The 115,343-nt window shown below is 43.0% G+C and carries 96 protein-coding genes, 1 other RNA gene and 1 riboswitch (2 of these 98 running past the window's edge); of the genes, 47 read left to right on the plus strand and 50 right to left on the minus strand.

Annotated elements, in window-relative coordinates:
- The 3 genes in view from BDE36_RS13840 to BDE36_RS13850 are tightly spaced (at most 10 nt apart) and all read left to right on the plus strand, a layout consistent with a single transcriptional unit that may run on beyond the window.
- Window positions 1-593 carry the 3' end of an Ig-like domain-containing protein gene (locus tag BDE36_RS13840; protein ID WP_141815343.1) on the plus strand. Its footprint begins 2,737 nt before the window's first position, so 593 of the gene's 3,330 nt are visible here — the last part of the coding sequence; its start codon lies beyond the left edge, outside the window; the stop codon is at window positions 591-593.
- A gap of 1 nt (window position 594) precedes the next feature.
- A complete protein-coding gene (locus BDE36_RS13845; RefSeq protein ID WP_141815344.1) occupies window positions 595-1,530 on the plus strand; it encodes a PorP/SprF family type IX secretion system membrane protein in 936 nt (311 codons plus the stop codon).
- A 10-nt stretch (window positions 1,531-1,540) separates the two neighbouring features.
- A complete protein-coding gene (locus BDE36_RS13850) occupies window positions 1,541-3,664 on the plus strand; it encodes an OmpA family protein (protein WP_141815345.1) in 2,124 nt (707 codons plus the stop codon).
- Here BDE36_RS13850 and BDE36_RS13855 read toward each other — a convergent pair.
- The 3 genes from BDE36_RS13855 to BDE36_RS13865 form a co-directional block, all read right to left on the minus strand.
- The gene (locus BDE36_RS13855) at window positions 3,661-4,332 is read right to left on the minus strand and encodes a Crp/Fnr family transcriptional regulator (RefSeq protein ID WP_141815346.1); all 672 of its coding nucleotides are present in this window, start codon (window positions 4,330-4,332) and stop codon (window positions 3,661-3,663) included. The two genes, BDE36_RS13850 and BDE36_RS13855, sit on opposite strands and share 4 nt — an antisense overlap.
- Window positions 4,333-4,451: 119 nt before the next feature.
- Window positions 4,452-5,837, minus strand: a complete 1,386-nt coding sequence (locus BDE36_RS13860; RefSeq protein WP_141815347.1) for an MBL fold metallo-hydrolase — start codon at window positions 5,835-5,837, stop codon at window positions 4,452-4,454.
- A 114-nt stretch (window positions 5,838-5,951) separates the two neighbouring features.
- Complete coding sequence (locus tag BDE36_RS13865) at window positions 5,952-7,775, minus strand: ABC transporter ATP-binding protein (protein ID WP_128767415.1); 1,824 nt, start codon at window positions 7,773-7,775, stop codon at window positions 5,952-5,954.
- Window positions 7,776-8,023: 248 nt separating this feature from the next.
- Here BDE36_RS13865 and BDE36_RS13870 point away from each other — a divergent pair, with 248 nt between their 5' ends.
- The 3 genes from BDE36_RS13870 (at window position 8,024) to ltrA (ending at window position 12,647) form a co-directional block, all read left to right on the plus strand.
- Window positions 8,024-8,707, plus strand: a complete 684-nt coding sequence (locus tag BDE36_RS13870; RefSeq protein WP_235904332.1) for a 3'-5' exonuclease — start codon at window positions 8,024-8,026, stop codon at window positions 8,705-8,707.
- On the plus strand, window positions 8,704-10,611 hold the full coding sequence (locus tag BDE36_RS13875) for a DUF294 nucleotidyltransferase-like domain-containing protein (protein WP_141815349.1): 1,908 nt from the start codon (window positions 8,704-8,706) through the stop codon (window positions 10,609-10,611). Before BDE36_RS13870 ends, BDE36_RS13875 begins: the two co-directional genes overlap by 4 nt.
- A 728-nt stretch (window positions 10,612-11,339) precedes the next feature.
- Window positions 11,340-12,647 (plus strand): group II intron reverse transcriptase/maturase, encoded by a 1,308-nt coding sequence (gene ltrA / locus BDE36_RS13880; RefSeq protein ID WP_202618236.1) that lies wholly within the window; start codon window positions 11,340-11,342, stop codon window positions 12,645-12,647.
- 97 nt (window positions 12,648-12,744) lie between these two features.
- Here ltrA and BDE36_RS13885 read toward each other — a convergent pair whose 3' ends face one another.
- Window positions 12,745-14,796 carry a dipeptidyl-peptidase 3 family protein gene (locus BDE36_RS13885; protein ID WP_141815350.1) on the minus strand — a complete coding sequence of 684 codons (2,052 nt, stop codon included), beginning with the start codon at window positions 14,794-14,796 and terminating at the stop codon, window positions 12,745-12,747.
- A 126-nt stretch (window positions 14,797-14,922) separates the two neighbouring features.
- Here BDE36_RS13885 and BDE36_RS13890 point away from each other — a divergent pair, with 126 nt between their 5' ends.
- From BDE36_RS13890 to BDE36_RS13910, 5 genes are all read left to right on the plus strand, one after another.
- Window positions 14,923-15,396 carry a hypothetical protein gene (locus BDE36_RS13890; protein ID WP_141815351.1) on the plus strand — a complete coding sequence of 158 codons (474 nt, stop codon included), beginning with the start codon at window positions 14,923-14,925 and terminating at the stop codon, window positions 15,394-15,396.
- A 10-nt stretch (window positions 15,397-15,406) separates the two neighbouring features.
- A complete protein-coding gene (locus BDE36_RS13895; protein ID WP_141815352.1) occupies window positions 15,407-15,868 on the plus strand; it encodes a DUF421 domain-containing protein in 462 nt (153 codons plus the stop codon).
- A gap of 10 nt (window positions 15,869-15,878) precedes the next feature.
- On the plus strand, window positions 15,879-16,070 hold the full coding sequence (locus BDE36_RS13900) for a hypothetical protein (RefSeq protein ID WP_141815353.1): 192 nt from the start codon (window positions 15,879-15,881) through the stop codon (window positions 16,068-16,070).
- Between the two features lie 98 nt (window positions 16,071-16,168).
- Window positions 16,169-17,257, plus strand: a complete 1,089-nt coding sequence (proB, locus tag BDE36_RS13905; RefSeq protein ID WP_141815354.1) for a glutamate 5-kinase — start codon at window positions 16,169-16,171, stop codon at window positions 17,255-17,257.
- 1 nt (window position 17,258) lies between these two features.
- Window positions 17,259-18,509 carry a glutamate-5-semialdehyde dehydrogenase gene (locus tag BDE36_RS13910; protein ID WP_141815355.1) on the plus strand — a complete coding sequence of 417 codons (1,251 nt, stop codon included), beginning with the start codon at window positions 17,259-17,261 and terminating at the stop codon, window positions 18,507-18,509.
- Window positions 18,510-18,610: 101 nt separating this feature from the next.
- On the opposite strand, the gene BDE36_RS13915 is transcribed toward BDE36_RS13910, so the two are convergent.
- The 5 genes from BDE36_RS13915 to BDE36_RS13935 all read right to left on the minus strand — a co-directional run bounded on the left by BDE36_RS13915 (window position 18,611) and on the right by BDE36_RS13935 (window position 22,449).
- Window positions 18,611-19,159, minus strand: a complete 549-nt coding sequence (locus BDE36_RS13915) for a DUF6580 family putative transport protein (RefSeq protein WP_128767424.1) — start codon at window positions 19,157-19,159, stop codon at window positions 18,611-18,613.
- 71 nt (window positions 19,160-19,230) lie between these two features.
- Window positions 19,231-20,616 (minus strand): sigma-54-dependent transcriptional regulator, encoded by a 1,386-nt coding sequence (locus BDE36_RS13920; RefSeq protein ID WP_141815356.1) that lies wholly within the window; start codon window positions 20,614-20,616, stop codon window positions 19,231-19,233.
- A gap of 361 nt (window positions 20,617-20,977) precedes the next feature.
- An RNA gene (gene rnpB / locus BDE36_RS13925) (RNase P RNA component class A) lies at window positions 20,978-21,373 on the minus strand.
- A 58-nt stretch (window positions 21,374-21,431) separates the two neighbouring features.
- The gene (locus BDE36_RS13930; protein WP_141815357.1) at window positions 21,432-21,866 is read right to left on the minus strand and encodes a c-type cytochrome; all 435 of its coding nucleotides are present in this window, start codon (window positions 21,864-21,866) and stop codon (window positions 21,432-21,434) included.
- Window positions 21,853-22,449 (minus strand): SCO family protein, encoded by a 597-nt coding sequence (locus BDE36_RS13935; RefSeq protein ID WP_235904456.1) that lies wholly within the window; start codon window positions 22,447-22,449, stop codon window positions 21,853-21,855. The genes BDE36_RS13930 and BDE36_RS13935 overlap by 14 nt, the downstream gene beginning before the upstream one ends.
- Window positions 22,450-22,630: 181 nt before the next feature.
- Between BDE36_RS13935 and folB the strand changes: the two genes are divergently transcribed.
- The gene (gene folB / locus BDE36_RS13940) at window positions 22,631-22,993 is read left to right on the plus strand and encodes a dihydroneopterin aldolase (RefSeq protein ID WP_141815359.1); all 363 of its coding nucleotides are present in this window, start codon (window positions 22,631-22,633) and stop codon (window positions 22,991-22,993) included.
- 14 nt (window positions 22,994-23,007) lie between these two features.
- On the opposite strand, the gene BDE36_RS13945 is transcribed toward folB, so the two are convergent.
- Complete coding sequence (locus BDE36_RS13945) at window positions 23,008-23,433, minus strand: acyl-CoA thioesterase (RefSeq protein WP_141815360.1); 426 nt, start codon at window positions 23,431-23,433, stop codon at window positions 23,008-23,010.
- Between the two features lie 138 nt (window positions 23,434-23,571).
- Between BDE36_RS13945 and BDE36_RS13950 the strand changes: the two genes are divergently transcribed.
- Both BDE36_RS13950 and BDE36_RS13955 read left to right on the plus strand, forming a co-directional pair.
- Window positions 23,572-24,012: an Hsp20/alpha crystallin family protein gene (locus tag BDE36_RS13950; protein ID WP_141815361.1), complete on the plus strand. Its 441-nt coding sequence runs from the start codon at window positions 23,572-23,574 to the stop codon at window positions 24,010-24,012.
- A gap of 134 nt (window positions 24,013-24,146) precedes the next feature.
- Window positions 24,147-25,457, plus strand: coding sequence for a nicotinamide mononucleotide adenylyltransferase (locus tag BDE36_RS13955; protein ID WP_128767431.1), 1,311 nt, complete (start codon window positions 24,147-24,149; stop codon window positions 25,455-25,457).
- 13 nt (window positions 25,458-25,470) lie between these two features.
- Here BDE36_RS13955 and BDE36_RS13960 read toward each other — a convergent pair whose 3' ends face one another.
- Genes BDE36_RS13960 through BDE36_RS13970 form a run of 3 tightly spaced genes read right to left on the minus strand, consistent with a single transcriptional unit; the run spans window position 25,471 to window position 29,233 of the window.
- The gene (locus tag BDE36_RS13960; protein WP_128767432.1) at window positions 25,471-26,469 is read right to left on the minus strand and encodes a glycosyltransferase family 9 protein; all 999 of its coding nucleotides are present in this window, start codon (window positions 26,467-26,469) and stop codon (window positions 25,471-25,473) included.
- Window positions 26,470-26,480: 11 nt separating this feature from the next.
- Window positions 26,481-27,479: a glycosyltransferase family 2 protein gene (locus BDE36_RS13965; protein ID WP_235904454.1), complete on the minus strand. Its 999-nt coding sequence runs from the start codon at window positions 27,477-27,479 to the stop codon at window positions 26,481-26,483.
- Window positions 27,476-29,233 (minus strand): carbamoyltransferase family protein, encoded by a 1,758-nt coding sequence (locus tag BDE36_RS13970; RefSeq protein WP_244939618.1) that lies wholly within the window; start codon window positions 29,231-29,233, stop codon window positions 27,476-27,478. The genes BDE36_RS13965 and BDE36_RS13970 overlap by 4 nt, the downstream gene beginning before the upstream one ends.
- An 83-nt stretch (window positions 29,234-29,316) precedes the next feature.
- Between BDE36_RS13970 and BDE36_RS13975 the strand changes: the two genes are divergently transcribed.
- Window positions 29,317-29,556, plus strand: coding sequence for a hypothetical protein (locus tag BDE36_RS13975; RefSeq protein ID WP_141815363.1), 240 nt, complete (start codon window positions 29,317-29,319; stop codon window positions 29,554-29,556).
- A gap of 49 nt (window positions 29,557-29,605) precedes the next feature.
- On the opposite strand, the gene BDE36_RS13980 is transcribed toward BDE36_RS13975, so the two are convergent.
- Both BDE36_RS13980 and BDE36_RS13985 read right to left on the minus strand, forming a co-directional pair.
- On the minus strand, window positions 29,606-30,247 hold the full coding sequence (locus BDE36_RS13980; protein WP_141815364.1) for an RNA-binding domain-containing protein: 642 nt from the start codon (window positions 30,245-30,247) through the stop codon (window positions 29,606-29,608).
- A gap of 20 nt (window positions 30,248-30,267) precedes the next feature.
- Window positions 30,268-30,747 (minus strand): DUF4442 domain-containing protein, encoded by a 480-nt coding sequence (locus tag BDE36_RS13985; RefSeq protein WP_141815365.1) that lies wholly within the window; start codon window positions 30,745-30,747, stop codon window positions 30,268-30,270.
- A gap of 210 nt (window positions 30,748-30,957) precedes the next feature.
- On the opposite strand from BDE36_RS13985, the gene BDE36_RS13990 reads away from it, so the two are divergent.
- From BDE36_RS13990 to BDE36_RS14025, 8 genes are all read left to right on the plus strand, one after another.
- Window positions 30,958-31,218 carry a hypothetical protein gene (locus BDE36_RS13990; RefSeq protein ID WP_141815366.1) on the plus strand — a complete coding sequence of 87 codons (261 nt, stop codon included), beginning with the start codon at window positions 30,958-30,960 and terminating at the stop codon, window positions 31,216-31,218.
- A gap of 338 nt (window positions 31,219-31,556) precedes the next feature.
- Window positions 31,557-32,087 carry a DUF2911 domain-containing protein gene (locus BDE36_RS13995; RefSeq protein WP_141815367.1) on the plus strand — a complete coding sequence of 177 codons (531 nt, stop codon included), beginning with the start codon at window positions 31,557-31,559 and terminating at the stop codon, window positions 32,085-32,087.
- A 98-nt stretch (window positions 32,088-32,185) separates the two neighbouring features.
- Entirely contained in the window at window positions 32,186-34,651 is a 2,466-nt protein-coding gene (locus BDE36_RS14000) for a PIG-L family deacetylase (RefSeq protein ID WP_141815368.1), read from the plus strand.
- A gap of 100 nt (window positions 34,652-34,751) precedes the next feature.
- Complete coding sequence (locus tag BDE36_RS14005; protein WP_141815369.1) at window positions 34,752-36,449, plus strand: sodium:solute symporter family protein; 1,698 nt, start codon at window positions 34,752-34,754, stop codon at window positions 36,447-36,449.
- Window positions 36,439-37,335: an oxygen-dependent coproporphyrinogen oxidase gene (hemF, locus tag BDE36_RS14010; protein ID WP_141815370.1), complete on the plus strand. Its 897-nt coding sequence runs from the start codon at window positions 36,439-36,441 to the stop codon at window positions 37,333-37,335. The genes BDE36_RS14005 and hemF overlap by 11 nt, the downstream gene beginning before the upstream one ends.
- A 270-nt stretch (window positions 37,336-37,605) precedes the next feature.
- On the plus strand, window positions 37,606-40,218 hold the full coding sequence (gene gyrA / locus BDE36_RS14015; protein WP_141815371.1) for a DNA gyrase subunit A: 2,613 nt from the start codon (window positions 37,606-37,608) through the stop codon (window positions 40,216-40,218).
- Between the two features lie 87 nt (window positions 40,219-40,305).
- A complete protein-coding gene (locus BDE36_RS14020) occupies window positions 40,306-41,334 on the plus strand; it encodes a tetratricopeptide repeat protein (RefSeq protein ID WP_161973332.1) in 1,029 nt (342 codons plus the stop codon).
- Window positions 41,335-41,338: 4 nt separating this feature from the next.
- Window positions 41,339-42,508: a tetratricopeptide repeat protein gene (locus BDE36_RS14025; RefSeq protein ID WP_128767445.1), complete on the plus strand. Its 1,170-nt coding sequence runs from the start codon at window positions 41,339-41,341 to the stop codon at window positions 42,506-42,508.
- A gap of 47 nt (window positions 42,509-42,555) precedes the next feature.
- Here BDE36_RS14025 and ligD read toward each other — a convergent pair whose 3' ends face one another.
- The 6 genes from ligD to mqnE all read right to left on the minus strand — a co-directional run bounded on the left by ligD (window position 42,556) and on the right by mqnE (window position 49,009).
- Entirely contained in the window at window positions 42,556-45,057 is a 2,502-nt protein-coding gene (gene ligD, locus BDE36_RS14030) for a DNA ligase D (RefSeq protein ID WP_141815373.1), read from the minus strand.
- Window positions 45,058-45,828: a non-homologous end joining protein Ku gene (gene ku / locus BDE36_RS14035; protein WP_141815374.1), complete on the minus strand. Its 771-nt coding sequence runs from the start codon at window positions 45,826-45,828 to the stop codon at window positions 45,058-45,060.
- 10 nt (window positions 45,829-45,838) lie between these two features.
- Window positions 45,839-46,312, minus strand: a complete 474-nt coding sequence (locus BDE36_RS14040; RefSeq protein WP_141815375.1) for a ferritin-like domain-containing protein — start codon at window positions 46,310-46,312, stop codon at window positions 45,839-45,841.
- Between the two features lie 138 nt (window positions 46,313-46,450).
- Window positions 46,451-47,173, minus strand: a complete 723-nt coding sequence (locus tag BDE36_RS14045; RefSeq protein WP_141815376.1) for a menaquinone biosynthetic enzyme MqnA/MqnD family protein — start codon at window positions 47,171-47,173, stop codon at window positions 46,451-46,453.
- Complete coding sequence (locus BDE36_RS14050; RefSeq protein ID WP_141815377.1) at window positions 47,160-47,789, minus strand: histidine phosphatase family protein; 630 nt, start codon at window positions 47,787-47,789, stop codon at window positions 47,160-47,162. Before BDE36_RS14050 ends, BDE36_RS14045 begins: the two co-directional genes overlap by 14 nt.
- A 26-nt stretch (window positions 47,790-47,815) precedes the next feature.
- Entirely contained in the window at window positions 47,816-49,009 is a 1,194-nt protein-coding gene (gene mqnE, locus BDE36_RS14055) for an aminofutalosine synthase MqnE (protein WP_128767451.1), read from the minus strand.
- Window positions 49,010-49,122: 113 nt separating this feature from the next.
- Between mqnE and BDE36_RS14060 the strand changes: the two genes are divergently transcribed.
- The 4 genes from BDE36_RS14060 to BDE36_RS14075 all read left to right on the plus strand — a co-directional run bounded on the left by BDE36_RS14060 (window position 49,123) and on the right by BDE36_RS14075 (window position 54,430).
- Window positions 49,123-50,244 carry a trans-sulfuration enzyme family protein gene (locus BDE36_RS14060; RefSeq protein ID WP_128767452.1) on the plus strand — a complete coding sequence of 374 codons (1,122 nt, stop codon included), beginning with the start codon at window positions 49,123-49,125 and terminating at the stop codon, window positions 50,242-50,244.
- Between the two features lie 218 nt (window positions 50,245-50,462).
- Window positions 50,463-50,579, plus strand: a riboswitch (SAM riboswitch).
- Window positions 50,580-50,824: 245 nt separating this feature from the next.
- Entirely contained in the window at window positions 50,825-52,129 is a 1,305-nt protein-coding gene (locus tag BDE36_RS14065; RefSeq protein WP_141815378.1) for an O-acetylhomoserine aminocarboxypropyltransferase/cysteine synthase family protein, read from the plus strand.
- A 55-nt stretch (window positions 52,130-52,184) separates the two neighbouring features.
- Complete coding sequence (locus BDE36_RS14070; RefSeq protein WP_141815379.1) at window positions 52,185-53,243, plus strand: homoserine O-acetyltransferase family protein; 1,059 nt, start codon at window positions 52,185-52,187, stop codon at window positions 53,241-53,243.
- Between the two features lie 5 nt (window positions 53,244-53,248).
- Entirely contained in the window at window positions 53,249-54,430 is a 1,182-nt protein-coding gene (locus BDE36_RS14075; RefSeq protein ID WP_141815380.1) for a homoserine dehydrogenase, read from the plus strand.
- 98 nt (window positions 54,431-54,528) lie between these two features.
- Here BDE36_RS14075 and BDE36_RS14080 read toward each other — a convergent pair whose 3' ends face one another.
- Window positions 54,529-55,155 (minus strand): DNA-3-methyladenine glycosylase, encoded by a 627-nt coding sequence (locus tag BDE36_RS14080; protein WP_141815381.1) that lies wholly within the window; start codon window positions 55,153-55,155, stop codon window positions 54,529-54,531.
- A 56-nt stretch (window positions 55,156-55,211) separates the two neighbouring features.
- Window positions 55,212-55,682, minus strand: a complete 471-nt coding sequence (locus BDE36_RS14085) for a GAF domain-containing protein (protein ID WP_141815382.1) — start codon at window positions 55,680-55,682, stop codon at window positions 55,212-55,214.
- 269 nt (window positions 55,683-55,951) lie between these two features.
- Here BDE36_RS14085 and BDE36_RS14090 point away from each other — a divergent pair, with 269 nt between their 5' ends.
- Complete coding sequence (locus BDE36_RS14090) at window positions 55,952-58,126, plus strand: S46 family peptidase (protein ID WP_141815383.1); 2,175 nt, start codon at window positions 55,952-55,954, stop codon at window positions 58,124-58,126.
- Here BDE36_RS14090 and BDE36_RS24270 read toward each other — a convergent pair whose 3' ends face one another.
- Genes BDE36_RS24270 through BDE36_RS14105 form a run of 3 tightly spaced genes read right to left on the minus strand, consistent with a single transcriptional unit; the run spans window position 58,127 to window position 63,100 of the window.
- On the minus strand, window positions 58,127-61,684 hold the full coding sequence (locus BDE36_RS24270) for a PKD domain-containing protein (protein WP_141815384.1): 3,558 nt from the start codon (window positions 61,682-61,684) through the stop codon (window positions 58,127-58,129).
- Between the two features lie 53 nt (window positions 61,685-61,737).
- Window positions 61,738-62,415, minus strand: coding sequence for a hypothetical protein (locus tag BDE36_RS14100; protein ID WP_141815385.1), 678 nt, complete (start codon window positions 62,413-62,415; stop codon window positions 61,738-61,740).
- A 4-nt stretch (window positions 62,416-62,419) separates the two neighbouring features.
- Window positions 62,420-63,100 carry a hypothetical protein gene (locus BDE36_RS14105; RefSeq protein WP_141815386.1) on the minus strand — a complete coding sequence of 227 codons (681 nt, stop codon included), beginning with the start codon at window positions 63,098-63,100 and terminating at the stop codon, window positions 62,420-62,422.
- 338 nt (window positions 63,101-63,438) lie between these two features.
- Between BDE36_RS14105 and BDE36_RS14110 the strand changes: the two genes are divergently transcribed.
- Together BDE36_RS14110 and BDE36_RS14115 are read left to right on the plus strand one after the other, a co-directional pair.
- On the plus strand, window positions 63,439-64,044 hold the full coding sequence (locus BDE36_RS14110; RefSeq protein WP_141815387.1) for a peroxiredoxin family protein: 606 nt from the start codon (window positions 63,439-63,441) through the stop codon (window positions 64,042-64,044).
- A gap of 128 nt (window positions 64,045-64,172) precedes the next feature.
- Window positions 64,173-64,940 (plus strand): alpha/beta fold hydrolase, encoded by a 768-nt coding sequence (locus BDE36_RS14115; protein WP_141815388.1) that lies wholly within the window; start codon window positions 64,173-64,175, stop codon window positions 64,938-64,940.
- Between the two features lie 139 nt (window positions 64,941-65,079).
- Here the strand turns inward: BDE36_RS14115 and BDE36_RS14120 are convergent, their stop codons facing one another.
- The gene (locus tag BDE36_RS14120) at window positions 65,080-66,657 is read right to left on the minus strand and encodes a Na+/H+ antiporter (protein ID WP_141815389.1); all 1,578 of its coding nucleotides are present in this window, start codon (window positions 66,655-66,657) and stop codon (window positions 65,080-65,082) included.
- Window positions 66,658-66,939: 282 nt separating this feature from the next.
- Between BDE36_RS14120 and BDE36_RS14125 the strand changes: the two genes are divergently transcribed.
- Window positions 66,940-69,027, plus strand: a complete 2,088-nt coding sequence (locus tag BDE36_RS14125) for a CehA/McbA family metallohydrolase domain-containing protein (RefSeq protein ID WP_235904451.1) — start codon at window positions 66,940-66,942, stop codon at window positions 69,025-69,027.
- A gap of 36 nt (window positions 69,028-69,063) precedes the next feature.
- On the opposite strand, the gene BDE36_RS14130 is transcribed toward BDE36_RS14125, so the two are convergent.
- Window positions 69,064-69,648 carry a YdeI/OmpD-associated family protein gene (locus tag BDE36_RS14130; protein ID WP_128767469.1) on the minus strand — a complete coding sequence of 195 codons (585 nt, stop codon included), beginning with the start codon at window positions 69,646-69,648 and terminating at the stop codon, window positions 69,064-69,066.
- Between the two features lie 1,134 nt (window positions 69,649-70,782).
- Here BDE36_RS14130 and BDE36_RS14135 point away from each other — a divergent pair.
- Together BDE36_RS14135 and BDE36_RS14140 are read left to right on the plus strand one after the other, a co-directional pair.
- A complete protein-coding gene (locus tag BDE36_RS14135; RefSeq protein WP_141815390.1) occupies window positions 70,783-71,634 on the plus strand; it encodes a hypothetical protein in 852 nt (283 codons plus the stop codon).
- 187 nt (window positions 71,635-71,821) lie between these two features.
- A complete protein-coding gene (locus BDE36_RS14140) occupies window positions 71,822-72,733 on the plus strand; it encodes an EamA family transporter (protein WP_141815391.1) in 912 nt (303 codons plus the stop codon).
- 199 nt (window positions 72,734-72,932) lie between these two features.
- Here BDE36_RS14140 and BDE36_RS14145 read toward each other — a convergent pair whose 3' ends face one another.
- Window positions 72,933-73,781: a DUF2911 domain-containing protein gene (locus BDE36_RS14145; protein ID WP_141815392.1), complete on the minus strand. Its 849-nt coding sequence runs from the start codon at window positions 73,779-73,781 to the stop codon at window positions 72,933-72,935.
- 210 nt (window positions 73,782-73,991) lie between these two features.
- On the opposite strand from BDE36_RS14145, the gene BDE36_RS14150 reads away from it, so the two are divergent.
- Window positions 73,992-74,354 (plus strand): DUF2200 domain-containing protein, encoded by a 363-nt coding sequence (locus BDE36_RS14150; RefSeq protein WP_141815393.1) that lies wholly within the window; start codon window positions 73,992-73,994, stop codon window positions 74,352-74,354.
- Between the two features lie 30 nt (window positions 74,355-74,384).
- Window positions 74,385-74,861 carry a DUF4920 domain-containing protein gene (locus tag BDE36_RS14155; RefSeq protein ID WP_141815394.1) on the plus strand — a complete coding sequence of 159 codons (477 nt, stop codon included), beginning with the start codon at window positions 74,385-74,387 and terminating at the stop codon, window positions 74,859-74,861.
- A 65-nt stretch (window positions 74,862-74,926) separates the two neighbouring features.
- Here BDE36_RS14155 and BDE36_RS14160 read toward each other — a convergent pair whose 3' ends face one another.
- From BDE36_RS14160 to BDE36_RS14185, 6 genes are all read right to left on the minus strand, one after another.
- A complete protein-coding gene (locus BDE36_RS14160; protein ID WP_141815395.1) occupies window positions 74,927-76,504 on the minus strand; it encodes a RagB/SusD family nutrient uptake outer membrane protein in 1,578 nt (525 codons plus the stop codon).
- A gap of 17 nt (window positions 76,505-76,521) precedes the next feature.
- Window positions 76,522-79,644 carry a SusC/RagA family TonB-linked outer membrane protein gene (locus BDE36_RS14165; protein WP_141815396.1) on the minus strand — a complete coding sequence of 1,041 codons (3,123 nt, stop codon included), beginning with the start codon at window positions 79,642-79,644 and terminating at the stop codon, window positions 76,522-76,524.
- 118 nt (window positions 79,645-79,762) lie between these two features.
- Window positions 79,763-80,479 carry an IS21-like element helper ATPase IstB gene (gene istB / locus BDE36_RS14170; RefSeq protein ID WP_141815397.1) on the minus strand — a complete coding sequence of 239 codons (717 nt, stop codon included), beginning with the start codon at window positions 80,477-80,479 and terminating at the stop codon, window positions 79,763-79,765.
- A gap of 1 nt (window position 80,480) precedes the next feature.
- Window positions 80,481-82,037, minus strand: a complete 1,557-nt coding sequence (istA, locus tag BDE36_RS14175; protein ID WP_141815398.1) for an IS21 family transposase — start codon at window positions 82,035-82,037, stop codon at window positions 80,481-80,483.
- A gap of 752 nt (window positions 82,038-82,789) precedes the next feature.
- Entirely contained in the window at window positions 82,790-83,983 is a 1,194-nt protein-coding gene (locus BDE36_RS14180) for a FecR family protein (protein WP_128767487.1), read from the minus strand.
- Window positions 83,984-84,074: 91 nt separating this feature from the next.
- Window positions 84,075-84,683, minus strand: a complete 609-nt coding sequence (locus BDE36_RS14185; RefSeq protein ID WP_141815399.1) for an RNA polymerase sigma factor — start codon at window positions 84,681-84,683, stop codon at window positions 84,075-84,077.
- A gap of 328 nt (window positions 84,684-85,011) precedes the next feature.
- Between BDE36_RS14185 and BDE36_RS14190 the strand changes: the two genes are divergently transcribed.
- Together BDE36_RS14190 and BDE36_RS14195 are read left to right on the plus strand one after the other, a co-directional pair.
- Entirely contained in the window at window positions 85,012-86,010 is a 999-nt protein-coding gene (locus tag BDE36_RS14190; RefSeq protein WP_141815400.1) for a hypothetical protein, read from the plus strand.
- Between the two features lie 79 nt (window positions 86,011-86,089).
- Window positions 86,090-86,962 carry an alpha/beta fold hydrolase gene (locus BDE36_RS14195; protein WP_235904492.1) on the plus strand — a complete coding sequence of 291 codons (873 nt, stop codon included), beginning with the start codon at window positions 86,090-86,092 and terminating at the stop codon, window positions 86,960-86,962.
- Between the two features lie 248 nt (window positions 86,963-87,210).
- On the opposite strand, the gene BDE36_RS14200 is transcribed toward BDE36_RS14195, so the two are convergent.
- Complete coding sequence (locus BDE36_RS14200) at window positions 87,211-87,966, minus strand: RagB/SusD family nutrient uptake outer membrane protein (protein ID WP_141815401.1); 756 nt, start codon at window positions 87,964-87,966, stop codon at window positions 87,211-87,213.
- Between the two features lie 56 nt (window positions 87,967-88,022).
- Here BDE36_RS14200 and BDE36_RS14205 point away from each other — a divergent pair, with 56 nt between their 5' ends.
- Both BDE36_RS14205 and BDE36_RS14210 read left to right on the plus strand, forming a co-directional pair.
- Window positions 88,023-88,676: an ABC transporter ATP-binding protein gene (locus tag BDE36_RS14205; protein ID WP_141815402.1), complete on the plus strand. Its 654-nt coding sequence runs from the start codon at window positions 88,023-88,025 to the stop codon at window positions 88,674-88,676.
- Window positions 88,654-89,796 carry a hypothetical protein gene (locus tag BDE36_RS14210; RefSeq protein ID WP_141815403.1) on the plus strand — a complete coding sequence of 381 codons (1,143 nt, stop codon included), beginning with the start codon at window positions 88,654-88,656 and terminating at the stop codon, window positions 89,794-89,796. The genes BDE36_RS14205 and BDE36_RS14210 overlap by 23 nt, the downstream gene beginning before the upstream one ends.
- Window positions 89,797-89,836: 40 nt before the next feature.
- On the opposite strand, the gene BDE36_RS14215 is transcribed toward BDE36_RS14210, so the two are convergent.
- The 6 genes from BDE36_RS14215 to dinB form a co-directional block, all read right to left on the minus strand.
- Complete coding sequence (locus tag BDE36_RS14215) at window positions 89,837-92,110, minus strand: S41 family peptidase (RefSeq protein ID WP_141815404.1); 2,274 nt, start codon at window positions 92,108-92,110, stop codon at window positions 89,837-89,839.
- A gap of 157 nt (window positions 92,111-92,267) precedes the next feature.
- Window positions 92,268-92,846: a YdeI/OmpD-associated family protein gene (locus tag BDE36_RS14220; protein ID WP_141815405.1), complete on the minus strand. Its 579-nt coding sequence runs from the start codon at window positions 92,844-92,846 to the stop codon at window positions 92,268-92,270.
- Complete coding sequence (locus BDE36_RS14225; protein WP_141815406.1) at window positions 92,836-93,237, minus strand: DoxX family protein; 402 nt, start codon at window positions 93,235-93,237, stop codon at window positions 92,836-92,838. Before BDE36_RS14225 ends, BDE36_RS14220 begins: the two co-directional genes overlap by 11 nt.
- A gap of 6 nt (window positions 93,238-93,243) precedes the next feature.
- Window positions 93,244-93,708, minus strand: coding sequence for an SRPBCC family protein (locus BDE36_RS14230; RefSeq protein ID WP_141815407.1), 465 nt, complete (start codon window positions 93,706-93,708; stop codon window positions 93,244-93,246).
- Window positions 93,709-94,029, minus strand: coding sequence for an ArsR/SmtB family transcription factor (locus tag BDE36_RS14235; protein WP_141816593.1), 321 nt, complete (start codon window positions 94,027-94,029; stop codon window positions 93,709-93,711). It lies immediately after the preceding gene.
- A 265-nt stretch (window positions 94,030-94,294) separates the two neighbouring features.
- Window positions 94,295-95,416, minus strand: a complete 1,122-nt coding sequence (dinB, locus tag BDE36_RS14240; RefSeq protein ID WP_141816594.1) for a DNA polymerase IV — start codon at window positions 95,414-95,416, stop codon at window positions 94,295-94,297.
- 106 nt (window positions 95,417-95,522) lie between these two features.
- On the opposite strand from dinB, the gene BDE36_RS14245 reads away from it, so the two are divergent.
- A complete protein-coding gene (locus BDE36_RS14245) occupies window positions 95,523-95,786 on the plus strand; it encodes a hypothetical protein (RefSeq protein ID WP_141815408.1) in 264 nt (87 codons plus the stop codon).
- 6 nt (window positions 95,787-95,792) lie between these two features.
- On the opposite strand, the gene BDE36_RS14250 is transcribed toward BDE36_RS14245, so the two are convergent.
- The 4 genes from BDE36_RS14250 to BDE36_RS14260 form a co-directional block, all read right to left on the minus strand.
- On the minus strand, window positions 95,793-97,244 hold the full coding sequence (locus tag BDE36_RS14250; protein ID WP_141815409.1) for an SDR family oxidoreductase: 1,452 nt from the start codon (window positions 97,242-97,244) through the stop codon (window positions 95,793-95,795).
- Window positions 97,245-97,511: 267 nt separating this feature from the next.
- The gene (locus BDE36_RS24275) at window positions 97,512-97,643 is read right to left on the minus strand and encodes a hypothetical protein (RefSeq protein WP_262708537.1); all 132 of its coding nucleotides are present in this window, start codon (window positions 97,641-97,643) and stop codon (window positions 97,512-97,514) included.
- Window positions 97,644-97,740: 97 nt separating this feature from the next.
- Window positions 97,741-98,793, minus strand: a complete 1,053-nt coding sequence (locus BDE36_RS14255; protein ID WP_141815410.1) for an agmatine deiminase family protein — start codon at window positions 98,791-98,793, stop codon at window positions 97,741-97,743.
- A 7-nt stretch (window positions 98,794-98,800) separates the two neighbouring features.
- Entirely contained in the window at window positions 98,801-99,673 is an 873-nt protein-coding gene (locus tag BDE36_RS14260; protein WP_141815411.1) for a carbon-nitrogen hydrolase, read from the minus strand.
- Window positions 99,674-99,931: 258 nt separating this feature from the next.
- On the opposite strand from BDE36_RS14260, the gene cmoA reads away from it, so the two are divergent.
- From cmoA to BDE36_RS14285, 5 genes are all read left to right on the plus strand, one after another.
- Window positions 99,932-100,699 carry a carboxy-S-adenosyl-L-methionine synthase CmoA gene (gene cmoA / locus BDE36_RS14265; protein WP_141815412.1) on the plus strand — a complete coding sequence of 256 codons (768 nt, stop codon included), beginning with the start codon at window positions 99,932-99,934 and terminating at the stop codon, window positions 100,697-100,699.
- A 1-nt stretch (window position 100,700) separates the two neighbouring features.
- Window positions 100,701-101,423 carry a methyltransferase family protein gene (locus BDE36_RS14270; RefSeq protein WP_141815413.1) on the plus strand — a complete coding sequence of 241 codons (723 nt, stop codon included), beginning with the start codon at window positions 100,701-100,703 and terminating at the stop codon, window positions 101,421-101,423.
- A gap of 153 nt (window positions 101,424-101,576) precedes the next feature.
- Window positions 101,577-103,820 (plus strand): sodium-translocating pyrophosphatase, encoded by a 2,244-nt coding sequence (locus tag BDE36_RS14275; RefSeq protein ID WP_128767498.1) that lies wholly within the window; start codon window positions 101,577-101,579, stop codon window positions 103,818-103,820.
- Between the two features lie 219 nt (window positions 103,821-104,039).
- Window positions 104,040-105,503 carry an amino acid permease gene (locus BDE36_RS14280; protein ID WP_141815414.1) on the plus strand — a complete coding sequence of 488 codons (1,464 nt, stop codon included), beginning with the start codon at window positions 104,040-104,042 and terminating at the stop codon, window positions 105,501-105,503.
- Between the two features lie 40 nt (window positions 105,504-105,543).
- Complete coding sequence (locus BDE36_RS14285) at window positions 105,544-106,122, plus strand: MarC family protein (protein WP_128767500.1); 579 nt, start codon at window positions 105,544-105,546, stop codon at window positions 106,120-106,122.
- Window positions 106,123-106,267: 145 nt separating this feature from the next.
- On the opposite strand, the gene BDE36_RS14290 is transcribed toward BDE36_RS14285, so the two are convergent.
- The 4 genes from BDE36_RS14290 to BDE36_RS14305 all read right to left on the minus strand — a co-directional run bounded on the left by BDE36_RS14290 (window position 106,268) and on the right by BDE36_RS14305 (window position 111,624).
- On the minus strand, window positions 106,268-107,455 hold the full coding sequence (locus BDE36_RS14290) for an RsmB/NOP family class I SAM-dependent RNA methyltransferase (RefSeq protein ID WP_141815415.1): 1,188 nt from the start codon (window positions 107,453-107,455) through the stop codon (window positions 106,268-106,270).
- A gap of 110 nt (window positions 107,456-107,565) precedes the next feature.
- On the minus strand, window positions 107,566-109,095 hold the full coding sequence (guaA, locus tag BDE36_RS14295; protein ID WP_141815416.1) for a glutamine-hydrolyzing GMP synthase: 1,530 nt from the start codon (window positions 109,093-109,095) through the stop codon (window positions 107,566-107,568).
- Between the two features lie 19 nt (window positions 109,096-109,114).
- Complete coding sequence (locus tag BDE36_RS14300; RefSeq protein ID WP_141815417.1) at window positions 109,115-110,389, minus strand: M16 family metallopeptidase; 1,275 nt, start codon at window positions 110,387-110,389, stop codon at window positions 109,115-109,117.
- A complete protein-coding gene (locus BDE36_RS14305) occupies window positions 110,386-111,624 on the minus strand; it encodes a M16 family metallopeptidase (protein ID WP_141815418.1) in 1,239 nt (412 codons plus the stop codon). Before BDE36_RS14305 ends, BDE36_RS14300 begins: the two co-directional genes overlap by 4 nt.
- Window positions 111,625-112,090: 466 nt before the next feature.
- Between BDE36_RS14305 and BDE36_RS14310 the strand changes: the two genes are divergently transcribed.
- Window positions 112,091-113,701, plus strand: a complete 1,611-nt coding sequence (locus BDE36_RS14310; protein ID WP_141815419.1) for a CTP synthase — start codon at window positions 112,091-112,093, stop codon at window positions 113,699-113,701.
- Window positions 113,702-113,728: 27 nt separating this feature from the next.
- A protein-coding gene (gene yidC, locus BDE36_RS14315) for a membrane protein insertase YidC (protein WP_128767506.1) crosses the window boundary here: on the plus strand, window positions 113,729-115,343 show its 5' portion. The gene runs 230 nt beyond the window's last position; the window shows 1,615 of its 1,845 coding nt (coding positions 1-1,615); it begins with the start codon at window positions 113,729-113,731; its stop codon lies beyond the right edge, outside the window.

Here is a 115,343-nt window from a genome sequence, read left to right on the forward strand (position 1 = left end):
CGGCAACTATTACAGTCAACAGCATCAGATCTGATGGTACTCTTGTTGTGAATGACGCTTACAACGGTTCTACCAACAAAGAATTGTTACTTCCATCAAGTTATATTGCCGCAAGATGGAAAGAAGTGATTGAACTGGAAGTTACGGTTGTTTTGAGTAACGAGGGCGGATCTTACTACAACTTCGCTTATATTGAAGGGGTAGCGGAAAACACAGGAAACAAAACAGAGGATCAGTCAACGAATGGACTGTCGCCCGACCCGGTCAATTCCGGCGATCCGGCTCCTTCTGAGTTAACGCCAGTAAAGCTTGTTAAGCAGCCTTTATTTGTACCGGGAGGCTTTTCCCCTAATGGCGACGGTATTAACGATTACTTTGTTGTGGAAAATGCCATGGGTAAACAGGTTTCTCTGGAGGTATTTAACCGTTGGGGCAACCGCGTATACCGGTCACAGAACTATCAGAACGACTGGAATGGCAGATGTACAGAGGGCATCCACATTGGTGAGGACCTCCCTGTAGGTACGTACTATTTTATTTTAGTGATTGATAACAAGGACAAGCAGGTCGGTTACATAACCATCAACAGATAAGATGAAAACATTGAAGGAATTTTTACTGCTTATTTGCCTGCTGGTTGTTTCGGCTTCAGTAAGCGCTCAGCAAAATGCCATGTATTCGCAGTACATGTTCAATACTCTCGCTATAAATCCTGCCTACGCCGGAAGCCGGAACGTGGTATCTGCAACAGGACTGTACAGAAGCCAGTGGAACGGAATTGATGGTGCACCTGAAACGACTACGTTTACGGTAGATGGAGCCCTAAACAGTAAACGCATAGGTCTGGGTTTTCAGATCTACAACGACAAACTCGGAATTACGAAAACAACAGGAGCCGCAGTCAGCTATGCTTACAGGATCCGGATGAACGAGGCCTCTTTGTCATTTGGCCTGCAGGGAAGTGTTTCACAATATGTTGCCGATTTCACCAGTGTATCCCTGGGCAGTCAGAGTTCCTATGATCCTGCATTTGCCAACAACGTTAACAAGGTTCTTTTCAATTTCGGAACTGGCGTTTACTATAATTCAGACAGGTTTTACCTCGGCTTATCAGCGCAGGACCTTTTAAATAACAAGCTGGCTGAAAACAATGCAACTACAGACAGTACTATGGGCAACCGCAAGTCGCTACATCTGTTTCTCGCTTCAGGGTATGTGTTCACACTAACGGACGATTTTAAACTGAAACCTTCATTTCTGGTGAAGGGAGTAAAAGGCGCACCTTTGGAAGCTGATTTTAATGCAACGTTATGGATAAAGGATGTGTTCGCAATAGGCGCCCAGTACAGGAGCAGCGCCGACCTGGCGGGTATACTTGAGGTACAGGCAACTCCGCAGATTCGTATTGGATACAGCTACGACCACAGCATTACCCGTTTGAGGAACTTTAATACAGGAAGCCACGAAATTATGCTCAGGTATGAATTCGGTTCGCGCAGGGGCAAGATTTTATCACCGAGATATTTCTGAAACACAGTTTATGAAGCTTAAAATATTTTTAACGGTCCTTTTTATTACTTCGCTGATTTGCCGGCTGGCTGCTCAATCTTCAGACAAGGAAACGCCAGCGATGAAGAAGGCTATTTCAGAATATAACTCTCTCCGGTACTTATCAGCAATTCACCATTTGAATGCAGTCCTTGAAAAAGACACTTCCAATGTGAAAGCCATGGAAATGATCGCTTTCAGTTACAGACAGGTTAAAAACTATGACGAAGCGCTCTTCTGGTATGAGAAGCTAAGCCATCAAAAATCTTTAAAAGCAGACTGGGTGCTTTACTTCGCAGAGGCGCTTGCGAGCAAGCAGCAATACGAGAAATCAGAACAATGGTATCGTAAATATCTCAGTATGATGCCGGCGGACAAACGTGCATCAGAATTTTCCCGCGCTGATTTAAATAGCTTCACGCAGAATAATGGATTTTGGAAGGTTGCCTACACCAACCTGAATACTGCTGCTTCGGAATATTCTCCTTTATATTACAAGGATGGACTTCTATTCAGCAGCAACCGCCTGCGAAAGAGTGCCTCCGGACGGGTTTTTCCCTGGGATAACACACCTTATAGCAATTTATATCAGGTCGCCAAACTCAAAGATGTTAAAGATGTAGATACTGATAGTATGATGAGGGTAGCCTTCAAGGGTAGTGGAAAGGCATATAGGTTTAATAACGACGACACCGAACCCACCAGCAACGACAGCAAAACACTGGGGCAATACAATCCTGCTCTTTTTATGGACACGCTTGGTCTGGCATTGAATTCTTCAGGTCTCGCTAAACCCCTGATGGGGAGGGTGAACACAAAATATCACGAAGGTCCGGCTTCGGCATTTCCCGATGGCTCTCTGATATTTACGCGGAATAACTTTTACAAAGGACGACAAGGCAAAAGCAAAACAGGGATCAACAAGCTGAAACTCTATATTGCCAGCGGCAGCGGCTTAACAACGATAACAGAATTTCCTTATAATAGCGACGAGTATTCTGTCGGACACCCTGCTCTTAGTACAGACGGAAACATCCTCGTTTTCGCTTCCGATATGCCGCAGGGTTATGGTGGAACTGACCTGTATTACTGCGTTCGCTCGGGAGCAGGGCAATGGACACGACCAGTAAATCTCGGGAAGCAGATCAATACGGAAGGGAACGAACAGTTTCCATATCTTGCAAAAGACGGAACCCTTTTCTTTGCCTCGACCGGGCACGCCGGTCTGGGCGGACTTGACGTATTCGAGGTCGCTTTGAAAGATATGAAGCCTGTTCACCAGCCTCGTAATATGGGTGTTCCTGTGAACTCCTCTGCTGACGACTTCGGACTGGTAAGAAGTGAAGACGGAAAGAGTGGTTATTTCAGTTCTAACAGGAGGGGTGGAGACGATATATACCATTTCAGCCAGGCAAGTTCAAGGGTCAGAATTGAAGGCACTATAAAAGACGCAAGAACCAAGCTTCCTTTAGGAGGAAGCCGGCTGCTGATGCGCCATCTGGACGGTACTGATACCGTAAGAACAGACACCAAAGGACAGTTCAGCAAGGATCTGGCGAAAGAAAGAGACTATGAAATTACAGGTCAGAAGTTAGGATACGTAAGCCAGATGGGCTTTACTACAACAGTGGGCATCACGAAAGACTCAGTTATCAGGATGGATATTTTGCTGAATAAAACGGAGAGTCCTCAGCAGTATGTGATTAGTAACTGTGATTCTCTGAAACGCGTTTTCTCTGTTCAGAATATTTATTACGACCTGGACCGGTCTGAAATACGTTACGATGCCCGACCTGCGCTGGATGAGCTCGTAGCACTAATGAAAAAATATCCTGAAATTACTGTCATCACATCCAGCCATTGCGACAGCAGGGCCTCAGAGGAATATAACAGAAATCTATCATTACGCAGGGGAGAGGCAGCCAGGAGCTATCTTATTAGCAGGGGAATAAGTGCATTCCGTGTAAAAGTAGAATATTACGGAAAGACACGACTTGTGAACCGTTGCTACCCAGGAGTGGTCTGCTCCGAGCAGGATCAGCAACTAAACCGGCGCACTGAATTTGATGTAATTTTGAATGGCGTAAATCTGACGCAGCTAAACTGCGAAGATTAGGGTTTTTCATGCAGTTGAGCCTCGTCAGAAGATGATGATTGTCGCTCAGCAATTTCCAGCTTCAGTAATTCTCTTAGCTTACGGCTGAATGTTTCTTCTTTCATACCGAGGAACGAAGCTAGTATATACTGTGGAACTGAATTCAATATTCCGTGATATACTTCCAGAAGCCATTCCACCTTCTTTTGTGCATTTGCATCTTTCAGGAATATTAAAGACGAATACATATCTTCTAAAATCTCTACACGCTTTTTATGAATAAGTGTTTCAAGATACCTTTGCTCCGCTATCAGCCGATGGTAATTTTCGATACTGAGCTCTTGTAAAACAGCACCCTGAGCAGCTACCAAATTTTCATGAGATACGCTTATCGCATCGCTGGTTGAGTTATAAAAACTCCTTTTATCTGTAATCCAATGTCCCCGGCCTACGAGGAATGGAACAAAAAGCTTTTTGTCGTGATAGTGATATAAATAGGCGTAGCCTGATTCAATGTAATAGATCGCACGGTTTGGTGAACCTTCTCTCAATAAGATGGTTTGACTTTCAAAGGTCCTTGAGATGCAATATTTTAAGATAGTCTGATGAATCTCGCTGGATGAAAGTACTATATTATTAGCATCCAAAGCGGGAAAAGGATAAGAACAGCAATCGTTCGAACTACTCATAAGGTCATCTGTTTAGGTATTCATCTTCGCCACAGTGAGATAAGATGAGCTATTGTTTTGTTAAAGTTTAAGTAAACAAAAAAAAACAAAAAAGATTATGAAACCTAACACAAACTCCTTTAAATTTCAAAAACCTGACCTTTTTCGGGTATTATAACATGATATCCTACTCCTTCAAGCTCTGTCTTCATGGCCTCCATGCTAGCAGGTTCGCCGTGCACAAGGAAAAGCTTTTTCAGTAGCTCTTTATCCTGCTTCTGAACGAGGTTTACTAAATCATTGTGATCCGCGTGCCCGCTGAATAAGTCGGTTTGCCTAATAGTGGCATATACAGACAACTCCCGGTCACGAAGATGTATTACCGGATCTCCTCTTAACAAGCGATGCCCTAATGTTCCTTTCGCACTATAGCCGATAAATAAAATAGTACAATAGTAGTTCTGAATATTATAAAAAAGATGATCCTGAATACGTCCTCCTTCAAGCATTCCCGCCGAAGAGACAATGATGCACGGCTCCAGGTAATTCGAAATATGGCGGCTTTCCTTCATGTCCTGTACATAGAACAGGTTCTCAAACTCAAACTCGTCGCCACGACGCTGATAGAACTCGTGTGCTTCGTTGTTCAGCATAGGGTGATACTTACGGAAAATCTCCGTTGCATAATTTGCAAGAGGACTGTCGACAAATATTTTAACTCGCGGAAGCAGACCTTCAGAAAAAATCTTGTTCAGGGAGTAAACTAAAGCTTGGGTGCGTCCGATGCTAAAAGCGGGTATAATCAACCGGCCTGGGTTTTTAATACAGGTTTCATCTATATTCCGAATCAATACCTGTTCTACAGTTTCGGCTTTACTATGGTACCTGCCTCCATATGTAGATTCGCACACCATATAATCTACAGGAGGAAGGTCGGCGGGATCAACCATTACAGGATAATTCTTACGTCCCACATCGCCGGTAAACGCTATCTTTTTTTCAAAACCATGCTCGCGTACCGTAAGTATCACCGAAGCTGCACCAAGCAGGTGTCCGGATGGTATCAGTTCGACGGTAATATCCCCGTTCAGCCTGAAAGGCTTGTTAAAGTCTATTGTGACGAAGCGATCCGAGGTATCCATAACATGCTTTTGAAGATACAAGGGCGCGAAGCCGCCATTCCTGTGCTTCCTTTTTGATCGACGACGTTGCTTGTTCATGTGAATATTCACAGAATCGAGCAGAAGCAACTCGGTAAGATCAGCTGTAGGGGAGGTGCAAAGTATCTGCCCCTCAAAGCCAAGGCGAAGTAAGGTCGGAAGATTGCCGGAATGATCTATATGAGCATGGGTGAGAATTACAACATCAATATCTTCGGGGTCAAAAGGAAAGAACGCGTTTTCCTCAAGCCTTGTTTCCCTCTCATAATCAAGTCCGCAGTCAATGAGTATTCTGTAATTATTTACTTCAACAAGATGCATGCTGCCGGTTACCTGGCGTGCAGCGCCCCAAATGGTTAACTTCATGAGATGAATAAATCAAACGATCCGCAGAATCAGAGATAAGCTACCGGATGTCGTAAAGATACAAAACAAGTAAAGATCTAAGCCTGATGATTTACTGTAAAATTGTCGATAGGATCAAACTTCGAACTGCAGCTGACTTAAGTAGCGGTAAAGACCTTCTTCGTTTTTCATCAGCTCATCGTGGGTACCCGACTCTATTATATTACCTTTCTCCAATACAATAATCCGATCAGCTTCCCGTATGGTAGACAGACGGTGAGCAATAATGATAGAGGTGCGGTTTTTCATCAAAACCTCGAGCGCTTCCTGAACAAGCCTTTCTGACTCAGAATCCAGTGAAGATGTTGCTTCATCCAAAATAAGTATCGCGGGATCTTTAAGCAGAGCTCTTGCTATAGCAATACGCTGACGTTGCCCTCCGGAAAGTTTTACGCCTCTTTCGCCTACCATTGTATTGTAGCCTTCAGGAAGCGCCTTTATGAAGCGGTCGGCATTGGCTTTTTCAGCCGCAGCTTTAATTTCGTCATCGGTAGCATCCAGCTTTCCGTAGGCAATATTTTCCCTGATCGACCCTCCGAAGAGCAATACATCCTGAGGAACAATGGCCACCTGATTACGGATATCAGTAAGGGCATAATGATCGGCAGGCTCGCCATCGAAAAGCACCTGGCCACCTTGCGGGTCATAAAAACGCAGTATCAGCGATGCAATGGTAGATTTGCCGGCCCCACTGGTGCCTACTATCGCCACCTTTTCGCCTGCTGTTGCTTTAAAGGATAAACCCTGCAATACGGTTATTTCTTTACGGGAGGGGTATGCAAATTCAACCTTGTTAAACTCGAGGTCACCCTTAATGAAACGCCGTGTGGCATTTTCTGAAGCGATTATATTAACAGGCTCATTCTGTTCGTTAAGTATCTCAATCACCCTTTCGCTTGACCCCAGGGCCTTTTGAACGTTAGCGTAAAGTTCGGGAAAAGTACCCATCGCTGCTCCCACAAACATCGAATAAAGGATGTACATCGTTAAATCACCGATGGTTAAATCACCCCTTAGCACTAATATGGACCCATACCAAATAACGCCAACAATAGCACCAAACAAACAAAATATAATGAATGACGCAAAACCTCCTCTTAGGGTAGCTCCCTTTAAGGCTATTTTGACAACTTCGCGAAGCGTTTTATCATAGCGGCCTGCTTCATACGCCTCATTAGTAAAAGCTTTCACATTGCTAATGCCCTGAAGTGTTTCTTCTACTACTGTATTTGATTCAGCCAGCTTATCCTGGGCCTGTTTTGAGATTTTCCTGATCTTACGACCAAGGAATACAGCAGCAATGATCAGGATTGGCAATATGGAAATATTGAATAGAGTAAGCTTCGGAGATACGAACACCAGCAGACCAATTCCACCGGTTAGTAATATCACCTGTCTGATCATTTCAGCCAGGGTGGTAGTGAGAGTATCCTGAATTTGTGAAAGATCGGAAGAAAGCCGGCTATTTAACTCACCAACCCTCCGGTTGGCAAAGAAGTTCATCGGTAACGTAATTAGCCTGAAGTAGGTATCCCGCCTGATGTCTGCTATTGACTTTTCTGCTACTTCAACAAACAACCGGATCCTGAAGAAGGAAACAAACGACTGAAAAAAGAGGATCACAAAAGCCATGATCCCTATAGCATTGATAGTGGAAGGTATCATCCAGTTTTTGGGTTCACCTTTTGCAGCGTCAATCATAGCGCCGAGAAGTGCAGGTAAAACCAATCCGGTTAAACTCGACAGAAAAAGAAAGATCAAACCCAGGATAAACTTCCAACGGTAGGGTTTAAGATAAGAAAGGAGCCCGGAAGCGGTCCGAAGCGACTGTTTGTTGATTTTAACTTTGTTAAGTTCTTGTTCAGGTGCAGTGCCGCTATTGAATCTGTTTCTCGCCATTTAATCCTTTTATATTGCCCGAAAAAAGCCAACAAAAATACCGTTTTTATTCGCCCCGAGAGTGGGCAATACATCAACTGCACGTCATTTTTTCCTGCTCCCGCTTAGCCATTTTTTATTGTTCGTTTATTCAATAATGACATTCGTCACAACAAAACCAATCATAACAGGTTATATTTGCAGCACGATGACAGCCGGAGGCTTTTATCAACACGACTAATCATTAAACGAAGGTGAGACCATATTTGATGTTTATAGATACTGAGGCCTCAGGACTACCAAAAAAATGGAACGTTCCCTACTCTCAGGATGATAACTGGCCCCATATTGTTCAACTGTCATGGCTGGTTTGCACCAGGGATGGAAAAGAAGTGAAACGGCAGGATTATTATATCAATAATAACGATTTTAAGTCCGCAGCTTCAGCTATACAGATTCATGGAATTACAGAGGAATTCAGACAACGGAGAGGTAAAGACCGCTCTGAAGTAATGTCGCTGCTTGCCGCCGATCTGCTTGAATACTCACCCCTTATTGTTGGCCATTTTACTGAACTTGATCTCCATATGATAGGTGCCGACTTTTACAGATCGGGAATGGGAAACCCGGCGCTTACACTACCGTCGTTTTGCACGATGATGGCCACCTCTCATTTTGTACGCAATCCTCAGATGAAATACGTCCGCCTTGGAGAGTTATACTCAACGCTATTCCATAGAAAGCTCGAGAATCAGCATAACGCCCTCGCAGATGCAAAAGCTACGGCCGACTGCTTTTTTGAGCTCTTAAAAAACGGCGACATTAACGATGCAAAAATCGAGAATCAACAGGCCGAGATGGATAAAGTAAAAGCAGAAATAAAATCTACCGGATACGGAATACCCGTTTTGATCGTATTTTTGCTCACTGTTTTAATTGCATTTCTTCTATGAGCCGCACTGAGTTTCTCAAGACTGTCGTTCCTTTTAACCTGCTTCCCAATGACGTAATCGAAAGCGTCGCTAATTTGCTGCATGAAGTAAATTATTCAAAAGACACTTTGATCTATCAGCAGGAAATAACCAAAATGAAAGGGGTAGATATCATTGTAAGCGGAGAGTATGAGTCGTTTTTTTATGATAGTGCTCAAAATAAACGCTTATTAGAGAAACATCATTCCGGTTTCTGTTATGGAGGTGTCTCCGTTCTTTTGAATAGAAAGAGATCGTTGCGAACGGTTATTGCTAAGAAAGGGACCACGGTCTATTTCCTGCACCGGCGGGATTTCAGAGGCTTATGCCACGCCTATGATGATTTTTTTCATCATTTTACAAGTGACTTCGGCCGCCGGATGCTCAATGAGGAGTTTGCTCATTTCGCAAAGAAGCCAACATCTTTCGAAGAAAGTTTTATTGCTTCGGAACAGCTGTATTCGCGCAAGATAGAAAGCATTGAATCAAGAGAAATCATCTATTGTAAAACGTATACACCGATTTACGAAGCAGCGCAGATAATGAGCGCGGGTAAAATAAGCTGTCTCATAGTAAAGAATGAACAGGATAAGGTAGTCGGATTTGTTACCGATATAACACTAAGAGATAAGGTGCTTGCCACCCGTGGCGATTCTTCAGATCCCGTGGAACGGATAATGGACAATCCCGTGGTCACAATAAATGTTCATTCGTATGTTTATGAAGCGCTCCTTATGATGTTCAGCTCTAAAACGCGATATATACTCACCGAAGACCATGGAGTATTAAAGGGCATCATCAGCCGCAACAAACTTTTAAGTGAGCAGGCACAATCCCCGCTGGTATATATACAGTCGGTTAAGCTATCCTTGTCTGTTGACGAACTGAAAAGTAAGTGGGAGCAGGTACCTCAAATGATCACCCAGCTGATCGGCCGCGGGGTAAATGCTGAAATAGTGAATCAGATCATTACCACTGTGGCTGATACGATAGCACAGAAGGTGATTGAGGGAGTCATTGCCGACATGGGAACACCGCCTGCAAAGTTTGTTTTCATGGTGTTAGGAAGTGAAGGCCGCAAAGAACAAACCTTAAAGACTGATCAGGATAACGCTATTATCTACGAGGATAAGGCAAACGAGCATAGGGAGGAAGTGCGGGAGTACTTTCTGAAATTTGCCGATACAGTTTCCGAAAAGCTAAATTACATCGGTTTTAGTTTCTGCACCGGGGGCTTTATGGCCAAGAATCCAAACTGGACTCATTCTCTTTCTCATTGGAAACGCAACTATGAAAGCTGGATGCTTGAATCTCTGCCCGAAACAGTTATCAAGTTCTCAACCTTTTTCGATTGCCGGTATATCTATGGTGAAATGCAGATCATGGAAGAACTATGGGCTTTCCTTGACGAAAAGCTGCAGCAGCCTATGGAAAAGCTCTTTTTTCATATGGCGAACAATGCCCTGCAATACCAGCCGCCCCTCACTTCTTTCTTCAAAAATATCCGGACGATTACGGTAGGCAGTCAGGAAGTTTTCGATATAAAGAAAGCGATGACGCCCATTGTTGATCTGGTTCGCGTATACGCCCTGAAGAACAGGATTTTTAAGGCGAATACAGGAGAACGACTGAAGGCACTGAAGGAAAAGGGAGTTTTTTCGGAAACAGCATATCATGAACTTAATCAGTCGTATTACTATCTTATGGCTATGCGCCTGCGGAAACAGGCTAGTCAGATTATTCATGATAAAGTAGAACCTGATAATTATATTGATCCTACCAGCCTCACAAAAATTGAACAGGTTACATTAAAGGAGATTTTCAAAACAATAGAGGACTTCCAGTCGCGAATTAAAATGGAGTATACTAACAGTCTTTTCGGATGATTACCGGACGACAATAGGGTTTATGATTAACATCATTTTCGCTACTGATAATAGTCATACAAAGATGCAAATAAGTACCATACCTTTATTTCATTAAACGCCTTTGAGCTTAAAAAAGGAGGTTATTAATGAGGATGAACAAATAGAAGAATCTTACCTAAATTAATGATTAAGGAAAAGAATCCCGGTCGCTCAACGATCGGGATTCTTGTTGTGCGCCCGGCATGGGCGATAACTCTAGGGTGCAAGTCCCGAACACGCCATTACAGTTGGAAGTGTTAGCCGAAGGCAAGGGTGTCCACCGTGAGGTGGAATCTGAAGGAAGCCTCAGGCAAATTCTCGGTCTGACGGACAGAAACTACATATAAGGCCTACGATGCTGGATGAGGTTGCAACACAAACTAAAGTCCTATACTGTACAGAAGCATCAAGGTAAATGTAGCAGACACATGAGAGGAAAGTTATCGTTCTTACCCGGGGAGATCTCACAGACTTGTGGAAGTTTTTTTTTCAGAAGCAAGGAGTAAAGCTAGCTGTGAGAAGTCAGCCGATTTCGTAGTACTTGCTTACGGCAAAGCAAGGAAGGAATGAACCTTAAGTTAGTGATCAATAAATGAGAATTACCTAATGAAGGATAGAATGCAGAAAATTGATAACGTTTATCAACCTGATCACAAAAGAATAGGGCGGAACCCGAATGCTATGTGGGAGGGCAGACTTTTATTAGGATGATTGAAAAGAACCTCACAGACACAAACACACGAGTAGATGAACTGTTAGAACAACTTCTTGACCGTCAGAACCTAAATGCTGCCTATGTACAAGTGGTCGGTAATCGTGGTGCTGGAGGTATCGATAAGATGGGCGTCGAATCCCTTGGGGATTATCTTAGAGAGCATAAGGAGAAACTTTTAACATCCATCAAGCAAGGGAGTTACTATCCTTCTGCAGTAAGACGTGTTGAAATTCCTAAAGACAATGGGTCAAAGCGAATGCTGGGCATCCCAACAGTAGTTGATCGGCTCATCCAGCAGGGCATTAGTCAAATCCTGACACCAATCTACGAACCTGAATTCAGTGACCACAGCTATGGTTTTCGTCCGGGTCGCAACGCGCATCAAGCGCTTATCAAATGCAAGGAATACATTCAACAGGGGTATAATTATTCCGTAGACATGGACTTAGAGAAGTTCTTCGATACGGTGAATCACAGTAAACTGATTGAATTATTATCACGCACGATCAAAGACGGAAGACTGATCTCACTTATCCATCGATACTTGAGAGCAGGTGTAGAAATAAACGGAAGGACTATAGTAACTACAGAAGGTGTACCTCAAGGAGGCCCACTAAGCCCACTTTTGAGCAATATTATGCTTGATGAACTGGACAAAGAACTGGAATCTCGAGGACACAAATTTGTACGTTACGCTGATGACCTTATGATACTTTGTCGTAGTAAACGGAGTGCCTCACGGGTTATGGAATCGATCACAAAATTTGTTGAAGGTAAGCTGATGCTTAAAGTCAATAAAGAGAAAAGCGTCGTTCGTCATGTATCCACGATTAAATTTCTAGGCTATAGTTTCTACAATTACAGAGGGGAGTCGCGCTTACGTATTCACCCTAAAAGTCTAGGGAAGATGAAAGCTAGGATTAAAGGACTAACGGGCCGCAGTCGAGGTTGGAGCGATGAACAGCGAATTCTCTACTTGAGGGAATACCTCACAGGCTGGATGCACTACTTTAAACTAGCGGACATGGGGACGAAACTGGGGCAACTGGATATGTGGTACCGTCGTAGGCTACGTATGGTCAAATGGAAACAATGGAAACATAGCAAGTCTAAAATTAGGAACTTAGTACAACTAGGCGTAAGTAAGTACAAGGCGTACGAATGGGCACATACAAGGAAAAGTTACTGGCACACAGCAAAAAGCTGGATACTGACAACAACCCTTTCCAACTACTATCTTAAACAACTGGGATACCCATCTTTACTGGCAGAATACAAGCGAGTTTGTGTTACAACTTAGGGAAGCGCCGTATACCGAACGGTACGTGCGGTGCTGTGGAAGGTCGGAACGGGAATTAATCCCGTTCCTCCTATCCGATTTATCACTATGTGTTCGATCAATTCATTACTGGAAGGAAAGCATATTTCTTACCGTACTCCATCATCTGATCATAAAAAGAAACAGGATAAGTTACTTTTACATCAGTAATTTCTGAGCCCTTCATCACAGGCACAAGTTTAGGTTGTATAAATCCTTTATAGGCTTTAACATCAAGCCTGGCATAACGCTCAGATACCTCTTTAAGCAATTGCTGATCAACCTTTACGCCGTAGGTTTCTATCAGGTTTTTTCCGCCCTCATAATCGCCTTCCGACTTTACGCGCTGAATTTCTCTTAATAGCTGTCCAAATAATTCGCGGAGTTTATTATAGTCATTAATCCTGGTATACGTTTTTCCGTTAACCTTGATCATCTCTACCACATTATCCTTTTTCCCCTTTTCGTATACCCACATGGCATTTAGCTGCCGGTTACGCATATGGGCCTCCTCAAGATTGCTGCCCGGTTTAATACGTGTAAGCTGAGTGATCAAACCATTCATCATGTAACTATCGTATTCAGCTTTCCCAACTTCCAGGTTCGGCATTACACCTATTTCGATGAGCTTAGGATCAAGTATGAAGTAAAGCGCCACAAGGTCTGCCCGTGCTTCTTCTAACGCCGAGGCATAGTTTTTCAGGGTTTTGTCGGTAGTTTCCACACCAGGATTTATCTGGCCTGAAGCATGACCTATGCATTCATGCATATCGGTATGAAGGTCAGAGGAGAGTGAACCATAAGTACGGATACGGGCTTTTACATCGTCTCCGTACGCAAATTCGTCTAAAACACCGCCTTTGCTGCTTACTATATTATATGAATGAACAATATTACTTAATGAAACCGACTTTGACCCGTGCTCCTTCCTGATCCAGTCGGCATTTGGAAGATTGATACCAATAGGAGTAGAGGGGGCGGCATCGCCAGCTTCGGAAATAACAGTGATCGCTTTTGCAGTGATTCCCTTTACTTGCTTCTTTTTGTGCTCGGGAAGCAAGGGTGAGTTGTCTTCAAACCATTGTGCACGGCTTGCAATAGCTTGTATCCTTTTGGTGGACTCGAGGTCTTTCAACGATACAACGCTTTCAAAACTTCCTCTTTTTCCGATAGCATCATTATAAACTTCGATAAAACCATTGGTTGCATCAATGCGGGAAGCCGTGTCGGCTACCCAGGCAACGCTGTAATCATCAAAATCTTTCAGATCGCCCGAGCGATAGTATTTGATAAGCTTTTGCAGCGCTTCTTTTTGCTGAGCGTTCTCTGAAACCGTTACAGCCTTTTCAAGCCAGTATACTATCTTTTCAAGGGCAGCTCCATACATGCCGCCAACCTTCCAGGTCTTTTCAACAATCTTCCCGTTTTCCTTTACCAACTTAGAATTAAGTCCCCACGAAGGTGCGTTTCCGTCAGTATTGAACTTTGCGTAAAAATCTTCAACTTCTTTCTGGGTAACACCCTCGTAAAAGTTATTAGAGGAAGCTACTATATTATCTGTATCAGGAGAAAGATCCACCATTTTTGGCTGGAAGGAAGGGTCGAAGATTACAGGTTTGATCCTAGCGAGAAATGAATCCGCCGACTCACCTTTATTAACCGGGAAGCCTTTTAAATCCGAGTTTTTTACCAGCTTAGTAAAATAAGTAAAAGAATGCTCGGGAATTAACTTTTCGTTGCCATAGTGGTGATGATTGCCATTGCTGAACCAGAAGCGGCCGCAATAATCTTTGAACTTAGCCCATTCGGCAGCTTTCCGGTCTCCTTTATAAGTAGCATAAATGTTCTCAATCGTTTTGCGGATCAGCAGATTGTATTTCCCCCTCTGGTCATATATAATATCTCTTCCCGACAGGCCCGCTTCGGAAAGATAGTAGGCCAGTTTCTTTTGCTGAAGACTAAGCTGATCGAAACCAGGAACCTGGTACCGTAATAATTGGATATCAGCAAAGGATTCAGCGGTTACATCAAAACCTTTCGCAGGTTTCTGTTGTGCAATAGAATTTTGTCCGGTTATGCTAGCCCCTAAGTATGTTAGGGCTGATACGGCAAGCAAAGAATAATATTTCATATAAACCTATACTATTAAAACAGCTAAGTTACTGAAAAAAATCAACGCTATCAGCCGCTATGCAAAAGCAACGTGTAACAAACAATCAGTCATTCTTTTCAGTTTAATCATTTGTTAATCTTCTATATGGACAAAGATATTTCGAGCCTTGAGAAGGATGTGCCTTTCGAAAAATCAGAATGGCCTGTTTTGAGAATTGGGTGGATCTTAATGGGGGTTTTCTTAGGAGCTGGTGTATTTGGCATTTTTGGCTCCGGCATCTTTTCTGAAAGAGTAGCGGAAGACGGAACTCTTTCGGTCACATATGAACGCTACCTCAGGTATTCAATGCACTCCGAAATTCAAATAAAAACCAGTAAACTAGGTGCAGACTCGTCTATATGGATCAATGCCGATTACCTGAACAAAATAATGATCACCCGGATAAGTCCTGAGCCTGATTCTTTTGATCAGGTAGACGGCAGAATGAGAATACAGTTTTCCTCGCAAAATCCCTCTGATATTACATTACACATAGAGGCTGTGAAAACAGGAGATCAAAATATGACCATAAACGTAAACGGCAAAAAGAAAACAATTCATCAGTATATATATTTTTAAATGCTTCGGTATGGATTCAATCATAATGCGGTCGGCCGTAATTTATATCTTTATATTCATCATCCTGCGGCTCGGAGGGAAACGAACTGTAGGAGAGATGACCACTTTCGATCTGGTGCTGCTCCTGATCATAAGTGAGGCTACGCAACAAGCCCTTTTAGACGACGACCGCTCCATAACAGGAGGGATGCTCGCCATCACAACACTCGTGTTCCTGGATATAGTTGTTTCCCTCCTGACTAATAAAAACAAAGGGCTTGACAACCTGTTGAACGGCGTTCCCTTAATAATAGTCAAAGATGGCAAACCACTAATGGAACGAATTAAAAAATCAAGACTGCAGATAGAAGACATACTGGAGGCCGGCCGTAAATTTCAAGGGATTGAGAGCCTCGCGCAAATACGATACGCTGTACTCGAAAAAGATGGCACTATCAGCATCATACCTGTAAACGAAAAAACTGATACCTAATATTACGACAATGAATTCTGAATTTTTTAGTGTAATGATTGATGATAAACCGGTACGGTTTGAAAAAAAGAGGATTTTGGAAATACAACCCTATACGGGAGGAACGAGGATTATTATGGAAGCATCCCACACTTCAGAAGAACCTCTCATCTATTTTACTCCCGACGAATACGAAGCTGTTATGAGATCCTATCTGGGGTAAGAATTTACCGTTGCAGAAGATATATAAGACTGTCAATACCGGGAAATAATTAAATTCTAACGGACAAAACCGGTATTTTTCTTAGTTTTAAGCCTGTAATGGACTTAAGCTACAAACGTATAGTAATTAAGATTGGCTCTAATGTACTAACCAGGAAAGATGGATTGCCTGATTTAGAGCGCATTGCTCATGTCGTTGAACAGATTTCGCAGATAAAGAAGCAAGGCAAGGAAATTATATTGGTTTCTTCAGGAGCCGTTGCTTCGGGCAAGAGTGTCCTCTCGGTATCTGATAAGTTCGACGCGGTTGCAACCAGACAGCTGTTTGCTTCGATCGGGCAGGTAAAGCTTATCAATAGCTATTCTGAGCTCTTTGAAAAACAGGGACTGATATGTGCACAGGTTCTGGTAACGAAAGAGGACTTCAGGGACCGTCTTCATTATCTAAATATGAAGAACTGCTTTGGCATATTGCTTCAGCACAACGTAATACCGGTGGTGAACGAAAACGACGTTATATCTGTCACCGAACTGATGTTTACGGATAATGATGAGCTTGCCGGACTTATTGCTTCTATGTTGAATGCTGATGCATTAATAATCCTGAGCAATGTTGATGGGATCTACAACGGGAATCCTGCCGATAGTAATTCTGAAGTGATCCGTTATATTGATCCAACTTTCTCTGATTTTTCAGGGTTTATCACTACACAAAAATCACAGTTCGGACGGGGAGGAATGATCACGAAATCGCATATAGCACTCAAAGCCGCCCGGTTGGGCATTGCGGTTCATATTGCGAACGGAAAAACTGAAAATATACTTCTCAGATTATTGAACCAGGATGTGATCAATACCTGTTTTGTACCGGCGAAAAATGCCTCGGGTAAAAAGAGATGGATTGCCAATTCAGAGAACTATGCAAAAGGCGTCGTTCAGATTAATGAAGGCGCAAAGCAGGCTCTTTTGTCGTCTAAAGCAAGTAGCCTTCTCCCGATTGGGGTAACAAGCATAGTAAATGAATTCAGGAAAGGCGATATTATCAGGTTAGTTGACGAAGATAATCACCAGGTAGGCCTTGGTATAGCAGAATACAGTTCAGAAAAGGCAGCGAGCCTGCTTGGACAGAAAAATCAAAAACCGCTGGTACATTACGATTACTTATTTTTAAATCCGGGAGATAACTGATATGGAACTTAAAGAACTTTTTAAGAATGCGGCAAACGCCAGTCGCAGCCTTGGACTTCTTGCTGCAGAGAAGATAAATACCGTTCTGCGTGATCTTGCGGATGAAGCTATCAAACAGACTCCTATTCTTCTCATTGAGAACGAGAAGGATCTGGAGAGAATGAGCAAAGAGGATCCCAGATACGACAGATTAAGGCTGACAGAAAAGCGCATTCAGGATATAGCAAATGATATTCGGAATGTCGCTGGTTTGGAATCGCCTCTTAACGAAACATTGGTTGAAAAAACTCTGGATAATGGATTAGTTCTAAAGAAGATCAGGGTGCCGGTAGGGGTTATCGGAGTTATCTATGAGGCCCGTCCTAATGTTACTTTTGACGTATTTTCGTTATGTATTAAAACAGGTAACGTTGCAGTGCTAAAGGGAGGGAGCGATGCCGCTTTTTCAAATGAAGCGATCATCTCCCTGATTCATAAGGTACTTAAGGCGCATAATATTGATACTTCAGTAGCTTTGCTGTTGCCTTCAGACAGAACTGCAACCGAGTCTCTTTTAAATGCTACGGGTCTGGTAGATGTAATTATCCCCAGAGGCAGTCAGCAGTTAATTGATTTTGTAAGAAAAAATGCAAAAGTCCCCGTAATCGAAACAGGAGCCGGTATTGTTCACACGTATTTTGATGAAAGCGGCGACGTTGAAAAAGGCAGAGCGATAATTAATAATGCTAAAACGCGCCGTGTAAGCGTTTGTAATGCGCTCGACTGTTTAATAATCCATAAAGCTCGACTTGGGGACCTTTCTGCTCTTATAGAACCCCTTACGTCTGCTAATGTTGAAATTTTTGCAGATAAGCCCTCCTACAACGCTATTAAGAATAGTTATCCGTCGTCACTACTGAAGCCAGCTGACGAAGAGCATTTCGGAACCGAGTTTTTGGATTATAAGATGTCTATAAAGACCGTAGAAAACCTTGATGAGGCCCTGGATCATATTTCACGATACAGCTCAAAACACAGCGAGGCTATTATCTCTGAAAGTGAAAACAATATTGAAACTTTCTTAAACACTGTGGATGCGGCAGCGGTCTATGCAAACACCTCCACCGCTTTTACCGATGGCGCACAATTTGGCTTGGGGGCAGAAATAGGCATTAGCACTCAAAAATTACATGCCAGAGGCCCCATGGGCCTTGAAGAGCTTACAAGCTATAAGTGGATTGTAAGAGGAGAGGGGCAGGTTAGGGGGAATTGACAAGGGACAAGGGAGAATTGACAGGAGGAATGAAATACTACTCCAAAAAGAAAGGCAAGCGTTAAGTCGTCTGCCTTTCTTTTTGGAGTAGTATTTGTGTTTTATTTAATCGTTAAATTTCCGTTGTTCATTCTGATAACCACGTATCTTTTTTCCAGCAAGTAGAATCCGCCGAACAGTACAGTGCCATAGATTGCATCGGCAATAAGCATATTTCTAAGAAATGGTAGTCCCATTATATACGACTGAACCACTCCCTGTACATTATGAGGGTACCATGGGTATAAGAAGGCGAAATTCGTAATCAGAAAAAACACGACTGCTCCGGCAACAGAAGCAAGAGCAATACTTCCTGGTGTGATTTTGTTTCTTATCAAGAGGCCACAAGCAACCATTGCAATGAAGCCAATATAAACCACAACACTAAATCCATTACCTATAAATATATCAGAAATAGCCATTGCTGCCAGAGGCAGAATAAAAGCAAGCCTTTTATCCTCTATTAATGAACCGGCAAATATAGCCAACGCCCCAACAGCGGTAAAGTTCCAAGCATGTGGCAACATCAATGGAAGCGCGCGCGTGCATGCAGCTAGGATAATCAATAAACTCAATACCAGAAAGCGGGAAGATTGTATCTGTCTAATCATACTGCCAAAGTTAAACGTAAAATATGAAAGGTAAAAGCGTTATGGATTCAAAAGATGAAATTGTTAAACCCCTATTCCGATCTCTTTAATCCATACTTATCTATTTTACTATAAAGATGGCTTCTTTGGATATCGATATCATCAGCTGTTTTCGAAACATTCCAATTGTTTTTTTCGAGCTTGTATTTAATGTACTCTTTTTCGGCCTGATCTTTATATTCCTGGAAGCTGCTGAACTTATCAAAATCCATACGGGCTCCCGGAAGCGTGGCTTCCTGACTATCAGCAGACTGCGGGCCAGAGGGATTAGCAAAGGTATATACATCACCTTCGGTAATGGTCTTGTCGCTTAAAATAATAAGCCGCTCTATCATGTTTCGTAACTCACGGATGTTACCAGTCCACTGGAGTGCTTTTAACGCTTCCATAGCACCCTCGCTGAATTTCTTCACCGGCATGCCATATTCAGCACATACTTCTTCGCAGAAACTCTGTGCAATAATGGGGATATCATCTTTCCGTTCTGAAAGAGGCGGCACATGGATCAATATCACACTGAGCCTGTGATACAAGTCCATACGGAAATTTCCAAGTTCAATTTCTTTAAGAAGATCTTTGTTTGTGGCAGCTACAACGCGTACATCCACTTCGATTTCCTTTTCGCCCCCAACGCGTGTAATCTTACTTTCCTGCAAGGCGCGTAGTACCTTCGCCTGTGCTGAGTGGCTCATGTCGCCTATCTCATCAAGGAATAGAGTGCCCCCATTAGCTTGCTCAAATTTTCCGATACGTTGTTTTACAGCAGAAGTAAACGATCCTTTTTCATGGCCAAATAATTCACTTTCAATCAATTCTGATGGTATTGCAGCGCAATTCACTTCGATAATCGGGCCGTTAGCACGATGTGATTTTTCGTGGAGCCACCTTGCAACAAGCTCTTTTCCACTTCCGTTCGCTCCTGTTATCAGAACGCGGGCGTCTGTTGGTGCAACCCGGTCTATAGTGTCCTTTATTTTATTTATAGCAGGAGAGTTACCGAGAATTTCGCGAACCTTGCTGACTTTCCGTTTTAATACTTTGGTTTCAGTAACGAGGTTTCCCCGCTCAAGTGCATTTCTTACTGTGATCAGCAGACGGTTCAGATCGGGCGGCTTTGATATAAAATCGTAAGCTCCCTTTTTACTGGCTTCAACGGCTGTTTCAATCGTTCCATGTCCCGATATCATAATGAATGGCAGGTCCGGTTTTATAGCCAGCCCTTCAGAAAGAACCTCCATTCCGTCCATTCGGTTCATCTTGATATCGCAGAGTACCAGATCAAGGTCGTTTCTCCTTATACATTCAAGCCCGTCTATTCCATTATCAACGTCCTCTACCTCATAATCTTCATATTCCAGTATTTCCCTCAATGTGTTGCGTATTGCACGCTCGTCATCAACAATAAGAATTTTTGCCATAATATTCTATAACCCGAACACAAAAGTCTGTATAATGTTTTAATATTGTCTACAAATATATACAGTTTTTTAATTAGCTTCTTTGGCTTGTCGATAAATAAGGTACCTTTTCCTGACCGTGTTCGGACTGGCTGCTTCTCAGGTTCTGGCTGGCTATGACTTGGCTTCGGTCTGGGTATTGGATTTTTTAGAAGAACTGTAGAAGAAATCCCATACCTGCGCCGAAGCCAGGCGGGCGAGGGTGCGACGCAGGTTCCTTTGAATCAATGTAAAAACCTGAAGGAATGTGGCTTGCTTGCTTTTGAGTTTCTTTGCCTTTAAATCAAACAGGCTCCTCCTTAGAGGAAGAGCCTATCTGATTTAAAAATACAGGCCTGTAAGCCGGGTTCTGTTCTCATGAGTTACATGAGCTTCTATCATTTATCTGGCCCTGCCATTGCTGACAGGATCTAACGACCTACCCGCTGATGCATCAACCTTGCGGAAGAACAGGGACGAGCAGCCCCTTGTCACCAGCTTATTTGGTCTTTCAACTCCTGGGGTTTACCGCAATGCATGTCGCCATACAAAGCCGTGAGCTCTTACCTCGCGTTTTCACCTTTTCCCTTGCAATTTTTTATTGTAAAGGTAGTTTGTTTTCTGTGGCACTTTCCGTACACAAACGTTAGTTGGCGCCCTTCCCGTTAGGAAGCAGGATGCTCTGTGTTGCCCGGACTTTCCTCCCTCCGTTACGGATGGCGATAGAACGGCCTGTTCACAAAGATAGGTTTTAATGATGACTAAACCTATATAATGACTAACACCTCAAAAAACGACTAGGGCATCTCGCATTTCTTCAGAGTTTGTGTAGCCGCTGTTTGGTCATATAAACCTTGCTTATTTCCGAAGCTGTTTGTGATATAGGTAATTATTGCAGCAATATCGATATCAGGCAATTGGGGGTTCGGCGGCATCAGCCCATTATACTCTTTCCCATTCACCATAATCTTCTCATCCATGCCATTTTTAATGATACAAGCCAGTCTATCTCTGTTTTTTCGAAGGAACAATGTATCCGAAAGAGGAGGGATCAGCTGCTGAAGACCATTTCCATCAGCGCCATGGCAGTTCTGGCAATAGGTATCATAAAGCTGTTTGCCGTTGGTATAATACCGGGCATAATTGAGATCGGTTTCGCTCTGGCAGGATCCGATAACGGCCCATGAAGAGATTGTAAGGAGCAGAATACAGATGATTCTATTTCTTATCATGCTGATACTCCTTTAGCAGAGTTTCCATATCCGAAATCATCTGTTCCACCTGATCGGGTTGCGTACCGTCATAAGCTCCGCGGAGGCGTTTTTCCTTATCGATCAAAACAAACCACCCCTGATGGATATATCCTCCAGGAGCACTCTTATCTTCATTCACTGCCACCAGATAGTGTTTTTCTGCTAAAGTATACACAGAATCCCTGCCGCCCCGCAGGAATTGCCATTGTTTTCCACTAACACCAAGTTTCGTAGCATACTCTTTTAATACTGCGGGGGTGTCGTGCTTATAATCGATAGTGTGAGAGGCAATCATCACCTGCGGATTGTCCTTGAATTTATCATACACCTTCAGCATGTTGCGATGCATTACAGGACAGATAGAGGGACAGGTAGTAAAGAAAAAGTCAGCAACGTATATCTTACCATCAAAATCTTTGTTAGTTATCGCTGCACTATCCTGGTTGATAAAACTAAAGCTGGGTATAGTCTGGTAAATGGTATCGGTTACTGTTTTACCATCAATTGTTTTTTCAACCGTTTCACGGTTACCAAGAACCGGAAGCTTTTTCTCTTCTTTCAAATTGCAGGCAGTTAATGCGAATAAAAACAAGAACCCCGCAGATAAATAGTAAAATTTCATGAATATCGATTCAATTATAAGGAGATATTCAGCAAAAGTACAGTATCGTAAAGGCTAATGCAAGTTGTATATTTTTGCAAAAGTCACAATACATTAGAGACAATAGCTATTTTTGAACAGAATGAATATCAAGAAAAAGATTGGATTGGAAGGTGTACGTTTTTTTGCCTATCATGGTTTTTATCCTGAAGAACAGATCCTGGGTAACGAATTTATAGTAGACATAATCACCGAGATGGATGTGCTGAGTGACGGAGACGATGAATTGGCAAATACAGTGAACTATGAGCGGCTATTCGAAATAGCCGCATTGCAAATGAAAAAGACACAAAAACTTCTAGAAACCGTGGCGATTGGTATACTGAACACTATAAAAGAAGAGTTTCCATCACTTGATACTATCCGTATAAGTATCCGAAAAACAAGACTTCCTCTGGAGGGTGAGATTAATAATTCTCTGGTAGAATTTACGTACAGGAAATAGAAGTTAAAATATAATTATACCGCAAGGGCTTCAAACGCGATCATCTTGTTTCGTTGTAATTCGGGAAGGAGGGCAGGCTTGCCCTTTTCAAAATCATAAAAAATACAGGTTGTTTTTCCTGTGGTGCAGATTTCTTCATCGGCATTCTTTTTAATTGTTAATATATATTCTACTTCAAAGCTGCAGTTGCCTACCCGGCTGGTACGAACGTAGGCGTATAGTTCATCGTTAAAGGTGACCGGTTTCAGATAGTTTAGCTCAGCCTTTCCAATGATGATCCCTTTTGACTTGCTTTGCCAGCGTGTAATATGTTTCCAGTAACCGGAGTGGGCAATTTCAAAATAGGTAAGAAAAACGTCATTGTTTACCACTCCGAAGGCATTAAGATCGCCAAAGCGCACAGGTATGAAAGTCTTGTAGTTGAAGTCTATTAAGTTCATAAATAAGACAAATTGTCGGTTAGTTTCTAAAATAATAAGTCAAATTGTCTTATTATAAACGATTTTTCCCTTGAAATTGTTTTGGTATGAGCATTGTATTTATCGTTCCAAAACAAAAAAATAAGGAGGATATATAAAATGACACTTGTAAAATTTGCAAATGGAAACAACGGGAGCGCTCTAAAACCTTGGTTTAATGATGTATTCGATTCAGTATTCAATGACTCATATGTAGCGGACCGCCTTACTTCAAGAATTCCGGCGGTAAACATAGCAGAGAGTGAAAGTGATTTTCATATAGAATTGGCGGTGCCCGGGTTGAAGAAAGAAGACTTCAAGATTAATCTCGACAAGAATATATTGAACATTTCTGCTGAAAAGAAGAATGAGACCACCCCTGAGGGTAAAAAGTATAACCGCAGGGAGTATAGCTACTCTTCTTTCGTACGATCGTTTACTTTACCGGAAACAGCCGACTATAGCAAAATTGAAGCTGAATACGTTGACGGTATTTTGAAGGTGAACGTGGCTAAAAGAGAAGAAGCTAAGGTGTTATCAAGAGAAATCTCAGTTAAATAAAGTCTAAGGGAATTTGTAACAGGTAAGTGCTTTTTTACGAAACCATTGTTAAAAAGCATTTGTTAACAGAACAAAGGCGTTGCTTAATCAGGCGGCGCCTTTTTGTTTTACAGCTTAAAATGTATTTTTGAACCATGCATCGAGAAATACCTGAAACAAAAAGAAAAGCTCTTAAAATCAATCTTGACCCCACCATCTATGGTACATTTGCCGAAATTGGTGCAGGTCAGGAGGTAGCGAGAAATTTCTTTACTGCCGGGGCAGCGTCGGGGACAATAGCGAAAACCATGTCGGCCTACGACATGGCATTCAGCAATGAGATTTATGGTTCGGAAAAATCCGGAAGATATGTAAGTAAATCGCGGCTTGAAAAAATGCTCAGACATGAGTTTGATCTGTTGACTGAGCGGCTTTCCGGCGAAAAGTATCAGGATAGACGTTTTTTTGCGTTTGCCAACACGGTTACCACTCTTAATTATAATAAAACGAACGATCCGCACGGTTGGGTAGGTATCATGTTCCAGTCGGAGCCTGGAGGAGAAGCAAATGAGATTATACTGCATATCCGCTTGCTCGATAGCGACAACAGCCTTCAGCAGAATGTGCTGGGTATTGTAGGGGTAAATCTGGTCTTTGCTGCTTTCTTCTTATCTCAGGATGTGCAATCAATGATAGAGTCGCTGGTTGATAACCTGTCGGTTGGTTCTGTTGAGATCGATTTAATCAATCTGCGTGGCCCATGTTTTAAGCATGCGAATGATCGCCTCGTTAATCTCTATCTTATAGCCAAAGGCTTTTCGAGTGCCGCAATCTTCGATAAGAACACCCAGGTATGTCAGTCGAAGGATGTTTTGTATAAAAGGGACATTATGATCCTTCGAACGAAATACCGGCAAAAATCAACGCCAAACTTCGATTTGTTTAACAGGGCTGTCGAACAATTTAAACGATCGCAGAACATTGGCGATGAAAACCTTCTCGTTTTAATAGAGGTGTTAATGTCTAATATGCTCGACGACGACCAGGAAATAAACACCTCAGATCTTGAGGAATTTGCAAACCGTGCTGAAGAGCTGTGCTCTACCGGCAACAATGTTATTGTATCAAACTTCACCCGTAACCACAAACTGGCTCAATATCTCTCGAGGTGCAAACCTCATAGCGTGGGCATTTCTACCAATATAGCTAATCTCAGGCGTATATTCGATTCGACGAAGTATGGTGAAAACTATACTGACGAACTGCTTGCATATGTAAGCGACCTTTTCAGTAGAAACGTTAAATTATACGCTTATCCTTATCTCGACAAAAGAAACAATCAGATCATTACGACTCATAATATGCCAGTGTCGGAAGAAGCAAAGCCTTTGTTCGAGTTCCTCATAAAGAATAACTATATCACCGACATAGAAAGCTATGATAAAAAGGATGTGAAGACGGTATAAGGTTTCAGATAATTTACTTACGGAACAGGCGTTCTACAGCATCGCTCACAAGGTTGAAGTCAGGATTGACCGTCCAGTCTATTACATCGTGAAGACTCCGGTTCTGTGGCGCCCAGCGATCAGATTCACCATCGAGGCTGATTACTACACTTGGAGTTTTCAGCGCTGCTGCAATATGAGAAACGCCGGTACAATTCGAAATCAATGCGAAGGCCCTTTCAATAAGAACAGCTACAGCGCCCATGCTGGTCTTGCCTGCAGCTATAACAGGTGGGTGAAACATGTGCGACACCACGGCATTCACAATATCAAGTTCATCTGAAGTTCCGGTAAGAACGGGGGTGAATCCCTGTCCGGCAACAATATCAGCCAGCTGCGCAAAGTACTCAGGAGGCCATCTCCTCCAGGCGCCCCTCGATCCGGGGTGAATACAAACATATTTCTTCTCCTCGATAGGAAGAGCGGTTTCATTAAAGTCGGCGTAATCCCGGGCGGTTAACGGAAATTCCAGGTCTGTCCCCAAAGGAGGTATACCTAAAAACTCCATCAGTTTTACATGTCTTTCTGCCTCATGTCCGTAGTTGGGATACTCCATAAACAAGCCATTATCCGGAGCGTAAATACCTTCTTTGAAATATCCTGCGGAGTATTCTGCTCCCAAGAGTTCTATCATCGGATTTACAATGGTACCGTTTCCCTGCATCTGGAGTATGAGGTTAAACTCCTCGCCGATCATTTTTTCAAGAAACGTGCAAAACACGGGAGCGCTGAACTCCTGCTCAGGTAATCCCGGGTAGCCCGGAAACCAGATAAAGCGATCGATATAGTCTTTGAACCTTTCTGTAAAACTCTTTGCCCAGGGTAATCCCAGCAACGTAATCTCGGCATCAGGATAGGATGCTCTGAGCGCCCGTATTGCCGGAACTGCACAAAGCATGTCACCTAACTGAAGGGCTCTGAATATCGCAATTTTTTTCACGTATGCGGGTGATAGTTTTAAATGGAAGTCCATATCGTGTTAAATTAATAGTTGAAAGCTACATTTATGAATACCGTTATCTGAAAAAACCATACTCTAAACTTAGCGGAGCCATATAATTGCCAGAAGATGGAGGCGAAAGGGATAACAACGGAGGTGGCAATCATTTCGACAACGTGTTTCCTGCATCGCGACGTATCAGTAAGGCGTTTTTCAATAAATGCTATAAGCAGGGTAAGCCAGCCTAAAAGGGAAATCAACCCCTTAAACGGGTGGCCCGCAGCGAAAAAAACAACCGCTCCAGAAAAGAGCAACAGCATCACATAGTAGTTCCAGGAGGGGTGAGGTTTAATTCGTTGCCTGTAAAGAGCAGGGTATTTTTTATAAAGAAGTGCATTGTAAAGTCCTTTCTTTTGCTCTTTTATACTAACGCCCCAGGGAACCTCGCGTATCGGATGCGTTACAACGGCCTGGATGGGATGGATAGGTATCTCATTGCTTATAAAGTTGAAATGCAGGTCGCTGTCCTCGCGCCATGCCATACCGAATCGTTCGTCGAAACCTCCCACGCATTTTAAAGCCTGCCGGGTGCAGATACAGTTCGCAGTTACAAATTCAGCCGTTTCAAGTTTGGATATGTTTCGTTCGTAATCAGTTGGATTCCTGGAGATTGGAACGATAACCTTTCCTGTAAATACAACCAGTTGTTCTCCTTTGTATGCCTTCCATGCAGCTTGAAGCCAGTTAGGACTCGGAAGGCAGTCATCGTCGGTAAAAGCAATCAAATGTCCCGTTGCATTCATCCAGCCGGCATTCCTTGAAGCGGCTGGCCCTTTCTTTCCAGGAATAGAAATGTAGCGGATCTTTGGAATTACTGTATCTATCCAGAATTTCATGGCCTCGCTTGTTGCCTGGTCCGGACCATCACTCACCACGATCACTTCATACTCGTTCTTGTCGAAATTCTGCCGTATTAATGCTTCCAGACATCGAACCAGAAGCTGCGGTCGCCGATATGTAGGAATCACAACAGATATTTTCATCTGCAATCTTTCTCTATTAAAAACGAACCAATGATCAATGCATCAAACGGAGAAGTCCAGAAACATTCAATCGCATCCCGTGGACTGCAAACGATGGGTTTTCCCAACGTATTGAAAGAGGTATTTACGAGCACCGGTACTCCGGTGATCTTTTTGAATTCCTCGAGTAATTTATAATAAGAAGGATGCTGGTCTCTATTAATGGTCTGTATTCGTGCTGTTCCGTCGACATGTCGAACCGCAGGTATTTTGTCAGCCTTATCTGGCTTAACATTATAAATAAAGAGCATATAGGGTGAATATTCAGCGTTTTCAAACCACTCATGTGCATCTTCCTCAAGTACTACCGGTGCAACAGGCCTGAAGTCCTCACGGTCCTTCACCTCGTTTAATCTGGCCTGCATGGACGGACTGATGGGAGAGGCCAGTATGGAGCGGCTTCCGAGAGCGCGCGGCCCAAACTCCATTCTCCCTTGATACCAGCCAATAATCTTGTCCTGAGCCAGTATTTCGGCCGTCTCCCGGGCAACGTCCTCCAGTTTTCTGTAAGGCACCTTCGCCCATTTCATAAATTTCTCGATCTCCGCGTCCGAATACTCAGGCCCCCAGTAAGCATGTGTCATCTCAAAATCTTTTTGATGGCTTTGCCTTTGCTGTGCATCTATCCATATAGCTGCTCCCAGAGCTGTACCTGAATCACCCGATGCCGGTTGTACCCATACTTTTTTGAACGGCCCTTTGTCGCGAATCCGGGCATTCAACACGCAGTTAAGTGCTACTCCACCGGCCATGCACAAGTTGTCCTGCCGGGTTTCTCTATGGAGCCAGTCGGCAATATCGAGCACTTTTTCCTCAAGCGCCAGTTGAAGAGAGCGTGCAATGTTAAAATGATGTGAGGTAAACTCTTCGTGCCGTAGCCTGGAGGGGCCAAAGCGCTCCTCAAAGTTCTTGTTGGTGATAGTATACTGACCGCCGGAGCTAACTTGTATCATCTCCCTGAAGTCGTTTATAAACTCTGGCTTCCCGTAAGAGGCGAGGGCCATTACCTTATATTCATCTGAGGAATGCAGAAAGCCAAGGTATGATGTGATTTCCTCATAGAGCAAGCCCAGTGAATGCGGCATATTCACTTGTCCAATTCGATCAAGGGAGGTTCCGCTTCCTACATTATAAGTAGTAGTGGCCAGCTCGCCGCGTCCATCAAATGTCATCACCGCGGCTTCTGTAAACGGCGAAGGGTGGAAAGCACTAGCCCCATGGCTTAGATGATGCTCGACATAATGAAACTGAAAACTATCTAAACGCGTGCCTTTAAATCGCTTCTGAAGGTGATGAGGATAGCCGTCCTTAAGCTGGCGCGGCGCGTTAATAATGTAAGAAAGAAAGAGGGAATCCCATGGATTTAGCCATTCCGTATTTGCCGATCCTGGCGACTGGAATAATGGCACTTCAATCACGGGTTTATTCCGATATTTCTCTCCAAGCAAAAGGTAAGGATCGAATGAGTAAGCTACATGGTCAACATCATTCAGATGGATCCCAGCTACCTGTAAACAATAGTCTATTGCGTGAAAAGGGAGCTCCCATGTGCTGAACGGAACAGGGCGTTTGCCATGTTTAATATGAGTAAAACGTTCGTCTTCTGCTGCAGCAATTAATATCCCGTCTTTGAGGATACAGGCTGCGGAATCATGAAAAACAGCATTGATACCTAAGGTGTACATAAAAGTAGATTTGCAGCTAATAAATATCATACAGGCATAAAATGTTTTTAAAGGTTTTACAACACTCAAAACACTTTACAAATCAGGCTGTTCCATATTTAAAACATCTACCGATGACAGCAAGAATAATTTTCGCCATAACCGCGGCCAGCACATATCTCCTGATTTTTCTATTCTTTATATTCATGAATAAACCATCGATTGCATCATGGATGTTTTTATTCTCGCCAATTGTAATTCTTTGGATGGCTTATATGATCATAAAGTTCGGTAAATACAGTGGCGTTGAGCTCAAACCCGGTGAGGAGTGGGGCTATGAAGATAAAAGGAAAGAAGACTTGGGTATGTTCTGATACGCACTACTACGTACGGAGCTGAGATTGCAGCGGGGATGCTGTATGGTCAGGAGGCAGTATAGAACTCTTCCTTTTCGGTGGTGTGTACCCGAATTATACCCGACAGAACTAAATTAACAAGGATACGGCGTGTGCGCCGGCGCGAAAGATTGAGCATCTTACTATATTCACTCGCGGTAATTCTTTCATTGCTTTCGAGATATTCCAGCAGAGCCTTTTCTTTACCCGAGTACTCTATCAATACACCGTCTTCCCGGGAACTGGCCTTGAGAACATCCACCACAATTTTACTAGCTAAGAGACTTTTATCTTTTACCCTGATGTAAACCCACCATTTATTATCCTCGCCAAGCGCATAGTGAGGTTTCGTATCACTTTCCTTTATTTCGGCTACCAGAACTATTTTATCTTCGATGTATACTTCTTCAAAATACGGCTCAAGCGCTGGCCGGCAATAAAAATGAGCAGCTTTTGTAAGCATGTATTTTTCTTCGTCTTCTGACCTCACGCCTTTGATATCGCCGTTATCTGATACACCAACCAGCAGTCTTCCGCCTTTGTTATTGGCGAATGCAACCATTGTCTTGGCTATCTTTGAGCACGACGTAATGGTTTTCTTGAAATCAAGAGATACTTCTTCACCTTCAAAAATCAGTTGCCGTATATGGTAAGGCTTTAATCGATTCATGGACTGAATAATAATAAAATTTAACGGCTTTCTGTTTTGATACTATACAGTTTGCGTATATATACCGTGCTTTCTACTGTCGCGCAGAGTTCCCCGGCCTTATTCTTAATTTCAATCGTATAACTTTTAACAAACTTTCCGTCGCTATCTAAACTACTGCAAGCTTCACTGATCTCTGCATCATCTAATCTGGCACTGAAGTAAAGAGAAGACATTCCAGGTTTTACATAGTCAATTTCCGCGGACTTTTGCCAAACCTGAACCTTGTAACCTCGTTTCTGTAAAATTTGGTGAAACAACACCGCATAAAAAGGATCGGCAGCGGCATAAATCGTGCCTCCGAATATAGAACGGTTGTAATTGAGGTTTAATATACTCCTTGCAATTTTAACGTCGACACCCCTGAAATCTCGCTGAAAACGTTCAACCCAAATGCGCTGGAATAAAAGAGGTGGGTAAAAACGCATGGCCCACTTAAGCGTTCTTTCTGAAACAAGCATATTAACTGCTAAAGTAATTTATCGGTATTCGGGCACTATCCCGAAGTTGCAAAATATTAAACTCTTTACAATCAAAATTGTTAAACCATTTAATTATTAAGTAATTACAAATATTATTAAAGGTGCCTCTGCTACGCAGCGGTACTAACGTAGCTCCAATAATAACGATTTATTAAATAATAACAATTTATCAATTTAAATTAAACTACCATGAAAACAAATGCCCTAAAAATTGCAATCGTTTCAGCTTTTCTCGCGTTTACCGCAGCTTCATGTAATTCAAGCAGCCGGAATGCAGATCAGGAAGGAGACACGATGATGACGGATTCTGCGGATCCGGAGATCGACGGCACCGATACGATGAACACCGATACATCCGTTACTCAAACAACTCCGGGAGGAGGCGTGGGTGAGGACGGTATAGGATCAGGTACTGATACAGCTGGCACTCCAAATACGCCAACTCCTTAAGCGTTATTGTAGAATAATCTAAGAAAGACAGGAGAATTCTTCTGGTTTTGTTTGGGAATGCTTCGGGGTAAGTACACGGTGAGAGCACGGTGCTGTCAATGTGCATTCATCCCGAAGATTACTCCTACCATTTCAGAGCCTGGCTTATACCGTTCTGCATCATTTCTCAATCTTGCTCCCTTGTTACGATAAAACAAGTAATCAGAGAATGCGGCGCAACATTTCATAGTCAGAAAACGCCCCCTGCCAGCTTTGCAAGTATATAAGATTACTCTGAATGTTTTTCTTGCGATTGAAAAAAAACAGTTACTTTGTATTAAGTCTATAAATCAAAGTAAATGAAAAAGCTATTTTTATTAAGAACAGGTGCATTAACTCTTTTCGTTTTTGCCTTTTTATTTTCTGGGTCTTTAGTAGCTCAGGACGCAAAGCCAGTTGCCAGTCCACGAGACAGTGTTAGTGGTAAAATCGGCAAAGCTAACGTAGAAATTAATTACGGAAGTCCTGCCGTAAAGGGCAGAAAGATCTGGGGTGAGCTGGAGAAGTACGGCAAGGTATGGCGAGCCGGAGCGAACGGTGCAACTACTTTTAAAACAGATAAAGATGTAACTGTTGAGGGTAAAACCCTGCCCGCCGGTACGTATGCTTTCTTTGTCATTCCTGCAGAGAGCGGGCCATGGACAGTTATTTTCAGCAAAAATGCGAAGCAATGGGGAGCATACAAGTATAATGAATCGGAGGATGCGTTACGTGTAAGTGTAAGTCCGCGTAAAGTAAGCGACTTGCAGGAGCGTCTGCAGTATGCTATTACCAAAAAGGGATTCGAGTTAAGATGGGAATACATTCAGCTTCCGGTATCTGTTAAATAACGAAAATATTACTCTTTTATCCGAGGCTTTAGAGAATAAAGCATTTTATTTGTGCCCGCAGTATCTTTATGCTGCGGGTTTTTAATTTACGTTAGTCTATGCACAGGAAAATAGGTATTCTGATATTTTTAATTTCCCTATCTTATGCCATTGAAGCGCAACAGGTACGCCCATCTGCATCAGCCGAAATTCATCACGAGCTATTGCAGCTTAATAAGCTTGTAAAAGTATTATACTTCGCCGCGCATCCCGACGACGAAAACACCCGTTTGCTGAGCTGGCTGGTGAATGATCAGAATATCAATACTGCTTACCTATCGCTTACCAGGGGAGACGGCGGTCAAAATATCATTGGACGCGAACAGGGGCCGGCTTTGGGATTGATCAGGACGTATGAGCTTCTTGAAGCACGGAAGATAGACGGTGCCGGGCAGTTTTTCACCCGTGCGGTGGATTTCGGTTTTTCAAAAAACACAACAGAAACTTTTAAACACTGGAACGAAAATATTCTGACAGGCGACGCTGTGTGGACAATCCGTCACTTCAGACCCGACGTGATTATTTGCAGGTTTCCTCCCGATGCAAGGGCCGGGCATGGACAGCATGCCGCATCGGCAGTGATTGCAGAAAAGGCATTTAAAGCTGCAGGAGATAAAGGGCAGTTCAGCGAACATCTGAAATATCTCCAGACATGGCAACCCAAAAGAATCCTGTTAAACAGCTATCGTTTCGGCAATAATAATACTACTTCAGAATCGCAGCTAAAGATAGCAACCGGCCAGTACAAACCTCAGATGGGTATGGGGTACGGCGAATTGGCAGGCATCAGCCGCAGCGTCCACAAAAGTCAGGGTGCGGGTACCCCATCTGTGGCAGGTATACAAACTGAATATTTCGCACTTGTAGATGGACAACCTTTATCGGCCTCTTTATTTGATGGGATAGATGTTAGCTGGAACCGTGTGGGAAGAAAGGATATTGGCGATCAGATAAATGACATTATTCAAAAGTTTAACTATAACCGTCCTGACTTAAGCCTGCCTCACTTACTCAAATTACGCAAGCAGATAGCGCAGGTGAAAGATAATTTCTGGCGCAAAGAAAAACTGACCGAGCTCGATAAGATTATTCTTGACTGCAGCGGCTTTATGGCCGAAATGTTCTGTAATCAGCCCGAGGCGGTAGCAGGATCGTCTATACCATTTACCCTTAATGTTATTGCCCGGTCAGCCACACCCGTGCAGCTGAAAGCCTTGAAATGGAACGGGATTTCTGCGAACCTCCATACCAGGCTAGGTAACGATTCTTTATTTTCGTCAAAACAGCAGATAGATATTCCGGTAGGCACACCGCTTGCAGAGCCTTACTGGCTGACTAAGCCAGGTGAGGATGCCGATCACTATTATTTGCCTTCCGATACGCTTAACGGACTTCCCGAATCACCATCAAGAACCCGCGCTTTGCTTAGTTGCACGATAGGAGAGGAGAGTTTCGATATAAACGTTCCCCTGTCTTACAAAAGACTTGATCCGGTAAAGGGGGATGTTACTGAAGCGTTACGTATTGTTCCTGCAGTAATGCCAGGCTTTACGCACCAGCTTCTTATATCTAACGATGATGGTTCGCTGAATACCGAAGTACGCTTACATCCCTTAAAAGATATAACAAACGCCTCCCTGTCCATAGAGTCGGGCAGGCCCTTACTCACCATAAGCCATCTTAATTTAAAAGCGGGGATCGATACCGTACTGCCTGTTAAAATTCCGAAGAACTCGTTAATGCAAACCGGAACTAAAGAATTTACATTAAAGGCCGTCCTTAATGATGGCGATAACCGGTATGACAAAACGCAGCAGTTAATTGCGTATGATCACATTCCTACGCTTCAGTATTTCACTCCCGCTGAAACCAGGGTATTAAACAAAAACTGGAAGAGTACCGTTTCTAAAATAGCCTATATTGAAGGTGCGGGCGACTATACAGCTGATTTCCTTCGTTTGGCGGGACTAAGTGTCACTATATTAAAAGATGAAGATTTCACTTCTGCCGCGAACCTTAAGCAGTACGATGCCATTATAACAGGCGTTAGGGCGGTCAACACCGAAAAACGAATGAATTACTGGTTACCGGTGTTGCATCAGTACGTCCAAAATGGAGGGACGCTGGTTGTACAATACAACACCGTACAGGGTCTTACATCTGATAATATTGGTCCATATCCGTTTAGTTTAGGTAACGCAAGGGTGACGGAAGAAAATGCTGAGGTAAACTTTTTAAATCCTTCACACAGGCTGCTTAACTACCCTAACAAAATAACAAAAGATGATTTCAAAGGATGGGTACAGGAGCGGGGACTCTACTTTCCGGTCACCTGGGACAATCATTATGAACCCCTGTTTGAGATGAACGATACAGGCGAGGCGCCTTTAAAAGGATGTACGCTATATACAACGTATGGCAAGGGACACTATATCTATTCTTCGCTGTCATTTTTCAGGCAGTTGCCTGCCGGAAACACCGGTGCAGTACGTTTATTAATGAATATGTTATCAGTTGGTAAATAATGGCTCCTAATCAACCGAAATGGCGATTCTGGTACCTGGCGGTATTGCTGCTGTTGCTGATCCAAATTCTTTTGTATTATTGGTTCACTAAATTCTGGGGATGAGTTTAATTGACTGGACGGTACTGCTGATAACCCTTACAGGCATTATCGTCTATGGCGTTTATAAGGGTCGTAACCAGCACGGGGCACAATCGTACCTCCTGGCAGATAAAAAAATGCCCTGGTATCTTGTTCTGCTTGGTATCATGTCGACTCAGGCCAGCGCTATCACATTCCTTTCGGCCCCAGGACAGGCTTATACTGACGGGATGCGCTTTGTGCAGTACTATTTTGGCTTACCGATAGCCATGGTGGTTATCTGCATTACCTTTATACCAATTTTCGGAAAGCTGAATGTGTATACAGCGTACGAATACCTTGAACAACGTTTCGACCGAAAGACGCGGCTCGCTACAGCTATACTTTTTCTTCTTTCACGAGGACTGTCTACAGGTATCAGCATCTATGCTCCATCAATTATTCTATCTTCTGTTTTAGGATGGAATATTTATATCACCACTGTTCTTCTGGGCGGCTTGCTCATCATCTACACTTGTAGCGGCGGTGCCGGCGCCGTGGCTCACACCCAGAAGCTTCAGTTTATGATCATTCTGTCGGGCATGGCGCTGGCGGGCTGGTTGGTTGTGGAAAGCCTGCCTTCCGGGGTAGATATGGGCGACGCCCTCTATGTTGCAGGAAAAGCTGGAAAATTAAATGTTATTACAACAGGATTCGACTGGAAAGATAAATACAACATCTGGAGTGGCATCGTCGGCGGTTTCTTCCTCGCCCTATCGTATTTTGGTACTGATCAAAGCCAGGTGGGCCGGTATATTACGGCAAAAGACGCCAAAGTAGCACGGATGGGGCTTTTGATGAATGGACTGGTAAAGATTCCGATGCAATTTTCCATATTGCTTATCGGAGCGCTGCTTTTTGCTTTCTACAGCTTTAAACCGGCGCCGCTTTATTTTAATGAGGGATCGTATAGTCTGCTGAAAGAGCAGCATCCTCAACAGGTGCTCAAAATTGAAAACGAATATCAGGTACTGCAACAACGTTACGCCCGACAAGTAAGGGAAGTTGCAGCTGAAAGAAATAACAGCAAGGAGCATTCCGATGTACTTGCTAAAGAATTTCAGCAAACAAAGGAGCAGATTGAGCAGTTAAGAGGCTCGGTAAATGACCTGATCTCATTGAATAAACTAAGCACCGACTCGAGCGACACAAATTATATATTCCTTTATTTCGTCAAACACACTCTTCCTAAAGGAGTGGTGGGCTTACTCTTTGCTATTATATTCCTTGCATCATGGGGGTCTGTCTCGGCAGCCCTGAATTCTCTCGCGGCTTCGTCCCTTATGGATGTTCAACTACTTAAGGGCAGCAATACGGTTAGCGAAAAGAAACAATTACTTTACGGCAGGTTACATACTTTTTTCTGGGGGATATTTAGTATTGGCGTCGCTATGTTCGCGACACAGCTTGGTTCACTGATAGAAGCTGTAAACGTCCTTGGATCACTTTTCTATGGTACTATCCTCGGAATTTTCCTTGTAGCTTTCTATATGAAACCAGTTAAGGGGAATAACGTTTTTATCGGGGCAGTAGTGGCCGAAATATGCGTGCTGCTTATATATAAAGCGGATATTGTCTCGTTTTTATGGCTGAATGCAGTAGGCGCATTGCTTGTCCCTTTCGTAAGCGGATGCCTGTATTTAATTCAGAAAAGAGCATCTTTGCATAATGATCAATAAAGAGGATATAGCAGCGGACTATCAGATTATTCAGGACGAAATCTGTCGTGGACTCGAACAGCTTGATGGCCTGGGCGCCTTTGAAGAAGAAATCTGGGAACGGGAAGGCGGCGGTGGCGGCCGTACTCGTATTATACAAAATGGAAATGTGCTTGAAAAAGGAGGCGTAAATTTCTCTGCTGTATACGGGCAACTTCCCAAGACGGTAAAGAAATCGCTTAAAGTTGACTCTGACGACTTTTTTGCTACCGGCGTTTCTATTGTAATTCATCCAAACCATCCTTTAGTGCCGATTATCCACATGAACATACGCTATTTCGAAATGAATGAAGATGTCAGATGGTTTGGCGGCGGCATCGATCTCACGCCTCATTATGTATTTGAAGAGGATGCTCGCTTCTTTCACAGTCACCTTAAAGCGGTATGCGATCAATATAGTCCTTCCTTTTATCCCGACTTTAAAAAATGGGCGGACAATTATTTCTTTATTAAGCACCGCAACGAAACACGCGGCATCGGGGGGATTTTTTACGACCGGTTAAGTCCTGCTACATCCGGAGTGGAATGGTATGAAATTTTTGAATTTTCTAAGGCTGTGGGCCGCTCGTTTGTTCCCATGTACTCTGAACTGGTTAACCGGCACCGCAACACCGACTTTACTGATAATGAAAAGCAATGGCAATATCAGCGCAGAAGCCGCTATGCTGAATTTAATCTGGTATACGATGCAGGTACCAGGTTCGGTCTTGAAACCAATGGCCGGATAGAATCCATATTAATGAGCCTTCCTCCGCAGGCAAACTGGGTATACAATTACCAGCCTCAACCAGGCAGCGAGGAACAAAAGACGCTTGCCTTCCTTAAAAAAGGGATTGACTGGGTTTAGTGACGTGAGTTGTGGGTTGCGCGTTGTGAGTTCTAGGTTGGAAAAACTTAAATAAGTAAGACCGGTGGGTATACAAGACTGTATCATTCCCAAGACATCTGCTACTCACAACCCGTAACCCGCAACCTACAACTCACAGCCTACAACCTGCAACTCACAACCTGCAACCCTTATATAACTTACAATTCCTGCGTTATGTCGGTATAATTTCTTATCTTCGCGGAGCTCCTTTCAAGGGTGGCTCATAGTTAAAAATGCAACTATCAAACGATGGCTGAAGAAACAGAAAACGCAAATTTAGAACCTACTAACAATCGCATTATACCTATAAATATCGAAGAAGAAATGAAATCGGCCTACATCGATTATTCGATGTCGGTAATTGTTTCACGTGCTCTTCCAGATGTTCGCGATGGATTAAAACCGGTACACAGACGTGTACTGTATGGAATGCTCGACCTGGGTGTTACAAGTGGCAAGCCTTATAAAAAATCGGCCCGTATTGTGGGTGATGTACTGGGTAAGTATCACCCGCATGGTGATTCATCTGTATACGGCACGATGGTTCGTATGGCCCAGGATTGGAGCTTAAGATATCCCCTGGTGGACGGACAAGGTAATTTTGGCTCTATCGACGGCGATGAGCCGGCGGCAATGCGGTACACTGAGGCACGTCTTAAAAAGATTGCTGAAGAAATGCTTGCTGACATTAATAAAGATACGATTGATTATCAGCTGAACTTTGATGACTCTCTTGAAGAGCCTACCGTTCTTCCTACCAAGATCCCCAATCTCCTTGTAAACGGAGCTTCGGGTATTGCCGTAGGTATGGCGACGAATATGGCGCCGCATAACCTGAATGAGGTTATTAATGCGACGGTGGCATATATCGACAACCGCGACATCGAGATCTCAGAACTGATGCAGCATGTCAAAGCACCCGATTTCCCTACCGGCGGTATCATATATGGCCATGCAGGGGTGAAGGAAGCTTTCGAAACAGGACGCGGAAGGGTGATGATGAGGGCTAAGGCCGAAATCGAAACCTATGGACACGACCGTGAGCGGATTGTCGTAACTGAGATACCTTACCAGGTTAACAAGTCGCAGATGATTGAAAGTACTGCGAACCTCGTTAATGAAAAGAAGATTGAAGGCATATCTGAAATACGCGATGAGTCTGACAGGGATGGAATGCGCATCGTATATGAGATAAAGAAAGATGCAAACTCTTCTATTGTTCTTAATAACCTTTATAAATACACAGCGCTTCAAAGCTCCTTCAGTGTAAATAACATTGCTCTTGTTCATGGCAGGCCGATGTTGCTTAACCTAAAGGACCTGATCAAACACTTTGTTGATCATAGGCACGAAGTGGTGATCCGGCGCACGCGCTTCGAGCTTTCCGAAGCCGAAAAGCGTGCCCACATCCTCGAAGGTTTGCTGATTGCACTTGACCATCTCGATGAAGTGATCCGGTTAATTCGTAATTCGGCTACTCCTGAAGATGCCCGTACCGGCTTAATTACAACATTCGGACTTTCTGATCTTCAGGCGCGTGCTATCCTTGATATGACGCTTCGCCGTCTTACCGGACTTGAGCGTGATAAGATCAAGGAAGAGTATGCCGAACTTATGAAGACTATCGAATATTTGAAGTCTGTTCTGGCCGACGAAGGCTTAAGAATGCAGATCATAAAAGATGAACTCGCTGAGATCGTAGAAAAATACGGTGACGAACGTAAAACAACCATCGTTCATTCTGCCGAAGATATGCGGATGGAAGACTTCATCGAAGACGAAGAAGTTGTAATTACCATTTCTTACGAAGGCTACATCAAACGGACTCCGCTTACAGAGTACCGTACTCAGGGCCGGGGAGGAAAGGGATCTCTTGGATCAAACTCCCGTGATCAGGATTTCATAGAGCATATCATTATTGCATCGAATCATAATTACATGCTATTCTTTACAGAAGCCGGGCGATGTTTCTGGCTCCGTGTGTTCGAGATTCCTGAAGGATCGAGAACAAGTAAAGGAAGGGCAATTCAGAATATTATCAATATCCCTAAGGAAGAAAAGATCAAAGCCTATATCAAGGTTAAAAATCTTAAGGACCAGGAGTATCTTGAGAACAACTTTATCATTATGTGTACCCGCAAGGGAACCATAAAGAAGACGTCGCTTGAAGCTTACTCGCGTCCAAGGGCTAATGGTATCAACGCCATCAATATCAATGATGGAGACCAGCTGCTCGAAGCTAACCTGACAGATGGTAGCAGCGAAATCATCATGGCGCTTCGTTCGGGCAGGGCGATACGCTTTAACGAGTCGACAGTAAGACCGATGGGACGTACTGCAACGGGAGTTCGCGGGGTAACACTGGCACACGACAAGGATGATGTGATCGGAATGATCAGCATCAATAATCCTGAAGCTACTATCCTGGTAGTATCCGAAAAGGGATATGGCAAGCGTACTGACCTTGAAGACTACCGTGTTACCAACCGTGGCGGTAAAGGCGTGAAGACGTTGAACGTTACTGATAAAACAGGGGAGCTTGTTGCTATAAAAGATGTTACTGACAAAGATGACCTGATGATCATTAATAAATCAGGCATTGTTATCCGAATAGCTATCAGCGAGCTTCGCGTGATGGGTCGTGCAACACAAGGTGTAAGACTTATATCACTGAAAGGGGAGGATGCCATAGCTTCGATTGCTAAGGTTGAACACGAAGAAGAAGCCGAAACTGTCGAGCCATTGAACGAGCCGGTAGATCTGGGAGGCGAAGATGATGAGGATTTAACAACTGAGGAGGAAGTTGACGAAACTGACGGTGAAGAGGATACGAATAAGGACGAGGATACGTTAGAAGAATAGCAATTTATGAGAACGCGATTTTTATTTATGATGCTGTTGTGTTGTAGCGGGGGACTTCTTTCTGCGCAATCATTAACAAAAGAGGCAATGAATAATTTTGCGCTTTACACAAATAAAGGTGAGTTTTCTGATCTTGAAAAAGCAAGGAAATCAATTGATGAAGCATATAAGACACGCAAGGATTCTTTCAGTTATAAGAATAACCTGATAAGAAGCCTTGTGTATTCTTCACTTGCCTTTGCAGATTCTACGCGGAGACTTTCCTATAAAAAAGACCCGATAAACGAAACGTTGTTTTCGCTAAACAGGCTGAAGAGCCCAAAGCTGAATGATGAGCACAAACCCGAACTGGATTATGTGAAGACACAGCTTGCTAAAGCCTGGTTAATAAAAGCGAATAAGGCTATTACTGTTTATAATTATCCGGAAGCCTACAAAGCTTATTTGTCTGTAGATTCTTTAAATTCTGAACTCTTTTTTGTTAAGCATAACCTTGCACTCTTAAGTGAGAAGATGGGGAACATTAGCCGGGCCATTAACTATTACGAGCAGCTTGTGGAAGACAGGAAACGTTCATTACCCGACTATTACCTTGCTCTTTCTAATCTTTACGAGTCGCGTAACAGCAATAAGTCGCTGGAAGTTCTGCAGGAAGGGCGACGTGTTTTTCCAGGAAACAAGGATCTGTTATTCAAGGAGATAAACATCTATGCCGATAACGGAGCTTACAACATGGTTGAAAATATTGTGCTGGATGCGCTAAAACTAGATCCCGATAATTCCGAACTCAATTATCTGGCTGGATTCTCCTACGACATGACGGGGAAAAAGGCCAAAGCAGAAGAGTATTATAAACGGGTAATTTCTCTGGAGTATAACAACTATGAAGGCAATTATTCTCTTGGACTGTTGTATCTCAATTGGTACCTGAATTCGGCAAATAATAAGGAAGTAAATCTAAATCTCGCAAAAAAATATCTTACTTTGGCCGGCGAAATAAATCCCAATTCAGTAAACGTGTTAAAATCACTGGCTATTTTATACAACAGTACGGGGGACATGATTGAGCTGGAAAAGGTTAATAATAAACTGAAACAATTTATTCTAATAAACTAAATATATGAATACGAAGTCGCTTATAGTTACACTGGCAGTAATAGGAATGTCTGTTTCTGCTTTCGCACAGAAATCAGCAGTAAGTTCTGCTAAATCTGATTATGAGAGTTATACAACTTTAAGAGGAGCATCTCCTCAACTGGCCCAACCGAAATTAAAGTCGGCTAAAGAGGCTATTGATAAAGCGGTTTTACACGAGAAGACCAAGAATGATGCAGGCGCATGGACGTATCGTGCATTAATCTATGCAGATATGGCGGCTAATGACAGCACATCTGCTGCCGATCAGCTTACCGCTGAAGCACTCACTGCCTTAAACAAAGCAAAAGAGCTGGATAACGCAGGGGCTCAAAAAGAGAATATTCAGAAAGCTGTTACTCTTTTATCGCAGGGTCAGTTAATCAAAGGAAAGAACTTTTACGACAAGCAACAATATGCTGAAGCGTACAAAGAATTTAACAAAGGGTTAGAATATGCACCCGGTGACACTACATTAAACTATGCTGCGGCAATTTCAGCGATGTATGCTAAAGATAACGCGAATGCCATTGCACGGTTTAAAGAGCTGCTTCCAACCAATTATTCTGCTCTTGAAAATATCTATTCTAATCTTTCTGCGCTGTACATGCAGGTAGGCGACACTACCGCTGCAATTAAGGTTGCTGGCGAAGGAGCTGCAAAGTTCCCTAAAAGCTCTGACCTGGCTACAAGAGAGATTGAGTTAAGCCTCATGAGCGGCAAACAGAAGGAAGTAATAGAAAAGATAAATGCACAGGCAACAAAGGAACCAAATAATAAGATCTATCCTTTTTACTTAGGTATTGCATACAACGCTGCTAATGAAAATGTAAAAGCAGAGGAAGCGTACAAAAAAGCTATTGCATTAGATCCTAACTATAACGACGCCTTTATTAATCTTGGCGGTCTTATTATGAATAACGGGATTGAGATTTATAACAAAGCAAATAAGCTTCCTGCAAATAAGCAAACTGAATATGCTGCAACAATGAAAAAAGCCCAGGCTGAATTCGACAGGGCTTTGCCTTTCCTTGAAAAAGCTGTTGAACTTAATCCTAAGTCAGATCTTGCTTTAAGAAACCTTAAAACTTATTATACAATTAAGAATAATAAAGCTAAGGCAGACGAAATCGACGCAAAAATTAAAGCGCTATAAGAATAGCTTAATAAAAAAAAAGCCGGACATTTAGTTCGGCTTTTTTTTTATCTTAATTTTTCGAGGGCTGCTTTCAGGTCTGTTTTCTCAGCCGTTATGTCTTTCCATAAATCACCCTTTTCTTTTAACCGATCCAGCGTATTGAAGATTGTGAAATCTTTTATATTAAGAGTTTCATTTACTTCTCTCCATTCAAGCGGTGTAGAAACAGTAGCTCCGGGCTTGGGCCGGGCAGAGTAGGGGGCAGCAATGGTTTGACCACGCCGGTTTTGAAGAAAGTCCAGATAGATCTGCTTCTTTCTTTTAGAAGGACTCCTCTCCAAACTGGTTGTATCAGGATGGTGCTGATGAATCATCTGGCCCAGGTAGTGAATGAAGTTCTTCGTGATCTCATAATCATATTTTGCTCCAACATGTATGAATATGTGGAGGCCTCTCGATCCGGAGGTCTTTATGTAAGGAGTGATTCCTATCTGTTCTAATAGCTTCTTTGCAGTTAATGCGACTCTTACAACCTCGGTAAAGTCGTCGACGTCATTCGGATCAAGATCCATTACTGCAAAAATCGGGTTCTCAGGCTTTTTATAGGTACTCAGCCAGGGATTTATCTCGATACAGCCTAAATTTACCATCCATAGAAGGTTAGGGAGATTATTGCAGATAAGGTAGTCGATGTCCTTATCATTGCTTTCCGAATACATCGGTGCATATTTTATCCACGACGGGATTTGTTCGACATCCAGATCCTTCTGAAAGAAACCAGGAGCATCTATACCGTTTGGGTGTCTGTTAAGCGAGAGGGGACGGTCTTTAAGATAGGGGAGAATGTAGTCTGCTATATCCCGGTAATACTCGATCAGTTCACCCTTGCTGATCTTCTCTTTCTTCCAGTAAAACTTCCCGAGGTTTGTAAGCTTCAATTTCTTCTTTCCGAAGCTCTCCTCAATTTCTTCCTTGTTGGCTTTAGAAGAGGGCCTGTCAGGCTTTCCTGTATTTTTTTGTTCATCTTTTAACGGGGCCATAGGTATTTCCTCCACAACGTCTTCTGGTCCTTTATCTGTTCTTAATCCTTTAAATACCGGATGGCGAAGATGTCCATCGTCTGTCCATTCCGAATAGGTCACCTCACATACCAGTACTGGCTTAACCCATGTAACGTCGCGTTCGCGGTGAACCTTTTCCTTAACGGGCTTTTTAACAGCAGGCAACTCCGACATCCTGCTAAAAACATCCTTCAGAGTTACTTCATTAAAGCCTGTACCGCAATTGCCGATGTAAATGAGTTTATCATTTTTGAACATTCCCAAAACGAGCGAACCAAAGTATTTGCGGCTGCCGTCGGGCGTGGAATACCCTATAATAACGGCTTCCTGAGCATTAATAATTTTAAACTTAAGCCATTTATCTGAACGTCTGTTACTTTCGTAAGGAGCAGAGGCATCTTTCGCTATTATGCCTTCCCATTCATTCTTAATAGCTTCACCAAAAAGCTCTTTTCCCTTTTCGCTGATATGATCGTTATAAATGATAGAGGGGTCGTTCAGATTGTCGATCAGCGCTTTTAATAATTGCTTACGTTTGCGGAGCTCCAGATCTCTCAGATCATGTCCGTCTAAAGAAAGCAGATCGAATACATAATATTTCAGTAAAATGTCCTTTTTCGCTGACGCATAATTTTGCAAATGCTGAAAAATATTATGGCCATTCTTATCTTCAGTTACAACCTCTCCGTCAATTACAGCCTCTCTTTTTATTTTGGATAAGGCCTTTGACACGGGCTTGTATTTGTCCTGAAATTCGATATCATTCCTTGAAACAAGCCTAACCTTGTCGCCGGTATAGCCCAACGCACGGTATCCGTCTAATTTCCGCTCATAGATCCATCCGGCATTATCCACCAGCTCTGTAGCCGGTGCAAGCTTTGCCAGCATAGGCTTAAATGATATCTCTTCCTGAACTACTTTTGTGTTTATAGTCTTTGGTTTAGCTTTTTGTTTTACGCCTCTTTCCTTAACAGATTTGGGAACTAGGTCTTCGGCATTGAATTTCTTGTCGAGAGCATACTCATCGCGGTGTTTGATCAACAACCAGGCATTGTCTTCATTACCTTTAATTTTGACAAGAGCGAATTCGCCATTTAGAGTCTTTCCGTGTAGGCGAAACTTTAAATTTCCGCTATGCAATCCTTGTTTCAGTTCCTTCTCACCACTTTCACCCGAAAGCGGTTCGTAAGTGCCTTCATCAAAAATTGTAACCACGCCGGCGCCGTAGTTGCCTTCGGGGATTACCCCTTCAAATGTCCGGTAGTCATAGGGGTGGTCCTCGACCATCATAGCAAGCCGCTTGTCCTTAGGGTTGAGAGAAGGGCCCTTTGGTACAGCCCAGCTTTTTAGCACCCCCTCCAGTTCGAGCCGGAAATCGTAATGCAAACGGGAAGCATGATGTCGCTGAACGACAAATTTCAAGCTCCCTGAGGCTTTCCGTTTCCCTGTTCCGGGCTCCGAAGTCTCTTTGAAGTTTCGCTTCTTAACATACTCTTCCAGTGCCATTTATGCTCCTTTTCTTGTATTAAGACTTTGCATGAGCTGATCATAAAGATCATCGCCGGCTGCCTTTTGAGGCTTAAGCTTTTTAATCGTCGGACGTTTCCCTTTGGCTTTAGCTTGTATGATTTTCATCAACTCATGATGATATTCATCTTTAAACTTTTCAATTTCAAACTTACCCGTATACTGATTAATTAGAGCAAGTCCCATGTCCAGTTCTTTTTTACTCACAGTTACATCGTCGGGAGTTAGAATTTCTTCTGAGGGCCTGATCTCTTCTGCAAACCGGATCTTTGTGATAACAATTACATTTTTAACTGGGTGGATGATACAAAGATTCTCGGTACTTCGCAGTACAAAACGGGCAAGTCCTGCCTTCCTTGATTTTTGTAAAGCCTTCATAAGCAGGGCATAGGCTTTCCTCCCTTGCTTTTCCGGTTCGGAATAGTAGGAGGTCTCGTAATACATTGGATTAACCTCTTCAATATCCACAAAGTTCTCTATTTCGATGATCTTGCTCTTTTCGGGACTGGCATCTTCAAAGTCCTTATCCTCTAGAATAACATAATTATCATTCATCGGATAGCCCTTAACGATCTTATCATAAGGCACTTCCTTCCTGGTTTTGTCGTTTATCCGCTGATACCGAATACGCGAATGGTCCCTGCTGTCGAGCATATCAAGACCCAGAGAGCTGTTTTGCACTGCTGAATACAGTTTGATTGGAATATTGACCAAACCAAAGCCGATAGAACCTTTCCAGATGGACCTCATGACGTAGGAATTAGATGGATGGATCTTTTTTAAATAAACTGAAATACCGGCGGTCGAGCTCGGTAAAGGTTTCATTAACAATGAGCCGCTGGCTCATGAGGAAGGTCTTTATATCCGTATCGTTCAGCAGATCGCCTTGAAGGATATCGTCATAAGCATCAAGTACAGTCTGATCACCATTGCGACAACTTTCAAGAACTGTTTGATCATCCTTTTTAGTCATGCTGGTTTTTATTTCCATCCAGCCGCGGTGCAGCGATGCCATCAGATCAGATCTTTCTTCATCGGGAGTACCGCCATAGCTATGGATGCGGTCTCTGATTTCCGTTGCGAGGGTTTCACGTTGCTTGATAATCTCAGAGAACAGATCTTTAAGGTCAGCTGACTGAACAAGCCCGGCAGCTTCAGTATATCCTTGTTTGCTGTCGTTTAAAAGCCGGTGCAAACTCTGTAACTGTTTGTTATAATTCTCGGTATAATTCATTTCTGTTCTTGTTAAAGGTTGATTTGTCTTTAACGCTTGTAAACAGAAATGGTTTGACAGGGAGAGGGACGATAAAGCAGAGGAGCCTTCTATAAAGGAACAAAATATTTAACTTAACATAATGTTAATTATGATTCTTTAAAGGCTCTCTATTAAATGATGGAATTTAGTGATAGCCTGACGCTTTTCTGCTGTCAATGGATAATCAAGTTTATGAAGCAGATAATCTTCAAGATCGAAGTCAGATCGTGGTTCTAATTCTTTCAGGGCTTCAGCACGGTGCTCAACACCAAATTTAAGAACTTCGTTGAATTCTTTAATGAAATTTTTATCTAAAGGTTTGTTTGAAGCCCATACTGCAAACGCAAACGGCAAGCCAGTAAATTTCATCCATTCTTCGCCCATATCGTATACAAACGGGTATTTATCTGTTTTGCCGAATGTGCGGTCGCCGATTTCGACAAATGCGTCAGCTGTACCATCTTCAACGAATTTAACCTGCACCTTCCAATAGTTTTTCAGAAGCACTTTTGCAAGATTATTAGATGTTCGTGACTGTTTATCGAGCCTTACCGATCTTATTTCTTCGGCCGGTTTGTCACTGAAAATGAACACAGAATTCACTGCGCCTACGGATCCGATGCAGTAATCCGAAACTATCTCATAATTGGGAATATTTAACAAAGCAGCAACCGGAACGAGGCCTATATCTACTTGGTTATTAATTAGTTTAGTTGCGCAATCTGAAGGTATATCGTAACTTAGTTCTATTTTATCCAGAAAAGCCCCTGCGTGTTTTAGTCCGTAAGCAAAGGGTTTGGTATTGGTATATGATACTGCTGAAACTCTAATCTTGTTCACAAAGCTGTATTAAGTGGTCGGTATTATTGAATTCGATGATATGGAAACGACTACCATCATATTTCACCTTATATAAGGTGGTATTGGTATGCGGGAAATTTCCCATTTCATAAAGCGGCTTGTCGGTAAGGAGACATAGGAAAAGGCGCATAGCCCTTCCGTGCATACACAAAAGGATGGTTTTGGCATCGTTCTTTTCAATAAGTTTTTCCAGAACTTCCAGTTGCCGTTCTTTTACTTCGAGCGGGCTCTCCCCCTTGTCGAACTTTAGATGAAGTTCGCCTGATGACCAGTTGGTCATCATATTCTCGTAAGCCAGCTTCACATCTTCGGTGTTCTCCATCCCCTCGTAAATACCCCAGGCCATCTCATCAAGCCCCGGATATTGCGTCCACGGAATACCCCGATCTATAAATTTCTGAACAGTTTGATGAGTCCTTTTTAGAGTCGATGTGTAAATTTTATCGAAAGGAACGTCTTTATAAGTTTCAAAGAAGGCCTCTGCCTGCTTTATTCCGTGTGCATTAATGTCTGTATTCATCCCCCTGCCCTGCACTACTCCTCTTTTGTTCAGATCGGTTTCAGCATGGCGGATGATATATATAATTTTCTCCATACCCTCAATAGCGGGAATCTGTTTTTTTAATTTAATACCGGTAATTTATAAAATCTCGCTCCAGGTTTTTCTTCCGGCTGATAATTACTATAGTCGGTTACTACATTATAGAGAGTGTCCCTCTCAACAGGATGTCTTCCCACCTGCTTAATAAGCTCCACGAGTTCGGCCGTACTCATCGCAGGGTTCTGCTCCTCAGCCCCAGCCATCGAATATATCTTAGTGGTGTCGTCCAGAGTTCCATCAATATCGTCTACGCCGAAATTCAATGCAAGTTGCGCTGTACTCCGGCTTATCATTGCCCAATAAGCTTTGATGTGATCAAAATTGTCCAGATAAATACGTGAAATCGCGTAATTACGCAGGTCTTCAATCACCGAAACTTCTTTGATATGCGACATCTGATTATCCTGGTTACGGAACTTCAGTGGGATAAATGTTTGAAAACCTCCGGTTTTGTCCTGCAGCTGTCTTAATTGTTCCATATGATCCACACGATGCCAGAATTGCTCTATATGTCCGTATAATATCGTCGCGTTCGAGCGTTGCCCCAACTTATGCCATTCTTCATGGATCTGAAGCCATTGCTCACCCGTACATTTATCCTTCGCTATCTGCTCTCGTACTTCGGGATGGAAAATCTCAGCGCCTCCTCCTGGCATTGATTCCAGCCCAGCCTCCTTCATCAAACGCATGCCGGTAGCATAATCAACTTTCGCCTTCTTAAAAATATAGTGGTATTCAACAGGAGTAAGTGCCTTGACATGCAGCTCGGGCCTGTGTTCGTGGATCTTTCTAAAAAGCTCGGTATAAAATGCCATATCGTATTGAGGAAGCACCCCTCCTACAATGTGAACCTCGGTGACCGGCTGATCATCGTATTTCCTCACTATATTCAGCATTTCCTCCATAGTAAGCTCCCAGCCTTCGCTTCTTTGCTTAATCAGCCGCGAGTAAGAGCAGAACTTACAATCGTAAACACATAAATTAGTAGGTTCAATATGGAAGTTACGGTTGAAATACGTTTTGTTGCCATGCCGCTGCTCCCTGATAAAGTTAGCCAATACACCAAGGTATGCAAGTTCTCCCTTCTCGTAAAGCGCCACGCCCTCATCGAAAGAAATACGCTCGCTAGCCTGCACTTTCAAAGCAATAGTTTTTAGCTGTGGATCCAGATTTTTATCAGATATCAGTATCGTTAAATCATTTGCGGAATTCATCTCTGCAAAAATACAATAAAGACCGTACTTCCATTATCATTTTGATGTAACAATGAAATTTCCGGCTGCTGTCTTGTGTTCTAATATGTATTTTTACGCGATTCTTAAAGATTATGAAACTCGAAACCATCGCTATTCATGCCGGCAATAAAGTAGATTCTTCCACAGGTGCAGTGATACAGCCAATCACGCTCTCTACCACATTCGAAAGAGCTGAAGACGGCGGGTATCCTCATGGATTTATCTATACACGGGCAGAAAATCCCAACCGGAGCTCACTTGAACGCGTACTCTCCGCTCTTGAAGGGGGCGAAGCTGCAGCTGCTTTCTCTTCGGGTAATGCCGCCGGTTCTGCTGTATTTCAGGCATTAGAACCAGGTAGTCATATAATTGCGCCATCCGACATGTATCATGGGCTTCGCACGCTCATTAATGTCGTTTATAAGGGGATCCTTGTGGCAGATTATGTAGATCTTTCGGATATCACAGCCATCGAAAAAGCGATCAGGCCGTCAACGAAGCTCATCTGGGTTGAAACACCTTCGAATCCACTTTTAAAAGTAACAGATATCGATGCTGTAGTCCGCCTGGCAAAACGTCACGGCATCATGGTATGCTGCGACAATACATTTGCCACGCCGGTCTTTCAGCGTCCGTTTGAGCTCGGAGCTGATATAGTCATGCATTCAACCACAAAATACTTCGGAGGGCACAGTGATGTCCTTGGTGGTATTTTAATTACCCGGAGAAAAGACTTTTTCTGGGAAAAAATTAAAAACATCCAGGCCTTGTCCGGTGCTGTCCCAGCTCCTTTCGATTGTTATATGACTGTTCGCGGAATTAAAACTCTTCCTTACCGCATGAAAGGACATGCTGCCAACGCCCAAAAGGTTGCGGAGTTCCTGCAAGCACATCCGGCAGTGGAAAAAGTATATTATCCCGGACTTAAAGATCATCCTCTGCATGAAGTGGCTGCCAGACAGATGAGCGGTTTTGGAGGAATGCTCTCCTTCCTGGTAAAAGGCAGTCCTGATGACGCCAGGAACGTCGCAAACCGAGTAAAGTTCTTCACCCAAGCCACCAGTCTCGGAGGAGTAGAAAGTCTGATTGAGCATCGCGCTTCTGTTGAAGGTCCGGATACCAAAACGCCCTTTAACCTTTTAAGGGTGTCGGTAGGTTTAGAGAATGCAGAAGACCTCATAGCCGATTTAAAGCAAGCATTGGACGGAGTTTAAGGAATGAATTCGAAATATGACCAGTTGTACAACACGTAGGCCACATTTGGAATTCATTCCCATGCAACCCGTAACCTGCAACGCATTGCCTTCAACTCATAACACACAACTCATAACCCACATCTTTCAATATTTAATTTGGACTTTTAGCATAATCCGTTATATTTGCACCCATTGATAGCATTATCAATACTGTCAAACACCCCTTAAAAGGTTTTGATTTATAAAGAAGCGGTGAGAGATCAGGCTCTGTGACCCGCTGACAACCTAACCGGAAGAGTTCCGGAAAAGGTGCCAAATCCTGGTCCCGTAAATAAACCGGGAGCATATAAATTGTTAAAACCATGAGAAAAGATCAGATTCATTTTCGTCCTTCAGAAGGCATAACCACTATGCCAATCTCAGATTCATTGCGTTCCGAAAGCGCATTCCGAATGTCCCGTTTTATTTGTTGTTGCTGCTGTTAATGCTTCAGCTTTCCCATCTGTGAAAAACAGATGAGTTTGGTATACCCACTTAAATCCAGCGTATATCAGAACGGTTAAATTCAATCATTATATTCATTTATAAAAATATCACCATGTCATTATCCAATCTTAAATTCGAAACACTACAGGTTCACGCAGGTCAGGAAGCAGATCCAACAACAGGTTCACGTGCTGTGCCTCTTTATCAAACCTCATCATATGTATTTACCAGTTCAGAACATGGCGCAAACCTCTTTGCCCTCAAAGAATTTGGAAATATCTATACCCGGTTGATGAACCCCACCACCGATGTGTTTGAAAAAAGGATAGCCGCACTTGAAGGCGGGGTTGCAGCTCTCGCTGTTTCATCCGGACAGGCAGCACAGTTCATTGCTATCAATAATATCCTCCAGGCCGGGGATAATTTTATATCCACATCATTCCTTTACGGAGGCACATACAATCAGTTTAAAGTCGCATTTAAACGCCTGGGAATTGAAACGCGGTTTGCTAAAGGAGATGATCCACAGAGCTTTGAAGCGTTGATCGACGATAAAACAAAGGCGCTTTATCTTGAAACTATCGGAAACCCCGGATTTAATATCCCCGATTTCGAAAAGTTTGCCCAACTGGCACAGAAATATGATCTGCCGCTGATTGTCGACAACACTTTCGCTGCTGGAGGTTATTTATTCCGTCCTTTGGAGCATGGCGCACATATCGTTGTCGAATCAGCAACAAAATGGATTGGCGGCCACGGAACCAGCATTGGCGGTGTCATTGTCGACGGTGGCACCTACAACTGGGGCAATGGAAAGTATCCTCAGTTTACCGATCCTTCCGAAGGATATCACGGGCTGGTATTCAACGACGTATTCGGCATCGGCGGTCCCTTCGGCAATATTCAGTTCATTATCCGCGCCCGCGTAGAAGGACTGCGTGATTTTGGTCCGGCCCCCTCTCCTTTCAATTCCTTTCTTTTTATTCAGGGACTTGAAACGCTGTCGCTTCGTGTACAACGCCACGTAGATAACGCACTCGAACTTGCTAAATGGCTGGAACAACATCCGCAGGTGGAGAAAATAAACTATCCCGGACTAGAAAGCAGCATTTACCACGCTAATGCGAAGAAATACCTGCGCAACGGTTTTGGTTCCATGCTCTCTTTCGAAATAAAAGGCGGAAAAGAAAAAGCAATTCAGTTTGTAAATAGTCTCGAACTTACCAGCCATGTGGCCAACGTGGGTGATGCTAAGACCCTCATCATTCAACCTGCTGCCACTACACACCAGCAGCTAAGCGATGAAGATCAGCTTGCAGCAGGAGTTACTCCTTCTCTGCTAAGAGTATCGGTAGGTATTGAACATATAGACGACATTAAGGCCGATTTCGAACAGGCTTTCGAAAAGATAAAATAGGGATATACCGTCTTCTCCATGGAAAAACCATGGGGAAGATCAGTACGCGCATCGGATGAATATTAAGAAATACACACATAATAAGACCTTTAAGCTGGAAGACGGGTCGGTATTGCCCGACCTCGAAATAGCTTACCAGACCTACGGCAGGCTGAACGACAAGAGAGACAATGTAATTTGGGTATGTCATGCTCTTACCGCCAATTCAGATGTTCTCGACTGGTGGAAAGGCTTATTCGGCGAAAATGACCTTTTTAATCCCAAAGATCATTATATTGTTTGTGCTAATATTTTAGGTTCTCATTACGGCACTACTAATCCACTCTCCGAGAATCCGCAAACTGGCAGTCCTTATTACATGTCATTCCCAAAATTCAACACAAGGGATCTGGCAGCGGTACAGAGAATACTTGCCGACTATCTGGATATTGAAGAGATCAGCGTGCTGATAGGCGGATCATTAGGCGGACAGCAGGCAATGGAATGGGCTATTGCCGAGCCAGACCGTATTAAACGGCTGATCCTGATTGCCACCAACGCCGTTCATTCGCCATGGGGAGTAGCTTTTAATGAAAGCCAGCGGCTGGCTATTTCTGCCGATCCTACTTTTCATTCCAACCACCCCGACGGAGGGAAAAACGGACTGAAGGCAGCAAGAAGTATCGCGTTGCTCTCATACCGCAACTACGATACCTACGGCATTTCACAGCAGGAAGTTTCAAATGACAAGACCGACGACTTCAAAGCTTCTTCTTATCAGAACTACCAGGGCGAAAAGCTGGTAAAGCGTTTCAATGCCTACAGTTACTGGTATCTGAGCAAGGCAATGGACAGCCATAATGTTGGAAGGGGCCGCGGGCTCGCTGATGAAGTACTTAAGAAGATAAAGGCCGTAACGCTTGTAATTGGTATCACGTCTGATCTGTTGTTTCCACCGGCAGAACAGCGCTTTTTGGCGGAACATATCCCAGATGCAAGCTACACAGAAATAAGTTCATTTTACGGACACGACGGCTTCCTGATAGAAACAGAAATCTTAACAAAAGAGATTGGCTCTTTCCTGAAGCGCACTGCTTATGGGAGTCATATAGTAACATTACATAAAATAGCATAATACGAATGAGCAACAAATTAACAATCGGATTATTTGGTTTTGGTGTGGTAGGGCAAGGTTTGAACGATATAATCCAGACAAAAGACCTTAATCTTGAAATAAAGAAGATCGCAATTAAGAATCCCGAAAAGAAACGCAGTCTTCCTGAAGAGCTTTTCACCACCGATGCTTCAGTCATCCTGAACGATCCCGAAATCAATACCGTTGTTGAACTGATAAATGACACCGAGGCGGCCTTCCAGATTGTTTCAACAGCCCTCAAAAATGGAAAGAACGTTGTCTCAGCCAGTAAGAAGATGATAGCCCTTCATCTCGAAGAACTGCTTCATCTTCAGGAAGAATACGGCACATCGCTGCTTTACGAAGGCGCTGTCTGCGGTAGTATCCCCATCATCCGGAACCTTGAGGAATATTACGACAACGAGCTTCTTTACTCGGTAAGGGGTATTTTCAACGGATCTTCTAATTACATCCTTTCGAAGATATTCAATGAAAACCTTGGATATGATACTGCTTTAAAGCAGGCACAGGACCTTGGCTTTGCTGAAACCGACCCGATTTCAGACGTCGGCGGGTTCGATCCTAAGTATAAGCTCGTTATAGCGGCGTCTCATGCATACGGAATTATTACCCGCCCGGAAGATGTCCTCAATGTAGGCATTCAAACCCTCTCCGCGCGCGACATTCAGTATGCACGTGAGAAAAACTATAAGATCAAGCTGGTACCCACGGCGCTTGAATTCGGCGAACGCCAGGTGGTACTTTATGTCATCCCGAAACTCATCAGGTCCGATGATTTCCTATATAACGTCGAAAACGAGTACAATGGCGTAATCGTTCAGGCTGCATTTGCCGATCAGCAGTTTTTCTTCGGCAAAGGAGCCGGAGGCCATCCAACTGGTTCAGCAGTATTGTCCGATATTGCCGCCCTGAGGTATGGTTACAAATACGAGTATAAAAAATACCGTAACAACCGTGGATTCATTCAATCTAACGATTATACCCTGAAGGTATATTTCAGATACGAGGATGACAGCCTCATTGAAAAATTAAATTTTAAAGGAGTAACGGAGCGCTTCTATGCGCCTGATTTCAAATATATTATTGGTAACGTAGAGTTAAGTGATTTGATAGCCAATCAGGACCTGCTGAATAACGACGGGATATTTATTGCAGAAATAGCCTGATGAACTAATTTGACGCTCGTCTCTGCAACAGTATTTAAAACTTAGGTTATGTTTTTTGATTATGCTAAACGGTCCCGGTACATCCGGGACTTTTAGTTTTAGCCCCAGCGGCTAACATACCTGTTTCCCCTGATATAGAAACGCCAGGGAATATCTCTGAACGGACCTTCGATATTCAGTCCGATCCTTGCCGAAGCAACAATATCATCATCCTCGATTACATTGCCTCTGTCCTCAATCCAGATCGTACTTTCCTGAAGCGAGAGACCGTTGTGAATTTTGCTAAGGCCAAGCGCTTTCGCCAATGCACCGGGCCCCTTGCAAAGGCGTCGATCATCGTTAAATACCCCGCGTCTTTCACGCATAATACCCACACCTTCAACAGGTTCAAGCGCTCTTATTAAAACGGCATGCGAGGTTCCTTCGCCGCCGGTTACAATATTCAGCATATCGTGAATACCGTAGCAAATGTACATATAGGTAACCCCACCCTCCGCATACATGATCTCATTCCTTCCGGTACGTCGTCCGTTAAAGGCATGCGAACCGGTATCTTCCGGGCCCATATATGCCTCGGTTTCAACAATGATACCGCCGCTAAGCATACCGTTAATATTTGTAAAAACGTACTTACCGATCAGTTCTTTTGAGATCAGCACGACGTCATTTCTGGTATAAAATGAAGGAGGAAGGACCTTGCCTTTAGTTTGCTGGCTGTTATTCATAGGTGATGTTATGTAGGGTAGAAAATTAAAAGGATTGTCTTGATACCTGATACTTACTACTTGATACTAAAAACAATCTCCTCCAGATACTTCCTGTCCGTTTCATCGAAAAAATTCAGATGCTCGCTGTCCACATCCAGTACGCCGGCCACCTCATTTCCCCTGAAAAAAGGAACAACAATCTCCGAACGCGATAAAGAACTGCAGGCAATATGCCCCGGAAAGGCATCCACATCCGGAACGATCAGGGTTGTACCCTCTTTCCATGCAGCGCCGCAGACCCCCTTTCCAAAAGTAATGCGCGTGCAGGCCACCGGACCCTGAAACGGGCCGAGCACCAGCTCATTACCCTTTACCAAATAGAAGCCCACCCAGAAAAACCCAAACTGTTCTTTAAGGGCCGCGCTGATATTAGCCAGATTTGCTATAAAGTCTGTCTCTCCTTCTGTTAAAGCCTTAATCTGAGGCACGAGCGAACGATATTGTTCCTCCCTCGATCCGGTTGCTATTTTTAAGTCTTCCGCCATTTTGCAAAAATATACATTTAGCGAGTATCCCATAGTAAATCATTTAGATATACGAACGCTTCGGACCCGCTTCAGAAACGCTTCAGAGTGGTTAGGAACCAATTAGCGACCTCCCTTTGTCGTCTCTTATTCTTCTTCGATAAAAACCTGAGAAGCAACGGAGCGAGTGGCAAGCTGTACCGCGTCAAGTCAAAACCGGTAGCGAATGATATTAAAACCGGAGCAATTCCCTAATAATCTTATTTTTGCTTTTCAAAACAATACACACGATGACGGCAAAGAATAAATCCTTTCTATTTACAGCATTATTGACCCTCCTGATCGCAGGGTCGGCATATACGCCTCCCGATGAGGGAATGTATCCTTTAAGCGAACTAAAAAAGGTAAGCCTGAACAAAGCGGGTTTAAGGATCAGTCAGAAAGATATTTATAATCCCGACAGCATCAGTCTGATCGATGCTCTCGTAAACGTTGGAGGCTGCACCGGTTCGTTCATATCGGGCGAAGGTCTTATTATAACCAACCATCACTGTGCATTCGGCGCTGTACAGCAGGCCAGCACCCCCGAAAACGACTATCTCAACAAAGGCTTTGTAGCCCCCTCACGTGAACAGGAGATTGAAGCTAAAGGCTTAACCTGCCGGATCACAGAAAGTTACGAAGATGTGTCCGATAAAGTTCTAGCTGTTGCAGCAGGAGTAAATGATCCTGCATCGCGCATCAGGCTGATCAACGGTGAAATGAAGAAACTCGCAGCTGAAGCTGAAGCTCAGGATTCAACGATCAAAGCGGAAGTTTCCGAAATGTTTATTGGTAAAACATATGTTCTTTTCCGTTACAAAACGATACAGGACGTTCGCCTGGTATACGTTCCTAGCCGCAATATTGGCGAGTTCGGCGGCGAAACCGATAACTGGGTATGGCCACGTCATACCGGCGACTTCTCTTTCATGCGCGCTTATGTAGCGCCCGATGGATCATCTGCTCCCTATTCCAAAAATAACGTTCCTTACACCCCTCGAAAATTCTTAAAGGTAAATGCCGGCGGAGTGAGCGAAAACGACTTCGTCTTCATCCTTGGATATCCTGGGAGAACGTTCCGTAACCGCCCCGCACAATTTATGCAATATCAGCAGGATTATCTTTTGCCTTACGTCTCTAACCTGTACGACTTCCAGAATAAAGCAATGGAAGAAGCCGGCAAAAAAGATAAAGCGACCGAAATTAAATTGGCTACCCGCATCAAACGAAACGCCAATGTGCTTAAAAACTACAGGGGGAAACTGAAAGGGCTCAACGGACTCGACCTCGTACAGCAGAAAAGACTCGAAGACGCCGAACTTGCATCATATATTAACTCAGATGTAGAGTTGAAAGAAAAGTATGGCAACCTTATGGGTGATATCGACAAGCTGTATAAACTCATATATAACGATGCGAACCGCGAGATGTGGTTTGCCCAGGTCTACAGTAGTACCAGCCTCCTGAGCATTGCCCGACAGATAAATGCCTTCAAAACAAGCATGGCCTCAAGGCCGGTCAACCAGAGGGCAGCATTTTATACCGATAGTATCGGCATCCTGAGCCAACGGTTGAAGAATATCTACAATAGCTTCGATATTGATGCCGACAGGGCCATTCTTACCCGTATGTTAAATGATGCAGCAAAGCTTCCTAAAATACAGAGGATCGATGCCGTAGATAAAAAAGTCTTAAAGGGCTTCAGCAGTCAGGATCAGATTGAGAAATTTGTTTCAAGCAGCTTACAATACACCCGGCTGAAAGACCAGGATTTTGTTTTCAATACATTGTTAAAGTCGGCCAGCTCATTTTCGGCGTACAATGACCCGCTGATGATGTTCGAAAAAGACATCAGAGATCAGATAGCCGCACTAAAGCCCGAAAGAGACCGGCGCGACGGACTTCTAAACAAGCTTATGGGGGATTATGTAGCTGTTAAAGAGAAATTTAAAAAGCAGGATTTCATCCCCGATGCCAATAGTACCTTAAGGCTCACATACGGATACGTAAGAGGGTACTCCCCTGCCGATGCCACTTATATGCAACCCTTTACTTCGGTTAAAGGAGTGCTCGAAAAAGGAAGCACAGGCAACCCGGAATTTGCATATCCCGAAAAGATCAGGGAACTCTGGAAGGCAAAAGACTTCGGACCGTTCGCCAAAAGCGATCTGAACGACGTTCCGGTGGCTTTTCTTTACAATCTTGACACCACCGGCGGAAACTCCGGTTCACCGGTAATGAATGCAGATGGCGAACTGATTGGCGTAAATTTCGACCGCGCATATGAAGCCACTATAAACGATTATGCATGGAACGAAAGCTACAGCCGCTCTATCGGTGTCGATATCCGTTATGTGTTATGGATAGCCTCCAAAGTAGACAATGCAGATTTCCTTATAAAAGAAATAGGTGTAAAGCTATAATCAGCGGATGATGTTGATATTACCCTTATAAGGGCCCATTCCATTTTTGGGGTCTATAATGTAATAATAGGCCCCCGCAGGCAGTGCAGTGCCGTTAAAAGTTCCATCCCAGGGTTCTGCATAACCCCGGGACTGGTAAACACGGTTACCATACCGGTTAAATACATCGACGGTGGCATTGGAATATCGAACCAGGTATTTAATATTCCATTTGTCATTCGTCCCATCGCCATTGGGCGTGAAAACATTCGGAATCACCGGGTATTTGTCTACTGTCACGGTGACCCGCGAATAGTTTATACACCCCCGGGAGTTAGTTACCTTTAACGTGTATGTAGTATTATCAAAGGGGGAAGCTATTGGGTTCGCAATATCGTTCCTGCTTAATCCTTCTGAGGGCGTCCACTCATACGAAACGATATCTGCATCGCTATGAGCCAGGAGTTGAGTGAATGTACCTTCGCGTATTTTCACGTCTTCCCCTGCGGAGACTGAAGGACTTGGATTAACAATGATGGTTCTGGTAAGCGCATCTGGGCACCCATTCGCCCGGGTAAAAGTAAAAGTAATATCATGTGCACCCGGTCCGGCTTTGCCTGGATCAAAAATACCAGAAGAAGTAATACCGTCTCCGCTGAACGTGCTGCTTCCCAGGAATGCAGTTTCCTGCCCGGCAACCAACTGAAGCGGTCCTGATTCCTGACATACATCGCCTGGTGCTTCAAACGTAACCTTTGGCATCGCCAGCAGTGTAAAACTACCAGACTTCTCCCTTACACATACGCCTCCCGAAAAGGCCTTTAAACTCACTGTATATACCTTTGAGTCAGGCGCCGTAAATTCCGGAAAAAGTACCCGCTGTTCCTTTCCTGGCTCAGGGTTGTCATCCGCGACCACTTTAGTATTACCGTCAGGATCGGAGAAGGTCCATTCAAGCCGCGTGATCCTGCCAATAGACACCGAAGATTTATTGATAAACACCACCTCATTCCTGCTGCACAATCTGTCATAGTTTGGCACTTCAAAATCGGGCACGGGGTTACTGCCATTTACGATAAAAGTTTTAGATACAGTAGTCAGGCATCCTTTTCCTGAAGTGACAGTTAGAGTAGCTGTATATTCGCCCGGAATACTATACCGGTGCTGTGGGTCCCTCTGCGTGGAGCGGTTAAGGGCTCCCGAAGCAACATCTCCGAAATCCCATTCATATTGAAATGATGCTTCCGTGTGATCGGCGATGGTCGAAAGGTTCGTAAACTGGGCATTGTCGAACGAGCAGATACCCGGCAGAGAAAAGTCGGCAACCGGAGAAGGACTAATCTCTACGTTCTGTAATACGTCATGTTTGCAACCTTTGTCAGTCAGAACAGTGAGTTTTACAGAATAAGTTCCGGCAGGATAAACATGCTCTCTAGGTGTTCCCGATAAAAGTGTGTCGGTAGTACCATCACCAAAGTCCCATGCCCATTGTACGATATTTCCTTCTTCAGACACCGACAAATCAGTAAAAACAACCTTTTGATCAGCACAGTTGCCCGAAACAGAGAAGCCCGGAGTCGGCTTCTTATATATTGTAACAGTCAGAGGAGCCGAGGTAATGCTGCTGCAACCAGAGTCGGTAGTAACCGTTAAAGTAACAGTATAGGTTCCACTAGCCTCATAAACATGTTTCGGATTTTGTTCGTCCGATGTCTTACCATCTCCAAAATTCCAAAGCCAGGTCTTTGCAACCCTGCCCTTCCCATCTGTCTCATCACTGAATTGCACCTCTGTATCTTCACAAGCAGCGGACACCGAAAATGAAGGCTCAGGGGGATCATACACAGAAAAATCAATCAGGATGCTTTCAGATGTTCCACAGCCGTCAGACATAGTCTTCTCCGCTGTGATCTCAATATTATAGTCCTGCGCCTTATCATATACTACATCTTTGGCCAATGAATAAACGAAATAAGTCTTTCCATTTTCTGTAAACGTTGTCTCGGGAGCAGAGTAGCTTACCTCTTCAGTAGCCTCCCCGTTATTCAAATCCCAGGTCAGTTTGTTTACCTCATACAAAAGATTTACGCTGAACTTTAAGGGTTGATAAGTGCAGCCGCTGGAGACAGTCAATCCCGTCAGCTTGTTCACAGCCTTAAGGAGCTGGCCTTTTACATTGGCACCTGCAGAGTATCCATATGATTCTGCTCCCCCGAAGCCATATGCCACTGCATTAAATCCTTTTGGCGCAGCAAGAGTATGTACGCCGGCCGATACCGAAAGTTGAGCGTATGAATAACCCGGATCGCCCGGAACGGATCTGAACTGCGAGGCCTGAGAAATCCCATCCAGAGTAAATCCCTGCGCAGCACTCGTTTCGATAACCACATTTATAAAGTGACGGATGATCAGATATGCATCAGCAGAATACACCGTAATCCGGTCAATATTCTGTTCAACGGGATTAAGAAAGATCATTTCAGGATCACCCGCATTCTCACTGTAGGAACTGCAGTTAATGCCCTTCCCCTGCGTTACGGCATATTGAACCACTTGCACAGGCAGATCTGATTCAATAACGTTGACTTGCTGCGACGGAAACTCATAATAAAGGCTGTTTGAAAAAGTCACAACGTTGCCATTAAGCTTCACAACAGCAGCCGGATTGCTTTTAACGATCCGGATAACATCGTAATTACGTGAAGCCAGTGGAACAGTAATTGTTTTCTTGCCCCAGGCAGTGGTTGGATAAACCTGCTGAAAGAGGTTATCAGAAGAGCCTATCCCTTCCGACTCGCAACCAATCCCAATTTTTCCGCTGCCAGAGAATACAGCAATTTTTTTACACGGCTGAGTTGTTGTACCAACTGACTGGATGATAGAGCCTGTTAAGTCAGCACCCTTGTAATTGCGGGTTGATCTTCCTCCCCCAAGGTCAATACGTTCGCTTCCGAGCTTTTCGCCAAGAATCTGGTAAATTTCCCCTTTATTCAGTTTGACAGTGAAAGATTTGCCCGCATCCTGGCCGCCATAGGTATTTGCTGATGGAGTAATTTGCACTTCTGTACTGTCTTCTATAGCAACTACAAAAAAGTAGGAGAAGGAGGTATCCTGATTGGAAACCTGTTTATAGTTGAGGGAGTAATATTCCTTCCCGAGCACATTAGTGGGCAGCACTAAGGTAGCTCCCGAAACATTCCTGTCGTAAATATGAGCATAGATCACCACAGGTTTTTCTGCGGTAACGTGTATCCCTGATTTATAGAGGCCCTCCCCGTCAAGGTAAGCTTCCTTAGGAACCATCACCTGACTGATAGAATTGGCTGTAACAGTAAAATCCGAAGAATAATTCAGTCCCGGTATTTCTATCTTTCCTTTGGTATTAACATCCGAAGTAATATAAAGCACCATTTCCTGGTTGTTCAGATTATAACCACGCTGGTGGTTTCCGTACCCAAGCCAGAAATCTTTTCCCTTATTAGAAATATTTTGAGCAGATGCAACCTGGCAAACAAGCGACCAGAAGCATACAAGGCTTAAGAATAAAGCATACCAGAAGAAAAGCCTGTTTTTTACCACTATGATTGAAAGCCGCTAGCTACTAACAAACTTAGGTAAAAAGATTAATAATTTTACTTAATAGAATAGTCCTTTAATACCAGGCTGCTTTCAAATTTAACCCCCAACATGTCAATCATCGTATCTGTTTCAATAACCCCTACATTCTTTGCGATATAGAAATCATAGGTCGCATACGTTTCATACGCTCCGGTGAGCTGATACTGAAGCAGTACGGTAGTATGGATCACATTTTTGAAAGTCCTACCATTCACTGTTTTAGTAATGCCCCGCTCTTTAATCGAACCTAAAAATCTCGCTGGCATCTCAGCAATTGTTAAAGATTGTGTCCACGAGTAACCAACAGAAGCGGTATCATTAAGGTACACCAATTCTGTATTAGCACCTTCAAAAAAATCATCGTCCTTTAAAATATACTGATGATCGCCGTAATAATAGTAAGACATTCGTGTCTCTGCTCCGGCAGCTACCGTTTCACCTTCCCAGAAAATATTCGAGCTAAACACCCTTGTATTACCTGTAAGAGTGGTGGTTGTGGTATATTCAACATCATTCTGAGTACTGCTGTATGTCCAGAAAGATCCCTTTGTAAGAGGCTGATAAGCTCCAATATCCGCATTAGGGTCAATCGGCAGCAGTCCATCGGGATAAACAGGAGGATCCTTGCGGCACGATGCAAAGAGAATAACTATAGATACGAACAAAAACAGATTACACTTTATATTAAACATACTCCTAATTGGTCCTCCTTTTCCCACTTAATTCAACCTTTATGCTCAGCGAGAACTGCGAGAGAATATCCTTACTGCTCCCTGCTTCAAAGCCATCCATGCCATCTCCCATCATCAGGTTGTGCTGATAAGCAGCGTCAACCCTGAACAAAACCTCTTTATAAAAATTCAATACCTTAAAATCATAACCCACTCTCAATGGGATCAGCAGATTCTGACTTTTATCAGGCCCGCCGGTGTAGTAATCCTGAAAATGATGGGAATACCGGCTCACTTGTTTTATATTGTTAAATATAATTCCAATACCCGACCCGATATAGAAGTCGCTCGCTAACTGCGCCAGCACTACATCCGATTGCCCAAAAAGATGCCCCGCCTGTAACTGCCCCTTCACGAAAAAAGCATTGAAGTTGTTACTGAATTGCCTGCCCGACTGAGTAAGTAACGAATCGCCCCCCTTTAGTTTCCCAACCTGGTATTCAGCTGTTATCACTGTATATAGATGAGGGTTATAGTTAATATTAATATGAGGAGAAACCGTATGTCCGTTAGTTTCAGCATCACCAACTGTCTCATTTAACGTAACACCTGCCCCTATTTCAAAAGAGTGATAGGGTTCAAACCTTTGTCCGTAACCCAATAAAGAGAACAGACAAAAAGCACTGATAATAAAGCAATGTTTCACTTTCTGATAAGATTTAAGTATTTAAAGCCTTTTCCACACGCCAAAACTACAGGATTCATCTATTAAGATATTTAAATTACAAGGTTATACGCGCTATGCCTGGATTTGTTATATAATTTTAGTCTACATAACTTGTAGATTAAATATCTTTTACTATATTTGTATTCAATGGAAATAAGGAACACATATAAGCATACCCGCTCACATCGAATGATGTGTTGTTCCCGAATGTGCAACGGCGCCTGCTGTTGTTAACATACTCCCATTCCCTTTAATTCTTCGCATAACAATTTCACTGTAACGTAAATAATAATTTATAACATTTTAATACTAAGACTATGTTTTCACTTATCGCACAATCAGGCTCTTACCTAAATAGATTATACTCTGGAGAAACAGCAATCTCTGGCAGACAACCATCAGGAACGCCGCTCAGCGAAGGCGACTTCGCACCCGAGTTTACTTTTTCTTCAAAGAACTGGCCAGGAGCATCCGTTCACGCAGATGTAACCTTAAAGGAGCTGCATCAGAAACCTCTGGTTGTAGCATTTTATTCAGTCTTCTGGAACGGAACAGGCATCAGCTTGTTAAAACAACTACAAGCCGTTCAAACGAAGATCGGTGATGCTGCTAATGTGTTAATCGTTACATCAGAAGCACCCCGGCAGTTTATTAGAGCCATTGAAAACCATGATTTGTCGTTCAGCTTTTACTATGATTCCGAAAAAGTCCTGGCAGAGAAGTTTGGCATCTTCTCGGAAGATAAACCGACATGGAACCTGTTCTCCGGGATCAACACAAACGTCCCCCTTCTTTCAGCTTATGTTATCAGCCCCTCCGGACAAATCAGCTTCAGCTACATTGAAGATTTTTCTTCTCCTTTTCCTGAAGGCGATCTATTGGCGGCCGCTAACGCAGAAACTGAAATACAACAGCATAAATAAAACCACCGGGACAATTTCAATAGTAAAGAGGCTTACCTGCAAACAAAAGCGCGTGCAGAGAGTTAAAGAAAGAGAAGGGCCGGAAAAGCAGAGGTAAGCTTCTTTTTAAGGATTTAAACAATAATCGGATGCAGGCACAGCCTTCTGAAATTCTGTTTCAAATACCAGAGGCTGGTATTGAAGTCAAAGATATTATATTGCTGCACGGCTTATTCGGGACATTAAGCAATTGGTACAACGTACAAAAAGAATTTTCAAAAAAGTACAGGGTTTTTATTCCCGAACTTCCCCTGCTCGATATCTATACGGGCGGCAACCGGCTCGACAAGCTTGTTGAATACCTTGATAACTACATTACCGAAAACAATATATCCAGACCAGCCCTCGTCGGAAACTCTCTTGGGGGCCATATTGCCTTGCTCTACACATTAAAGTATCCAGGCAAGGTAAACAGGCTCGTCTTAACAGGCAGTTCTGGTCTGTACGAAAAATCTTTTGGCGGAAGTTTTCCAAGGATTAAAGACTACCGGTACATAAAGAGCAAAGTAGAAGAGATCTTTCATAAAAAGGAAGTAGTGAAGCGTGATGTAGTAAATAAAGTTTACTCTATTGTTCAAAGCAACAGCTCGGTCATTTCTGTTATCGGCCTCGCGCGCGAAGCACAACGGCAAAATCTTGCTCAACAGTTAAGCAAGATCAACCTACCCGTCCTGCTGATATGGGGACTTCAGGACACCGTTACTCCACCATCGGTTGCCCACGAATTTTACGAACGCCTCCCCTATGCAAGACTTTGTCTCATTAACGATTGCGGACACGTTCCCATGATGGAGCAGCCCGAATTATTTAACAAACACCTGAACGACTTCCTTGAAAAGCACAATGCTGTGTCCTAGCTGCCCCCGGTACTCATTGATTCAGAACTAAACCGTGATTCAGTCGATAATCGCCTTTCCCCGGTCGGGTTGCCAACTTCAATATAAAATGTAATGACCCCGGAAAGCTGCCAGAAGATTAAAGTACAGGCGACAGTGTTCAATAACTAAAATAGCGCATCTTTTCCTCCTCGAGATCCAGGAATAACAAATGGCGACGGATAACATCTTCAATAACGGCATTCTGTTCACGGTTTTGCTGAACTAACCATTGTCGCTGTTTTTCCAGTATCTCACGGTAAATATCCCGCGGTTCTTCAGCCAACGAAACTGTATCCGCATCGCCGATTTCCTGCCATTTTTGAGCCATTTGCTGCAATACAGGATATTTACCTACTTTATCGTGATAGTTTTGCTGCAGATGGGTCAATGCAAGCTGATTGAGCTGTCGCCTTAAATTCTGGTACATTTCTTCCTCTGGCTTATCATAGTCAGGGTCGGTCAACTTAAAACGCTTAATGATCACAGGCAACGTGAGTCCTTGCAATAACAGGGTGGTAAGTATAACAATAAAAGTAATAAATAGAATTAAGTTACGTTCCGGAAATAACGTTCCGTTTTCTAAATGGACGGGTATCGACAGGGCTGCCGCCAATGACACAACTCCCCTCATACCTGCCCATCCAATGATAAAGGGTCCTTTTAACCCCGGGTGGCGTGTATCTGCAACAGGAATATAGTTACGTGCAATTAAAGTTACGACCACAGCACCGTAGGCAGAAATCAGTCTGGTAATAATTAGCACAGCAGTGATTAATAGACCGTAACCAATAGCTGACATTATGCTCACCGTTTCCAGCTCGGCTGTGATCTGCGGCAGGTCCAATCCTATTATGATAAATACCAGGCCATTCAATATAAAACTTAAACTCTCCCATACATTTGCATATCGCAGGCGCGACGTACTGGTTAAAAAAACAAGGCGGCGGTTAGAAAGGAGTAAACCACCTGCTACTACTGCCAGCACACCCGAACTTCCTGTTGCTTCAGCAATAATATATATGGCATGAGGAGTAACAAGTGTCAGGATGATATCCATATTAGCATCAGTTGGTAAAAATTTATGCATTTTCATAATAACATAACCCACCAATAAACCGCAGCCAATACCGCCGGCCACCATCCATAAAAAGGAAAAGGCGGCCTGTTGCCAGATAAACTGACCTGTTCCTACTGCTAACAGTGCGAACCTGAAAACAATAAGCGACGATGCATCATTCAATAAGCTTTCACCTTCTAAGATAGACGAGATTCGTTGGGGAACTTTTACAAATTTGAGTATAGCCCCTGCGCTTACAGCATCTGGCGGAGAGACTATTGCCCCCAATAAGAACCCCAGCGCAAGTGAAAAGCCAGGAATAAAATAGTTAGCAGCCAACGCCACGGCCAATGCCGTGATGAGCACCACAACAAAGGCGAAACTTCCTATAACCCTGCGCCAGTGCCATAACTCCTTCCAGGAGATCTGCCACGCAGCATCATACAGCAAGGGCGGCAGAAAAATGATAAAAATGAGCTCCGAATCGATATGGAGGTTTGGAATCCAGGGAACAAAGCTGATAAGCAATCCTGCAAGAACTAGTAATACCGGGTAAGCTACCTTTATTTTATTAGCCAGCATTATTAGGAGCAAAATAATTACGACAAGGCCCAGGTAAAATGGAAAATGATCAATCATCGGAAAATGTTTACTTTATAGATAAAAGAGCCGCTGGATACAAAAGAATCGTCGTTTGTAGAACTCCTCTCGCTATAAATTTAATATTTTTTTCTTAAATCCGATCTCAGATGTAGATCAATGGCATTTTATGAATCAAAATAGAAAAATCGCATTTACAACCTTTCATGTTAGCCAATCTGACAAATTCCTGAACCTCAATATCGATACTTTATTAAAACTCCCTTTGTAAAACTCAGTTTTCATAAGAAATGCGTATGTTCGGATATTAAAACATCCAATATGAATCTCAGATATCTGCTACTTCTGGCTCTTGTAGCTATGCAAATCACTTACACACAAGCACAATTCAAGCTAAATATCACACAATTCAATCCCAAAGGCGAAGCGACGCTCACACGTGAAAATAACCTGATTGAAATTACATGGCCCGCTGGTCAGCAGAAATTTGGGAAGGCACAGTTCGATCTCTCGCCTTCAGGCCCCTTGTTGAAACGCATCGCTTTGGGTACAAAGGCTAAATTCAATATCATATCGGAAGATCTGGACCCCGCCTTTTTGCTAAGTATTGGCAAGCGCGACCTGCTATCGCAGAACGGATGGAATATATTTTTCGATAAAGTGCCTTCACGACCGTTCAAAACGGTCCCTATATTGCTTAAAAAGGCGACGGTAGACGTTAAAAGTATTGGCAGCCGTACAGTAGTGACCATCGGCAAACTTACGGCCGACCGGTTTTCAGGAAAGCTCGAAGTGACCTTTTACAACGGCAGTCCCCTGTTCAATATTGCCGCGGTAATGTCTACTGATGTTGACGCAACAGCTATCGTTTACGATGCCGGCCTGATCAGTAAAACAGAGAAATGGAACAATGTTTCCTGGATCAACACAGGTGATGAGATGAACTCAACTCCGGTAAATTATAGTGATTCTGCAAAAAACCTTTCCGTAAAATACCGGACGATTGCGGCCCGGAGCAATGGCGGCACACTGGCTCTATTCCCTGCCCCTCACCAATATTTTTATCCCCTGGACGAAGCTTTCAATCTGAAGTTCGTATGGCATGGAAAGGGCTACAGGAACATGTTGAATGGATATGGAATAGGCATCCGGCAAGAACTGGAAGGTGACCGTCGTTTCGTGCCGTGGTTCAACGCCCCTCCCGGAACACATCAGCGCTTAAACTTTTACTGCCTTGTCAGTGATGCAGCTGATGCTGTTGCCCTCGATGCTGTCAAAAAGTTCACCAACGCCGACCGGTATGTTAAACTCCCCGGCTTCAAGACGATGTCCAGCCACTTTCACAACGAATTTATCATGAACGTTGTACTGGCGGGGAAACCTGTGCCTGAAAAACCGGAATTTGTAGAGGTGTTCAAACGGCTGGGTGTCGATATGGTCCACCTCGGCGAATTTCACTATACCGCTCACCCTAAAGGACCAGATTCGCTTCGCTTAAGGGAATTGAAAGCACTATTTGAGCAATGTGAACGCTTGTCGGACAATAACTTCCTGTTAATACCAGGAGAAGAGCCCAACGAATTCTTCGGTGGGCATTGGTTACAGATCTTTCCAAAACCAGTTTATTGGGTCATGTCACGACAAAAAGGACAGCCTTTTGTTGAAAACAAACCTGGTTTCGGCAAGGTGTACCATATCGGAGATAAGAACGACATGCTGAAGTTGCTGGAGGATGAACAGGGTCTCGCCTGGACGGCACATCCCCGTACCAAGGGATCAGTGAACACCCCTGACATCTATAACCATGAAAATTTCTATAAATCGGATCGTTTCATGGGGGCAGCCTGGAAGGCTATCCCTGCAGATCTCTCACATCCCCGCCTGGGAAAACGTGCACTCGACTTGCTGGATGACATGAATAACTGGGGGGAAAAGAAGACCATGATTGCCGAGGCCGATCTGTTTACAGTCACACAGGAGAACGAGATGTACGCCCATATGAACGTCAATTACATGATGCTCGACCAGCTGCCCAAATATAACGAAGGTTGGGAACCAGTGGTAGAAGCCATGCAAAAAGGCAAATTCTTTAGCACCACCGGAGAAGTACTGATACATGAACTTAAGGTAAACGGCAAATCATCGGGCGAGACAGTAAGGCTTAATGCTGATGGCACCGCCGAAATACGCTTAAAGCTAAGCTGGACCTTCCCAATGAACTTTGTGGAAATCATAACAGGTGACGGCGAAAAAGTGTACCGTGAAAAGATAGACCTCATGCATACGAAGGCATTCGGTGAGCAGCAGTTTCAATTTCGTTCTAAGGTGAAAGGCTGCAAATGGTTACGTGTCGAAGCCTGGGACAGCGCCGCAAATGGAGCTTTTAGTCAGACGTTCTATTTGCAATAGATCAGCGTTATATTGCTACCCCTGGTGGGCTATTATTCACACAAGAAACTGCTTTGGCAGTGACTTCCGTCCTGCTTTTTCAGCCACTTCAATGATCCTTTTTTGCCGGGTCTCAGGCCGTTTGGCCAGCACCAGCCATTGCAGGATTCTTTTCCTCATGGATTTGCTCAAACGCAGAAAAAATGGCTTCGATCCCCGGTACATTTTGAATGCTTCTGCCAGATCTTTTGGAACTCTGGTTTCCTCTACGCTGTCCAATATAGACCAGGAGCCATTGAGCCTTGCAGCTTCAACACATTCAAACCCCGCTTGCGTCATAAGGTTCTCTTTAATTAATCGCACGACTTTGATTTTATTAATCTTTGACCACACGCTATTCCGTTTTCGTTTGCAAAAGAACTGCATAAACGTATCATCATCAAGTGATTTACGGGTACTGTCAATCCAGCCGAAGCAAAGGGCCTGATCTACCGCCTCACTCCACGACAAACTTGGCACCCCCGACAGCTTCTTATTATAAATAAGCCAGACAGATTCCTCGGACCTATGATTTTCAATTAACCATTGTCTCCACTCCTCCTGATTCGCCGGGCGAAAAGATTTAACAAGTTCGTTTTTCATTAGCATATAATTAAAGCATACAAATCTAACCCGGGCCAATGACAACCCTATGTCAGGGTAATCAATTAAAGTGAATGAGCTGCGCACCCTCTCCCGGCTGGCTTCGGTACGGGTATGGGATTTCTTCTACAGTTCTTCTAAAAAATCCAATACCCAGACCGAAGCCAAGTCATAGCCAGACAGAACCTGTGAAGGAGCCACTACGAACATGGTCAGGAGAAGGTGTCAAAAGAGCGGAACAAAAGGACAAATGAAAAATACATATTAAAAGGGAAGAGCAACCTTACGCAGGAGGCTCTTCCCGCAACAATTATATGAGGCATCCTAACTGCCTCAAAACTAAATATCAAGCAAAATAATAAATTTCAATAAATATGAAAAACATCGGCAGACTGTATTGTCACCAAGCATGTGAATGCTTCTGTTTGCAACGGAACCGCTCCAGTCAATCTTCAATTGACGATAATAACCAGACTATCGGAGCTACACTACTGCCCATTAAATAGAGAGCAGCATCTGTAGCTCGTCAAGAAATCCGGTTTTTGACTTGACATCCTTTCTAAATCCTTTCCTACTGGTTATTAACTGTCCTTCAAGCTTTGTCTTTTAGCCTATAAAAACATCGCTTGATCCTGTAACGTCTCTAAAAACCCGCTTTGCGGACTGGCTGCAGAGGTTTGTTACCACTTCTGCGGGAGGTTTATGGTGCCCAATGAATCTATTGTATTTAGTAGTTAATGATATAGAGGAATGAGGGGTCAATTCTTTTGTAGTGTTATTTGTTCAGCTTCTTTTTAACAAATTATTGAATGGTTAGCAGCGCATCTAATTCAAAGTACTTGAGGAGCGCTTACTAACGTAGGATTTCTTTTTCATCGTCATATTTTATATTGTTACCATAACTCAAAATTACATTTGCTCATGTGGCTTTATTTACGGGTTCCCGTAAGGCTAAATTATTTTAAAACAGGTACTTTTAGCTTATCGGCCGCCTTGGCGGCGAGCACGTCAGAAAAATGAAATTATGCGGATAGTGCTGCAGGATGACGGTATTGCCCAAAAAAAAAGCAAAGGCCGACCATAAAAAAGCGTGTACTTTTTTGTTTCTTTATAAATTGAGTAACAAAATACTATATGACATCGCATCCGAAACCTTCTATGTCAGGAAAATATCAAACCCTTGTTATTGCAACTCTTGATTACCTGATCGATCACTATACTGGCGAATTTGTTTATGATGGATGGGATCCCGTAAAGCAACATTATGAAAACCAGAAAGTGCAGGCGGAAAAATACGGCAAGAAAGGTCAGCTTGGGAAACTCAAGAAGCAACTGGATGAATTTGTAGAAAGGCTTCAAATAAATGCAGATTTAGACTTCCATGATTATATCAAGAAAAAAACTGGATTTGAGTTGAACATATTTAAAGATTTGGAAGACTTCCGGGACGAAGTTTTATTAAGGGGCGAGATTCGAGACGAAATTGAAAGCCGGAAACTAAGTAGGTTGTTAATGTACTATGAACGGACTGGTGTAGATACTGAAAAGCAAACAGGGCTCTATAAGATCCTGACTGACTTTCATGAAAAAGCTGCCACTCAACAGAAACAAAGCGGTACATCACGAGTTGTCAGGACGGAGGAAAAAGACGGGATAATAACAGAAACCATAGAGGTTTCATTTGGTCCCAGGCCGAAGCACCATGAAAGGCGCGAGGTACTTTCTCCCGATGGCGAAAGACGGCTCTACATTTCCGAATGGATGAATAATGAAGGAACGCAGGCTAACACCTCCATAGGCATCTCATTTAAAACAGCCACGGGGGGTATTTACGCCGTTGACGGAATTCACCCTGATATCAACGCCCTCTGGAAAAACAATAATACCGTTGTTATTGAAACCTCTAAAGATTATAGCATATTATTTCAGCATAGGCTTATTCAAAGCTTTGATGACGTGGTGAATGTGGAATATGTAGAGCGATAATAAAACGGACAGTCCTTACCTTTTAACATAAAGCCACAACTTTTCAGCCGACTGAATTCGTTAAAGTTAGCAGCATTAATAAATAGAGTCGAATGACAGCCGGATGCCATTGTGCGGTAAAAGCCCGGTCAAATTAAACGCGCAGTTTAGAAATTCTTATTTTTTTGCTTATTATTGGAGCTACATCTTGAAAAATCTTAAATACTATTTAGCTGCTATATCTGCTTTTTCTCTCTGGGGATTTTTTAGCCTGGTGTTAAGACCATTACAGGCATACTCTTCATTAGACATTCTCTTCTATCGTGTATTCAGTTGTGCGCTGATTATGTCGGTTATATCCATTCTCTTTAAAAGGAAAAAAATAAGGGACAATGTGAGTTTGTTTAGATCATTGCCGGCAAGAAGCAGGCGGGCAATTATCTGGTTAAATGTTGGCGGCAGTGTTTTTTTAACGGTCAACTGGTTCTCTTTCATTTATGTGATGAACCACGTCAGTGTACGGGCAACTTCGGTGGCTTATTTAGTTTGCCCGATATTAACAACATTACTCGCATTCTTTCTATTGCATGACAGACTGAGCCGCCCGCAATGGATTTCTGTCGCGTTGAGCTGTATCGGATGCTTATTGCTCTCGTATACCAGCCTGAGCGTGATGTTCTATAGTACTTTTATCGGGCTTAGTTATGCTTGCTATCTGATCAGTCAAAACAAAAACGCCAGGTTCGACAAGTTCCTGGTGCTCAATTTCCATATTCTTTTATCGGCTATTATACTGATGCCCTTTTACCCTGCGTTCGCAGGCGAGATTCCTTCTGACTTTAAGTTCTATTTTTACGTAGAAATCATTGCTGTAATGTACACCATCGTGCCATTGTTCCTAAATCTGTACGCGCTCAATGGTATTAGTTCATCGAAGGTGGGCATGTTATTGAATATTAACCCTATTATTGCCTTTGTCTTATCTGGGGTTGTTTATCATGAACCGTTAGGAACCTTACAGATATTCGCCTATGCGCTGATATTCCTGGCCGTGATCGTCTTCAACGCGAAAGAGATCTTCGTCTCAATAAAAGGGGCTAAATCGAGCCATAACTATTAATGTCTCTTCCGATTTTGTCTTTTAATAAAAGGAATGTCGGGTCTACGGTGTTTTGTTTGGAAGATCTGAAGCCAATGCCAATATAAAAAACAGGCAACCAACACGCCAGGACATAAATTAAGATCCCAATAAAAACACAACCACTTTCTGAGAACGGTTGTGTTTTTTTATTAATTAATACCCTTAACGATATCACAAGTTATTTACTTGCTTCGGCGATCAATTTCTTGTTTAAAGCTACGTAATCAGGATTCTTCTGAGTTTCTGCCTTTTTCATTGAACTCGTGGCAGAGGCGATCGCTCCTTTTTTGTCACCTTTCTTCAGCTGGATCTTGGCTTTTAGGTGTTCAATGTAATAGGCATCCGGCTGTGCTTTAACGGCTTCGTTCGCCCAATTGAGCGCCTTATCAAGATCAAGTCCTTTTTCATAGTACCAGCTTGCAGCCTGGAAGTAAGGTTTCTTTTCGCCTTTCATGGCAGTCTCTATTGAAGTCAGGATCTTATCGTCGATATCGGCTTTAACGTCAAATCCAACAATTACATTGGCCCACAGCAACTGTACTTCGATCGAGTTAGCTGTCTGACTACCAAAAAGAATGGTAAAGTTCTCGATGTTAAAAGGCAATTCTTGAGGAACAGCTGTAAATCTCAGCAGATCATCAGCTGGCGAATAGCCACTCGCACCCCAGAGTGTGAGCTTCTTGCTGAGGATAAATGTCCATTGATCTTTACCGGGAATGGTGTATAGAGCGTATTCGCCCGCAGGAACTGCTTTCCCGTTCACGGTAACGTCTTCTCCAAACTTAATTTTTGTAGGCGAGTTGGCCCCTGTCCTCCAAACCTCTCCATAAGGAACAAGATCACCGAAGATAGTCCTTCCTTTCATTGCCGGCCGGGAGTACGTAACCGAGATACTGGATAATGCAAAATCCTGATTAATGATTTGTGTAGGACTCGCTGCAGGAGTTTTTACCCCTTGTGCAAAGCCTGGCGTCGCAAAGACCAGGGCAACACATGCACATGCTAAAATTTTTCTAAGATGTTTCATTAAGCAAAGTTAAACTGTTACGCGACTTTTGGAATAGCCAGAAGATTATTCATTTTAAAGGAGGGGAGTTAAGGATATTTTCAATTTTTTTATCTTTACATTAACAACTAATCTTATGACAATTAAACACCTACTCTTCCACCTCAAAAAAATAAGTCTCAGCCCCAGGGTTAATACAGAATGTGGGTATAAAGGTCACAAATCAATACAATGAACAACAACAACAATACAAGAGTTTACAAAATGTCCTTCGCTAGCGTTTATCCGCTTTATATCCAAAAAGCTGAGAAAAAAGGACGTACAAAAGAAGAAGTGGACCAAATCATCTTCTGGCTGACAGGGTATGACGCACAAAGTTTACAACATCATATTGATAATAAAACAGATTTCGAGACCTTCTTCGCCCAGGCACCTCGAATCAATCCAAATGCTTCCAAAATTACCGGTGTAATTTGCGGTTACCGGGTAGAAGAGATCGAAGATGAACTGATACAAAAGGTCAGGTACCTGGATAAGCTGATTGACGAACTGGCCAAAGGAAAAGCAATGGGTAAAATTTTACGAACTAGCTGATTATATTTGCAATAATTCGATAAATAAAACATGGGAAAAATATTGTTTCTGACTCTGTTATTGATCGGAGCAACTTATTGCTCCGCACAAACCACGATCACTCCTGCTGCTCCGGGAGTAAGTTACGGGAATGGTGTAGAGAAAGGTGAAAGTATTGGGCTTGCCACCCTCACCAAAAAACTAAACAGCGACTCAGTCTATACAGGCCGTATTTCCGGAAAGGTGATAGAAGTTTGCAAGAAGAAAGGATGCTTTATGAAAATAAGTGACGGGAACGGAGACCCCGTTCTGGTCCGTTTCACAGGCTACAGCTTTTTTATGCCGCAGAACATCGTAGGTAACGAAGTAATAGTGGAAGGAAAAGCTAAAGTAAAAGAAACTTCTGTTAAACAGCTGCGCCATTGGGCTGAAGATGCGGGTAAAAGTAAAGAGGAGATAGAAAAGATCAATACACCGAAGAAAGACGTTGAAATAATGGCCGACGGTGTGTTGGTAAATAAGGGATAATGCCGGTTATAAAAGAGGCCGCCTCGCATGGAGGCGGCCCAAACAATAATCAATCAACAATATTATTATTGATCCTGGTACCCTGGATTTTGGGTTAGTTCGGGGTTACGTTGTAGTTCATCCAAAGAGATTGGCCATACAAGATCCGTTTCCTTAAATACGGCACCTGAACCGTTGGCTGCTCCAACTAAGTTTTGATAGGTTACGGCGCCCTTGGTAGTTGCAGAGATGACAGGGAACTTTCCGGTACGCAGACAATCATCCCACATCTTAAATTCAAGAGGAAGTTCGCGTAGTCGTTCCGTCCAAACTTCTTCTACAAAAGCATTTAGTGATAAAACTTGCAACTCTGTAGTAAACTGCGCTGCTGTTTTCCCGGAAGTACTGGCCCGCGCCTTGATTCGTGCTAAATACCCGGCGGCCTCAGCAGTCACAGAGTTAGCCGACCTTGCTGTAGCTTCAGCTGCAATAAGAAGCGCCTCCGCATAGCGATAGAAGTTCCAGTCTTTAGTACCTCTTCCGCTAGTAAGCAAAGCTTCCTCATCAAAATAATACCAGACGCCAGCAACGTTTGAAGTCCATTTTTTACCGTTATTGGGGTTAGTATATTCCCAATGATAGAACTGGTTCGGCTTAATACGTAAGTCATCCGGAGTATAGACATTGAGGAAGCGGTCGGTAGGTCCGAACACTCGCTCGAAAATTGAGTATGTAGTAAACACTGAAGTAGCAGAAGAGCTGAAGGCGTAAGTTGGCCACCAGCTGCTGTTGCTGATGCTCGCGTCATATTCGTACGCGTAAATTACTTCAGGAAGATCATCGGTTTTGCGCAACTTATTGTATGCGCTGTTCATCGCTAGATCATCGTTTGAAGTTAGACTGTGGGGAGAGTTAACTACTATTTTTGCGTATGTAGCTGCATCAGCGAATTTACCTTGTTGAAGGTAAACGTTAGCTAAAGCCATAGCTGCTGCAAATTTTGTTATACGGTGCCCGTTAGACGCAAAAACTGAGGCCGGAAGAACATCCACAGCCTCTTTCAGGTCAGCCTCAATCAAAGCGTAAACTTGCGGCACTTCAGTACGTGCCAGATATATATTTTCAAGACTTTCATAGGGTTCTGTAGGGAGAGGAATAGCACCGAATGTTTTCACGAGATAGAAATAATTAAATGCCCGGAAAAACTTTGCTTCGCCAACGAGGCGTTTCTGCAGATTAGCGTCATTCATCGCGATGCCGGGAATATGCTTAATGGCTCCATTGGCAACATTAATTGCGCGGTAGCTATCATTCCAGATTCCATTCATGGTATTAGAAACTATTCGGGTATTCTGCTGACGCGTAAGTTGCCTGGCGTACAAGGTGACTAACTCCTGGCCTTCGTATGAGTTGGTGAAGTACCCGGTTAACATCGTATTAATAGAAGCGGAAGGGCCAATATAGGCGCTACCAGCCGAAGCATAAGTGACCGGAGTTCCTAACCGATAGAGAGTATTTACGTTTTCTATTGCCTGCGCCTCATTTTGGTAATATACTCCAGAGGTTACTCCTGATCGTGGTTCCTCATCCAAAAAATCCTTGCAGGAATTCAATCCAACCATACTTCCGAGAAGTACAGCAATTGCAATATATTTAGTTTTCATACAACGTCTCTTATTAATTATAAAGTTAAATTGACACCGAGTGTGAATGTCTTTGCCCGGGGATAGGAGAAAAATGTAACATTCTGACCAAATCTATATCCCTCGCCCGACGTGATTTGAGAAGTACTTTCGGGATCGTAACCTTTAAAGTCTTTCGAAGTGATCAGCCAGGGGTTATTGGCACTAGCATAGACACGCAGTGCTGAAATCCCCATTCTTTTCGTCAGGCTGGGCTGAAAAGTATATCCCAATTGCAATACATTCACGCGGAGATAGGAACCATCGACAATCCATTGAGAATCTACATTTGTATCCTGGCCGGCGTGACCGCTATTAGTCAGGTAAATAGCTTGCTGCATGGTATTAGGATTCGATCCGTTATATGCGTCAGTTAAAATCTCCTTTAAGCCATTGGTAATGCCAAAGCGATCGTAGGTAGAGTGAAAGAACTGCTGCATGGTCTCAACGCCATAAACGAATTGCAGATCAAGGGTAAAATCAAAGTTCCCGTAATTCAGGGTATTGATGAAGCTTCCCGTCCAATCAGGAACGCCTTTACCCAAGATTTCCTGCTTGGCTGAACGGTTAGGCCGACCGATTTTATCCATGGTGATATCACCACGTTCATAATCTTCAACCGTATATATTCCATTGCGTTTGTATCCATAGAAGCTATTAAGGTTCTCTCCTACCCGAATGATACCATTAGGTCCGCCTACCCAGCCGAGCACTGTGATGTCTTCGTTATTCTCACCAAGTTTCAGAACTTCGTTCTTATTAAAATTAGCATTCAGACTGGTATTCCAGGTGAAGTTGGTTGACTTTACCGGACTGGCAGTGATCATTAAGTCGACACCCTGATTCCTTACAGAACCTATGTTCCTCATTACTGAAGAAAAACCGGTAGTATTCGGTAGCGGTGCATCCAGCAATAAGTCTGTGGTTTTACGGTTATAATAAGACACGTCGAAGTTCAGACGGCTATCAAATAAACCTAACTCCACACCAACATCATAGGTGGCGGTCCTCTCCCACTTTAAATCATCATTCGGCATAGTACCGATGTACGAATACGGAGCTCGTGAGCCGTTCAACAAATATGTCCCAGAAGTAACGTTAGCTAATTTTTTATAGGGATCGATTTCCGAGTTGCCAGTAATCCCATAACTGGTATGTAGCTTCAGGTTGCTAATAATAGTGTTATTCTTTAAGAAATCTTCATTGGATACGTTCCAGGCAAGTCCCACAGAAGGAAAGAATGCATATTCATTGTTAGCACCAAACTTTGACGAACCATCATAGCGGCCGGTTACCGTAGCCGAATACCGGTCGTTATAAGTGTAGGCCGCGCGGAGGAAATACGAATTCATTCCCCACCTGTTATAGCTTGAATACGGCGAGGAAGGTGTACTTCCCACTCCCATATTGTACCACTCGAAGAAATCATTACTAAAGCCCTCAGTTCTGCCCCCATCATAGTTATAAGTACGTTCCTGCCATGACAAACCCGCCATTGTGTTTATGCGATGTTTATCAAAGGTTTTGTTATACGTAAGATATGTTTCCTCCTGCCAGTATAATACATCCGTATGGTTGATTTCCGCCCATCCATTTGGCATAGATATATTATTTAGGGTAATGGAAGAATATCCTTTATAGGCCTTTTTATGATTATCAACACCAAATTGTGTTTTCAGGTCGAGGCCATCTGCTAAATGGAATGTTAACGCTGCATTTCCGAAGATTTGTGTATTATAACGCATGCGTTTCTGCAGGTCCAGAATAGCAGCAGGATTGGACATCCCCTCAAAACCTAAAACGTTAGAAACAGTTGAAGATGCGGACGAGGTATATTTCCCATCAGGTTGGCGAAGTGGCAACCACGGCAGCATTTCAATCATGGTACGCCTGGCATCCTGACCTCCTCCATCTTCCGGAGTATAGCGACCCCAGGTGTGATTAGCCGTCAGGTTCACACTAGCTGACAACCAATCTTTTACCTTGGTGTCATAAGCGAGCTTACCGTTGATCCTTTTATTGTTGGTATTTAATACAATTCCTTGCTGATCTGAGTAATTAAGAAATGTACCCATTGACGAGTTTTCATCACCTTGCTGAATATTCAACTGGTGGTTTTGAGAAGTAGCCGTTCTTGTAGCCTCCTTTTGCCAGTTAGTATTATATAGAGGATTACCATTGGAATCGAAGTAATTGGGATCATTGAACCATGTCTTTTTATCCAGCGACCAATTCTTGCCCTGCCACTTATTTTCGTTTTCCAAACCGATCATGAAGGCGTCGACCCACTCCTGCCCGCTAAGCACGTCCATATAATGCTGCGCGGAGCTAGAACCGAGAGAGCCTTGGTAGCTGATGGTCCGGCGCCCATCCTTATTGCCTCTTTTTGTTGTTACAAGAATCACCCCATTAGCACCACGGGCCCCATAAATTGCTGCAGACGAGGCGTCTTTAAGTACTTCAATCCGCTCAATATCGTTGGGATTTAATAAATGGAAATCTTCCATTACAACGCCATCAACCACATAGAGCGGATTTGATGAAGAGTTAATGGTGGCTGTACCACGGATGATAACGCGGTTGGCATACGCACCTGGCTGACTAGAGTTGGAGAAAATGTTAACACCGGCAGCCTTGCCTCTGAGGTTATCCAGGGGACTAAAGTTCTGTGCTTTAACCATATCGGAACCCTTGGCAATGGCAATAGATCCAGTGACGTCCGATTTCCGCATGGTACCATATCCCACCACAACAACTTCTTCTAATTTGGTATTCGATTTATCCATTCTGATCTCAATCGTATTTCTTCCATTTAAAGGAACCCGCTGACTTTCATATCCGATATAGGAAACTATCAGAACAGCATTCAGGTTAGGAACTTCGATTGAAAAGGCCCCGTTTACATCGGTACTGGTTCCTTTACCATTTGCTACCCCAAGTGTTACTCCAGGCAGCGTTTCGCCGGTTGAGGCGTCCTTGACCGTCCCCGTTACCTTTTGCACCTGTGGAGAAGCTGCGGGTTTATCTGCTTTTACCTCTACCTTTTTTGTTATAAAAATGATGTTGTTTTGAACTTTGTACTGAAGCGGCTGTCCTTCGAAACAGAGATCCAGTACTTTCATAATATCCAGATTTTTAGCCTGAACAGTAATTTGGAGATTCCGGAGATGCTGACCCCGTACCGGGCATACTGACCCCCTAATTTGGCTTTGGCCCTTAGATTCTGAAGGCCTGACAATTTTACCTTTTTTTTCTTAGACTTTCACCTTTAAGTTCAATTCGGTAAGCGGTATGTACCAACCGGTCGAGTATGGCATCAGCAATCGTCTCTTCACCGATCACATCATACCAGCTTGCCACCGGCAGCTGGCTGGCGATGATAGTAGATTTGCGACTGTGCCTGTCTTCTATGATTTCCATCAGGTCCATTCGTTGCTGCTGTTCCAGGTGAGTGAGTCCGAAGTCGTCCAGAATAAGCAGTTCCGTGCGTGAAAGCTTTTCCATAAACTTATAGATACTTCCGTCAATGCGGCTCATCTTCGTGCGCAGCAGTAACTTCTGCAGGTTATAATAAGCCACTTTATATCCCTGTGCACAAGCCTGGTGCCCCAGGGCAGAAGCCAGAAAGCTTTTACCGGCACCTGAGGCCCCGCTGATCAGAACGGCATCTCCACTGGAGAGATAAGTTCCCATGGCAAGGTCCGTAATCAGTGAACGGTCAATCCCCCTGGAGGCATCCATGTTCAGTTCTTCCACAGAAGCCCGGTAGCGGAAGCCAGCATTTTTAAGCAGACGGTCAAAGCGTTTTCCGCTGCGCTGTTCCTGCTCGGCCTGCAGCAGCAGTTGAAGGCCCTCTGAGAGGTTCAGTTCGTGATGGCGGCGGGTTTCCATCAGTACCTGCCAGCTGCGGCACATTCCATGCAGGCGCAGCTCTTTGAGTTGTGTTTCGATTTGCATATTAAAAGTGAATAGTGGATTGTATATAGTATTCTTTTCCTCTGATATTGTTATGGGCAGGAAGCGGCTGTTCAATGGCCTCCTCCTGCAGGTAGAGCGTCATATTGTTTTCCAGTATTTTCTGGATGGCCTTATAGGAGCAAATGCGGTGCTGCAGGGCAATACGGCAAACACGGGCGAACTTTTCAGGATCGGTGTTCCGGTATAAACGAAACAGGCCATCACAGGTACGGTACAACTGCTCGGGATACCGGTCCTGCTGAAAAATGATCTCAAGGAGGCGGTAGAGGTCTTCCGACTTATAACGGGCCCGCTCCAGATAATATTCCGGACTGCGGTTCAGCCAGGCCTGATTAGCCGAACTCAGGTGTTCCTTTACCGAAGTATATCCCCCGCTGTAGCTTCTGATATGGACAGCCACCTGTTTCCCTTCAGCATAGATAGAGACCATACTGCGGGTATAGATCACCTTTACTTTGGAACCGATCAGGGCATAGGGCACACTGTAAAAGTGCTTCTGAACACTGACATGTCCGTTGCTGGCGATCTTGGGCTCACAATAGTGTTTCAGTTCAAAGTCCTGCCGGGGGAGCTCAGATAGTAACGGCTTTTCAGCGGCCAGGAAGCGTTCTTCCCTGCAGTAGTCCTTCCGCTGCATGCGGGTCTGGTTATGTTCCCGCACTTTTTCCCTGATGGCCTGATTTAGAGAAGCCAGATCGAAGAACTGCCGGTTGCGCAGCCGGGCATACACTCTGGTATAGAGCAGCTTTACCTGGTTCTCAACCAGACTTTTATCGCGGGGACGGCCCGGTCTTGCAGGCACGACCGACATCTGATAATGATTGGCAAAGTCTTCCAGGCTCTGGTTGACCTCCGGCTCATACCGGTTTGCCTTGACGATAGCAGACTTAAGGTTGTCGGGTACCAGTACCCGGGGCACCCCGCCCAATTCCTTCAGGCAGCAGGAAAGGGCATACAGAAAGTCGCCGATTCGCTGAGAGGGTACAGCCATAGCAAAGGCATAATCAGAAAAAGGAAGGCAGGCTACAAACAACTGGCAACTGATGATCTCCCCGGTCTGGCGGTCTGTATAACTGATCTGTTTGCCGGCGAAGTCGACAAACAGCTTATCGGCAGGTTCATGGCTTAATACAGATGTGGGTTTACGGGCAACAAGCTGCTGATGAAGATGAAAGCAGAACTGAGAGTAGGCGTACCCCTGGGGAAAGCCCCGGATATATTCATCCCACAACAGCTTTCTGGTAACCCCCGTTTTTTTAAGCTCTTTGGAGAGATGTTCCAGCTTTCCTTTAAAATGAATATAACGGGGATCTTTGTAAGCAGGGTTACCGGAATGGAAACGGGTTTCCAGAACAGGATCCTCCAACTGAAGCAGTTCCTGCGGGTCCAGGGCAGCAGACTGAAGCTTGGCAAGGTAAGACTTCACCGTGTTCTTGCTGATGTTCAGCGTTCGTGCGATGGCCTTAATCGAATAGCCCTGGGTGTGTAAGCGTAATAGTTGTTTTATCTGACTCATGGGTCTTGGTTTTCCGGCCATCAGCGATCTTCTTTTTTAATAAATTGGATCACTAAGTATAACCAAAACCAAAGTTAGAGGGGTCAATATGCTCCGGTAAAGCCTTCCCTTTAATCATATCAAGGGGGTCAACATGCTCCGGTACGCATTGCGCCTATCTCCTAGAGGGGGTCAGCATCCGCCGGAATGGCAGGCGATTCTGTTGAATTAAGCCGCATTCCTATGCGCTATTCTAACCGCTTTTGAGGGGTCAACATGCTCCGGAATATCCAGTAATTGGTTTAGCTTCCTTTAATGTTACATTGTTATACAAAAAGTCAAACTTTGTTTGCTTCTTTATTTGTGCGATCACCTCTGATATAGGGGCATTCGTAACCGTTAAAGATATTTTTTGCGCAAAACCTTCCGCCCTTATCTGAGAAAAGGCGGTAACAAGCAAAATAAAGGTCAATTTCATTATTAGAAAAAGATTTGAACGCGCACAGGAACCTCTCCTGAAAGGGAGTTCAGTAAATTTTTTATACATTTGAGTGTTAGGTTAAAATTTAAATTTATTGTTAGCTTCAATCTATTTAATGAATTACCTGGCTCAGCTTTGCTGACGAACCAAGGGAGATTCGACCATCCCTTGGTTTAGGTATTTAGTCTTTGTATCTTCTTTAAGATTCCTCCTTTCTTAAGTTGATTCGTAAATTGGTTAATTTGATTACAATATTCTTTCTCTATTGTTTATTAAATATCCAATAAGTTTATAATACTGTCTTTTTGAGATATTAATTCGATACAACTATCGTCCTTCCTTCTACTTTAAAATCAACATTTCCTAATATTTTGAGAACTTTTAAAATGTCATCTAAGTCTGAAGAACGGGAAAATGTGCCGCCGAACTTTTCTTCTTTGTTAATACTTTGATAGTCGATATTTACATCATACCACCGGCCTATCACTTTCATTATACTGGTTATATCTTGATTGTCGAATATAAAATATCCGTTTTTCCAGGAGATGATATTCTCGGTGTTGACATTTCTTACATCAATTGCTCCGTCGCCGCTAAAAACCGTAGATTGCTGGCCCGGTGATAGTATACGTGAATTTCCAGACGATGTATTACTCGTCTTTATACTACCCTCCATTAAAGTAGTGCTGATAATCGGTTCGTCTTTATAACCATTGATATTAAAATGGGTGCCCAACACAGTTACTTCTTGTTTTCCGGTTTTTACGATAAACGGCCGGTTTTTATCTTTTGCTACCTCGAAGTAGGCTTCTCCGTCTAGCTGTATCCTGCGTTCTTTGCTCCCATGGAAATTTACAGGATACACCAATTTCGAAGCGGCATTCAACCAAACGGAAGTCCCATCGGGCAAGCGTACCTGATACTGCCCTCCCCTGGGTGTTTCTATGGTGTTGTACTGCGATGAGCCTGAACCAGCAGAAGAGTTTTCAGTGGTATAGATGATCTGTCCGTCTGCTGTTTTTATAATTTTTATACCTGCCTGGGCAGCGATACTTCCATTGGCTGCATCAGTAAGCGATATTTTCTTTCCGTTACTTAATGTTAAAAATGCCTTATTTCCACCGGGATGAACAACTGTAGGCTTAACGGCCAAACTTTGTGTACTATCTTTCCGGTTGAATAAAAGATAACCAGCACTCATAACGATTAATATAGTGGCAGCAATTGAAACCGGCCACCATAACCTCAACGTTCTTTGACGTAAAGACGATACGCCGGGTGAAGACAAACGAGATTCGACCGCTTCATACATACGGTTTACTTCTGAACTTGTTAAGTTGCTTTGCCTATCAGAAGCAAGGACGTGTTCCACGTCCTCTTCAATTGCAGAGTCCCACTCGGCCTGGCGAGTACCGCTTTCTATATGCGAAAACACCTCATCTAGCTCCTCGCGACTGCATTGCCCGTTGATGTATTTTAGAAAAAGGTCCTTAATTTTATAGTCCACTTCCGGCTTTTTATGACTTATACAATCGGCAGGAGATTTACATATACGATCAATGTAAAAAAAGATTATATAATTTATAAAACTCTGACTGTTAGTCTAATAAATTTGAGAGAAATACTAGAAGAGCCAGTGCCGCGTTTTTAAATGTGATATACTCCCGGATAGATCTTAGCGCTTTCACCATCTGACTGTTAACAGTGCCTTCAGTGATGGCCAATTCAGCAGCGACCTGCTTATAAGAAAGGCCCTGCATTTTACAACGAATGAAAACTTCTTTGCACTGTGGTGGCAATTTGGAGATTGCTTCAGTTAACATAACATTGCTTTCTGAGTATTCAACCTGCAATTCGGTAGTATTTTCACTGGGATCGACGTATTTTCTGATTTCGTTAAGGATACCTGATTCGTGCTGCAAGCGCTTTAATAGGTTAAGTAAATGCCGCTTGGCTATGGTGTAGAGATAAGTCCTAAATGGCAGCTCGGGGTCAATTAGTACACGGGTTTCCCATATCTTAATAAAAACATCCTGAACAACATCTTCAGCTAACTGACGCGATTTCGCTGTGCGCAAGATAAAATAGTGTAGTTTTTTTACGTGGATATCATATAATGACCTTAATGCGCCTTCATGCCCTTCGTGAAGAAGGAAAATAAGTTCTTTTTCAGAAAGTTCACTATACTTAACGGTAGCTATATCCATATTCAATGGAATCAATATTTTATAGGTAACTCAGACTCCGAAAGATATCTTTCAAAAGCCGGGACATAAAAGCATTTTTTTTATTGATAACCGGGCATTAAAATGCGTCAAACAAATACATCCTGCATACCAAAGATAATGATAGAATATCTGAAATAAAAGTGCAAGTTATATATGCTAAAACGTTACAGAAGGGCTCAACAGCCGTTATTGTAAATTGCTGTCAATAGTTACTCCTTTCTTTCTTCTCTTACATTATTTCCATCTTCAACTCCCTGGTTTTGCGAGTGTTTTATTTTGCTGATATTTGATTAATAATACTTATCATATGCGTAATTTTCTCTTAGCCCTTTCCTTTTTATTATATCATACCCTATGCATTGGCCAGATTGCTGGCAGCTGGATAAAAACAAGAGTGGTGTTCAGTAACAACACAGAGCTTCCTGAAGACATGGAATTGAAATATAGTTACGCCCGGTATACCTTTGAAAGAGACGGTAATTTGTATATCTCGATGAAATATGATTCAAAAGGAACCGCGGTAAAGTATGTCACCGATAACAATGTTCTGACAACCAGTTTAAAGGAAACTGGTATGCCCCTTAATTGTTATAAAATCGAAGAGTATAATGACAGTTCACTGGTTTTGCTGCAATCCGGAAGAAGCGGTTTTGACGGCAATGATTGTCTTCGTTTATTTCTGACTTCGGAAAAGAAATACACGTCTTCATTTACAGCAACGATGAATGACATCTTTTCCATTAAAGGTCCCGACACGATTTTTGTAGCCAATGACAGGCTATTCCCCCGATATAAAGGAAAAGGAGAGCTTTTTGATGTACTCAAATCGGGTATGCCGGAGCAACAATCTGCCGACATGCGCTTTCTTGCCACTTATGTAGTCGATAAAAACGGTCTCGCCGACAGTCTTCATATTATAGAAGGTATCAGCAAGGATTTCGATCGTATAATCTTGAAGAACTTTAACAAAATCAGGAAAAACTGGACGCCTGCCCTCTACAAGGGACGGCCGGTTGCTGTATTGATGACACAGGAATACAGGTACTTTTCCTCTGAAACAATGCTGCCTGTTTTTGATTTCGGAAAAAAAGGAAAGGATGCTATACATGAAGGAGATTATGGGAAAGCTCTTTATTATTTTGATCTAGCTATTAAAAAGTATCCGGATAATGTCGAACTTCTGTACCAAAGAGCAGTTTGCCGGGGGTACCTTGGTAATAATGATGCTGCCTGCGCCGATCTTGAGAAAATAAAGGAGCTGGGAAGCAATCTAGGAAAGGAATTGCAGGGAAGGTTCTGTAAATAAGGGTCTCTTTACGATTAACAACAACGATCAAGTCTGGATGTTGTAAGCCGGGACCTGGAAATATTCACGAGTGATATATATGAAACCATTCATTACATTCTTTTGCTTGACAGTCCTTGCATTAACTTCGTATAGAGAAAAAGCAGGAGCGAAAACTATCATTATGAAAACAACCGACAGTCTAACTTTCAAAAGCGGCTATTCTGAAGTGAATGGTCTTAAGATGTACTACGAAATTTATGGATATGGAAAACCGCTTGTCTTAATTCATGGCGGTGGCTCTACAATCCAAACAAGTTTTGGAAGAGTGATTCCTCTGCTTGCCAAAAGCAGACAAGTAATCGCGGTAGAGCTGCAGGCACACGGGCGGACAAGCGACAGAAACGCAGATCTCTCATTTGAACAAGATGCCGATGATGTAGCAGCGCTTTTGAAAAATCTCAATATTGATAAAGCCGATTTTTTCGGTTTCAGTAATGGCGGGACAACTACGCTGCAGATCGCCATTCGTCATCCAGAAATAACAGGCAAGATTATTCTAGGTTCCGCTCTTTCCAAAAGGAACGGAGTTCCGTCAGCTTTTTGGAATTTCATGAAACAAGCCAGCTTGGATCAAATGCCCGGACAGCTGAAATTAGCCTATATAGAGGTTGCACCGGACACAAATGGCTTGCAAATAATGCACGACAGGGACGCAAAGAGAATGGTAAATTTCACAGATATACCCGATGAGAAAATAAAATCAATTAAAGCCCCCGCCTTAATTATTATAGGCGACAAAGACGTCATTACTCCTGAACACGCTATTGAAATGCACAGAATGATTGGCGGTTCACAGTTAGCCATCATCCCCGGTGTACATGGTGAATACATAGGAGAAATAACAACGCTAAAACAAGAGTTTAAGGAAGCTGACTTGGTAGTGGGCATGATTGAAAAATTTCTTGATTAATAACGAACTGATAACAGGATATTGACAACAGTCTAACCAAGAAGTAACCCGGAAGCCATCACCACCGGAACTGCTTCGACACAGCACCTGATCACCTTGCTGAAACGGCGATCGCTTCATGAAGGAAATAGGGTTCCATGCAATTGCATCGACGTATCGATAGGCATGTTGGTTAGATAAGGGTTAGATAGAAGTAAAAGAACGAAGGCGCTTGAATCACGTGCCTCCGTTCTTATGCAATTAGTTCATTACCATTCTGGATTTTGCACCAGTGTTGGGCAGCGCTGTAACTCAGTATACATAATCGGGAATAAATAATGCTTGGTTGAGAACACTCTTTCTTCTACGCAAAATCTTTCCATTTTATACTTAACCCCACCTATAATAATCTTCCCGTTATCAGACTGAACGGGTCTCATTCCATTGATCATCCGCTGACATTTGGGATAAGCTCCGTTGTTACTTTTCCAGTAAATTTGAGATCTTTCAGTATTTGTTGATCCTGAAGCTTTCCATAGGGTTTCTTTAGCAAGTTCAGTTGTACTGCTGGGCTCAAGATACAGTCTGCTTTGCCAAGGCCTTTTGTCCTCGTAAAAGAACTCAACCCTGCGTTCCCGTTTTATGTAATCCCTCATAACAGCAGCATCAACTTTGGCAGATGGAGGCATTGGGACCATAAAAGAGCGGGCCCTAACCCTGTTTATCATGTCGTATATCTCTTGATTTGGGCCACTAATTTCATTTACTGCTTCACAATAGATATATATAAATTCAGGCAGCCGCCAAACAGGAGGACAATTAATATCAAAGCTACCGCTCTTATTGTAAGCCTCTTTCTGAAATTTGCGTAAGTAGTATCCTGTGGTAGTTGCGTTTGTGGCGCCTATCTTGTCGGAACCAGTAGCTGTATTGACTGTCTTTTTATTATTGCTGTTGTCTCTATATGGCGCACCGTGATAAATTATGTCCCGATAGAAACGAGGGTCGCGCCTCTGATAGGGTATGTAACACCGAAACCAGAGTCGTGTCTAATCCGAAAGCCAGTCTATCTCAATCCTCCATGCTAAAACTACAAAAATTCCGGAAAAGATACGGTTCTTATGCTGCACTGAATATCGGAGATATAGAAATTCCCTCAGGTATCTTTTGGATCCAGGGAAGCAATGGCTCCGGAAAAAGCACTTTTTTGAAAGCTCTAGCCGGCGTACTTGCCTTCGATGGAGATATATTGTTAGACGGCGTCTTAAGTATTAAAAAACAGCCAGTTAGATATAGGTCGACCGTGAATTTTGCCGAGGCTGAACCTCTGTTTCCTGAATTTCTGACCGGTACAGAGATGGTTAGGCTTTTTATTGAGGCTAAGGGAGGCTCCCCTGATCAAACCGACCGCTATGTTGAAAACATTGGAATGGCACCACATATTCATCGGTCGATAGGCAGCTTTTCCAGCGGAATGGTTAAAAAACTGTCGCTCATCCTCGCTTTTATTGGTAAACCGCAACTCATTCTGCTTGATGAGCCGCTTATAACACTTGATGCACTTTCTCTGGATGTTTTGTATTCCTGGATACAGGAAGCAAATCGCGATCATGGTGTTTCGTTTTTGCTTTCATCTCACCAGTCGTTAAATACGGACTTTGTAAAAGATGCCTCTGAAATTGTGGTCGAAAACAAAACCTTAAACCTGCTAAATGATCCTCTCGTCAACAAGTAATATACTCATTAAGTTGTTTGCCAAAGATTTCCTCAAGTCGAATTCAGGATTCCTTGTGTTTCTTTTTGGCTCCTTAGCGAGCTATCTTTTTTTCATTAACACAGTGGGAGATGTAAACCTGATCACTCCTGAGGAGCTGACCTTTTATCACTTTATATTTGTCATGACTTTCATAAGCAGTCCTGTGATGACGCTAATAATTGCCATGCTACTTATTATTTATTCCGTTAAAAGCTGGTCGTATATCTGCAAGTCAATCACTACTGAACGGAATGTTTTTTTGTTATACAGTATTACTTCTTTAAGCCGACAAAAACAGTTTAAAAACTGGTTTCTTGTGCAGTTTGTAGTTTATCTGCCCGTATTGGCGTACTGTACTTTTGCTCTAACCTTCGGCGTTATTTTCGGACACATTCTCCTGCCCTTTCTAATGTTAATCTTCCTTTTGCTTATGACTACCTTCAGCGCCTGGATTTACATGGGCAGGATGGCTTTGATGCAGGAGTGTAAAGAAGTTTCAGAGTTTATCTACCCTTTATTGTCCCTGGGTAAAAGCCAGAGATATCTATCTCTTTATTATGTGGCACATCGGCAGAAAGCAGCATTGATGATTGTAAAGGGGCTGTCGTTGATACTCGTATTGTTTATTGGTGAAGCTTTTCAGAATGTAACAGAGGGATCAAAGATCGCCGCTTTTTTTATGCTGAGCATTGCTATCTCACACTCCTATCTCTTAATCAGGCAACATCAATTTCTGGAAGAGTATTTTAGTTTGGACCGCAATCTTCCTCAACCCAGGTTCCAGCGATTTCTATGGTTTGTCTTTGAGTGGTTGCTGTTGGTCATCCCTGAAATTGTTTGGCTCTTTTACAGCTTCGATGGCATAGTCGCCGGCGAATCGTTATTATTGTCCATTGGGCTTGCCCTGTTGTTAAGATGCATTTTATACCTCGGCAAAATACCTATAAAGCGTTATTATCAAATGGTGTTTATCCTCTATTTTGTTTTCCTGATCCTGATTCTCTACGAACAGACGTTGCCGCTAGCAGTTCTTGCCGGCACCGGGGCTTTCGTAATTTTTTATAAAAAATATTACAATGGAAACGGATACAGTCTTTAATGAAATTTCATATAAAGCACCGACTTTGTCTTAATCTTCCTCATAGACGACCGATAGCGGAAGCCTTGCCTTTTAAAATTATGTCCTGCGCCTTTTCCAGTAATTCATCCTTACCCTCTTTTATGCCTTTTATGGTTGGTTTAAGGAAATAGTCAATCTTAACCCCCTTACGTTGTGCATTGGTTCCATCCGGATAAAAAACACCAAGGCCGGAAATGTTCGTTGTAATGCCGCCTGGCAGATTAATGTTGGAGATGTTACCATCAGCGCCGGCCGTGGTGCTTCCGATTACGGTAACGTTTGGACTGCTTTGAAAAGCCATCGTTACATATTCTGCATTACTCTGGGTATAAGCATTTACAAGAACAACAACTCTTTCTTTGTAGTTATCACTGCTTTTCTCGCCGTTTTCTATAGAATCCGTATAAACAAACAATCCCGGATGGTCAGCGAATCCCCTCGTAAATTTTGCAAAAGCTGAGGTAAATGGCTTAATGTAGTTGCCGAGGGTATGTATCATTTCATCGGTTGGGTAGCAACGAAGATCCACGACAAGACCTTTTGTATTTTTAAACTCTTTCCTGATGTCTTTTAAGTGACCACTTTTAAACTTTGCGGCGAACAGGTAACCGATACTGTCGGATAACACAAAACGGGCGGGAGCTTCCGGCTTTGGATTCCAGTCCTTTCTCCAGAAATCGAGCTGGGAATTTTTTACTCCGCTAATACTTAAATTAAAAGGCTTACCATCTCTTGATAGCCGAAAAATAAAATGCTTCTTATCACTTCTCAATAAATAGGAGCCCGGCATATCTCTTAATTTCGTATCATAATTTGATGCTGGAACATAGGGTATATACTTCCTGACAAGGTCCTGCACCTTTTCTCCGTTAATAGATAATATTATGTCACCAATTCTGAATTTTGATTTTACCTCCTTTGAGTCGCTGTAATAATCCGTTATTACCAGTTTATTTTCAATGAACTTCGCTTGGAAGGGCACCCTATAGTCGCCCTGAAATTTACTTAATGCCTTAAAATCTCCTAACGCGGCATGTCCATCATGAATGGAGGCTATCATCTTAGTCATTGCTTTAGCATACTCTGTTGCATTGCGGGCATAAATAAAACCTGGAAGATACTGATGTAGCATGCTATTCCATCTTTCCGTGATCAGATGACGACTTGGAAAAAAATATTGGATAATATTCCAATACCTGTAAAGTGCTAAAAGACGATAGCCTGCATCGGGATAAAGCATATCGGCGTATAACTTTTCATGGCGGAATTCCGGATTCCCGACCTGCTCATTAATGGTGACATAGTAATTATATGTCGTATTACGGTTAGCAAGTATGTATTGTAGTTTTTGGAGCAATCCAGAACTGAACACAGGGTTATTGAAGATATTTCCATAATCTGGGGCGATTGCAATATTCTGTTCATTGGTAATCGGCTTACAATCTGTACAGGCTGCGGGTTGCCCAAGCTTATCGAGCCATGCTTCGAATAAAGCTGATGCTTCGTTGTTGTTTTTACATTTTAACAAGTGAGGCAATAATCTTATCAGCTCTGCATCCCAATTGTAATCGCCTTTCGCGACAGCGGGATGGTGGTACTTTAAAAATCCCCATAGTTGCCCTACTAAATTCAAATACTCCGTATTTTTTCTAGTTAAAATAATAGTATCAATACCAGAACCCCTTGAAAAAGCGGTGTCAAGTTCACCTGGGAAAAAAGGAGTTTGTTTTACATGTGCCTCGTCAATTGGTTTCTCATCAAGGTAAAGTCGCAAACTGTCTATCCAGACTTTACCTTTCCCAACCAAGAGGGCACCGGCATTTATACTTACCGCCTCATATTCATTGTAAGGTAACTCAATATAGTATTCCTTCCAATCATTAGTCCCCTTAATACCGTCATCCTCCATATTCTCATAGGCAAGTACTTTATTTTCAAGGCCGTTAACGCATAACCACAACCCGGCAAATCCATCGTTTACATCTTCGGTTTTAACTGAGCCTACCAACATAAGATGCTTGCCATGAAAAGAGTGATTTATAATATGCTTGATGGTTCCGTAGATATCTTTTCCTTCCTGAGCTGTTATAGAAACGGAATATTTTCCTTGCCGCTTAATCACACTGTCTAAGCCAACATTATAAGTATGTTCTTTACCAAGATAGAAAGTCCATCCACCGGGCCTCCCGCTATCTTTATCAATAATCTCCAGATTGCCATTGAAATTGACCTGAGCGGGCAGAATAAGCCATCTTGCCACTAATAGAGCCGTTAACAGTATCCGTTTAAGCATAACAACTAGGTTAATAATGAACAAATTAGGGATTTATTCATACACGACTATACAATTAACATAGTTTAACGATTGAAAATATAAAACTGCATGCATTTATTCCATTAGCAGAATAAATCTACATAGAAATAATCTACGAACGAATGAGCGAGTAACTTCAGTCTTCTAGTCCTTTCCCTGCAAGAATTTTAGGAATGTATTTTTCAATCCGCGATTCCTTTGTTTTCGACTGTTTTGCTTGTGAGAAATGAAATAGATAGGCTCTTTGCCTTCCTGGTGTTAAGGCGTTAAAAGCGTTCTTCAAATCAGTATTCTGGTCTAGTCTTGTTTTAAATTCGGCAGGTACAGTATAATCTGATGTTTTTTTTAAAGTTAACTTCCTTCCGGACTTTTCGATTTCAATTGCTTCTTTGATGTAGGATTTAATAGTGGACGTTTGTTGTTTTATCTCACTGACATCTGTAAACCGGATTTGACGGGCTGATTGAACATTTTCTGTTTGCTGGATTAAGATGCCATCGGGGTCTTCGAGTAGTGCCCCTTTATGAAACAGTAAGGCACAGTATTCTTTAAAGCCGTGGATCAAAACGACGTTTTTACCATGGAAGGTGTAGCAAGGATGCATCCATTTATAATCTTCAGCTAGTTCACTATCAAGAACAATGGCTCTCAACATTATCATTTCCTCTTTCCACTTTGTGGCATTATTTAAAAACAGGTCGACTTTAGCATTCATTTTTAACCAACTTTATTTGATCGAAAGATTTTTTGTTCTCAGGTCTGAAATACCAGGATACTACAGTAAGTGCAACAAAAACTAGCGGAGCTATAAATTCTGCAAAGCTATCCTTAATGATAATATGTGAGATTACTGCGCCTGTCATTGCAAAGAAAAAGCCGGCATACGCCCATTCCTTCAGCAATGCGAATTTAGGCATTAGTATAGCCACCACACCCATCACCTTCCATATCCCAAGTATGGTCATAAAATATACCGGGTACCCCAGATGTAAGATACCCTCTACGCTTTCTTTGACCCTTAAGATCTGCGCCACTCCCCCTGAAAACATTCCCAGGGCAAGAGGAATGGTCGACATCCAATAGATAAATTTATTACGCTTGTTCACTGCTTGTTATTTTAGTCTCTTTACGATTTCCTGTAAGCGGTTGTGAGCCATATTTAAACCTTGAGCAAATGGCATTTGAAGTAACTGGTTTCTGAATTCAACCGACTTGAAAACAATTTGCATCGTTAACCTGCTGGTATCGTCGGTTAATTTCTCAAATTCAAAAAATTCTAATTGAACAGGAAACGGACTATTTTCCATCTCGAAAGTCCGCGTAATTTTTTCATTCGGAATAAATTCGAGTACCACTCCATTCGCACCGAATACGACCTTTCCGTCATAAGAGGTTTCAAATTGCCAGCTTCCATGCTTCTTGTTTTCAAGCTTCAGCACTTTTGTCCCCATCCATTGTTCTACAATATCTGCATCTTCATAGGCTTTAAAAAGCAGCTCCAAAGGCAAATCAAATTCCCTCGTAATAATAAGTTCCTGTTTACCCTCTTCGGCCCTGATATTCGTTTTCTGTTCCATCTATTTGTTTTTATAGTTTTTCATTATTGATTCTAATTTGTTAAACCGGTCATCCCACATCCTTCTAAATGGTTCTATGAAGTCGGCTATCTCTTTCATCTTTTTCGCGTTAACATGGTAGTAAATCTCCCTTCCGCTTTGCTCGGGTCTGAGTAATTCGCATTCTGTAAGTATTTGAAGATGCTTTGATACTGTCGGCCTTGCCGTGTCAAAATTTGAGGCAATTGCCCCTGCAGTCATTGACTGAGTTGCTACCAGCATCAATATTGCCCGCCTTGTAGGATCGGCAATTGCCTGAAATACGTCTCTCCTTAAATTCATCATGAAGTCATTTGACTACAAATATATATGTAGTTATTTAACTACGCAAATTTCAAAGAGAATTTTGAGAAGGAATATTTGTTGAGTAAAATGGGGCACTTCGCATCCGCTTTTCAAATGCTTCTGAGTGGGAAGGCACCATTTAGCGACCATACTTTGTCTTCCTTCCCTGCTCTTCGAGAAAATATGGGAGAAGCAGGTGAACGAGCGGCAACCTGCACCGAATCGAGACAAACTGCATTGTGACAAGGTACCGACTGCGGTCTTAAAAAAGCGAGAGCTGGAGACTTAGCTTTTCAGGACGATGAGCTAAGTCGGGATCTTTGAAATTGGAAAGAGATATCCCCAGTAGGCGGGTTGGTTTTCCTTCTGGAGAGGTTGATATTAAAAGCTGGCGGGCAGTTTGAACAATGGTTTCCAGATCAGACACCGGCTGAGGATAAGACTGACTGCGGGTAATCTGCTTAAAATCGCTGTATTTTATTTTAAGTGTAATGGTTCGGCCTTTTAAATCATTTTTCTGCAGACGTTTATGCACGAGCCCGGCGATTCGGGTAAGCTCATCGTCCATTTCCTCCTGCGTAAGCAGATCGCGCGCAAAAGTATCTTCAGCCGCAAGCGATTTAGTTTCACGGTATGACTGTACGGCCCTTTCGTCTATGCCTCTGACGATTCTATAATAAAAACGGCCTGTTTTTCCAAAGTTTCGAATGAGCTCATCTTCTGTAAGCTTCTTAAGATCAGCACCGGTATGCAGCCCCATTCCCTTCATCTTTGAAGCTGTCACTTTTCCCACTCCATGGAATTTTTCAACCGGCAGGGTTTCCATGAAGGCCTCTATTGACGATGGTCCAATAAACTTCAGACCGTCAGGTTTATTAATATCCGAAGCTATTTTAGCAACAAACTTATTGACGGATACACCGGCAGAAGCCGTTAACTGCAGTTCGTCCTTTATCGCTTGCTTTATTTGTTTTGCGATCTCTAATGCCGAACCAATGTTCAATTTATCACTAGTAACATCCAGGTACGCTTCATCCAGCGATAAGGGTTCAATCAGGTCGGTATACCTGCTGAATATTTCGCGTATTTTCCGGGAAACATCTTTATAAACTTCAAATCTGGGGCGTACAAATAATGCATGGGGACAAAGTTGCAAAGCCTGCTTACTGGGCATAGCCGATCGTATACCAAATTTGCGCGCTTCATAACTGGCAGTAGCGACGACACCTCCCCTGCCTTGCGGCAAACCACCAACAACTAAAGGCTTTTCGCGATATTCCGGATTATCGCGTTGTTCTACCGATGCATAAAACGCATCCATATCTACATGAATGATCTTGCGGAGGCGTGGAACTATGGCGGCGTTGTCATTCTGTTTATTCATCATGAGATCGGCATGTTTCGTATAATCTCCAGAAAAGTTATTAACAAAGATAGCAAAATACTAATGTTTTTAGCATAGTATTACCTTTATTTGATTAGCTTTACTTATGGTAAATAAACAGGAGAACCCGTATAGACTATTTGACCAGGAAATCCTTCAGTTTTGGAAGGATGATGGGGTAAAGTATATAAAGCTGGTTGAGTTACAGACTAACCTTCGAACCAGGTTTTTTGAACTGATTCCTGATTCTGAGATTCCCGATTCTGATGAAACGATTTATTCCATCGACTCTGACGATATTACGGAATTACTGGAAGATGGAGGCAATATCAAGTTTTTAGTACATGAAATCTACCTTGGGGAAGCGTAATACGCGTTATATCGCCCTTGTATATTTAACCAGATTATTAGCCATACCATTAAAAACAAAGAAATGAAATGGTGATACGAGATACCAATATAATCTACCCGAAAGGCCGCTGGGACGAAACGTCGCTGTTTGCTGAAGGTATTTATCCCCTTCTTTCTCTATGATACGAAACTCGAGCCAGGCCTCTCCCGGAAGTTTCATCTCTGCGTAAAGCAATAGCCGCTTTTCCGGCCGGTCTGCTGCAAGCACCCTCCAGAAGTCGAGCGTATCCCCGTTATAAATGGTATGCATATTTGTCCTTCCGCGACGTAGACCCACTCCGCCACAAATTTTATCCATAAAACCTCTTAGCCCCCATAGCCAATCAGCATAATACCAACCTCTTTTTCCCCCTATAGACCATATATTATTGAGCACCTGCTCCTCGTTCGCACTAATAAGCTTCAGTCTTCGGTCAACAAAACACCCGTCCGATGGGATATCGATGTGTTTAAACAGGGAGCTGTCGGCATAACTTGAGATGAACGAATCCTTCCAGCTTGAAACAACATCGTTCTGCTCGATTTTCTGAAAAGCTAACTGAACAGCCTTTCGGTAAGACAAGGGGACAATACCCAGCATTTCCCGTAGATTGTTAGGGGTTGCCACCACTTCTGTTTTCATGCTGTTCACAAGGTTTACGGCCAGCTTATAGGAAGTAGAGGTAACAAAGTAAAGCCAGTAAGAAGAAATCCGCGGTGTCATAACCGGAACAGTCAGGATAAATCTTTTCAATCCCCGCACTTCTGCATACTGCAATAGCATTTCTTTATACGACAGAACATCAGCGCCTCCTACGTCATATGACTTGCCAAGAGTTTCGGACCTGAGTAACACACCCGTAAGATACTCAAGAACATTTCTCACAGCAATTGGATGCGTTCGCGTATTTACCCATCTGGGTGTGATCATAAAGGGAAGTTTTTCTACCAGATCACGAATTATTTCGAACGAAGCGCTTCCTGAACCAACTATTATACCAGCTTTTATTGCTGTAAGAGGGACAGTGCCCGAAGCAAGAATTTCTTCGACCTTCTTTCTTGAAGCAAGATGCCTGGAAAGTATGGTGTGGTTGGCAATACCTCCAAGATAGATGATCTGTTTTGCCGACGTTTTCGAAACCAGTGAAAGGAAATTAGTGGCGGATATTTCTTCCATTATTTCGAAATCTTTTATGCCTGCACTCATCGAATGAATGAGATAATAAGCACAATCGATATCGTGAACAGGTGAAACGTCTGTAATCTCCTTCAGAAAGTCAGCCTCGAAAAGTGACACCCCTTGATGGTTGTATATTCCTTCCGAGGGGATACGTCTTTTATCTCTCACACAACATACTACTTCATGTCCTTGTTCCAGGAGCAGAGGAAGAAGTCTTTTCCCTATATATCCGGATGCACCTGTTAATAGAATTTTCATTTTGAGAATAATTGCCGGTAATTAAGTCGCTTTGTAGCTCACCTTATCAGACCGGTGTATACATAGAATAGTGTATAAAGGTTGCACCCATAATAGTTAAGAAACCCAGGAAAAGTATGAAATAAGGCTATCGTAATACACTGAGGGATATCAGGTGACTATAATATCCGAATGTTAAAGGAGCTTTAGAAAAATCACTCCGCCAGGAAAGCAGAATAAAAAAAAACCGGGATAAAGCCTCATAAGCCTTCCCGGTTGAAGATTTTACTACTTCTTTTTCCCAATTGCTGAATCGTCTTTTGAAGACGACTTTTTGCTGGCCTGATAGTCAGAGGTTGATTTTTTACCTTCTGTGCTTGGCGCTTTCTTAATGTTTTTGCTGCCTTTATCTTTACTCATGGTACTTATATTTAGGTCTATTTAAGCTTTCTACTTGCTTATTAACACAAATATACCGAACTCGTTTTACAAAAAACGTATTAATCGTTAAGGCTTTTTATACCAAGGGTTCCTGCTGGCTCAAACAATGGAAACTACCCAGCCCCCAGATAATATCTGTGGAGTCAATACCTGTAACCTGCCTTTCGGGAAAACAGCCACTAATGATGTCCAGAGCTTTGTCATCATGCTTACAACGATATGTAGGTACAATAACGTGCCTGTTGCTGATATAAAAATTGGCGTAAGACGCCGGGAGGCGCATGCCTTCGTATACCACGGCATCAGGCATTGGCAGTTCTATTACGTTCAACTGTTTACCACTGAGGAGACGCATATGACTTAATGCTTGTAAGTTCTGCTGCAGTAAGCTATAGTTATCATCGTTGATATTGGTTTCTACTACAGAAAGTACGGTATCTTCATTCACAAAGCGGATCGTATCATCAATATGCCCATCAGTATCATCGCCCACAATTCCTTCGTCTACCCACAGTACCTGGTCAATGCCATAAAACTCACTGAGGTATTTCTCAATCTGGTTTTGCTTAAGTTGCGGATTGCGATTCTGATTTAGAAGGCAGCAAGTGGAGGTAAGCACAGTGCCTTTTCCATTAAATTCAACAGAACCACCTTCCATGACGATACCGGGATGAAAAACAGGAATGTTAAACTGACTACCGATTAACGAGGGGATTACGTCGTCGAGATCGTAGGGAGGATATTTGTCACCCCAGGCATTGTATCCCCAATCTACGATAACTTTTTTATCAACTGCTTCCGGATTGATCAGAAAAGCAGGACCGTGGTCCCTGCACCAGGCGTCGTTCGTAGGGTGCAGAAAGAACTCTACCTGGCTGAGATCTACGCCCGCTTCGACGAGATGACACTTGGCAGACTGTTTCATAGCCTCGTCATTTACATTGATTCGTACTTTTTCGCCGGTACTGAGCATTTTAACGAATTGGCTGTATTGGCTGTAAATGCTTGCAATTTTCCCCGGCCAGCTTTCTTCTTTATGCGGCCAACTCAGCCATGTCGCTTCATGTGGTGCCCACTCTGCAGGAAAACTGTAACCCAGACTCTTGGGAGTTGCATATTCCGTATTCATATCCTAGCTAGTCTTCGTCGATGTAACGTTTGGTAATCGGTCCATAAGAATCAATGCGGCGATCGCGGAGGAAAGGCCAATGCGTGCGATAACGATCAGATTTACTTAGATCAATATCCTCTACATGAATTTCTTCATCCTGATGGGAGGCTTGATAAAGCACTGTACCAAAGGGATTTGCTACAAATGATCCACCCCAGAATTTCATAGGCCCTTCGTCTCCTACCCTGTTCACACTCACCACATGAACACCATTTGCCACTGCATGACTGCGCTGGATTGTTTGCCATGCATTATACTGTTCAGTATTGGTACCCACATCCTGAGAAGAGGCCCAGCCGATCGCAGTAGGAAAGAATAATATCTCGGCACCCATCAGCGAAGTAATGCGCGCTGCCTCGGGATACCATTGATCCCAGCAGATGAGAACTCCAATAGTGGCATAACGTGTTTTAAATACCTTATAGCCCATGTCACCAGGGGTAAAATAGAATTTTTCGTAATATCCTGGATCATCTGGAATATGCATCTTCCGGTATTTTCCCAGATAGCTGCCGTCAGCATCAATCACGGCAGTGGTATTGTGATAAAGCCCCTGTGTACGTTTCTCAAAAAGAGAAGCGATAATTACAACATTCAGTTCTTTGGCAACTTCAGAAAGTGAGGTTGTAGATGGACCAGGGATACTTTCTGCAAGAAGAAAATTGTCGTAATCTTCTACGTCACAAAAATACAGGGAAGTAAACAACTCCTGAAGACACACAATCTCCGCTCCTTTTTCTGCTGCCTCCCTTACTTTGGATATTGCCTTCGCAAGGTTTTCTTCCTTAGCGGCGGTGCAGCTCATCTGTACAAGTCCTACTTTTACGTTCTGCTTCATTTTATGTCTTACATTTAGCGTTTCAGGGGCACTCTATTTGTTAATTATTGTTAATTCTTCAAATCGCCTGAGTCCTTAATCAGGAACATCGACTTCGTTAAAAAGCTGCAAAGTTAAAAATTTTAGCGGCGAACGATGCAGTTCGTGCAGCTTTTAATATACGGATGAGAATTTTCGACACTTTGGCCCGCAACTTTTTGAAAATGAGCACCAACATTTTAGAAGCTGAAAAGTTTATATTTAAACTTTTCAAAGACAATGTTGGGAACAGAGCAAGGTAAAAGTAATTTATTGGAGGCCTCGAAAGACGAGGTTTTTAAAGAGACGATAACTAAAGTATCGGATTTTAAGTTCGGTGCTAAAGTGGCAGGGGTCTTTGATGATATGGTAAGCCGTTCGGTGCCGTTTTATGGAGAAATGCAGAGAATGATCTCTGAACTGGCGGCAGATCACGCTCAGATGGGGACAAATGTATATGATCTCGGCTGCTCAACTGGAACTACCATGATCGGCATGAACACCACAATACCCCATGATATCAAATTTATAGGGATTGATGAAGCCGAACAGATGCTGATAAAATGCGATGAGAAACTGAAAGAAGCCGGTTTTACGCGTCCCTACGAGCTAGTTACAGCCAATATGCATGAGGGGTTTAAAATAGAGAACGCGTCGGTCGTGGTACTTTGTCTTACACTGCAGTTTATCCGACCTATAGCCAGAGAAAAGGTTTTGAAAACAATAGTCGACGGTCTTGCTCCGGGGGGAGTATTGATACTGATAGAAAAGATCCTTGCTGAAGAGAGCCTCTTTAACCGCAACTTCATTAAATATTACTATGATTTGAAACGGCGCAATCACTATAGTGAAATGGAGATTTCGCAGAAGAGAGAAGCCTTAGAGAATGTACTGATACCCTATAAGCTGAGTGAGAATATCCTCATGCTACGCGAAGCCGGTTTCTCACACTGCGAGGTGTTTTTCAAATGGTATAATTTTTCGGGTGTAATCGCTATAAAAAACTAATATGATTGCTATAGGCAACTTCTTTTTCAAGTACCGGAACCTTCTCTTCGTTTTTCTTTATCTGGCGTTGTTTATTCCTTCAGACAAAGTATTCAGCCCCGATCTTCTCGGCACCAATTACTATGTCTGGCCGATTTCTCTGGGTTTAATTATAACAGTACTGGGACAGCTTATCAGGGGGCTCACTATCGGCCTTGCTTATATTGTCCGCGGCGGTCGCGACAAGAAGGTTTATGCAGATAAACTGGTAACTGAAGGCATTTTTAACCATTGCCGTAACCCGCTCTATGTGGGTAATATTCTGATGTTGTTAGGAGTAGGCATCCTTTCCAACTCTCTTTTGTTTATAGCTGTGTTTATGCCGCTGTTCCTTTTTATTTATCAAGCAATTGTATTGGCCGAGGAAAACTTCCTGAGAAATAAGTTTGGCGGCGACTTTATTGCTTACTGCAGCAGGGTAAACCGCTGGTTAATTAACCTTAAGGGTCTGACAGCAACGTTTAAAAGCATGCGCTTTAACGCTAAACGGTGGGTACTGAAGGAATATAACACACAGTACGTATGGCTTGTGGGCATAGCGCTGCTCCTTCTAAAATATCCGGAGGTTACGCGTAACGACAGCGACCTGAGAAATATTCTTATAGTAATAATCCTTACCGCGCTCACTCTAATATATCTCTTTGTAAGGTATCTGAAGAAGTCGGGTAAGATGGTGGAATCGTGAACATAACACATTCTGTAGCAACTATAATTGCCATGATCTACGATGAGAAACTCCGGATCTGAAAAATTTTAAAACTTAATTCCCTTTATTTTTATTTGATAATATCATCATCCGGTCTATATTTGGCAATTACTAACAGAATTAACCACTCTAATGGATTTATTTTACGAAAACTTAATTTACTTTATCCCGGTTATGGGACTGATTGGGATCGTGATAATGCTGTCGAAATCGCGATGGGTTATTAAACAAGAAACAGGTGACGAGAACATGAATACTCTGGCAGGGTATATCGCCGCCGGTGCGATGGCTTTCCTCCGGGCCGAATGGAAGATACTTTCTTACTTTGCCATTGTTACGGCAGCTATACTTGCATGGTCGGGAACTCTTATTGAAACATCAAGCTGGGTTATCGCCATTTCTTTTCTTATAGGCGCTTTTACTTCTGCCCTCGCAGGATACATCGGCATGAATATCGCCACTAAAGCTAATGTTCGCACTACCCAGGCGGCACGAACCAGTCTGGCAAAAGCACTTAAGGTTTCGTTTACCGGCGGAAGCGTGATGGGGCTTGGAGTTGCAGGACTTGCAGTTCTGGGGCTTGGCTCATTGTTCATTGTCTTTTACCAGATGTATGTAGTACAGGTAGGCGGACACGTAAACGGACCAGGAATGCAGAAGGCATTGGAGGTGCTTGCTGGCTTTTCTCTCGGAGCGGAATCGATTGCACTGTTTGCTCGTGTGGGTGGTGGAATCTATACAAAAGCTGCAGATGTGGGCGCAGATCTTGTAGGAAAAGTTGAAGCCGGTATCCCTGAGGATGACGTTCGTAACCCGGCAACCATCGCCGATAATGTTGGCGATAACGTCGGAGATGTTGCAGGTATGGGTGCTGACCTTTTTGGGTCATATGTCGCTACAATTCTTGCGACAATGGTTCTTGGACGGGAGATTGTATCAAACGACAGCTTCGGAGGTATTGCTCCGGTTCTGCTTCCCATGTTTATTGCGGGTATCGGGCTGATCTTTTCGATTATTTCTACAAGTTTTGTTAAAATCAAAAATGAAACAGACAGCGTCCAGAACGCACTCAATCTGGGTAACTGGTCGTCTATCATACTCACAGCGATTGCTTCATATTTCGCGGTACAGTGGTTACTTCCCGATACCATGAGCATACGTGGAGTGAGCTTTGACAAAACGGATGTTTTTTATGCTATTGTAGTGGGATTGATCGTTGGAACTCTAATGAGCCTGATCACCGAATATTACACTGCAATGGGTAAACGACCAGTATTGTCAATTATCAGCCGTTCAGGTACAGGACATGCTACAAATATTATAGGCGGACTTTCGGTTGGAATGGAATCTACCCTTATGCCGGCGATTGTACTTGCTTTAGGAATTTATGGATCGTTCTTCTTTGCCGGATTATACGGCGTGGCTATTGCCGCTGCGGGTATGATGGCTACCACAGCCATGCAATTAGCAATTGATGCTTTCGGACCAATAGCCGATAACGCAGGTGGAATTGCCGAAATGAGCAAACTTCCTGAAGAAGTACGTAAACGTACAGATAACCTCGATGCCGTAGGAAACACAACTGCTGCCACAGGCAAAGGATTTGCGATCGCTTCAGCTGCGTTGACTTCTCTTGCGCTGTTCGCTGCATTTGTTGGCATTGCGGGAATTAACTCGATCGATATATATAAAGCGAATGTTCTAGCCGGATTATTTATCGGCGGAATGATCCCTTATATCTTTTCGTCTCTGGCAATCGCTGCCGTTGGTCGCGCGGCTATGGATATGGTACAGGAGGTACGGAGGCAGTTCAGAGAAATCCCAGGAATAATGGAATACAAGGCACGGCCGGAGTATGAAAAGTGTATCGCTATTTCTACGAAGGCTTCTATACGCGAAATGTTGCTTCCTGGCGCTATTGCACTCATTGTACCTATTATTGTAGGGTTTACCTTAGGCCCGGAAGTACTGGGAGGCTTACTGGCTGGCGTTACCGTTTCAGGGGTACTGCTAGGGATGTTTCAGTCTAACGCAGGTGGCGCCTGGGATAACGCAAAGAAATCTTTTGAAAAAGGTGCAGATATCAAGGGTGAAATGTTCTATAAGAACTCAGATCCGCATAAAGCATCTGTTACAGGCGACACAGTGGGCGATCCTTTTAAAGACACCTCAGGTCCATCTATGAATATCCTGATCAAATTAATGTCTATTGTTTCACTCATTATTGCTCCTCATATCGCTGTTTCTCCACCATCAGAGTCCGGGGCTGGATTAAACAAGAAAAAGCACGAAGCGATGACTACTGCGAAGACTCTTGATTCAGGTACATCAAAGGCCGGAGTTACGAGCACAGAAACTTTAAGCTTTTTTAAATAAATCATTTTACCGGCAACTAATTAGTATGACGAATTAGTTTTTTTGGAGATTTAACAAAGAATTGATTAATTTTTAAGAAGAATGCACATTACGTTCTTTCATAAATAAAAATTATCAGTATTTTGTTAAATCTCCTTCTTTTTTTTATACAAAAAGCATTAGGTTTGGGGAAATTTCAATTATTAATACAAGTCTTTATTAAAAACGTAAAAAAACTACATGTTTTACAAGAAATCGATTGAACAGTTATTACTTGAAGCAGGCGCAAGTGGCGAGGGCCACTTAAAGAGATCGCTCACTAGCTTCAATCTGGTCGCTCTGGGTATCGGTGCAATTATTGGAGCTGGTTTGTTTTCCCTTACAGGAATAGCGGCTGCTGAAAATGCTGGCCCGGCCGTAACTATTTCGTTTGTTCTTGCTGCAGTGGCATGCGCTTTTGCGGGACTTTGTTATGCTGAATTTGCGTCCATGATTCCGGTGGCAGGAAGTGCCTATACCTATTCATATGCTACCATGGGAGAGTTTATGGCCTGGATAATTGGCTGGGACCTTGTGCTTGAGTATGCTTTAGGCGCTGCAACAGTTTCGGTAAGCTGGTCGAGATACTTACTTGAGTTTTTACATAAATACAATCTATCTCTTCCCCACCAGCTGGCGGTGTCTCCCTGGGAGACTGTGAAGTTAGGCGATGGTACTGTTATCGAGGGCGGTTTTATTAATCTTCCTGCAATTTTCATTGTAATGCTGCTATCGCTCGTTCTGATGCGCGGGACTAAAGAGTCGGCAACGATGAATAATGTCCTGGTCGTCGTAAAGGTAGCTGTAGTACTTATCTTTATTACTCTGGGATGGAGTCATATAAATCCTGCTAATTACGATCCTTATATACCGGCTAACACTGGAAAATTTGAAAACTTTGGATGGACGGGTATCTCAACAGGTGCTGCCGTTGTGTTTTTTGCTTTCATCGGCTTTGATGCAGTGTCGACCGCCGCTCAGGAAGCTAAAGACCCTAAGAAGAGTATGCCCATCGGGATATTGGGTTCCCTCGTTGTTTGTACTGTTTTATATGTACTGTTTGCTCATGTGATGACAGGTCTTGTAAATTATAAAGATTTTGCAGGCGATGCTAAACCAGCAGCTACGGCTTTTGCTCAAACCGGTTATAGCTTTCTGCAGGATGCGCTGATCATTGCGATCCTGGCAGGTTACACCTCTGTTATCCTTGTAATGCTCATGGGACAGTCGCGCGTATTTTATACGATGTCTAAAGATGGGTTGCTACCGAAGTTCTTCAGCTCCATCCATTCTAAGTTTGCTACCCCCTGGAAAACCAATGTCTTCTTCATGCTTTTTGTAAGCATTTTTGCCGGTTTTGTTCCGGTCTCTGATTTGGGTCACATGGTTAGCATTGGAACTCTCTTCGCATTCGTTCTGGTATGTATTGGTGTAATAGTAATGCGCAAAAAATTACCTCATGCTATACGGCCGTTTAAAACGCCGCTAGTCCCTTTAATCCCTATGCTGGGCGTGATCGTATGTATGTATCTGATGTATTCTTTACCCACAGAAAGCTGGGTGCGTTTATTTGTCTGGATGAGCTTAGGTGTTATTATTTACTTCTCATACGGCAGAAAGCACAGTAAAGTACGTGAGGTTATAAATGAAAAAATAGTAGATTAGATTTTTCTTATCTTTGCGGCTTTAGTAAAAAGACCGCTCCATGAAAGATTACCTCGTATTTGATCACAAACAGATTCTTTCGGTTACAATGATTCTGTTTGCAATCATTGATATAATCGGGTCCATTCCGGTGGTGATTGAATTGAGGAAGAAGGCCGGCCATATTCAATCTGAAAAGGCTACTATCGTTTCATTGTTCCTGATGATCCTTTTTCTGTTTCTCGGAACGCAACTGCTAAATATCATCGGACTGGACGTGGCTTCTTTTGCTATCGCCGGTTCTTTTGTGATTTTCTTTATTGCAATGGAGATGATCCTGGGCGTCAACTTTTTTAAAGAAGAGATACCCGAAACGGTTTCTATTGTTCCTCTTGCGTTTCCGCTCATTGCAGGTGCAGGAACAATGACTACCCTCCTGTCACTGAAATCCGAATATGCAACTCAGAATATCCTTGTAGGCATCGTGCTCAATATGGTATTCGTTTATTTTGTCCTTAAAAATGTGGTCCTGCTTGAAAGACTGCTTGGCAAATCTGGCTTAAATATACTTCGTAAAGCATTTGGTGTGATTCTCTTGGCTATTGCCATTAAACTGTTCAGAACCAATACCGGGATATAAATATAGTATCAAGTATTTAGTATCAGGTATCAAGACGTTATGCGATTCTCAGTATCAGGTAACTGGTATCAAGTATCAAGAGGTGATGCTAAACGTAAAACACTAACAGAACCCCATCTTGATACTTGATACTAAATACTTGATACTAAACACAGAGTCGCGCCGCAAACATAGTGTCCGCTTTTCTGCCGTAGCCTTTGATTGTCTTTTGTTCTTCTAGTTGCAGGTTATAATTTTTAACAAGAAAGTCGACATTATCCTCATTCTCTTCTTTAAATACAGAGCATGTGATATAGATGAGTGGCTTGCCTGGTTTTAAATATTTTATTACGTTCGCTGCTATTGAACGCTGCAGTCGTTGAAATACTTCGATGCGTGATTCTTTAAACTGACTAATCAATTCAGGACTGCGTCCCCAGGTACCCGAGCCACTGCAGGGGGCATCAAGTATAATCCCGTCAAATGAGTAACCGTGGAGGAAAGGCTGAGGGTCTTTGGTAAGATCGAGTATTTTTTTCTGATACTTACCAACGCCGGCAGCACGAAAACGCTCATCAAGATTTTCCAGGATATTGTCGCGAATGTCAGAAACGAGCAGTTTAATATCCGGCTGCTGATGGAACAGATAAAGTGATTTTCCTCCTGAGGCGGCACAACAATCCCACCAGTGTTCGTATTTGTTCGGTTTGAATAGCGATCCTGCTTCCTGCGAAGACAGATCCTGTACTTCAATCCCCTCTGGACCTCCCTTTCCCGAAGAAAACAACTGATCCAGCTTTGTGCCATTTGGTAAAGCAAGTGTTTGGTCGCTGTATTCTGTAAACGAAATGGCTTCCTGCCGAAGTCTTGACTTCACGAAGGTCTCTCTTCCAGGATGTATTCTTATAAAAAGATCGGGCTGGATAAAAAAAGAACGAAGGAATCCCGGCTGTTCTATTTCGCTCGATAGATGTTTATGAAATGGGAAAACATCTTCAAGTCTAAAATCATAGTCGCCCGCCTCAAGCAACTTTATTTTTTCTTCAATTGACAGCGTGGCATAGCTGTTCAAATCGGGACGGAAGTTCTCAAGGAACGGATCAGAATGGCTGTTGCAAAGAAATTCGGCGATAAAGAGCCTCTCTTCAGGAGACAACGAAGCGCTCGCCTTTCCCAACCTGAAGTAATTATACATCAGGCGGCTGGCAGTTCGCCTGTCGCCCGAACCCATTTGACGGTTTGCACGAAAAAACACCGGAAGAAAACGCGAAAGCTGCCCATCCTGAGGATATTCATTCAATATCCTTAGAAAGGTACGCAGCTGATTATGATATTTCGTATTCGACGTTGTCAAAATTTAAAAGCGCTCTATCTAGATATTGTCCATTCTCAATTGTCCATTGTCCCCTGTTCACTGTTCACTGTCCACTGTCCACTGTCAATTGTCACCTGTCCATGGTCAAACTATTCCCATTCTATGGTAGCAGGTGGCTTGGAGCTGATATCGTATACGACTCTATTTATTCCCTTCACATTATTAATGATCTCATTAGAGATCTTTGCAAGCAACTCGTAAGGAAGATGACTCCAGTCTGCTGTCATTCCATCAACAGAGCCTACTGCGCGAAGACAAATCACATTTTCGTAGGTACGTTCATCACCCATTACCCCTACAGACTGAACCGGGAGAAAAATTGCTCCTGCCTGCCATACTTTATCGTACCAGCCGGAGGTCTTTAAGTTGTTTATATATATGGCATCTGCCTCTTGCAGGATTGCAACTTTTTCTGCGGTGATTTCTCCTAAGATACGAATTGCAAGACCGGGACCGGGGAATGGATGACGACTAAGAATAATATCATCTATGCCCAATGCTCTGCCAACTTTCCGCACTTCGTCTTTAAAAAGCGTGTTAAGCGGTTCAATCACTTTCAGTTTCATAAAATCGGGCAAACCACCCACATTATGATGCGATTTGATCGTCGCTGAAGGACCTTTAACGGATACCGACTCGATGACATCAGGATAAATCGTGCCTTGACCCAGCCATTTTACATCCTGAACTTCATGTGCGGCATCATCAAATACTTCAATAAATACGCGGCCGATTATCTTTCTTTTCTGCTCCGGCTCTTTTATTCCGGTAAGTTGACTAATGAAGCGGTCCCGGGCATTAATTCCTCTTACATTAAGTCCCATGTGCTGATAAGAATCAAGCACCTGTTCAAACTCGTCCTTTCGGAGAAGACCATTATCAACAAAGATACAATGCAGATTAGGACCAATGGCCTTATGCAGAAGCACCGCTGCTACCGACGAATCTACGCCGCCTGACAAGCCCAATACCACCTTATCAGTTCCAATTTTCTCACGTAGCGATGCGATTGTACTTTCAACGAACGAATCTGGAGTCCAGTCCTGTGAACATCCGCAAATGTCAACCAGGAAATTCTCCAGCAACTGTTTACCATCGCTGCTGTGTGTTACCTCAGGATGAAACTGTATGCCATAGGTTTTCGACTCTTTTATATGGTATGCTGCAACTCTCACGGTATCGGTGCTGGCGATAACCTCGAAGTCGTCAGGGATAGACGAAATAGTGTCGCCATGCGACATCCAAACCTGAGATCCTTCAGGTATATTCTTTAAGAGCGCGTGGCTATCATCTATATATTGAAGGTTTGCCCTTCCATATTCTCTGATAGTCGACGGTATAACTTCTCCCCCTGAATAATGGGCAAAGTATTGCGCGCCGTAACATACACCTAGTACCGGATATTGATTGTGGAACTGCGATAATTCAACCTGAGGTGCATCATCCTGACGAACAGAATAAGGACTACCCGAAAGAATAATTCCTTTTACACTTTCATCAAACTCTGGAAGGTGATTAAATGGATGTATTTCACAATAAACGTTTAGTTCTCTAACTCTGCGGGCTATAAGCTGAGTATATTGCGAACCGAAATCAAGAATGATAATTTTCTCTTGCATGGGCGAAGCTACTGAAAATTTATTTTTTTCCTACAATTACCTTGTTAAATGAATCAAAATCGAGATAAAACCTTGCCAATTCAAGCAAAGTTTCTGAATTAATCTCCTTTACTGTTTTAATATACCTGTCGTAATAGTCATATTCAAGCCCCGAAAACCAGATGTTTTTAAATTTATCAGCATGAGAAAACGCATTCTCCAGGCTCCCCAGAAAAGAGCCAAGCATATAATTTTTAACAAGATCAAGTTCTTCGGCAGGAATCAAATCAGTCTTTAACAGGTTAACTTCTTTCTCTATTTCAACCAACGTGGCCGCACATACATCAGCTCCAACCTCAGAGGCTATAAAAAAATACCCACTGTTGACAAGCGATACTACAGCCGAGCCGATACCATAAGTGTACCCTTTATCCTCGCGGATATTAGACATCAACCTGGAGCCAAAATAACCGCCCAAAACGGTGTTCAGCACCTGAAGAGCAGGAAAATCAGGATGGCTCCGATTAACAGAAACCTTACCTATCCGGATAGCTGATTGCAGGGCTTCCGGCTTTTCGAGATAACGCAAAGAGGCTTCTTGCACAGGGAAAGAAAACACGTTATGAGAGACCTTTAAACTTGTGTCCCAATTATGTCCAAAATACTTATTAAGCAGTTCTATCACCCCCGAATCTACCTTTCCCGACACTATGATACTGCAATTCTCCGGTTGATAAGCCTGATGAAAATACTCAATTAACTCATCGCGTCCAAGTCTGTCGTAATCCTCTGCCTGGGTGCTATATCCATAAAGAGAGTTGCCGAAAAGCATATTATTAAAAATACGACGGCTCTGAAAATCGTTCTTCTCCAGATTTACCATCAGCTTTTGCTTCTGGTTCCTTTTAAAAGTTTCAAGGTCGTCTTCAGGAAACACTGCATCTGTAACAATATCTTTAACAATTGGAAGGACACTATCAAGATGTTTACTCAGTGAATAGAGTGTTACAGATGAAATATCATAGTTGTAGTCCGTTTGAAGAAAAGCACCGTAATAATCAACCCTTTCGGCAATCTGATAAGCTGTTAAGGTGCTTGTACCTTCAACAAGCATTGCATTCACTGCATAAGCCTGAAGGGGTTTACTAATATTCCAGTTTACATTATTAAAGATCAGTTCTACCCTTACGAGCTCCTGTTCGCCGGCGTTAATCACGTACAACTGTATGCCATTGTTCAGAGTAACCGGCGCTGCTTTAATTATATTTATCTTTTCAACCTGCTTAAATGCAGGCGCTGTAGTTCTTTCAATCATTTATTTGCCAGATATAGTAGTGTAGACGAATTTTCTTTAGTAAACACAGACTCCGCACGTTTTTTCAGCTGTTCCGCACTTATACGGAAGTATCTTTCGGTCTCCTTATTCAAATCTTCTGCGTTGCCGAACAACTCGAAGAATGCCAGGTTCATTGCTTTGTCAAGAAGGTTCATCTCAGAAAAAACCATTGTTGATTCAACCTTATTCTTAACCTTTATCAGTTCGTGATCCTTCACTAGCTCTGTTCTGAGCATTTCAAGCTCATCCCATATTGCTCTCTCTGCATCTTCAATCGTCACTCCCTGCAGGGGTTTCCCTTCGACTACAAATAATCCGGGATCATGACTTCCGGTAACATAGGCATTAATGTCACTGAAAAGCTTTTTATCTTTTATAAGATTTACATGAAGGCGGGATGAGTTGCCCTGAGAAAGGATATCTGATAATAATTCTGATTCGTAATAGCCCTGATCGGTTCGTCCGGGAATATGGAAAGCGATATATATAGCATTCAGAGGAACATCGGCATATACGGTTTCACGCCGTTCTTCACGCTGCTGTGGTTCTGCAGGAAGGCTTCGGACTTGAGTTTCGCCCGATGGAATAGATCCAAACCATTTTTCAGCGAGCTTGATAACCTCTTCAGTCGACACGTCGCCTCCAACCACCATAATCGCATTGGAAGGGTTATAGTGCTTAGTAAAGAATGCTTTAACATCCTCAATAGAAGCGTTTTCTATATGTGATAATTCTTTACCAATGGTGGCCCAACGGTAAGGATGTACCTTATAAGCGAGGGGCCGCAGTTTTAACCAAACATCTCCATAGGGCTGGTTGAGATAGCGTTGTTTAAACTCTTCGGCTACTACATTACGTTGCACTTCAAGGCTTTTTTCGGAGAAGGCCAGGCTTAACATCCTGTCGCTTTCCAGCCAAAATGCTGTTTCGAGGTTAGAAGCCGGAAGTGTAATATAATAGTTTGTAATATCGTTGCTTGTGAAGGCATTGTTCTCGCCGCCAACACGTTGTAACGGCTCGTCATATGAAGGAATGTTTACCGATCCACCAAACATAAGGTGTTCAAAAAGATGAGCAAAACCTGTTTTTTCCGGATCCTCATCTCTCGCTCCTACATTGTATAATATGTTCACTACCGCCATCGGCGTAGTATGATCTTCGTGAACAAGAACTCTTAGTCCATTGCTTAAAGTTATTCTGTTAAATGTTACCATTCAGGGACTGTTTCGATGTAAGCGGCAAAGGTAATTGTTTTACGCAGAAAGCCTGAAAATTGAAAGTGGAAAGTTGAGAGGAAAGGTTAAGGTAAAAAAGTTGAATGTTCAAGGTTGAGGGTTCAAGGTCCTTTTAAAGCAGAAACAAAAAAGTTGAAGGTTGAAAGTTCAGATTGAAAGCGAAGATTGAGATAACACATCAGCAATAGGATATAATAATATTAACAGCATTCTCAGTAACCAATAGCTAATGGCAGATAGCTGAGGCTAATAGCTAATGCCTGATAACAAACGCCTGACAGCTAATAGTTAACTAACAACGAATGATGAATGTTAATATCTATTTCGACTGCTTTCTGCTTTTACCTTTCGGCTTTGAGCTTTTTTACATAACTTTGTAACCCGTACAAAAGCATGATCGGCCTGCGATAAAAAGCAGGTATTTCATGAAAACCCATCAATAATCATGACCAAATATATTTTTGTTACGGGCGGCGTAACTTCGTCGTTAGGAAAAGGCATAATTTCTGCTTCATTAGCTAAACTTTTACAGGCACGCGGCTATCGTGTTACAATTCAAAAGTTTGATCCCTATATCAATATTGATCCGGGAACACTTAATCCCTATGAACACGGTGAATGTTATGTTACGGAAGACGGAGCGGAGACCGACCTTGACCTTGGTCATTACGAACGTTTTTTAAACGTTCCCACATCGCAGGCGAACAATATTACCACCGGCAGGATCTACCAGAATGTTATCAACAAAGAGCGGGAAGGCGCTTATCTTGGGAAAACGGTACAGGTTGTACCGCATATTACGGATGAGATCAAACGTAATATTAGGATCCTGGGTGAGAACGGACAGTACGACATCGTGATCACTGAGCTCGGTGGTACGGTAGGCGACATTGAGTCGTTGCCTTATATCGAGGCTGTAAGGCAGTTCAGATGGGAAACCGGTGCAAATAATTCCCTGGTTATTCATCTTACATTAATTCCTTTTCTTGCAGCCGCTGGCGAACTGAAGACCAAACCAACTCAGCACTCTGTAAAGATGTTACTGGAATACGGTATACAACCGGATATACTTGTCTGCCGTACAGAACACCATCTGTCTGCTGATCTGAGACGTAAAATTGCTTTATTCTGTAACGTCAATATTAACGCAGTTGTCGAATCAATCGATGCTTCAACTATTTACGATGTACCTCTTCTAATGCTCAAAGAGCAGCTTGATAAGACTGTTCTTGCCAAGCTGAAGCTATCCCATAAAAATGAGCCGAACCTTGAAAACTGGAAGAACTTTTTAGGACACCTGAAGAACCCGACATCCGAGATCCGCATCGGACTTGTGGGTAAATACGTGGAGCTGCCCGATGCTTATAAATCTATCAATGAAGCATTTATTCATGCAGGTGCGAGCAACGAGTGTAAGGTAAAGGTTGTATGTGTGCATTCTGAAAGTATTACAGACGAAAATGTTGAGGAGCGGCTGGAAGGGATGCACGGAGTTTTGGTTGCCCCTGGATTCGGAAACCGTGGGATCGAAGGTAAAATCACAGCGATAAAGTACGTGAGAGAGAACAATATTCCATTCTTTGGAATTTGTCTTGGAATGCAGTGTGCAGTGATTGAATTTGCCAGAAACGTACTTGGCCTTACCGGCGCTCATAGTACTGAAATGGATGAAAATACCCCCTACCCGGTTATATCCATGATGGAAGAGCAGAAAAAGATAAAAAATAAAGGAGGAACAATGCGCCTTGGCGCTTATACCTGCGACCTTAAAAAAGGAACTAAAGCTGCGCTGGTATATGGTAAGCCACAGATATCTGAGCGCCACCGCCACCGCTTCGAATTTAACAACGAATATCTGAAACAGTATGAAGATGCAGGAATGATCGCATCGGGTATTAACCCCGATAACAATCTTGTAGAAATTATGGAGTTAAAACATCACAATTTTTTTCTGGCTGCGCAATTTCATCCGGAATTAAAATCAACGGTTGCTAATCCTCACCCACTTTTTGTTAACTTTGTCGCCGCTTCTTTGGCATTTGCCAGAAAAAAATAATATTTAGAAAGAGGATATCAGCAAATAATGGATAGAAACACGTTCACAGGGCTATTTTTAATCTTAATTATTCTTATTGGGTTTACGTATCTTACTAAGCCTTCGGAAGAAGAGATCAAGAGAGAGAGAATAGTACAAGATTCTATAGCCCGTTCAAAAACAACAAAAGATACAGCGGCTATTGCTGCTAATGCGTCGCCGGTCAAAAAGGATACTACACCCACTGTTGATTCTGCAGTGTTGGGCGGGCCTTTCGGCCCAGCCAATCAGGGCACAGCATCAACGGTAGTTCTTCAGAACGAACACCTGAAAGTTAATCTTAGCACCAAAGGAGGCAGAATTGCATCGGTAGAATTAAAGGAATATAAAACCTATGATAAGAAACCTGTAATTCTTTTTAACGAAGAAGAAAGTAATTTTGGATTGGTATTTAATGCAGGTAATGCCGTTATCAGTACAAAAAACCTTTACTTCATTCCTTCCGCCAGCCAGTTGACTGTAAGCAGCAAGGATTCAGGAGCGGTTACCATGCGCTTAAATTATTCACCGGAACAGTATATCGATTATATTTACTCTTTAAAGGGCGGTAGTTATAAGGTAGATCTCACTATTGTTACCAAAGGACTGCAGAAGGTGATTTCACCTACTCAGCCTCTCTCTCTAAACTGGGAAGCGACTTTAAGACAGAAAGAAAAAGACCTTAATAGTGAACACCGCTATTCAGGCGCCTATTTTAACCACGCCGAAAACGAAGTTGATCATATTGGTACTACCAAAGATGAGAAAAAAGATCTTGGCGAAGACGGTAAGATCAAATGGATCTCCTTTAAACAACACTTCTTTTCCAATGTGCTGATTGCCAGGAACGGATTTGATAAAGGAACGCTTTCTGTTACCACATCCTCTGCCCCTGGTATTGTAAAATCGTTTGCAGCCAGTATGCAGCTCGCAGCCCCTAAACAGGATGTGAACACGTATCCTCTTGAGTTTTATTTCGGACCAAACCGCTTTACTACTTTAAAGTCTCAGGGATATGACCTTGAACGTCAGATTGACCTGGGATGGGGCCCGCTGAAATGGATCAACAGGGTTGCTGTAATTCCGCTTTTCAATGGTCTGGAGGCGCTTGGATGGGGATATGGTTTAATCATCCTCGTTTTGACTATCATCTTAAAGCTTGTTCTTACTCCGCTAACGTATAAATCTTACCTGTCTATGGCCAAGATGCGTGTGCTAAAGCCCGAGATGGATGAAATAAAAGCGAAAGTTGGCGAAGACAACGCAACATTGCTCCAGCAGGAATACCTTAAGCTCTATAAGAAAGCAGGAGTAAATCCCCTTGGTGGTTGTATCCCGATGGTATTACAGCTGCCAATAGTAATGGCCTTCTTCTTTTTCTTCCCCAACCTCTTTGAGCTAAGGCAGGAAAGCTTTTTGTGGATGAAGGATTTGTCGACATACGACTCGGTAATCAACTTTGCCAAAATACCGTTGATCAACGTTGACCACATTAGCTTAATGTGTTTACTGATGACCCTTTCAACTCTGGTAATCACCTACTTCAATAATCAGACGTCCGGTGCAACAGGCCAGATGAAATATATAGGTTATATCACACCGGTAATTTTCCTTGGTGTGTTGA

Origin of the sequence: Arcticibacter tournemirensis (genome assembly GCF_006716645.1) — a bacterium.
Taxonomy (GTDB): Bacteria; Bacteroidota; Bacteroidia; order Sphingobacteriales; family Sphingobacteriaceae; genus Arcticibacter; species Arcticibacter tournemirensis.

Coding starts and splice junctions, on each gene's coding strand:
- BDE36_RS13865 (WP_128767415.1), bottom strand. CDS start 7,775: ATGGCGAGAAACAGATTCAATAGCGGCACTGCACCTGAACAAGAACTT.
- BDE36_RS14275 (WP_128767498.1), top strand. CDS start 101,577: ATGGATTTATTTTACGAAAACTTAATTTACTTTATCCCGGTTATGGGA.
- dinB (WP_141816594.1), bottom strand. CDS start 95,416: ATGAATAAACAGAATGACAACGCCGCCATAGTTCCACGCCTCCGCAAG.
- BDE36_RS14255 (WP_141815410.1), bottom strand. CDS start 98,793: ATGAATACGGAATATGCAACTCCCAAGAGTCTGGGTTACAGTTTTCCT.
- istB (WP_141815397.1), bottom strand. CDS start 80,479: ATGCAAATCGAAACACAACTCAAAGAGCTGCGCCTGCATGGAATGTGC.
- BDE36_RS14100 (WP_141815385.1), bottom strand. CDS start 62,415: ATGTTTAATATAAAGTGTAATCTGTTTTTGTTCGTATCTATAGTTATT.
- BDE36_RS13995 (WP_141815367.1), top strand. CDS start 31,557: ATGAAAAAGCTATTTTTATTAAGAACAGGTGCATTAACTCTTTTCGTT.
- BDE36_RS13945 (WP_141815360.1), bottom strand. CDS start 23,433: ATGAACTTAATAGACTTCAACTACAAGACTTTCATACCTGTGCGCTTT.
- BDE36_RS13965 (WP_235904454.1), bottom strand. CDS start 27,479: ATGAAAATATCTGTTGTGATTCCTACATATCGGCGACCGCAGCTTCTG.
- BDE36_RS14145 (WP_141815392.1), bottom strand. CDS start 73,781: ATGAAACATCTTAGAAAAATTTTAGCATGTGCATGTGTTGCCCTGGTC.
- BDE36_RS14280 (WP_141815414.1), top strand. CDS start 104,040: ATGTTTTACAAGAAATCGATTGAACAGTTATTACTTGAAGCAGGCGCA.
- istA (WP_141815398.1), bottom strand. CDS start 82,037: ATGGCCGGAAAACCAAGACCCATGAGTCAGATAAAACAACTATTACGC.
- BDE36_RS13950 (WP_141815361.1), top strand. CDS start 23,572: ATGACACTTGTAAAATTTGCAAATGGAAACAACGGGAGCGCTCTAAAA.
- BDE36_RS13885 (WP_141815350.1), bottom strand. CDS start 14,796: ATGAAATATTATTCTTTGCTTGCCGTATCAGCCCTAACATACTTAGGG.
- BDE36_RS13870 (WP_235904332.1), top strand. CDS start 8,024: ATGTTTATAGATACTGAGGCCTCAGGACTACCAAAAAAATGGAACGTT.
- BDE36_RS14210 (WP_141815403.1), top strand. CDS start 88,654: ATGATCCTCTCGTCAACAAGTAATATACTCATTAAGTTGTTTGCCAAA.
- BDE36_RS14250 (WP_141815409.1), bottom strand. CDS start 97,244: ATGAAAATTCTATTAACAGGTGCATCCGGATATATAGGGAAAAGACTT.
- BDE36_RS13895 (WP_141815352.1), top strand. CDS start 15,407: ATGGATTCAATCATAATGCGGTCGGCCGTAATTTATATCTTTATATTC.
- BDE36_RS14195 (WP_235904492.1), top strand. CDS start 86,090: ATGAAACCATTCATTACATTCTTTTGCTTGACAGTCCTTGCATTAACT.
- BDE36_RS14185 (WP_141815399.1), bottom strand. CDS start 84,683: ATGGATATAGCTACCGTTAAGTATAGTGAACTTTCTGAAAAAGAACTT.
- BDE36_RS13850 (WP_141815345.1), top strand. CDS start 1,541: ATGAAGCTTAAAATATTTTTAACGGTCCTTTTTATTACTTCGCTGATT.
- BDE36_RS13980 (WP_141815364.1), bottom strand. CDS start 30,247: ATGAATCGATTAAAGCCTTACCATATACGGCAACTGATTTTTGAAGGT.
- BDE36_RS13875 (WP_141815349.1), top strand. CDS start 8,704: ATGAGCCGCACTGAGTTTCTCAAGACTGTCGTTCCTTTTAACCTGCTT.
- folB (WP_141815359.1), top strand. CDS start 22,631: ATGAATATCAAGAAAAAGATTGGATTGGAAGGTGTACGTTTTTTTGCC.
- BDE36_RS14085 (WP_141815382.1), bottom strand. CDS start 55,682: ATGGCGGAAGACTTAAAAATAGCAACCGGATCGAGGGAGGAACAATAT.
- BDE36_RS13975 (WP_141815363.1), top strand. CDS start 29,317: ATGACAGCAAGAATAATTTTCGCCATAACCGCGGCCAGCACATATCTC.
- BDE36_RS13910 (WP_141815355.1), top strand. CDS start 17,259: ATGGAACTTAAAGAACTTTTTAAGAATGCGGCAAACGCCAGTCGCAGC.
- cmoA (WP_141815412.1), top strand. CDS start 99,932: ATGTTGGGAACAGAGCAAGGTAAAAGTAATTTATTGGAGGCCTCGAAA.
- BDE36_RS14050 (WP_141815377.1), bottom strand. CDS start 47,789: ATGGAGAAAATTATATATATCATCCGCCATGCTGAAACCGATCTGAAC.
- BDE36_RS14310 (WP_141815419.1), top strand. CDS start 112,091: ATGACCAAATATATTTTTGTTACGGGCGGCGTAACTTCGTCGTTAGGA.
- BDE36_RS14080 (WP_141815381.1), bottom strand. CDS start 55,155: ATGAATAACAGCCAGCAAACTAAAGGCAAGGTCCTTCCTCCTTCATTT.
- BDE36_RS14165 (WP_141815396.1), bottom strand. CDS start 79,644: ATGAAAGTACTGGATCTCTGTTTCGAAGGACAGCCGCTTCAGTACAAA.
- ltrA (WP_202618236.1), top strand. CDS start 11,340: ATGATTGAAAAGAACCTCACAGACACAAACACACGAGTAGATGAACTG.
- BDE36_RS14000 (WP_141815368.1), top strand. CDS start 32,186: ATGCACAGGAAAATAGGTATTCTGATATTTTTAATTTCCCTATCTTAT.
- BDE36_RS14075 (WP_141815380.1), top strand. CDS start 53,249: ATGAGCAACAAATTAACAATCGGATTATTTGGTTTTGGTGTGGTAGGG.
- gyrA (WP_141815371.1), top strand. CDS start 37,606: ATGGCTGAAGAAACAGAAAACGCAAATTTAGAACCTACTAACAATCGC.
- BDE36_RS14120 (WP_141815389.1), bottom strand. CDS start 66,657: ATGATTGATCATTTTCCATTTTACCTGGGCCTTGTCGTAATTATTTTG.
- BDE36_RS14190 (WP_141815400.1), top strand. CDS start 85,012: ATGCGTAATTTTCTCTTAGCCCTTTCCTTTTTATTATATCATACCCTA.
- BDE36_RS13920 (WP_141815356.1), bottom strand. CDS start 20,616: ATGGCAAAAATTCTTATTGTTGATGACGAGCGTGCAATACGCAACACA.
- BDE36_RS14230 (WP_141815407.1), bottom strand. CDS start 93,708: ATGGAACAGAAAACGAATATCAGGGCCGAAGAGGGTAAACAGGAACTT.
- BDE36_RS14160 (WP_141815395.1), bottom strand. CDS start 76,504: ATGAAAACTAAATATATTGCAATTGCTGTACTTCTCGGAAGTATGGTT.
- BDE36_RS13930 (WP_141815357.1), bottom strand. CDS start 21,866: ATGATAAGAAATAGAATCATCTGTATTCTGCTCCTTACAATCTCTTCA.
- BDE36_RS14305 (WP_141815418.1), bottom strand. CDS start 111,624: ATGGTAACATTTAACAGAATAACTTTAAGCAATGGACTAAGAGTTCTT.
- BDE36_RS14220 (WP_141815405.1), bottom strand. CDS start 92,846: ATGAATGCTAAAGTCGACCTGTTTTTAAATAATGCCACAAAGTGGAAA.
- ku (WP_141815374.1), bottom strand. CDS start 45,828: ATGAGGTCCATCTGGAAAGGTTCTATCGGCTTTGGTTTGGTCAATATT.
- BDE36_RS13985 (WP_141815365.1), bottom strand. CDS start 30,747: ATGCTTGTTTCAGAAAGAACGCTTAAGTGGGCCATGCGTTTTTACCCA.
- proB (WP_141815354.1), top strand. CDS start 16,169: ATGGACTTAAGCTACAAACGTATAGTAATTAAGATTGGCTCTAATGTA.
- BDE36_RS14070 (WP_141815379.1), top strand. CDS start 52,185: ATGAATATTAAGAAATACACACATAATAAGACCTTTAAGCTGGAAGAC.
- BDE36_RS13845 (WP_141815344.1), top strand. CDS start 595: ATGAAAACATTGAAGGAATTTTTACTGCTTATTTGCCTGCTGGTTGTT.
- BDE36_RS14135 (WP_141815390.1), top strand. CDS start 70,783: ATGACATCGCATCCGAAACCTTCTATGTCAGGAAAATATCAAACCCTT.
- BDE36_RS14040 (WP_141815375.1), bottom strand. CDS start 46,312: ATGAATTATACCGAGAATTATAACAAACAGTTACAGAGTTTGCACCGG.
- BDE36_RS14060 (WP_128767452.1), top strand. CDS start 49,123: ATGAAACTCGAAACCATCGCTATTCATGCCGGCAATAAAGTAGATTCT.
- BDE36_RS14020 (WP_161973332.1), top strand. CDS start 40,306: ATGAATAATTTTGCGCTTTACACAAATAAAGGTGAGTTTTCTGATCTT.
- BDE36_RS13860 (WP_141815347.1), bottom strand. CDS start 5,837: ATGAAGTTAACCATTTGGGGCGCTGCACGCCAGGTAACCGGCAGCATG.
- BDE36_RS13955 (WP_128767431.1), top strand. CDS start 24,147: ATGCATCGAGAAATACCTGAAACAAAAAGAAAAGCTCTTAAAATCAAT.
- BDE36_RS14005 (WP_141815369.1), top strand. CDS start 34,752: ATGAGTTTAATTGACTGGACGGTACTGCTGATAACCCTTACAGGCATT.
- BDE36_RS14270 (WP_141815413.1), top strand. CDS start 100,701: ATGATTGCTATAGGCAACTTCTTTTTCAAGTACCGGAACCTTCTCTTC.
- ligD (WP_141815373.1), bottom strand. CDS start 45,057: ATGGCACTGGAAGAGTATGTTAAGAAGCGAAACTTCAAAGAGACTTCG.
- BDE36_RS13890 (WP_141815351.1), top strand. CDS start 14,923: ATGGACAAAGATATTTCGAGCCTTGAGAAGGATGTGCCTTTCGAAAAA.
- BDE36_RS14205 (WP_141815402.1), top strand. CDS start 88,023: ATGCTAAAACTACAAAAATTCCGGAAAAGATACGGTTCTTATGCTGCA.
- BDE36_RS14245 (WP_141815408.1), top strand. CDS start 95,523: ATGGTAAATAAACAGGAGAACCCGTATAGACTATTTGACCAGGAAATC.
- BDE36_RS13915 (WP_128767424.1), bottom strand. CDS start 19,159: ATGATTAGACAGATACAATCTTCCCGCTTTCTGGTATTGAGTTTATTG.
- BDE36_RS14115 (WP_141815388.1), top strand. CDS start 64,173: ATGCAGGCACAGCCTTCTGAAATTCTGTTTCAAATACCAGAGGCTGGT.
- mqnE (WP_128767451.1), bottom strand. CDS start 49,009: ATGAATTCCGCAAATGATTTAACGATACTGATATCTGATAAAAATCTG.
- BDE36_RS13970 (WP_244939618.1), bottom strand. CDS start 29,233: ATGATATTTATTAGCTGCAAATCTACTTTTATGTACACCTTAGGTATC.
- BDE36_RS13990 (WP_141815366.1), top strand. CDS start 30,958: ATGAAAACAAATGCCCTAAAAATTGCAATCGTTTCAGCTTTTCTCGCG.
- hemF (WP_141815370.1), top strand. CDS start 36,439: ATGATCAATAAAGAGGATATAGCAGCGGACTATCAGATTATTCAGGAC.
- BDE36_RS14285 (WP_128767500.1), top strand. CDS start 105,544: ATGAAAGATTACCTCGTATTTGATCACAAACAGATTCTTTCGGTTACA.
- BDE36_RS14235 (WP_141816593.1), bottom strand. CDS start 94,029: ATGAATTTAAGGAGAGACGTATTTCAGGCAATTGCCGATCCTACAAGG.
- BDE36_RS14125 (WP_235904451.1), top strand. CDS start 66,940: ATGAATCTCAGATATCTGCTACTTCTGGCTCTTGTAGCTATGCAAATC.
- BDE36_RS13960 (WP_128767432.1), bottom strand. CDS start 26,469: ATGGACTTCCATTTAAAACTATCACCCGCATACGTGAAAAAAATTGCG.
- BDE36_RS14065 (WP_141815378.1), top strand. CDS start 50,825: ATGTCATTATCCAATCTTAAATTCGAAACACTACAGGTTCACGCAGGT.
- BDE36_RS13900 (WP_141815353.1), top strand. CDS start 15,879: ATGAATTCTGAATTTTTTAGTGTAATGATTGATGATAAACCGGTACGG.
- BDE36_RS14215 (WP_141815404.1), bottom strand. CDS start 92,110: ATGCTTAAACGGATACTGTTAACGGCTCTATTAGTGGCAAGATGGCTT.
- BDE36_RS14110 (WP_141815387.1), top strand. CDS start 63,439: ATGTTTTCACTTATCGCACAATCAGGCTCTTACCTAAATAGATTATAC.
- BDE36_RS24275 (WP_262708537.1), bottom strand. CDS start 97,643: ATGAGTAAAGATAAAGGCAGCAAAAACATTAAGAAAGCGCCAAGCACA.
- BDE36_RS14155 (WP_141815394.1), top strand. CDS start 74,385: ATGGGAAAAATATTGTTTCTGACTCTGTTATTGATCGGAGCAACTTAT.
- BDE36_RS13855 (WP_141815346.1), bottom strand. CDS start 4,332: ATGAGTAGTTCGAACGATTGCTGTTCTTATCCTTTTCCCGCTTTGGAT.
- BDE36_RS14260 (WP_141815411.1), bottom strand. CDS start 99,673: ATGAAGCAGAACGTAAAAGTAGGACTTGTACAGATGAGCTGCACCGCC.
- BDE36_RS14150 (WP_141815393.1), top strand. CDS start 73,992: ATGAACAACAACAACAATACAAGAGTTTACAAAATGTCCTTCGCTAGC.
- BDE36_RS14025 (WP_128767445.1), top strand. CDS start 41,339: ATGAATACGAAGTCGCTTATAGTTACACTGGCAGTAATAGGAATGTCT.
- BDE36_RS14130 (WP_128767469.1), bottom strand. CDS start 69,648: ATGAAAAACGAACTTGTTAAATCTTTTCGCCCGGCGAATCAGGAGGAG.
- BDE36_RS14090 (WP_141815383.1), top strand. CDS start 55,952: ATGACGGCAAAGAATAAATCCTTTCTATTTACAGCATTATTGACCCTC.
- guaA (WP_141815416.1), bottom strand. CDS start 109,095: ATGCAAGAGAAAATTATCATTCTTGATTTCGGTTCGCAATATACTCAG.
- BDE36_RS14300 (WP_141815417.1), bottom strand. CDS start 110,389: ATGATTGAAAGAACTACAGCGCCTGCATTTAAGCAGGTTGAAAAGATA.